The organism is Pseudomonas sp. GL_135, from assembly GCF_057834665.1.
This window is the reverse complement of sequence record NZ_CM174408.1, coordinates 3,567,954-3,681,904: the sequence shown is the minus strand read 5'-3', so window position 1 is coordinate 3,681,904 and position 113,951 is coordinate 3,567,954. Positions and strand designations below refer to the sequence as shown.

Here is a 113,951-nt window from a genome sequence, read left to right as displayed (position 1 = left end):
TCACCTTGAACGGCTCCTCCGGCGAAATGAAAAAGTCGTTGGCGGTCTTGTCGCCGATGATGATGTCGACCTTCACGCCCCGCTTCAGCGCGCGATTGATCTCGCGCTTCACCACCAGCGGCATGTTGAAGTACGGCGTGCACAGTGTAAGTTGCTCATCGGTCGCGGCAATCAGATCGCAGAGGGTTTTACTCAGCGGGTTCTTGTTGCCGATGCCCAGTAGCGGAATGACGCGCAGCTCGCCGTTGTCACGCACGCCATCGTTGACGTCGTAGCTGGCGCGCTTGAGGTGCTGGCGGAACTGACGAATCTCCCCGCGCAGGCTGCGAGAGCTGGGGGGCGAGGGCAGGTCGAGGCGATGCACGGCGTCGGACGGCAGAATGTCCTGCTGCACCAGGCGCTGAAACGAGTCGGCCAGGCCTTTGCTGTCGATCAGGTGATAACGATCGAGCCGGTATTTGCCGAGTTTGTGCAGATAAACGTTATTGATGCTGGCGCCGCTGTAAATCACGCAGTCGTCGATGACGCAGCCCTTGAGGTGCAGCACGCCGAACAGCTCGCGGGTTTGCACCGGCACGCCATACACCGGCACTTCCTGATCGTGTTCCAGGTTCTGCGCCTGATACCACGCCGAGTTCCCGGCCTGCTTGCCAGCGCCGATCAGGCCGCGTTGGGCACGGAACCAGTCGACCAGCACCACGACGTCCAGCTCCGGGCGCGCAGCCTTGGCGGCATACAGCGCATCGAGCATTTCCTGGCCGGCTTCATCCTGCTGCAAGTACAGGGCGACGATGTAAATCCGCCGGGTGGCGGCGGCAATCTTGGCCAGCAGTGTCTGCCGATAGTCGGCTGCACTCGGCAGAATCGTGATCGCCGTGCCGGAGGATTCAAAACCGCGCAGCGCTGCAAGGGTAGAACGTCGGAAGGGAGCCCGCATAAGCCTCTCGATGGGTCGGATCAACAGCGCACGAGCTTACACCAGAGTGCGCCCTCTGGTGGTTTTGGCAGCGTTATCCGTGAGTTGTTCAGCGGATTATCAGCGACGGCTCACCCCTTGCGGTCTCGCCTTGACCTCATACCTTCAGAACCAGCTTGCCGCTGTTTTCGCCCTTGAACAGCATCTGCAGGGTTTCGGGGAAGGTCTCAAGGCCTTCGACGATATGCTCTTTGCTCTTCAGCTTGCCCTGGGCCAGCCAGCCGGCCATTTCCATCCCGGCCTTGGCGAAGTGTCCCGCATGGTCCATGACAACGAAACCTTCCATGCGCGCGCGGTTGACCAGCAGTGACAGGTAGTTGGCCGGGCCTTTGACGGCTTCCTTGTTGTTGTACTGGCTGATGGCGCCGCAGATCACCACTCGAGCCTTGAGCGCCAGGCGGGTCAGGACCGCATCAAGGATGTCGCCGCCGACGTTATCGAAATACACGTCCACGCCTTTCGGGCATTCGCGTTTCAGCGCCGCGTGGATGTCTTCGTTCTTGTAATCGATGGCGCCGTCAAAGCCGAATTCATCGATCAGGGTCTGGCACTTTTCCTTGCCGCCAGCAATGCCGATGACCCGGCAGCCTTTGATTTTGGCGATCTGCCCGGCAATGCTGCCCACCGCACCGGCCGCGCCGGAAATCACCACGGTGTCCCCGGCCTTGGGCTGGCCGACTTCGAGCAGGGCGAAATACGCCGACATGCCGGTCATGCCCAGCGCCGCCAGGTACACCGGTAATGGCACGAGGTTGGGATCGACCTTGTTGAAGCCCTTGGGCTCGCCGACGAAATAATCCTGCACCCCGAGCACGCCCTGAACGTAATCGCCCGCGGCGAATTTCGGGTGTTGCGACTCAATGACCTTGCCCGCACCCAACGCGCGCATCACCGCACCCAGCTCGACCGGCGCGATATACGACTTGCCTTCATTCATCCAGCCGCGCATGGCCGGGTCCAGGGACAGGTATTCGCTTTTCACCAGGATCTGGCCTTCGGCGAGTTCCGCAACGGGCACGGTCTGGAAGGTGAAATCTTCACGGCTGGCAGCACCGATCGGGCGGCGCGCGAGGAGGAATTGGCGGTTGTTCAGGGCGGTCATGGCAGGCTCTCGGTTGGAGTGGCTGAAAGGTTTTAGGGATCGCAGCAGTGATAGACCGTAACGGTCCGGACAGCAAGGATTGCCGCTGTACGGAATGCCCGCCGATCCATGCTAATGATGGCGTTTGCCGCTTATTATCATCGCCACCAATGGCCGGGCAACCGGCCTTTTGATAGTGCTGACGTTGATTGTGTCGCGACCGCTAAGCTGCGGCCCATCGCCGGCCTGTGCCGAGCCTTCCATCAATCAGTACAAAAGGACGAACCCATGAGCATGACTTTTTGCGGTCAGGTCGCGTTGGTCACCGGCGCCGCCGCGGGCATTGGTCGAGCCACCGCGCTGGCCTTCGCCGAACACGGCCTGAAAGTGCTGGTGGTGGATCTGGACAGCACGGGCGGCGAGGGCACGGCCGAGCTGATTCGTCAGGCGGGCGGGGAAGCGCTGTTTCTGCCGTGTGACGTGACCAAAGACGCTCAGGTGCAGCAGATGATGACCCACGCCGTGGACGCTTATGGCCGCGTCGATTACGCCTTCAACAACGCCGGCATCGAGATCGAAAAGGGCCGCCTCGCCGAAGGCAGCGAAGCCGAGTTCGACGCGATCATGGGCGTCAACGTCAAGGGCGTCTGGCTGTGCATGAAATACCAGCTGCCGCTGATGCTGGCCCAGGGCGGCGGCGCGATCGTCAACACCGCGTCGGTCGCCGGGCTGGGCGCGGCGCCGAAAATGAGCATCTACAGTGCGTCCAAGCACGCGGTGATCGGCCTGACCAAATCGGCCGCCATCGAATACGCCAAGAAACACATCCGGGTTAACGCCGTGTGCCCCGCGGTGATCGACACCGACATGTTCCGCCGCGCCCACGAGGCCGACCCGCGCAAGGCCGAATTCGCCGCGACCATGCACCCGGTCGGGCGGATCGGCAAAGTCGAGGAAATCGCCGCCGCCGTGCTGTACCTGTGCAGCGACGGCGCCGCGTTCACCACCGGGCACTCGCTGGCGGTGGACGGGGGCGTCACGGCGTTCTGATCGGCCAGACCCGTTCAGCGAAAAAGCAGACCGGCACTCCCGGCGAGGTATTCAGCTAAGCTCCACGGGCTGTCCACCCTCAGGGAATGTCGATGGATCATTTGTGGTTCGCCTATCCGTTGATTAGCGCTGCCGTGCTGCTGGTCATCGACCTCACGCTCTGGCAGTGGCTGCACCCGCGCTGGCGCCGGCGCAAGCTCGTTTGCCGGCTGGTGCTTTTTGTGCTGTTCAGCATGGCGCTGCTTGATGGCGGGCTGAGTCCGCTGTATCCGGTGCCCGCCGACTGGTCCGTTCCGCGACATGTGCTGGCGACCATTCTGACCATCGCCTGGTGGCTCTACGGCGCGCGAACCCTGACCGTGCTCGCCGTGGTGGTCATGGAGCCGCGCATCGGCGGCAAGGGCCATCTGCTGCAAGACGTCATGGGCGCGATCATCTTCCTCGTTGCGACCGTAGCGGCGGCCGCTTACGTGCTGGACCTGCCGGTCAAAGGCTTGCTGGCGACCTCAGGCGCCGTGGCGATCATCCTGGGTCTCGCCGTACAAAGCACCCTGGGCGATGTGTTCTCCGGCATCGTCCTCAACGCGACCAAGCCATTTCGGGTGGACGACTGGATTCGCGTCGACGACATCGAAGGCAAAGTCATCGAAATCGACTGGCGCTCCACCCACCTGCTGACCTCCGAGGGCAGCATGGCTGTGATCCCCAACGCCATGGCCGCCAAGACCCGCATCGTCAACTTCAGCCGGCCGGACCATTTCCATTCGGTCACCCTGTCCATCGAACTGTCGACCCGCCTGCGGCCCAGCCTGGTGCTGGACTCCCTGGAGAAAGCGCTGCTCGGCTGCCGCGAATTACTGGCCCAGCCCGCGCCATCGGCGGTGGTGGTCAAGTCCGGCCTGCGCATCGCCGAATACCAGGTCACCGGCTACGTGAAATCCCGGGACCGAAGTTCAGCGGTGCGCAACCAGCTGTTCGACCTGATTCACCGGCAACTGGCGTCCACCGAAACCCGCCAGGACCAGCATCGCCCTGCGACGCGGCAGTCTGCCGTGCTGAATACCGTGAATGCGTTGCGCATGCTCAGCGACGCCGACCGCGCGCAGCTGGAACAGCGCATGCGCCTGGGCGCTTATCCGGCGAAAGACATCGTGCTGGCCGAGGGCGTGGTGCCTGATGCGCTCTTCATTATCGAGTCCGGCGTCGTTTCAGTGTCGCTGCAACGACCGGACGGCTGGCTTGAAGTAGGGCGCATGGGGCCGGGGGAGTTGCTGGGTGAGAGTGGGTTTGTTGATGGGGCACCGACGCTTGGGCGCTTTTGTGCGTACACCGACTGCATGATTTACCGGATCGACAAGGCCGATCTGGAGCCGTGGCTGGCGGAGCATCCGGAGTTGATGGGGGCGCTGGCTGGGTTGGCCAAGTTTCGGGCGAAGGCGCGGGCAGCGATGTTGGAGGCCAAGCCAGTGGTGGCGGATGCCAATGGGTTTCTGGGTTGGTTGCGCAAGAATGTGAGGCGGTTTGAGGTGACGCGCAGCCCGGGATCTGATGACAGGAAGCGCTGAAAAAGAGAGCGGGTGGTCGAGAGGTAGAACTCTCCCAGGCAACTGACACCCCGAGGCGTACCTTAGATGCTGCTGAACGCTTGATCTGGGCTATGCCTTGGGCTCTCGGGTCTGTCCGCTGGCTGACCTGAATTCGACTCATTGAAAGCCACTTGCTCCCAAGGGAATGATGATGCCTAGCCCTTGGGAGCTTTGATTTAGAAGTCTATGGTGCCTGAGAGCTTGACCAGACGCGGGTCGCCCTGGCTGAGATAGCCGCCGTTGGCTGAGGCCCAGTAGTTCTTGTCGGTGATGTTCTCCACATTGACGCGCAACGTCAGGTCCTTTTGATCGACTTTAAGTTTGTAGCGCGCCCCGGCATCGAACCGATTCCAGGTGGGAAGGCTCAGGTTATTGGCCTGGTCCGCATACTGGCCTCCAGTACGAAGCATACGGGCGCTAAGGGCAGCTCCCTCCAGGCCAGGAACGTCCCAGTCGACGCTCGCATTTAGCTGGAAGGTGGGCACCCCGATGGCATGGTTGCCATCAGCGAGCCCGCCCGCGGTCTTCTTCAGCTCCGAGGTCATGCGCGTGCCGCCTGCCATCAGGCGAAGGCCTTCGATGGGCTCACCAAACACGCTCAGCTCAACCCCTTTGTTCACCTGCTCGCCGTCGCGAATGTAGAGGCGCTGGGTAGCATCGACGTAGCCATCGCTGGGCTTCTCGATTCGGAACACGCCGAGATTTGCGCCGAACGATTGCATGTCCAGCTTGATACCCGCTTCCAGTTGCTTGGTGCGGCCAGGCGGGAACGCTTCCCCAAGGTTGGTGACGTTGGTACCGGATGCGACCGGCCCTTTGGCCAAGCCTTCAATGCGGTTTGCATACAGGGAAACGGTGTCAGTCGGTTTATAGACGATGCCGTACACCGGAGTGGTGATGGATTTGTCGTAAAGCGAGGTACGGCTGCCGTCATTGGCCGCGTTAGCCGCTCCGTTGGAAGTGGTGCCGTCGTATGAGTAGTTCTCTACGCGCAGTTGCTGACGGCGTACGCCATAGGTCAGCAGCAAACTGTCGTCGAACAAGCCAACGGTGTCGGAAACGGCCAGGCTTCGGTTGCGGGTTTTGCCGGTGACGCCCGGATCGCCCATATCGCCGCCAGTGCTGGAGACCGCCGTTGGCTTGGGCAGACTAGGTGTGGTGTAGATATTGGTATTCCCAGTGACCGGGCGGTAGAAGGTGTAGGCGTTCTCTTGCTGGGTCCAGAGGGTAGAGGCGCCAATCGCGATCTGATGACTCACCGGCCCGGTTTGAACATGACCGTTAAGCCCCGCTGCAAAGCTGGTGTTGTCCTCATTGTGCGGGATCTCGGAGCCGCCGACAGTGGCAACGCCGTTATTACCTACGAGGGTTGGCGTGCCGTATACGCCCGTTTCACGCGTATGCTTGGCGCCCCCTGCAAGGTAGGCAGTCCAGTTTTCATTCAGGTCCCAGTCGCCACGCATCATGCCGAACGTGTCTTCGGTTTCGGCATTCGTCCAGTCCTGGCCGTAGTTGTGGCTGGCGTCAGGGGCGGTCGGGATTTTAGTCGCATTACCCAATTGCACGGTGTTGCGTAAACCATTGATGCGCTGTTTCTGGTAGCCAAAGTCGGTAGAGACGCGAAAGCTGTCACCCCGATAATCGAGTCCCGCGACGAACAACTTTGTGCGCTGGTTTTCGTCATCTATCGCAGTGTCGCCTTCACGTTGGCTAAGGTTGACTCGCGCTCCGAATCGGTTGCCCTCGCCGAAGCGTTGGCCAAGGTCCAGATGCTCACCAACGCGGCCGTCAGAACTGATGTCTTGTGTGTAACGGCGAGTCGGCACGTCTTCAGCACGCTTGGGCTGCAAATTCACGCTGCCACCCAAGCCCGTACCGGTGGGGCTCACGCCGTTGATAAACGCGTTGGGACCTTTGAATACTTCCACCCGCTCAATCGCGTCCGTGGAGAGAATTTGCCGAGGAAGGACGCCGTACAAACCGCCGTAGGAGATATCGTCGCCTGCCAACGGCAGACCGCGGATCACGAATATCTGCGACTGATTACCGAAGCCGTAAGACTGGCGCACCGACGGGTCGTTGAGGAGTACGTCTCCCACATCTTCAGCCTGCTGATCCTCGATAAGCTGGGAGGTATAGCTGGTCATGGTGAAGGGGACGTTCATGTTGTCCTGATTACCCAGAACACCCATCTGCCCGCCACGAGCGACCTGACCACCTGCGTAGACCTCAGGCAGCGTGTTGGAATTAGCCTTGACGGCATCCGCGTTTATGTCAGTAGCGCCGAGCTCAACCGCCGAATCAGCAGCATTGGCGATGAAGCTCGCAGAGCAGCAAAGCGCAAGCAGGGTGGGGCGAAACGGATGCAAAAGGAACATGACGAGCTACCCAGCAAAGTGATCAGAACGGGTTGAAGCCTCCCTGGCAATGCGAAGTATTCGCAGGTGAGAATGATATCAGAGTGCTTTTTAGTTTGTTGCCACTGACGACAGATTTTTCACATCGTGTGAAATGCCTGACGATGTTGAATGCAAGGCGCTGCCATCAGCAGAGCCTCCTGTCCTTCCTGTTTTCACAGTCCCGTGGAAAACTACGCGCGCTGTGCACTCATTTGTTGTCTGTTTGGTGGAGCCACGGATGGAAATCATGAACAACCAGCAAGAAAACGCCCTCGAACAGTCACTCAGGCTGGCGGCCGATGAGCCGGCCCATCGACCTGAGTTTTTCAACACGCTGCTGAACTCAGTTGTCTACGTGCTTGGCACTGCCGGGACTGGCAAAGGTCATGTCACCCTCGAAGCGGGTAGCAACATCAGCATCGCGAATTGGCAGAAGGCTGACGGCTCACCTGTCATCCCGTTTTTTTCGTCGTTGAACGTATTGCAAGGGTCCATAGACAGCGAAGAATCCTACGTAGAAATCCCGGCCAGATCGCTGTTTGAAATCACACTGGGCGCGCCTCTTTTCCTTAACCCGGCTTTACCGTTGCGCGCGCTGTATGGAGACGGGAGCGGGGGAATGGAGCCATGACAGCGGGTCGGTAGTTAGGATGGCCAGATGCCTACCCCGAAGTGGGCGAGTACAGTCCCTTCATAGTATGGTTGCGGCCATCAACCATCGCAGAATATGGATATTACCCATGCGTTTACTCATGCCGCTGGCCGTAAGCCTGACCCTTATCGGCTGCGCCAGTACTAAGACCGATGTCCGCAACGAAGCACAAATCAGCCAATATGACCCGTCTAACACTGCTCGCGTGCGCCTGATCACGGGCGACACCACCCATGCGGGCTTCATCAGCGGCCAGACCTGCGAGGCGTTTTACAACGATTCCCTGCTCACCAAAACGCCTGAAGAAGCAGGTTGGCAAACGGCGCATGTCGACTCGGCCGGACTTTACCCTTTTCGGGCGACAGACAGCCAAAACAGCGTGGTTGGCATGCCTGCAAGTAAGGCGAGCAAAGCCATCAATCAGTCATCCAAGGTGTTTGACGAGCATGTCATCCCGGCCGGAAAACCCTTTATTGCAGGATTCGGCATGGGCGGCTCGCAGATGTCATGCTTTCCCGCACCTGTCACGTTCATTCCCGAACCCGGCAAAGACTATGAAATGGAACTTCAAATAATGAAAGTCAGCACGTGGAAAGCAGGCTGCGTGATTGCCGTTCGACAACTATCCACTCAGGCCGACACTACCGTCGAAACCCCGTTAAGACCGCAAGTGTGTGCAAAGACACCGTCGGGCTGGTATACGGTCAACGCAGCACCTTCGCCGTAACAGTTAAGCGAATCGTCATCCCGCAAGGTCTGCTGCAGCTTAAGTGGCGCAGGCTGCCATCAGCCACTCCTGACCATAAGCAGCCAATCGAACGCTTATAGGCACGGCACTTGCGCAAGATCGTGGTACGCCGGACATAAGGAAATGACATGAAGGAATGGCGAACCTGCGGCATTCACGTACAGCATCTGCAAGCCGTGTCTGATGGCGTCATAAATCATGGTCAGAACTTGTCCGGTGAACACGGCGGTGTCGCGAACCCTATCGCTTGTACGGTGTTGGATGATGAAATCTTAATAGGTGGCGTTACCGGTCGCACCGAGTTCGACCGTCTTTTTATTAATTACCTGTGGGTGGATGCAGCTTGGCGAGGGCGGAAAATCGGCACTGAGCTTTTGCACCGACTTGAGGCCCTGGCTCAAGCGCGTGGCTGCCGGGATGCACTTATTGAGACCCTCGATGATGGCGTGGCTGACTGGTATAAACGTTGCGGTTACCAAGTCGCTGCACATCTTCCGGGATACTGCGGGCCGTGGAGTCGTCACACACTTTTGAAAACACTGGATCGGGGGAGTGATGCTTGAGGGGGGCTGGAGAAGTCAGCTGACCCAGATCAGGACGTTTACGCTCAACGCCCCGGAGCGCAAAGGCTGCACTGTTGCGCAGGTGAGTGTGTGTCCCAACACCTGGCAAAGGTAGACGCGCGTTCGTCATCGATCCTTATCTGACTCAGGCAACTGTGGGTTAAACCCGATGACTGCAGTTGTTCATCCACGGCGAAATCACATGCGAAGTCGCGCCCCCTGGATCAGGACACCACCAACGCCAATTTTTCAGCGGTTGAGCCCCCTTAATCCTCCGCGCTCGCTCCACTCCCACCCACGATGTCCGGCCGCATTATCCTCGTCTCCGACGACGGCGGCCGGCGATTTCACACCTTATCGTCCGACTCTCTCAAACCGGGCTTTGCGGCGGAGTGTGGTAGACGGATTCGTTATCCGACGTCGCAGTGTGGAAGCTGGCGTCGTCATCCGAGGAGTCATCCACCGGCACCGGGGTTTGGACCTGGAGCGGGGCAGGTGCCGCCGAAGACCTCGACCCGGGCCGCGCTGCCTCGCTGGAAGGGCCGCCGCTGGTCGGGGGTTGCGCCTGCTCGCCCTTGAGGCTAGCCCGAAGACTGCCTGCTGGAGACTTGGTAGAGGAGGGCGCCGGGTTTTCGGCATTCGTGATCCGGTTGCCGGTGAGGCTGGTTCGTGGAAGAGAATTCGAGTCAGACGCCGCCCGCTGGGATCGTTGACTGGACGGTCTACTGGTGCGGGTTGCCTCGTCGGTGGGAGTCTCACCCGGAGCGTCGGCCGGATCTTCATGCACGGATTGAGCGGTCTCGGTAGCGCCTGTCGTGGACTCCGCCGCTGTCTTGCGTCGCGATTTGAAGTCGTCAACCAGCTTGTCCCCGACTGCCACACCGGCAGCGTTGCTGCCGAACACGACCGAGCCGCCTGCTGTATTAATGGCGTGTTTTGCAAATGAACTCAGGGCGGGGTGCTGCGCGCTCAAGGCGTTGACCGCAGCGCCTTTACCGGCTTCCAGTGCGGTGAAGCCAGCGGTCAGCGTGCTGACATTGGCGGCGCCGGAAGGGGTGAAAGTGGCTTTGGCGGTTCTCGATACCGCTCCGAGCGGATCGGATACCAGGGTGCGACCGGCGTCGGCCAGACGTCCCACTCCATTGGCGAGCGGCGTACGAATGGTTTTCGCGTCCCGCAGTGCCTTCAACGTGTCGATCCATTCGGTTTCCTGACTCAGATCCTCTTTGGCCTCGGCATCTCTTCGTCCCAGCAGCAGCGCAGGGCCACTGGTGCCTTGTTCGGTGCGCCGACTGTTGGCGAGGTATCCGGTGCCGGTCCCTGCCGCGAGCCCACCCGCAATGGCGATGGCTGTGTCCACAATGGGCTCGGCCTTCGGATTGATCGCCGCCACCACCGGGCTGACAACCGTCCTTAGTGCGTTTCGCATCGTGAACGTCTGCGCCTCCTTGGCGTTCTGGACGGCCAGGTTCGCGGTGGTATCGATAGTCTCCAGCGCGGCATTCAACGAATCATGCAGTTTGTCCGCAGGCGCATGCAGGTAGTACGCGTCTTCTCGAAGTTTTTTAATGGAAGCGCCGCCGACCTGATCCATCGCTGATGCTGCCGCGAGTGAGATCGTGCCCAGGGCTGCCGCTTTTGCCACCGGGTTTGGTATGTTCGCCCCAATCCCCGTGATCACGGGAATAGCGGCCTGGAGCGACGACGCCACCGCGAACGGCACGCCGCCCGCCGTCCCCGACACCATTGAAGCGTTCCGGTCCATTTTCTGTGCTTTTTCCATCAACGTTCCAAGCTCCTGGAACGAGATGTTCTCCTCCATCAGCTTGTTGACTCGGCTCTCTATGATTCGATCGATCTCCTCCCGGTGCCCCGATTCCGGATCCAGACGATCTTTGTAGGGCTGGAACTGACTGCTCACGTAGGTCGTGAGCAAATGCTTCATCTCACGGGCTTGGGTCAGCGCCGCTGCGCTGACCTCAGCGGATTGGGGATGACCTTGGCCTACGGAAGCGTGGTCTGCGGCGGCGGTCGAATTTGAGCGTTGCTGGAGTTCGATAGAGCTGGGGGAGGCGGGGGGTTGCTGGCCAGACACGCGCATGGGAGAGTCCTCTCTGGGTATGGGAATGCAGCTCGATATCACTGCTATCAAGGGTGGTTTTCCAGAGGGTGTGTGGCTGACTGCGGTGTTCCGGTTCCTGTTGGAACGGCAGTATTTGACGGTTTTGTTTCAGGGGGATGAAACTCCTTGGTCGACGAAACCTCGTATGGACGCAGCGCGGTCCAGCGCCACTGCCACAAGGGTGCGTTTACGGGAGGAGGTCCATGACCGCACTGGCAAACTACAAGCGGGTCGTTCGGTACAGTTTCCTTGCCCATTTCCACTTGACCGATGTCCACCGACCTGTCGACCCGCCTGCGGCCCAGTCTGGTCTTGGACTCAATGGAGGTCGCGCTGCTCGCCTGCCGCAGATTACTGGCCCTGGCCGCGCCGCCGGCCGTGGTGTTCAAGCAGCTTGCGCATTGTCGAGCAAGAAGTCACCGGCTACGTAAAATCTCGGGACTGGCTTTCAGCGGCGGGCAACCAGATGTTCGACCTGACACACCGGCAACTGGGGCGGACCGAAACCAGCCGGCAACGCGCCGCTACCCGCCAGCCTGCGGTGCTCAATGCCGCCAATGCTCAGCGACGCCGAACGCGCTCAGCTTGAACAGTACATGCGCCTGGGAGATTATCCTGAGAAAGACATCGCGCTGAAGGCGTGGTGCCTGATGAGCCTTTTATTCTTGAATCCGGGGTGGCTTCTGCGTAGCTGCAACGACCGGATGGCTGGCTGAGCTGATTGGCGAGAGCTGCTTCGTGACGCGAAGTCGACGCTGGCGCGTTTCTGCGTGTATAACAGCTGCATAATTTACCGCATCGAAGAGGCCGATCTGGCGCCGAGGTTGGGGGAGCATCCTAAGTTGATGGGTGCGTTGCCTGAGCTTGCGAAATTTCGTGCGAAGGCTGGGGCTGCGTTGTTGAAGACTAAGCATGTGTTTGCGGACGCGAATGGTTTCTTTAGCTTGGTTGCGTAAGAATGTCAGGCGGTTTGAGGTGACGTGCGGCCCTGGGTCCGATGATAAGAAGCGCTGACAAAGACCGCTGGTTGTTGAGAAGTAAAACCCTTGCAGTCAATTGTAGCTTTGCACGGGTGCATCTTTGTGTGCTGTTGAACGATTAATCTGCGCTACCCTAGGGCCTAAGCCCCGGCGGCGACCTACAACAGGGTGGGATTGAGAATCTACTTTGGTTAGAGGCGTACCATGGGCGCGGTGCAAATAACTCCGTACGATGTGTAAAAACGGTCGTGAGGTCTTGCATTCTTATCAAACTGTAAGTACTCACGAATGTCACTCAGTTTTGGATCTGCTGCAGATCCGTTATGTGAAAGGAATAGATATGGCCGTACGTCTGGACGAAGCTGAAAAACAAATTCTGGCCGGGCTCTTGGCGGATTTTTCAGACCGTGCCCTGGGCTCCAATCATCTTAGTAGCGGATATGTCGGTCCATTAGTATCTGATCTCGCTGCGGCTATTTGCGTGGGCGGAATGGTCACGCGCGTTGACTTCGATATTGCTTTCTCGGATCTCGAAAACAAGAAGCTTATTAGTACTGGCCCATATGAGATGGTTGAGAATGATCCAAGCAGCGGGGTGATATTTATTGGTGGCTATAGCAAGCGAGAGTACGCCGGATTGACCGAATTGGGATACAAGGCAGCTAGGCTGTCGCTAAATAGGCCTAAAAATAGCGTCCAGCGTGTTGTCAATAATGTGCATATCTCGGGAGGGCAATTCACTAATATGCAACTTGCCGCCGGCAACAATATTGACCAGAGAATAGATTCTGCGTCTGGTGCGGATGGTGACACTTTGACGAGACTGATTGCGATACTGGAAAATCAGGGCCAAGTAGTTTCAGTAGAGCAACGCAAGGACCTAGCCATTGCTGTAGAGTCAGCGAGAGAAGGTAACGGGAAAGAAGCTAAGAGCCTAGTTGAGAAAGTTTGCGGACCCGCATGGGGAGCCTTTCAACCTGTAATTTGGCCAATTTTTGGCGAGCTCCTAAAGAAAAGCTTAGGATTATAATTCGGCGGTGGGTAACGATTGGTTTACCTTTACGCATCCTAGGCGCCTTACCATATCCGTACCGAATCAATATATGATGCCTGCTCCACTAACAAATACGATATGACCTTAGTTTTTCAGTGCACAATGTTTCGCAGGGAAAGCAGTAGGCAACTCCTTAACACCAAGAGTAGATAACGCCCCATCACGTCGATGCACTCTAAGTTCATGAGCGGCAACCTTGACGGGTAGCGCTTGGTAGCGCAGTGCAAGAATGACGGTTGATTCAATCAGGAACAGACATGCTGACCTTTAACCTACCCCTACTCGAAGCCGCCGCTAGGCCAAATAGAGGAAGTACCAGGGATGGTTGAGTTTGAATCTTAACTTGCAGAACGCACCCGGCCCATAAGATACGGCGTTCGCTAATGATCCCTCCCCAAGTCAGTTGCACAGCACTTTCTGGTCCAAACACACCGCAATCCGATAGGACGGCCGGTCGCGGGATGTGGCTGATGGCGGAATGGGGGAGAAGAGATGTTTGCACTGGGGTTGGGGGGGGGACGCTGAAATCAGTAGGCTGCCGTCTCGTAGCTGATCCCACTGCCTGCGTAACTAGTTGACTAAACTTACCAAAAAATCACGGTTGTAGCGCTGTGCGCAAACGGATACTGCTATAACCTTTCTGGGTAGTGACGAGCATGTGTGCTTGTTACCGCATTGAGGAATGAACCTGTGCGCATCGAGTCGATCACGATCTCTGGCTTTCGCTGTTTCGGCCCGAATGAGATTTCCATTCCAATCTCAGATGAGGTCACTACGATCGTTGGCCCTAACGCTGCGGGTAAAACTGCGCTTTTGCAGGCTATGTCGAAGCTGTTTGGGGTTACGCGGGCGCAGCGCACCGTATCACTTTCCGATTTCCACCTAGCTTCTGGAGAGGATCCTGAGAGCCGCGATTCCAAAGAGCTCTTCATTGAGGCGATCGTTGCCTTCCCGGAATTGTTGGACGGGTCTGCAACCGCGGAAACCATCGCCCCTTCATTTCGGCACATGCTGATTACGAGAGCAGCCCAGGCGCCCGTTTGCCGAATGCGGCTTGAAGCACAGTGGGATGACGACGGTACGCTGGAGGGAGAGGTGTCACAGAATCTTTTTTGGATCGATTGCTTAGATGACGAGCCCGCAGAGGATAAATACCAACCGGTGGCAGTGACCGATCGGGGCCTCATACAACTTTATTACACCCCGGCAAGTCGAGACGCCGCCGGCCAAATCCGAGCAACTGCCGGTACGCTGGCCGCACGTCTCCTGAGGGCCATTGAATGGTCCTCCGACACCGAAGACAAAGTGCAAGAGGCGACTGAGAGCCTGACCGCTGCGTTTGAAGGCGAGTCTGCGATCACCGCAATCACCGAGGCTCTGCAAAAACGCTGGGCAGACCTGCATGACGACGCTTCCAATACCAAGCCTAGGCTCAGTCTGGTGAGCCGACGGTTTGAGGAAGTGATCAACAAGATCGCGGTCATATTTGAGCAGGGACCTGACGGGCGAGAAAGAGGTATTGAAGCCCTCAGCGACGGACAGCAGTCGCTATTCTATTTTGCATTGGCCGCCGCCGTTTTTGACCTAGAGCGCGAGGTCGTTGAAGGTTCTGTGGCCGGATTTCGAGAGGATGCACTCCATATTCCCGCTCTCACACTGTTTGCTCTTGAGGAACCAGAAAACCACCTTTCACCCTACTTTCTTGCTCGCATCATCCGACAGGTTCGATCGTTGACTGAGGCCAGCGGTGCGCAGGCCATAATCACGAGTCATTCGCCGGCGGTTCTTAGCCGAGTCGAGCCAAGCGAGGTCCGTTACTGCCGCTGTAACGCAAAGACGCGCGTATCTAACGTGAAGCGAATTGAGCTGCCTACTGATGATGTGGAGGCCAGCAAGTTTGTGCGTGGTGCCATATTGGCCTATCCCGAGCTTTACTTCGCACGGTTTGTCCTACTCGTTGAGGGTGATTCGGAAAGAATCGTCCTCCCTCAACTCGCTGAAGCGCTTGACCTCCTCATCGATCCTGCTTTTGTCGCGATCGTTCCTCTAGGAGGACGACACGTCCAATATTTCTGGCGCTTGCTTAAGGGGCTAGGTATTCCTTACGCAACTCTTCTGGACTTGGATCTCGGTCGTGATGGTGGAGGATGGGGGCGAGTAAAGACAGCCCTAGAGAAGCTTATTGAGTTCGGTGCACCCAAAGCCAAATTGCTACAAACATCAACCGGCAGTTTGACCGACGAAGAACTGCAAGGGATGCAAGGATGGCGCAATGTAGCAAATCACTCCACTCAGTTGAGCTGGATCAATAGGCTGAAGGAGTACGGGGTCTACTTTTCGGCTCCGCTCGACCTTGATCTCGCAATGCTAAATGCCTTCCCCGATGACTATGCCGCCGTAATTCCAAAAGGGGGTGGTCCACGTATGACCGCAGACAAGGCAGCAGAGGTTGTGCTGGGGACGTCAGGTCCAGGACTTTCGGTATACACGGGACCCTATGAGGATTACCCGGCATTGTTTCCGAGCTATCGTTACCACTTCCTCACCCATAGCAAGCCAGCCACGCATCTGGCGGCATTGACGCGTGTTAGTAAGGCGAGCCTAACCGCATATATGCCAGTAGTTCTGGCTGAGGTCGTTCGACATATTGCAAGCTCCCTGAGGCGAGACTGATCATGGCCGTTTCGTCACGCCGAATAGCTCGAGAGGATTGGAAACCCGTCGGGGTTAAAGCTCTGGAAGCGAATGCGCTGAAAGTGGTACGTTCGAAAAAAAATCGGTCCGTTATCGCCGGACCAGGCGCTGGCAAGACAGAGCTGCTTGCGCAGCGCGCTGCCTTTCTCCTTCAGACGGACACTGCGCCATCTCCACGGCGCATTCTGGCTATAAGCTTCAAACGTGATGCGGCATCTAATCTGGCAGCACGCGTACGTCAGCGCTGTCACCACTCCCATGCGAGCCGCTTCGACTCCATGACGTTTGATGCGTTTGCAAAAGGATTGGTCGACCGCTTCTATCAGGCATTACCTGACCGCTGGAGGCCAAGACCCGATTACGAGATCACGACTCACACGGAGCGAGATTTTCGCGAGTACCTCCATGACCTTCCACCGCCACCTGCGGTAATCGGAACAAGAAATGATGTGCGTGAGATAGGGTCTAAAACCTTTGAGCGTCGGCACCTGCTCGGCTCACCGTTACCTGTCGAAGGATGGCCAGACCCAACTGTCGCGCAATGGGCGGCAGATGCGTTCTGGCGAGTGTCGCTCCACGGCGGTGGCAAAAGTGTGTTGTCTTTCCCAATGATTGGCCGTCTCGCTGAATTGCTGCTGCGAGTCAATCCGATGGCGCGGGATGCCTTGCGCCTCACCTATTCGCATTTGTTCATGGACGAATTCCAGGACACCACCAGGGTTCAGTACGATCTGGTAAGCACGATTTTTCGAGGCACAGAAACCATCGTGACGGCTGTCGGAGATAACAAGCAGCAGATCATGCGATGGGCAATGGCGATGGATGATCCTTTCTCTGCCTTTGATGCTGATTTCGGAGGTGTCCGGACTTCGCTCTTCAACAATTACCGATCTTCGCCGGACTTGGTACGTATCCAGCACGTGTTGGCCCAGGCGTTAGATGTACAAGCTGTGCAGCCGGTATCTCAGACTGACGGCACAATTGACGGAGAAAGCTGTTCAATTCTCGACTTCCCGAGTCCAAAAACTGAAGCGCGTCAGTTAGCGCAATCAGTAGCGTCATATATTGCCGACCTGAAACTGACTCCTCGAGACTTCGTCATACTGGTTCGACAAAAGGCGGGAGAATATGCAGAACTCTTGGAACCTGCCTTTGCGAACGAAAATCTGGCGCTGCGTAACGAAGCTGGAATGGTCGGCAAAGTAATGCTGCAGGAGCTGATGACAGAGGAAATCTCGAAGTTGGCGTTCAACTTTCTCCGGTTATCAATGACTCCGAGAGCGGGAAGTTATTGGTCGACTTGCCAGAATTGGCTCGCCTCAATGAGAGGGATCGATGCCGATGACCCAATCAGGCAGAGTAGGCTCGCTCGTGTGTTGGACACCTATGCAACCGAACTGGCTGCACGCTACTCCCTCCCCCCAAGAAGTAAGGTGGTCTCACGCGCACTTGTTGAGGACATCCTAAATTTCGTGGGTGTAGAGCATGTGATCCGTTTTAACGCCGCCTATGGCCAAGGGAGCTGGCTAGAAAAAGTGTTAGACGCCACGGCGGAACATCTTTTATCCAGCTCGCTCCACAGTAAGGACTGGTCCCACGCCCTCGACATGTACGAAGGCGTGCACGCAATTCCTTTAATGACGATCCACAAGAGCAAGGGCCTTGAGTATCACACCGTTATCTTTGTCGGACTGGATGATGGCGCTTGGTGGAGTTTTTCTCAGGATGAAATTGAGGCCACGGCAGGATTTTTTGTGGCTTTCACCCGTGCTAAGCAGCGGGTGATATTCACTTACTGTGCCACGCGTGGCACACGAACAAAAATTGCGACCCTGTACGAGCTGTTAACCAAAGCAGGAGTCCAAATTAGGTCCGGATCGAGGTGATTAGGTAGGGCCGCCTAGGGCGGTTTTATGTGGTCTTAGGCAGCTCAAGTCGACCCAAAATAGCCCGCCGTGGAAGGCTATTCACGACCCAAAGCTATTCTTCATGGACGGCAGTTAATAGACAAGGACGGTCCTTTGTGACGGCAAAGATTGGCTAAAAGATATCCACGCGTGACTTAAACAGTCAAAAGTTGGCTTACCGGATTTTGAAGAGGTATCAAGTCCTCAGATGTGTCTAGTGAACGGGGCCATCTGGCGGATGCAGCGAATTCGGCACCCCCCCATCTATTTCTTGCGACAGAAAAAGTTGAATTAAAAGAGCAGTCTTAAGCCCCAGATGTGTCACCGTGAAGGACATCTGCCTACAACGCAGAGTCAGCGCCAGATTCCTGCTGGTCCCGCCGAAGAAGTTTACCAGAGCCTATGGCAGATCGAGCCGGGCCCCACAGATAAAGTGCGCCCTACTCAGTTCGGTACTATTAATTGGACATTGTTGAACTAGTGGGTGCTGCCTGATAGCGTAGTTAAGTTTTATAATTATATTAAGCTGGCGTTTTTAATCATGGGTGGGGGGGACGTATTACTTTAACTGAACACGTCCGGCCGGAATGTTCAGTGGCAGAGCCAGAGTTTCTTCAAAAAATTATCAAGCGCCACAGGCTTAGGGTATATTATTTCTTCTTGGCTAAACTATGTAACAGCGTTGAAAGTGGACTATTTTCATCACGCTGGTACTCAAGCTCATCATAATTCTCGCCAATTACTGGCATGCTTCTGAGTTCGTATCGCAGAGAGGAAATCTCATAAACAGCTTCACTGCCAGCAATCGGGGTGAAAGCGTCAGCAACAAAGCAAGTTAAATTAATACCTTCCCCAACACTGCTTTTAAATGTTAAGCCATCAAATCCTTCAAGCCGCAGAGCATCACCAAATAGCTGGGTAACGCTATAAAGATAGCGGTGCTCAGGCTGTACTGGAACATTTAATATATCACCAATAGACAGTATTTCTCTCAATTGCTCTAGCTTGCTATCACTAAGGAAATTCCGCACATCAAAACTAGCAAAATTTGCAATCTTAAGGTCGCGAACGGAAACGAATTTTGAGATTGAAACAAGATGTCCGGGATCGGGGCGAAGCTCAGAAACGGCAGTACTGGAGTCAGATGCCAGGTACAAAACCGAGACTCTAGTGCGATTGAATCGTCCTTCAGTCGCCAAATGCAATGGTGGGCGATCAATATCTACTGACTGGTAAGGCTGATACTTATATTCTGGCGGATAGCCAGGCTCTGGAAGCACAGGGGATAGCCGCGAGCTAACACCCACCCGACCTCGAAAATATTCTGCTCCCGCTGGAATGTTCAGAGCAAGATATGAAGAAAGAGTCTTGAGCTTCTTTCTTACTATTGGCTCTACTTCAAAATGGTTATTGTGCAATCCCTTGTTTACCAGTTCATGCACAAAGTCACTATGATTTCCTCGTATCGCATCAAGAATAACACCGTCCCAATAGCCGCCTCCAAGAGTGATATCCTCCTCTGAATCTGGGTACCATCCTATATCCTTTTCAATTGCACACCAAACTTCGTCAGGAAGAGGGAAATCGATATGTTTGTCAAAACTGAATACCACTTCATTCTTACACATCAAATTGTAAAGCGAGCTTCCTCCTATATGAGTGTTGTAATGCCACTCTGAATAATTGACTCTGATGAGCGCTCTAACTATTCGCTTGACCCTTCTATCCTCTGCGCTAAGGGTTCGAACACCTTTTCTCTGGCAGGTCGGGCAAGTCTTAGCACGGACTCCCCTCTCTTGAATCTCTAATCTCAATTCGTTATCACTTGCGCAGCGCTCACAGATGTGTGTTCTATCGACCATTTTAATGTCTCTTAAGAGTCCTATTGATCTACTGCTTCACAAAAAAAGCTAAGCTAAAAACAGTGGCTCATAGTTAAAGCCATTGGCGGGTTATAAACCCTGTTTAATATTATCATCCCTTGATCGCAACCGATCTCGTTAGCACGACTATGTCGGAGATTAAGTTGTAAGTGATATGAATGTAATTCGGTTGTTAATATTTAGCTTGGAGTAATTCGACACCATTTTTTATGCCGCTCGCACTGAACCCCATGAAGGAAGCATTTTTTCAATAGCGGTTCTATACATGCTTTTATAATCGCCACTAAGAATCTCTGTCAGTACGATATTAACCCCAAAGGACTCAAGCAGGCCTTTTTTTTCATCATCCAAGTAATGGGAGTAAAAATAGACTTCATTATTTACAAGATTTTGGGCGGCGAACCGAGCTCTTTTGTTTAATAGCCACCATAGATCTGTCTCGCTATAATCCATGCCAAAACCGATTATGTGGACATTCGAGGAAAAAAATAAATCGACCCAAGACGAGTAACAAAACTCTTGATCCCTCAGCTTGTCTTTCATTGGCTCAACTTGAACCGATTTCCCGTCAACGGCGTGCTTGTAGGTGCCTTTGACATAAGAGTCTATTTTACTTAGTGATCCGCAGTAGTGGTCTAAGCCAAGCATAATTGATTTAGGGTTATCAATCTCGCCATGAATATTCCAGAGCTGTTTTACGTTATCACCAATCTTGTATCTGCGTTTCCTTCGCAAGCTGTAGATTTCTTCAGTGCTTAATAATTCCGGCGCTACACCCAGTGCTTTTTCGAAAGCATAGTCATAATTTGTCGTAAGATAGTTCTCAAAATTCATACTCGCTAGGAATTCGAAGATCTCATTCGGCTCCTGCTCTGCAAGAGCGCTAGCGATTTTTATTTTCAGATCCAGCTCATCGAATTCGTGTTTTTCGTTCGCCTTATGCTTTCCCATAAAGATCCTTTCATACACCATGGTATATGGCAGTCGACCGTTATCGAAACCATTCGAACCCTTAAGATCATCCAGTAAGTCATCCCAACTAACGGCATTATTTGAAGGTCTGTTTAAACCATTTCCATAAAGAACTGTATTAGCCATTGCCACTCCTGATGTTCGTCAAGCCAAAGTCTGTGGAGTTCTATTTTTTGAAGCGCAGCCCAAGATTAATGTATCCGAGCCGAGTGTAGAGACTGCTTGCTTTTAGGTCCAGTCTTTAACTGGCCTATGCCCATCATTTTTCGCCGCGAGTCGCTAAACCATAAACGGCATGAATTGGTGCTAATGCTCTCTTCGTACGCATTGGTGCGAACAGTCGCCAGATGGTGTGTGACTTTCGATGTAGCATGCTGCGATTGGCTATAGCGATATCCAACGGAGTATTTCAGGGACGAACTGCATCCCACCCACTTTCGTAGGCTTTTGAATGATCGCTTTGGGTAGATAGCTGCCACCCGTATATGGGTCGCGACGCAGCTGCGCAGCATGTGCCAGCCGGTCATCTGGGATGCGCCATTGCCCACTAGCTACCAGTCGGCACATGGATATGGAGAATCTCGGCCCGCCACACCATATATCACCGCAACAAAGCCGCGTTAGGCGAATCTTCAATGCACGCATCAACAGCTTCGATTCACCAAAAAAATTTACAGCTCGCGCCCGCAAATTCGCAACGACGTCTCCAGCAGGTTCTACACACCACAACAACACCCCCACTGGATTCACTCCCCCCAGTGCTCTACATTGCACCCATCACAAAACCCCGCCGAGCCCCCAAAAAATGCCTGCCTCCCGCCCAACCCTTCACCCTAAAGTCCTCCGCGCTGGCGACGCCGTGGCGCTGGTGTCCCCAGCCGGACCAGTCGCCGAAGCCCGGGTGGAAGCAGCCTTGCGGGAGCTAACCTCCTGGGGATTACGCCCCCGCGTCTACCCCCACGCACTGGACAACATCGGATTCCTGGCAGGCACCGACGCCGATCGCATTTCCGACCTGAACGACGCCCTGGCCGACCCCGAAATCCGTGCCGTGCTGTGCAACCGTGGCGGCTACGGCGTTCAACGCATCCTCGGCCAACTCGACTACGACGCCGTGCTTCGCGACCCGAAGCTGGTGGTCGGTTTCTCGGACATCACCGCCTTGCACGCCGCACTCTGGACCCACACCGGTCTCGCCACAGTTCACGGCCCAGTTGCGGCGCAGCTGGAAAAAGGCGGCATCTTTGCCAGCACGCTCAAGCACGCATTGATAAGCACCGAACCTTCCGTCATCCATGCAGACCGGGCAGAGCCCACTTTCACCGTGCGCACGTCGGGAACGGTGGAGGGCATCTTGCTTGGCGGTAACTTGAGCATGCTGAGCACCTGCATCGGCACGCCGTTCATGCCTGATCTGGAAGGCGCAATCCTGCTGCTCGAAGACGTCGGCGAGCTGGCGTATCGGGTTGATCGCAATATCACCCATCTGCTCAATTGCGGGATTCTGCAACGGCTCGGCGGCATCGCGCTGGGTCAGTTCAGCGAGCCGGGTCACGGCAATAACCCGATCCGGCCGCCCGATGTCTTGATTGAGCGCTTGGGCGATCTGGGCATTCCGGTCCTGGGCGGTCTGTCCATCGGCCATGGCGACCGCAACTTGGCGGTGGCGTTGGGCACTCGTGCGGTGCTCGACACTGAGGCGGGCACGCTGACGGTGGCCCCGGCCACGCGCTAGTACGACGATCACCGTTCTGTAAGCGACCTTGCTCTAGCTATTTGCCATCATTCAGGCGCCAACACCTTGTTTTGCCCCTTTGGCATTGCGAATCTCCACGGATATTGACTGGCCGCGCGCGGATGGCTTTGCCATGCGCGCCCTCAAGCTGTGGAGCGGAAACTGATGATGTCTGCCGTGAAGACGCGTTTCGCCAATCTGGGGATGGCCAAGAAGCTGGGCATCGGGTTCGTGCTGGTGCTTCTGCTGACGGCGCTGGTCGCGGCCATTGGGGTCTGGTCGTTGCGCTCGATCAGCGCGCATTTCGACAGCCTTAAGGCGATGACCGCACTCAACAGCGATGTGAATCGCGTGCGGCTGCTGGAGCAGGATTACGCCTTACACGGCGATCCGAAGGTGGTCGATCAGGTTCACGCCGGGCTCGACGGGCTGAATGTTCAGGCGCAGCAGCTCAAGGCCGACGCGCCGATCAACGAGCAGGTAATGGGCCAGGTGCAGCAGGCACTGGCGGCCTATCGCGCTTCCTTCGACGAGTTCGTCAGCATCAGTCAGAGCAAGGACCTGGCGCTGGAAATGGCCAGTTGGTCGGTGTCCAGCGTCGCCAATAACCTCGACGTGTTGCAGGCGGGGCTGGCCGACGACGGTGCCTACACGCTGAAAGATTCCCAGGGTCAGCAGGGTGCGGAATTTATCGAGCAGGCCGGTCAGGTCAGCCAGGTTTCGAAACTGATGATGCAGGCCATGGACGAGGCCCGGGTGCGCCTCGACAAGAGCCGCAAGACCGGCTCGGGCGAGGAGGTCAAGACCGGCAAGATCGAGCAGGCGGTGCAGGCGCAGGAACTGGCCGAGCAGCTCAAGGGCGTGATCAAGGACGCCGGTTACCTCACGGTGCTGACCGAGGTGGGCGGGCACATCAGCAACTTCAGCGACAAACTCAACGAATACACCGGGCTGCTGGAGTCGGAAGCGAAGGTCTCGCAGCAACTGGCGAGCAACGCCAAAGCCGTGGTGCAGCAGGTCAATCCGGCCTACGACGCCGAAGGCCAGTCGATGCAGAGCGAGTTGCAGGCCAACTCGATGATGATCATCGGCTCGTCCGTGTTGGCGCTGGTGGTCGGTCTGATCGCGGCGCTGGTGATGACGCGCCTGATCGTCGCGCCGCTGCGCAGCGTGATTGCCACGGCCCAGCGGATCGCGGCCGGCGACCTGAGCCGCACCGTGAATGTCACCCGCAAGGACGAAATCGGCCAGTTGATGCAAGCGATGCAGCAGATGGGCGCCGGCTTGAGCACGATCGTCAGCGGCCTGCAGGCGGGCATTGAGCAGTTGGCGACGTCCGCCCATTCACTGTCGGCGGTGACCGAGCAGACCAATCTGGAAGTCAGCAGCCAGAAAGAAGAGACCGAGCAGGTGGCGACGGCGATGAACCAGATGACTGCCACCGTTCACGACGTCGCACGCAATGCGGAAGAGGCGGCGCTCGCGGCGCAGACCGCCGACACCAAGGTCGACTCGGGCCAGGCCGTGGTGCGCCAGAGCATGCAGCGGATTGAGCAACTGGCGTCGTCGTCCCGTTCCGCCAGCGATTCGATCGAGAACCTCAGCGCGGAAATCCAGAACATCGGCACAGTGCTTGGCGTGATCAAAAGCGTCGCCGAGCAGACCAACCTGCTGGCACTGAACGCGGCCATCGAAGCGGCACGGGCGGGTGAGCAGGGTAGGGGCTTTGCGGTGGTGGCCGATGAAGTCCGCGCGCTGGCCAAACGCACGCAACAGTCCACGGAAGAAATCGAGCGGCTGGTCAGCCGACTGCAAAGTGGTGCTCAGGCGTCAGTGGCGCAGATTCAGAGCAGCGGCGAGCTGGTCAAACTGGCGGTGAGCGATGCGCTGCAGACCGAGAGCGCGCTGGGCAGCATTGCCGCGGCGGTGTCGATGATTCAGCAGATGAACCAGCAGATTGCCGCCGCGGCGGAAGAGCAGAGCTCGGTGGCGGAAGAGATCAACCGCAGCGTCACCAGTATCCGCGCGAGTGCCGATCAGTCCGCGCTGGCGATGCAGGGCAACGCGGCTTCCAGCATCGAACTGGCGTCGCTGGGCATGGAATTGAAAGGCATGGTGGGGCATTTCAGGTTATGAGCCGGGGCTTGGCAAGCCGCCCTCCGCCAACTCGACCAAAACATGATCCCGCGCATTTGCAGTTCAGTCGTCGCTGAGGTCCACCCTCGAACCCGGTCCAACGTGCAACCTGGGGATGATCTCCATCGTTCATACAGCCGCGCTGTGGCGCTGCAAACACAATTCCTGTGGGAGCGAGCTTGCTCGCGAAGACGGCATTTCAGCCACTGAAGACTCAGCGCATGTCCCGGCCTTTTCGCGAGCAAGCTCGCTCCCACAATCCGTAGGTCGCCAGATACATCGGCGGCGTTGGTATATTTGACGAGCGCGCGTTTGCCCGCGAACGGGATCTGCCTGCTGCACTCGATATCGCCTGACTCACCGCGAATAGCGGGCAAGCGCGCTCCTGCAGAAGAGTGGAACGCCGCGATCAATCATTTGCGGTAGTTGAGAATCAGCAGCGTCAAAACACCCGCAACAATCCCCCAGAACGCCGAACCGATGGAAAACAGCGTCAGGCCTGACGCTGTGACCATGAAGGTGATCAGCGCCGCTTCGCGTTCCTTCGGTTCGTTCATGGCCACGGTCAGGCCATTGATGATTGAGCCGAACAGCGCCAGAGCAGCAATCGACAGCACCAGTTCCCTGGGAAACGCCGCGAACAGTGCCGCCAGCGTTGCGCCGAACACCCCCGCGATGGCGTAGAAAATCCCGCACCAGATCGCCGCCGTGTAGCGCTTGTCGCGGTCTTCGTGGGCGTGGGGGCCGGTGCAGATGGCGGCGCTGATGGCCGCGAGGTTGATGCCGTGAGCGCCAAAGGGCGCGGTGATCAGCGAGATGATCCCGGTGGCGGTGATCAGGGGCGAGGCCGGCACCTGATAGCCGTCCGCGCGCAGGACCGCAACGCCCGGCATGTTCTGTGAGGTCATGGCGACGACGAACAGCGGAATGCCGATGCTGACGGTCGCCGCGATAGAGAACGAAGGCGTGGTCCAGACCGGCATCGCCACTTCCAGGGCGAAGCCGCTGAAATTCAGCAGGCCGAGCATGCCCGACAGCGCGACGCCGACCAGCAAGGTCACCAGCACGGCGTAGCGTGGCGAGAAACGTTTGACGATCAGGTAAGTGAAGAACATGCCCAGCACCAGGCCGGTGCGGTGTTGCGCGGCGACGAAAATTTCGCTGCCGATCTTGAACAGAATGCCCGCCAACAATGCCGCTGCCAGTGAGGTGGGCAAGCGCTTGACCAGCCGTTCGAAGCTGCCGGTCACGCCGCAAATGATCACCAATACCGAGCAGGTGATGAACGCGCCGATCGCTTCGGGGTAAGCGACACCGCCCAAGCTGGTGATCAGCAACGCCGCGCCCGGCGTCGACCACGCCACGGTGATCGGCGAGCGATAGCGCAGCGACAGGCCGATGCTGCACACCGCCATGCCCATGAACAGCGCCCAGATCCACGAGGAAATCTGCGCCGAAGTCAGCCCGGCGGCCTGACCGGCCTGAAACATCAGCACCAGCGAACTGGTGACGCCGGTCATCATGGCGATGAAGCCGGCGACGATGGCGGAGGGCGAGGAGTCGGTCAGCGGTCGCAATGGCGCGAGGGGCACGTCAGTCATGCGGGTCTATCCTTGGCGCAACGGTTGAACAGAACCGCCAGCCTATACGCAGTGGCCATGCCCCGTTGCGATACAGCCATCGGCGCAATGGTCGGCACAGTTTCGGCCGCGGTCTGTAAACCGGCGGGTCAGCCGCGGGTCATCGTGTTGCCCAACGCCTGATTCACCGCCATCCAGCCATCCACCGCTTCGCGTCCGGCTTCGGCGAACACCCGCTGCAGCAGCTTGACCTGCTCGCGGCGCAGGGACTCTTCGAATTTGCGTCCCTCGGCGGTCAGCTCCAGCAGGCGCTTACGCTTGTCGTCCTCGGGCGCGACGCTGAGCACCAGCTCCATCTCGATCAACTGCCGCAGCGGCGTGTTCAGCGCCTGCTTGCTCACCCCGAGCTTGCCGAGCAGCTCCTTCACGCTCAGGCCCGGATAGCGGGCGATGAAAAACACGATGCGCTGGTGCACCCGACTCAGGCCACGACGGTCGAGCATTTCATCGGCCTTGGCGGTGAACGCCTGATAGCCGAAGAAAAACGCTTCCATGGCAATTTGCTGGGTCGATGAGTTTTTAAGGTCAAGCATATTGACGTATCCGTGTGCGGCATCGTAATTTCGGTCAAGCAGTTTGACGTATTCTCCTTTCTCTCCGCCAGCGGTGATCCGATGCCATTTTCCGAACGCGTTACCCGTTTGAAGAGTTCACTGATTCGCGAAATCCTCGCCGCCGCCCAGCGCCCGGAAATGATGTCGTTCGCGGGCGGATTGCCGGCCGAAGCCATGTTGCCGAAGAGTGAATGGTCTGAGATGCCGCGCAGCATCGGCCAGTACGGCATGAGCGAAGGCGAGCCGCAGCTGCGTGAGGCGCTGGCCGCCCAGGCGCGGGCGTTGGGCATCGACTGCGACGCGAGTCAGGTGATGATCGTCAGCGGTTCCCAGCAGACGCTGGACCTGGCCGCCAAGCTGTACATCGACAAGGGCACCGAGATCCTGCTCGAAGCGCCGACCTATCTCGCCGCGCTGCAGATTTTCCAACTGTTCGGCGCCGACTGCCTGACCGTGCCGCTGCTCGCCGAAGGCCTGGACCTCGACGCGCTGCGTCAGCGACTGGAGCAGCACTCGCCGTCGTTCGCCTACCTGATTCCCACGTTCCAGAATCCGTCGGCGGTGCGTTACAGCGAAACCGCGCGGGATGCGGTGGCGGCGTTGCTCGATGAATTCGGCGTCACCCTGATCGAAGACGAGCCTTACCGCGAGCTGACGTTTGACGGCGGCAGTGCCCGGCCCATCGTCAGCCGCCTGAAAAAAGCCAGCTGGATCTACACCGGCACCGTGTCGAAAACCCTGATGCCGGGGTTGCGCGTGGGCTACCTGATCGCCACGCCCGACCTGTTCCCCCATCTGCTCAAGCTCAAGCAATCGGCGGATCTGCACACCAATCGCGTGGGCCAGTGGCAGGCGTTGCAGTGGATCGGCAGTGAGCACTACGAGCAGCATCTGCTGGAGTTGCGTAGCTTCTATCGCACCCGTCGCGATGCGTTCGAGGCCGCGCTGCAGCGGCACTTCGCTGATCTGGCGGAATGGAACAGCCCCCAGGGCGGCCTGTTTTTCTGGCTGACGCTTAAGCACAAAATCGACACCCGCACCTTGCTCGACAGCGCTCTGGAACAGAACGTGGCGTTCATGCCGGGCGAGCCGTTTTTTGCCGATCCGGACGCCAACCCGGGTTATCTGCGGCTGAACTTCAGTCACATCGACCCCGAGCGCCTCGACGAAGGCTTGAAACGACTGGCCGCCGTCATTCGGCACACACAGCTTTCACAGGCGGCCTGATACATTGCGCACACGCACCACCGGCACGACTGACGGCACACGATTGAGGGGAGAGGGTTGATGTACAAGGTTTACGGCGATTACAACTCGGGCAACTGCTACAAGATCAAGCTGATGCTCCACCTGCTCGGCACTCAATACGAGTGGGTACCGGTGGACATTCTCAAGGGCGAGACCGAAACCGAAGCGTTTCTGGCGAAGAACCCGAACGGCAAGATCCCGGTGCTTGAGCTCGAAGACGGCACCTGCTTGTGGGAGTCCAACGCGATTCTCAATTTCCTCGCCGAAGGCACGCCTTACCTGCTGACCGAGCCGCGCCTGCGCACGCAAATGCTGCAGTGGCAGTTCTTCGAGCAATATAGCCATGAGCCGACCCTGGCGGTGGCGCGCTTCATTCAGTTTTACCTGGGGCTGCCGGAGGAGCGGATGGAGGAATACCACTCGCTGCACCGGCGCGGTAACAAGGCCCTGAAAGTCATGGAGCAGCAGTTGCTGCGCACGCCGTTTCTGGTAGGGGATAGTTTCTCCATCGCCGACATTGCGCTGTATGCCTACACTCACGTGGCCGATCAGGGCGGCTTCGACCTGGCGCAGTTCCCGGCTATTCAAGCCTGGCTCGCGCGGGTCAAGCAGCAACCGGGTTATGTCGGCATGCTGGACTGATGTTTGGCGCTGTTCATTAAAAGGAGATGAGACATGCAGTACAGGATGATCGCGGTCGGCATGCTGATGGCGCTGGGCATCGGTTGCTCGGCCCAGGCTCAGGACTGCGACGCCAATCAGGCGTCGATGAATCAGTGCGCGAGCAAAGAGTACGCCGTGCTGGACGCGGAGTTGAACACTCAATACAACACGCAGATGGGCTACCTGAAGACGCCGGCACGCAAGAAAGCGCTGCAGGATGCGCAGAAGAAGTGGATCGCGTTCCGTGACGCCGATTGCCAGTATCAGGCCGGCAAGCGGGAGGACGGCGGAAGCATGTGGCCGCTGGTTCAGGCGCAGTGCCTGTCAGCCCAGACCAAAGTGCGGGTTGAGCAGTTGAAGGCATATACGGCGTGTCGCCAGGAAGGCTGCCCGAAGTAAACGCGGAAGAGGGCGTGGCATTCGCTGAATCTCCACCGGCAGACACGCCGCCTTCGCGAGCAAGCTGGCTCCCACACGTTTTGCGGAATGCCTGAGAGCGTGAGTTGACCTGGCTCCCACAGGCTTTGCGGGATGGCTGAGATAGTGAGCCGATCGCCGATCATGTGGGACCGGCTTTAGCCGGGAAGAGGCCAGTCAAGACGCTGAATCCCCATCGGCAGATACACCGCCTTCGCGAGCAAGCTCGCTCCCACAGGTTTTGCGAAATGGCCGAGAGGACGAGTGGAGCCCCGATCCCACAAGGTGGAGACCTACATCAAACAGCGGCGAATCGCTTCTCGAGGTAATCAATGATCACCTTCGATTCATACATCCACACCGTCTGACCTTCTTCCTCAATCCGCAGGCAAGGCACCTTGATCCGGCCGCCGCCGCTGAGCAGTGCCTGGCGGTCCGGCTCGTTGTTCTTCGCATCACGAAGGGCCACGGGCACGTTCAAACGGCGCATTGCCCGGCGGGTTTTCACGCAGAACGGGCAGGCGTGGAATTGATACAGCGTCAGCGCTTTGGCCGACGCATCGACGGCAGCCTGGGCTTCGGGAGAACGCTTCTTCTTGCTCGGCCGGGTCAGGAAATCGCCCGCGATCACGAGCTGGCCGAGACCGACTCTCACTGCTTTCATCAACACGCTAAAACCTCACTCGGCGGCACGCGCCGCCAGACAGCCGCAGCCTGATGCTGCGGCCTTCAGGATGCCGGGATCACTTGATCAGGCTGAGAAACTCGGTGCGGGTTGCGGCGTTTTCACGGAATTCGCCCAGCATCACCGACGTGATCATCGACGAATTCTGCTTCTCGACGCCGCGCATCATCATGCACATGTGCTTGGCTTCAATAACAACCGCCACACCCATCGCGCCGGTGACCTGCTGAATGGCTTCGGCGATCTGGCGGCTCAGGTTTTCCTGGATCTGCAGGCGACGGGCGTACATGTCGACGATGCGCGCGACCTTCGACAGGCCCAGCACTTTGCCGCTCGGGATATAGGCGACATGGGCCTTACCGATGAAGGGCAGCAAATGGTGTTCGCACAGCGAGTACAACTCGATGTCCTTGACCACCACCATTTCGCTGTTGTCGGAGCTGAACAGCGCACCGTTGGTGACTTCTTCGAGGGTTTGCTCATAGCCGCGGCAAAGGTACTGCATGGCTTTGGCTGCACGTTTCGGGGTGTCGCGCAGGCCTTCGCGGGAGACGTCTTCGCCGAGTTGACCGAGGATGGCGGTGTAGTTCTGTTCCAGAGTCACAGGGGTGTGTTCCGTGTGGGTTCAAAAAACGCAGGGTTGCGGGCCTGCAAAGGCGCACATAGTAGCGTAGCTGGGCGCGCAGGGGTACGGCAGGCGGCCGAGAGGCCTGCGGCATGGCGCCGCCGTGCCGAAAGCTCGCGCTCGGTCCCTTGGGAAAGCACAGTCCTGCGTATCCGTTTTGGTACGCGACCGGTACCAAACCGCGACGCGGATTGACGGACGCGTGCTGTCTCAAGCAGCAGGTGATGAATACCTGTGATCAAGCCCGCGTTTAGAGAGAAATCGAAATGTTGAGTCGTATAGCGAAAGTCGCGATGGTCATCGCGGTGATGTCGGCCATGTCCGGATGCTGGCCGTTCTGGGGCCCGGGCGGGGGAGGCCACGGGGGGCATGGAGGCGGTGGCGGCGGTGGTCACTATGAAGGCGGCGGCCCGGGTGGCGGCGGTGGCGGTGGGGGCGGTTCTGGCCCGCGTTGATCGGATAAGCGCTTAATGAGCGGTGGTAGCGACCGGGATGGCGCTCCACCTTGCTCGCGAAGAGGACGTGATAACCGCTAAATTTTCAGGGGTCGAAATGCCGCCTTCGTGAGCAAAGTGGAGTGCCAACCCACAAGGACTGGTCGGCAAACGCCTGCCTTACTCGTCACGCCCTTCCATCATGGTCCGCTTGAGGATCACGTACACCGCACCGGCCCCGCCATGCTTGGCGATGCACGACGCAAATCCCAATACCTGCTGATGCTGACGCAGCCACGTATTTACGTGGCTCTTGATCATCGGCCGCTTGCCATCCAGCCGCACGGCCTTGCCGTGCGTGATGCGCACGCAACGTACTTCCAGCTTGGCCGCTTCCGCCAGAAACTCCCACATCGTCTCGCGCGCCATTTCGACGCTCATGCCATGCAGGTCCAGGCTGCCTTCGAAGCTGATCTGCCCAAGCTTGAGCTTGCGCATCTGGCCTTCCTGCACCCCGTCACGCGCCCAGTACAGCGTGTCTTCAGGGCCAACGTCGATCACGAACTGGTCTGACAAACCATCAACGGTAATCGTCGCATCGGAGCGCACGGTGGCTGCCTGACGCAGCTTGGCCAGGTTCTTACGGTCGGTTTTGGGTTTTCCTACGTCCGCATGTTCAGTCTTGATCGGCTTTACGCCGCGAATCTCACTTCTGAACAGGGAAAAATCGTCGTCTTGCATGGTGGTCTCCGCGAAGGGGGCCAGTTTAACCGCGTCACGCCGGAATCGGCGCGACTATCGATGATTAAGACTATCGGGGATTAAACGGCAGCGGATGACGCGAGGGTCAGTCGTGTTTCTTCATCAGGTGGGGAGACATGTTCAGCTCGCCGGCACGACGACGGCGACGACGACTGCGGCGCCAGAACCAGATGCCGACGTAGAGCATCAGTAAACCGACGATGACCGTGACCACGGCGCCCGCCGGACTGGCGTTGAGTTCGCCCAGCGCGACAGGGTTGCCGATCAGGCTGGCAACGCCGGCCATTGCCAGCAGCACGCCAGCGGTGGCCAGGACGGCCGAAATCGCAGCAATAATACGCATCCGCCAGCTGCCCTGGCCCTTGGAACGCAGGCGACGGGCATCAAAACCATCGGATATTTTCATTCCGATTTCCTCTATGGGTATCGGCGCTCTGACCAGCACAGGGTAGGGTGGTTCCCGCCTGGTCAGGTTTCAGGGGCATCACGGGTAGATAACGGATAGGCGGTCAGGTGAGCAGGATTACCCCGCCTGACGACTGCATTTGTACGCCTTTTCTACAGGAACTGCCGGAAAATGATCGGTGCGAGGGCACACACAGTCAGCTCGGTCGCAACAGCTCCTGTCGAGGAGGAATCAGATCAGGTCTTTGGTCAGCGCCAGTTTGGCGAAATTGTCGTTCATGATTGCCATCTCCGCCTGCTGCACCAGCTCGGCCTTGATGACGCCGCTCGGGGTCGGCAGGTCGCGGGTGGCGCAGGCGTCTTCAACCAGTGTGCAGCGAAACCCGTAATCCTTGGCCGCGCGCACGGTGGTGCTGACGCTTGAGTGGCTCATGAACCCGCAGACCACCAGATCCAGCCGGCCACGGCTTTCCAGCAGGCTGTGCAGGGTGGTGCGGTCGTCGGTGGAAACGGTGCCATTCAGCGCATTGGGCAGACGTTTTTCAATGATGATTTCATCGCCCTGCGGCTGCAATTCGGGGACGAACTGCCCGCGCTCGCCCTGAGGATCGAACATGCCGCCGACGGTGCCCAGGTGGCGGACGTGAATGATCGGCGACTTCGCTGCACGGGCTGCGGCGACCAGTTTGACGATGTTATTGATGGCGTCCTGAACACCGGTCAGGGCGAGGGGGCCGCTGAGGTATTCCTTCTGCGCATCGATGATGATCAGTGTGGCATTACTCAACGTGGCCGCCGCGTATTCGCGGCCACTGAGTTGAAACATGGTCTTCGGACCAGTGTTTGGAACAGACATCGGGGGGCTCCTTCGAGTGGGGCTTTTGCCACATTGTCCACTGGCAGAGCGATTCTGTGAATCGCCATGCTCACAGGCCTCGCTTTTTTGCCGGGCTTCAAGCCGTCGAGCAGGTCGCGGTTGCTGTCATAGTGCCTGCAAAACGAGGCAAAGACTGAGGAAAATTTTGCGCGTGGCCGCCGCGCCCGGTGCGGGATCGTTTGTTGCGTGGAGGGCTGATAGAATCGCCCGTCGTTTTTTCAAGGAGTCTGCCGTGATCACTTCCCGCCTGCGCACCCTGCGCGATCATATCCGTTGGGCTGTCAGCCGTTTCCACGGGGAAGACCTGTTTTTCGGCCATGGCACCGACAATGCGTGGGACGAAGCTCGCCAATTGGTGCTCGGCGCCCTGCATCTGCCGTGGGAAATTGCCGACAGCTATCTGGACTGCAACCTCGAAGAGGAAGAGCTGGTGGCGGTTCAGCACTTGATCAAGCGACGCATCGAAGAGCGCGTGCCGACGGCGTATCTGCTGGGCGAGGCGTGGTTCTGCGGGATGTCATTCATCGTCGACGAGCGCGTGCTGATTCCGCGTTCGCCCATCGGTGAACTGATCGAGCAGCGTTTCACGCCCTGGCTGGCCAGCGATCCGGCACGCATTCTTGACCTCTGCACCGGCTCCGGCTGCATCGGCATCGCCTGCGCCGACGTGTTCCCCGACGCTGAAGTGGTGTTGGCCGACCTGTCGTTCGAGGCGCTGGAAGTGGCGAATCAGAACATTGAGCGCCATGGCGTGGATCAGCGCGTGTACACCGTGCAGGGCGATGGTTTCGACGGTCTGCCGAGTCAGCGTTTTGACCTGATCGTGTCCAACCCGCCGTACGTCGATGCCGAAGATTTCGCCGACATGCCCGACGAATACCAGCACGAACCGGAGTTGGCGCTAGCCTGCGGTGACGATGGATTGAATCTGGTGCGGCGCATGCTGGCCCAGGCGGCGGACCATCTGAACGAAAAGGGCTTGTTGATCGTGGAAGTCGGCAACAGCCAGGTTCACGTCGAAGCGCTGTACCCGGAAGTGGATTTCGCCTGGCTGGAGTTCGAGCGTGGCGGCCACGGCGTGTTCATGCTGACGGCAGACCAGTGCCGCAATCATCAAGACGTCTTTGCAGCGCGGATCTAATCAGATAATCGGCGGGCCTCTTCCCGGCTAAAACCGGTCCCACTATGGATATGCGGTCAAATAGTGGGACCGGCTTCAGCCGGGAAGGCGTCGGTCGTGACACCCTAAATCTGATTTCGAACACACGCGCCTCTTCCCGGCTAAAGCCGGTCCCACTGACCGGATGCAACTGTAGAACTGGCTTTAGCCAGGAAGGCGTCGGCATTTACACAGCAAATCTGATGGCGAGCACACGGGCCTCTTCCCGGCTAAAGCCGGTCCCACTGACCTGATGCAACTGTAGGACCGGCTTCAGCCGGGAAGGCGTCGGTATTCACACTGCAAATCTGATGGCGAGCACACGGGCCTCTTCCCGGCTAAAGCCGGTCCCACTGACCGGATGCAACTGTAGGACCGGCTTCAGCCGGGAAGGCGTCGGCATTCATAACGCGCATCTTATGGCGAGCACACCGGCCTTTCCCGTCTTAACGCCGGGTCACCGATGCGTCGCAATCCAGATCAGCAGGCCGGCCTGAAACACGGCAAACGTGACCAGGCAGGCGATGGTGAAGCGCAAGCCGCTGTCGTCCCGGCGGTATTTGCTGACCTTGTCTTCGGACTTCTTGATCGTGACGTCCTGTTCCTGAATTCGCTGCTCGGCCTGTTGCAGCATCTGCGCGGCGTCGAGGATCTGCACGATCTGGATTTTGTCGGCATTCCAGGTGTTATTGAGGTTGCCGACCTTGGCGTCCTTGAGGGTGCCTTTCAGGTGCTGGGCATCGGCGTAGGCGACTTCGAAACCCTGGGTCTTGAGGAAGTGGTCACGACGCAGGCGCGTGTCTTCGTTGAGTGCATCCTTGTTCGCCAGCGCGACACCTTCAATCTTGTACTCGGCGCATCGTTTCTGCGCCCAGGCAATGCCTTGAGCCAGCATGAAACGGCCCAGGCCACGGTTCCATGGATCGATCTGCAGGCCGGACGCCGGGCCCACGCGAACGCTGCGATTGGCGTGATCCACCCAGATATCCAGACAATTCTGTTCTTTGCGGGTCTTCTGCCCCGGCAATTGGTAGCTCATGCGCAGCAGGCTGAATTCCTTGTTGTGGCGCTCGGCCTTGCCGAACTCGACAAAGCGCAGCGGGCGGGCGCCGGTTGCACGATCGGTTGGCAGCGGCGCCAGACGCAGCATCGAGAAGTGCTCGGCGTGTACTTCTTCCCACAAGACAGGCGCGGCGACTTCGCCTTCTTGGGCATCGGTCGGCTCGACCGCGTCGGTTTGCATGGTTGCTTCTGTCATCACGGCGATCCTGTTATCGACATTGCCTGGCACATGGCACCGGCACACGATGCCAGCAGACTGCTATCGGCCGTTTATGACGAAGCTGAAGGGATCGCGGGTCGACTCGCGCGTCGACGAGAAGAGCACCGGCCTCAGGCGGCCGGGATCGAGTCGAGGAATTTCAGGATGCGGTCAGTCACTTCACTGGCCAGCGGCAACTGCGGATCCTTGTAGGACGCCAACTGACGCTTGATGTCCATGGGCACGATACGCAGCACATGGTTCATGCCGTCGATAATCGCCAGTTGCGAGTCGGGCTTGGCCTTGTGCAGCAACTCGGCGTCGCCCACGCCCACCTGCATGTCGTTGCGCCCCTGAATGATCAGCGTCGGGATTTTCAATTGCCCGAACGCCGCCGTCGGATTCTGCCGGAACAGTGAAATCAGATAAGGCTGCACGCTGGGGCGGAACACCACTTGAAGGGGCTCGGGCACGTCGTTGTCAGTCTTGCCGCCCTTGATCTCTTCGATCAGTTGCTCACTGCGCGACAGCAGCGGAGGAGGGAGGCGATCCTGCAGTTGCTCGCGGACCACCTGATCCACCGGGCGACCGGTGCCCGCGACGGAGATCAACGCCACTGCGCCCGCACGTTCTGCTGCCAGGGTGGCAACCAATGCGCCCTCGCTGTGACCCATCAGAATCAAAGGCCCCAGGCGCGAGTCAGTCTTGAGCTTGGCCGCCCAGGCGACGGCGTCGTCGACGTACTTCTCGATGCTCAGATCGCGCTCGTCTGGTGTAGCGGGGCGACTGGCCGCGACGCCGCGCTTGTCATAACGCACGCTGGCGATGTTGTGCTTGGCAAGGATCAGGGCGAGACGCTTCATGCTGTCATTGCGTCCGCCGTCGGAGTTGTTGCCGTCACGGTCGGTCGGCCCTGATCCGGCGATGATCAACACCACCGGCACCGGTTTCGCGGATTTGGGCAGCAGCAGTGTGCCGAACAGCTCGCCGCTGCCGGTGTCCAGGCTGATGGGGCGCTGCAGCACGACGGGCGTGCCGGCGTGGGCGATGGATGACAGCAGGGTCAGGCTCAAGATGATCGCTCGCAGCGGCCAGAAGCCGCGAATCAGGGGTAAGGCGCTTAGCATTGCAGGACCGTCATCAATAAAGTGTCAATTGGACGCGGGCAAATGAATAAGGTTCGAGGATGAACTGCGCCATAAGCCTGCGTATACTGGCGCGCTTGAGTTTTTGAACGTCCTCGGAGCCTCCCGCATGTCCGGCAATACCTACGGCAAGCTGTTCACTGTCACCACTGCCGGCGAAAGCCACGGTCCGGCGCTGGTTGCCATCGTTGACGGCTGCCCGCCCGGCATCGAGCTGTCGCTGGAAGACCTGCAGCGTGACCTCGACCGCCGCAAGCCGGGGACCAGCCGTCATACCACCCAGCGTCAGGAGCCTGACGAGGTCGAGATTCTCTCCGGCGTTTTCGAAGGCAAGACCACCGGCGCCTCTATCGGGCTGCTGATCCGCAACACCGATCAGAAGTCCAAGGACTATTCGGCGATCAAGGACCTGTTCCGGCCCGCCCACGCCGATTACACCTACCACCACAAATACGGCCTCCGCGATTACCGTGGCGGCGGTCGCAGCTCTGCGCGGGAAACCGCCGTGCGCGTCGCCGCCGGGGCCATCGCCAAGAAGTTTCTCGCCACCCAGGGCATTACCGTTCGCGGTTACATGAGCCAGCTCGGTCCGATCGAAATCCCGTTCAAGACCTGGGATTCGGTGGAAGACAACGCCTTCTTCAGCCCCGACCCGAGCAAGGTGCCGGAGCTGGAAGCCTACATGGATCAGCTGCGTCGCGATCAGGACTCGGTGGGTGCGAAAATCACCGTCGTGGCCGAGGGCGTGAAGCCGGGCCTGGGCGAGCCGATTTTCGACCGTCTCGATGCCGAACTGGCCCACGCGCTGATGAGCATCAACGCGGTCAAGGGCGTCGAGATCGGCGCCGGGTTTGCCTGCGTTGCCCAGCGCGGTACCGAGCACCGCGATGAGATGAGCCCCGAAGGCTTTCTGTCGAACAACGCGGGCGGCATCCTCGGCGGTATTTCGTCCGGGCAGCCGATCGTTGCGCACCTGGCCCTGAAAGCGACCTCCAGCATCACCACGCCGGGGCACTCGATCGACGTCGATGGCAACTCCGTCGAAGTCATCACCAAAGGCCGCCACGACCCGTGCGTCGGTATCCGCGCCACGCCGATTGCCGAGGCAATGATGGCGATCGTGCTGGTTGACCACCTGCTGCGCCATCGCGGGCAAAACAGTGACGTGCGTGTCACCACGCCGATTCTGGGTCAGCTGTAATGCCTGAGCCGGGCGCTGCTGCCGCGGTCATCTGAGCGTGGCGGCGCTTCCTTACTGGCGGCTCGCCAGCTTCTACCTCTTCTATTTCGCCCTGCTTGGGGCCACGGCGCCTTACATGGCGCTTTATTTCAGCCATCTGGGTTTTTCCGCCGCGCGTATCGGCGAACTGATCGCGATCCCGATGCTGATGCGCTGCGTCGCACCCAATGTCTGGGGCTGGCTCGGCGATTACACCTGCCGACGTCTGACCATCGTGCGTTTTGGCGCCCTCTGCGGACTGGCCTGTTTCAGCCTGATTCTCGTCGACACGTCCTACGCCTGGGTGGCGATGGTCATGGCCCTCTATGCGTTTTTCTGGCACGCGGTGCTGCCGCAGTTTGAAGTCATCACGCTGACGCATTTGCAGGGCCAGACTTCACGCTACAGCCAGATCCGGCTATGGGGATCAATCGGTTTCATCCTCTCGGTGGTCGTGCTGGGCCGGATGCTGGAGTGGTTCAGCCTGGATCACTATCCGCAATTGCTGCTGGTGATTCTGATCGGCATTGTCGCCAGCAGTTGGTGGGTGCCGAATGCTCAGCCGGTTGCCTCTGGCGTACGGGTCGCGGGCGACGGGTTTCTCAGGCAACTGATCAGGCCGGGTGTGCTGGCGTTTTATGTCAGCGTCGCCCTGATACAACTTAGCCACGGGCCGTATAACACCTTTCTGACGCTGCACCTGGAACACCTCGGTTACACCCGCGGCATGATTGGCCTGCTGTGGGCGCTGGGGGTGATTGCCGAGGTGTTGATGTTCATGCTGATGAGCCGTGTGTTGCAACGGTTCAGCGTCCGGCAGGTGCTGATGACCAGTTTCGTGATCGCCGCCTTGCGCTGGCTTTTGCTGGGTAATCTGGCCGATCATCTGGCGATTCTGATCGTTGCCCAACTGATGCACGCGGCCACGTTCGGCAGTTTCCATGCCTCGGCCGTGCATTTCGTGCAACGCAGCTTCGGCCCGCGCCAACAGGGGCAGGGTCAGGCGTTGTACGCCGCCCTTTCCGGCACCGGCGGGGCAATGGGCGCTTTGTATGCCGGGTACAGCTGGAACGCGCTGGGCGCCAGTTGGACCTTTGCCATTGCGAGTCTGGCGGCCGTGGCCGCTGCTGTTCTGACCGCCACATGTATGAAAGAGGAGCGCGTATGAGTCGCGAAGCACTGGCTCGGGAAATCATCGAAGCGGGGCAGTTTCTGTACGCCCGGGGCTGGTCGCCCGCCACCAGCAGTAATTATTCCGTGCGCCTGTCGCCGACGGAGGCGCTGTTGACGGTCTCCGGCAAGCACAAGGGCCAGTTGGGCCTCGACGACGTGCTGGCCACTGACCTTGCCGGCAACAGCCTGGAACCCGGCAAGAAACCGTCCGCCGAAACCCTGCTGCACACGCAGCTTTATAGCTGCAAGCCGGCGGTGGGCGCTGTGCTGCACACCCATTCGGTCAACGCCACCGTGCTGTCCCGGCTTACTGCCGGTGATCATCTGGTGTTCGAGGACTACGAACTGCAGAAGGCCTTCAGCGGCGTTTCCACCCACGAATCAAAAGTGGTAGTGCCGATTTTCGACAACGATCAGGACATCGCCCGGCTCGCCGCCAAGGTCCAGCCCTGGCTGGATCAACACCCTGACTGCGCCGGCTACCTGATCCGCGGTCATGGTTTGTACACCTGGGGTGCGAAGATGAGCGATGCCCTGCGCCAGATCGAAGCCTTAGAATTCCTGTTCGAATGCGAGCTCAAGACGCTATCCGTGCTCAACCGCTGATCCCTGTTCTACGCACCGATCAATGCACCCCAGCGTTCCCACTGCCTGAATCAACGCGTCAGATCGGCCCCAGAGCCGGCAGACGCGGACTGAACCGAGGAAGCCCCGAAATGAGCAGTCTGTCCGTTTACCATGTGTCATCCCCCGAGCTGCCCAACAAGGTCCTGACCCATCTGGAAGACATCGCCTCGACCCTGGCCGAGCATGGCGTTGGGTTCGACCGCTGGCAGGCAGCGACGCCGATCACCCCCGGCGCCAGTCAGGAGGAAGTGATTGCTGCCTACCGTACCCAGATCGACCGGCTGATGACCGAGCGCGGTTACGTGACCGTCGATGTGATCAGCCTCAACAGCGATCACCCGCAAAAAGCCGAGCTGCGCGCCAAGTTCCTTGAGGAGCACCAGCATGGCGAAGATGAAGTGCGTTTCTTCGTCGCCGGCCGTGGGCTGTTTACGCTGCACATCGACGATTACGTTTACGCCGTGCTGTGCGAGAGAAACGACCTGATTTCAGTGCCGGCCGGCACCCGACACTGGTTCGACATGGGCGAGCATCCGCACTTCGTCGCCATTCGCCTGTTTAACAACCCGGAAGGCTGGGTCGCCAAGTTCACCGGCGAAAGCATCGCCAGCCAGTTCCCGCGTTTGGAAGACTGATCAACATGACCATCAAAGCGATCCTGACCGACATCGAAGGCACCACCAGCGCGGTGAGCTTCGTCTTCGACGTGCTCTTTCCGTATGCCAAACAGCATTTGCCCGAGTTCGCTCGCGCGCATGCCGACGAACCCGACGTCGCCGCCCAGCTGCAGGCCGTGCGTCACGACAGCGGCGAACCTGACGCGAGTGTTGATCGCGTGATCGAGATCCTGCTGCAATGGATCGCCGAAGATCGCAAGGCCACATCGCTCAAGGCATTGCAAGGCATGGTCTGGCAGCAGGGTTACCAGGCCGGGCAGCTCAAGGGGCACGTTTACCCGGATGCGGTTGAAGCGTTGAAACGCTGGCATCAGGCGGGGTACGCGCTTTACGTCTACTCGTCGGGCTCAATCCAGGCGCAGAAGCTGATCTTTGGGTGTTCGGAGGCGGGCGATCTGTCCGGGCTGTTCAGCGGCTTCTTCGACACCACCTCCGGGCCCAAGCGCGAGGAGGCGTCTTATCGATCAATTGCATCGAGTATCGGCCTCCCGGCGCAGTCCATTCTGTTCCTGTCCGATATCGTCGAAGAGCTCGATGCGGCGCAACTGGCTGGCATGGCCACCTGCGGGGTTGCGCGCGACAGTGGAAAACTGAGCGGCCACCTCACCGTCAGCAGTTTTGCGTCGATCGACCCCGGCGTTTTCTGACGTTTCAGGCGTACTGCAAATGACGGCCGATGTCTTTGACATTGGCCGTTTTTGTTTCTAAATGCGGAAAACTGTAAGTAGGTTTTTGTTCTTTTGTGGGAAGTTGCTTGTTTCACGGTCAGGCATGCCTGTTTGTTTTCGACGCTGTGTTTAACCCTTCTCGACTGTGTAACCCTTCGCCTGTCGGACCCTGACAGCTTTTGAATGCGCCGCGTGCGGTCGTGCTGACGACAGCACCCGGCGCTGTTTTCGAGCTGCCATGCATAAAAAATCCAAGGGGCATCAGGGCCGCGCATTTAGTTGTTTATACGGGAGGGGAAATGAAAAACGTGCAGACAGGGACGCTGAGTCCGTTGATCCAACAAATGGTCAGCAGCATCACTGAACAGGATGGCGATGCGGCCATCGCCAACGCGCTTCACTGGCTGCGGGCCGAATGTCGCAGCGAGCGGGCCATGCTTTATCAGTATCGCAATGGCGTGCTGCTGAGCTGTATCACGTCGAACGTCGACAGTTACTGGAAGGATCTTTATTGTCAGGGACGCCTGATGATCGAAGACCCGGTCATCCGCTGCTACCGCCACACCATGGGCTTTCTGAATTGGGAAGAGGCGTTCAAGACCTACCCGCCCTCTGCGGCCTATATGGCGGCGGTGGAGGATTGCGATCTGTTGCCAGCGTTTTCCTACGGGTACAGCAGCCAGACCCGAGCCAATCAGGACGTCATCACCATCTGCACGCTCAACGGCATGGAGCGCCCGCTGTCCCACAACGATCGGTACCTGCTGACAAGTCTGGTGCCGATGCTTCATGTGGCAGGGAAGGGGCGTCAGTTGCAGACGCGGGCGCTGTCTCCAAAAGAGCTGGAGATTCTCAAATGGGCGCGGGAAGGCAAGACGGCGTGGGAGATCGGACTGATAAAAGAAGTCTCGGAGGCGACCGTCAAGCATCACTTCAAAAGCATCTACGCCAAGCTCGGCGTAACCAACCGTGCTCAGGCGGTGGGCGAGGCGTTGTGTCGGGGGATCATTCAGTAGAACCCGACTCGGTATCCGCCTGCGCTTGAGGTAAGCCTGCTCAAAACAGCCCAAAAAAAACCGCGATAGCATCAACTATCGCGGGAATCTACAAGGGATGCTTCGATGAGAGTGAAAACGTGTTGCTGCCGGAACGCTATGGTGCGGCGTAGTACTTATCGGGTGTGATAAGTAGGCAAATCAAAGCGGTGCTGGCTTTGCAACATCGAGATAGCGGGCAGCTCACTGGCTTGAGCGGCCAAGTCGCGACGAATCGCGCTGATCACCCATTCCAGCTGCACGGGAGTGTGCAGTTGAGCGTAGGACACGCAGCGGCGGATGTTGGTGCCTTCTTCGTTGCGCAGAGTCAACAGAACGCCACCGTCCGGACGCGGCTGGGTGGTGACTTCGAAATCGGAAAATACGGATGCGAATTTTTCTTGAATGAAAGTCATGTCTAGAGGCTCCATTGCTCATGGGATAACAAGCTTGGAATGACTAGTGCAGTGACTGTGCCAGCTTTTGAGGTTAAATAAATTCCAATAAAATCAGGGGCTTACGAATTAATAGGAAATACTGTCTCGTGCAATATGCATGAATGCCTCTCGTGCATCCTGCAATTTACCGGAGTGAGGAGTAGGGGATGGGTGTGACGGGGGGAGCGCTTGCCCATTGCGGACGTAATTGAGACAGCGGTATCCCGGATTTATTTCACTACGTTCCTGAAATTTTCTCAGCACAGTCTTAATCGCCCCTATCGGGCTGATTGATACCGCTGACTGGGCGCCGGAAACTGAAGCTGGCATTGTGGGGGCCCGTTGTGCGGTGGCGCCATCAGTGGAACTAGACGCTTTGTCCAGGGCTCCTAGAGTGCCTGGCCATAGATAGCCGCACCCGTTGATTGATCCCGCGCAATGCCTTGCGCTACTGGAGTTACGTAATGTCTGAAGCCCCGAACACGCCCGGTTCTGCCACGCGCATGACAGACGAAGAGGCACTGGAGTTTGCCGAGCAGGTATTCGACCGGGCTCGCGCCGGCGACGCCCCGATGCTCGACCGGCTGCTGGAAAACGGCTTGACCCCCAACCTTCGTAATCACAAAGGCGACACGCTGTTGATGCTGGCCAGCTATCACGGTCATCAAGACGCCGTGCGTGTGCTGCTCAAGCACAAGGCCGATCCCGAGCTGCGTAACGACAACGGTCAGAGCCCGATCGCCGGCGCTGCTTTCAAGGGCGATCTGGAAACCGTGAAGATCCTTGTCGAAGGCGGCGCAGATGTCGAAGGCGCATCGGCCGACGGTCGGACGGCACTGATGATGGCGGCGATGTTCAACCGTACGGCCATCGTCGACTACCTGATCTCCAAAGGTGCCAACCCCCACATTCAGGATGCCAAGGGCGTTACTCCCTTGATGGCCGCGCAAACGATGGGCGCGACCGAGACCGCCGAGCAGCTCACCCGTCTGGGGGCGTAAGCGATAGAGGCGCGCAGCATTTCCAGCTATCCTGCGCGCCTGTTTTCCTGCCCTCGGACGATCTGCCATGAACGCTTCACTCATCGAATTCATCAGCAAGATCAGCTCCGGCTGCATGAGCGATGAAGAAATCGGAAAAATCGCCGACGAGGCCGCCCAGGCTTACGCCGACCCCGACGCATTCCTGACCGCCAATCCCGATATCAATTTCGACGACACGTTCCCGATTCCGCTGGGGGAGTGGGTTGTCATCGGTAGCCTCCCCGACACCGTCTTGCTTCAGGCCGATACCTATCCTGACCTGCTCACCGAGATCATGGCGTCGTTCGGCCCGAACGTTCCGTTCAATATCAAGCCCAAGCAACTGGTCAAGGCCGAGCCGCTGGTAGCGTTGAACCGCATTCAGGTGCAGCTTTCCAGCATGAACAGGGACATGGGCGGTTATGTGCTAATGGACATCAGCGAGCCTCTGGACCATGTGTTGCAAACCGTGCTGGTCTACGGCACCGACGTTGAGCGGGTCATGGCCCTTGGCGTCGAGCTCGGGATATTGATCGAGCCTGCGCTGGAGGCGCTCAAGGCGCAGATTTGATCTTCGCCAGCGGCCTTTGCTGCGCAGCGAAATATCCCTGCCAACCCACGGAACCCTCATTGCAGGCCACCACTCTCAAGTGGGCAAGCCTTCAATAAGGAGCAACACCATGGGTTCTACCTTCAACGGTCTGATTGGCCTGATTATTCTGGCGCTGGATATCTGGGCCATCATCAACGTGCTGAAAAGCGGCGCGGAAACCGGGAAGAAAATTCTCTGGATTTTGCTGATTGTCATCCTGCCAGTGCTGGGCCTGATTATCTGGGCAATCGCCGGCCCGCGTGGCAACGTGCGTATTTAGTAACGTGCATCTCTAGAAGCGCAGCAAGGCTTCAGAACACATGACGCCCGACTGGCCTGGCCAGTCGGGCGTTTTTGTCTGGGCGGATCACCCTCGCGCCACCACGACATTCGACCTGTCATGCTCCGCGACGTAGAATGCGCGCCTTCTTGTGGGCGGCCTGCCGTCCTGTCATCAGTAGTTATCGGGGACTCCCTCCATGAGCGATTATCAAGAAACGTTGTACGAAGGCTACGGTCAGCGCTTTCGCATGGAAAAAATGCTGCATGAAGTGCGCACCGAGCATCAGCATCTGGTGATCTTCCAGAACCCGCGCATGGGCCGCGTCATGGCGCTGGACGGCGTGATTCAGACCACTGAAGCCGACGAGTTCATCTATCACGAGATGCTCACCCACGTACCGATTCTGGCCCACGGCCGCGCCAAACGCGTCCTGATCATCGGCGGTGGCGATGGCGGCATGCTGCGCGAAGTCGCCAAGCACGCGACAGTGGAGCACATCACCATGGTGGAGATCGACGGCACCGTGGTCGAGATGTGCAAGGAATACCTGCCGAATCACTCCAAAGGCGCTTTCGATGATTCGCGTCTGAACCTGGTGATCGACGACGGCATGCGCTTCGTCGCCAACACCGAGGAAAAATTCGACGTCATCATTTCCGATTCGACTGACCCGATCGGGCCGGGCGAAGTGCTGTTCTCGGAGAACTTCTATCAGGCCTGCCATCGCTGCCTCAACGAAGGCGGCATTCTGGTCACCCAGAATGGCACGCCGTTCATGCAGCTGAGCGAAGTGCAGACCACGGCAGGGCGTATGAATGGCCTGTTTGCCGACTGGCATTTCTATCAGGCAGCGGTGCCCACCTATATTGGCGGCGCAATGACGTTCGCTTGGGGCTCGACGGATTCCCAGCACCGCAAGATTTCACTGGAGACATTGCGCCAGCGATTCGCCGGCAGCGGCATCGTCACCCGTTACTACAACCCTGAGGTCCACATCGGCGCCTTCGCATTGCCGCAGTATGTGCTTCAGGCGATCAGCAAACCTAGCAACACCTGACGACTGCTGGTGTTACGTAAACCTGACATCTGCGCGTTGATGTCAGGTTTACGTAACTTTTCCTTGCCCGTCCCTCATGTCACGTATACCTTCCATTCATTCTTGAATGTTATGCAGGCGTGACAAATGGACGCGACGTTATTGCTCGAACGTTTGGGCCGTCAGATCGAGGAGATGCGCAAATCCCGCGGCCTTACTCAGGTTCAGCTGGCCTACCAGTCGGGCATGACCCGGCAAAAGCTCGCCGAAGTTGAAAAAGGCAGCCCGACCGTGGCGGTGAATTTCTACGCCAAGGTCCTGGCCGCGTTGAATGCCGAGATAAAAGTCGTCTCCGCCCGACGCCCGACCTTTGAAGAGCTGCGCGAGGTGTTCCAGTGAAACCGCTGGATCGCGTACGCATTTTTACCCCGGAGGGTGAGAGCGGTGAGCTGTCGGCAGCGGAGTCAGGCGACTACCTGTTTCGCTACGGCCTGGACGCGAGTCCGGCGGCGCAGATCAGCCTGACCATGGGCGTGCGCGATGCGGCCTACGTCTCGCGCAGCCTGCACCCGGTTTTCCAGATGAACCTGCCCGAAGGCTTCGTGCTGGAACAGTTGCGCAATCGCCTCGCCAAAACCACACCCATCAATCCCATGCTGCTAATGGCATTGACCGGCAGCGGTTCGCCGGTGGGGCGCGTGGCCGTGGCTTCGCCCATGATCGACGCGTTGCTGGGTGGTGCGGGCCCGGTCACAGGCAAAAGCCTGGGCCAGATACTCAGCTGGGACGGGGCGCAGGATCTGTTTGCCGAACTGGTCGATCAGTACATTTTGCGCACGGGGATTTCAGGCGTTCAGCCCAAGGTCATCGTGCCCGACTCGGACTTTGTCACGGACCCGAAAGCCACGCTGTTGATGCCCGAATTGATCGTCAAGTCGGGGAGGGCGGACTTCCCAGGGCTGGCCGTCAACGAATTCGTGTGCATGGACGCTGCGCGCAGGGCCGGCATGCCGGTACCGGAATTTTATCTGTCGGATAATCGCCAGCTGTTCGTGATGCGCCGTTTTGATAGGGACGCGGAGCAACGCGCCATCGGTTTCGAGGACATGGCCGTGCTGATGGGCCTGGGCACGGAACAGAAATACGATTCGAGCTACGAAAACATCGCCAAGGCCATTCGCCTGTTTTGCGCGCCCGAGCAGGTGCGTGATTCGCTGGACCAGTTCTTCGACATCGTCGCGCTCAGTTGCATGGTCGGCAACGGCGATGCGCACCTGAAGAACTTCGGGCTGCTGTACCGCGATCCTTTGGGGGCAGATGCACGACTGGCCCCGGCCTACGACATCGTCAATACCACCGCATATATAAAGGATGACGCGCTTGCCCTGCGCCTGGATGGCTCGAAAAGCCTGTTCGGTTCAAGGCTCGGCATCCTGACCCTGGCGTCGACGTGTGACATCCGCAAACCGAACCTGCGCATCGCGCGGCTGATCGCGGCAGTGCAGGCGTCGCTGCAGGAAAACGCCTCGCTCAGCCCCCATGCACTTCATGTTTTTGAAGCCATCGAACACGCCGTCGAGCGGTATGCCCAGACATTCAAGGTTTAAGCGCCATTCAAGGCTTTGTAAGAAAATATGAGAGGCGGCATTAATGAACGGAATTTTCACCGTTCCTTCGGGAAGATTCGCGCCGTCTCAAGCCTCGCACCTGATTGAGGTAAATGTTTGTACCGATCCGTCATGAAGAATGCGCGGCATCGGTGGTAAACCGCGAGGGTTCACGTAATATTTGGCCCCCGCAGCCCGGACCGGCATTTTCGATACGGTCGGGCGCACAGCTTCTGAACCTAAACCTGAATCCAACGGATCCCACAACACATGGCCAAAACGGACGCCCCGGCGCGCGCGCCGCAACCTACCGTCAAATCGCACCTGGCCTATACGCTCCTGAGCGGCCTGGTGCTGATGGTCCTGTACACCCTCTTGCGCGTTGCGCTGCTGGTCTATAACCGCGAAGGCATCGGCGCCACGCCGGTTTCGACGTTCGTCGAGGCGTTCGGCAATGGCCTGCGATTCGATCTGCGTCTGGTCGTGTACATTCTGATTCCCCTTCTGCTGTCGCTGTTCAGCGCGCGCATGATGGCCGCCCGTGGGGTGTTTCGCTTCTGGCTGACGCTGGTTGCAAGCCTGACCGCGTTCTTCGGCCTGATGGAGATGGATTTCTACCGTGAATTCCACCAGCGTCTGAATGGCCTGGTTTTCCAGTATGTCAAAGAAGACCCGAAAACCGTTCTGAGCATGATCTGGTACGGCTATCCGGTGGTTCGCTATCTGCTGGCCTGGGCACTGCTGACCTGGCTGCTGAGCCTGGTCTTCAAAGGGGTTGATCGCCTGACCCGGCCCCGTGGCGGCTTCAACGTTGCCAGCGCCGACAACCGCGTGGTCGCGCCGCTGTACAAGCGCGCCGTGGTTTTTCTGCTGTGTCTGGTGGTGGCCGTCATCGCCGCTCGCGGCACCCTGCGTCAGGGCCCGCCGCTGCGTTGGGGCGATGCTTACACCACTGAATCCAACTTCGCCAACACCCTGGGCCTGAACGGCACGTTGACGCTGATCGCGGCGGCCAAGAGCCGGATGTCCGAGGACCGTGACAACATCTGGAAAGCGACCCTGCCTCAGGCCGAAGCCCAGCAGATCGTCCGCGACATGCTGCTGACCGCTAACGACAAGCTGATCGATCCAGAAAAAGCTGCGGTACGTCGCGATTTCACTCCGCCGGCGGCCAACACGCTGCCGATCAAGAACGTCGTCGTGATCCTGATGGAGAGCTTCGCCGGTCATTCCGTGGGCGCGCTGGGTGATGAATCAAACATCACGCCTTACTTCGACAAACTGTCCCAGGAAGGTCTGCTGTTCGATCGTTTCTTCTCCAACGGTACGCACACCCATCAGGGCATGTTCGCGACCATGGCGTGCTTCCCGAACCTGCCGGGCTTCGAGTACCTGATGCAGACGCCGGAAGGCAGTCACAAGCTGTCCGGTCTGCCGCAGCTGCTCAGCGCGCGCAAGTACGACGACGTTTACGTCTACAACGGTGACTTCGCCTGGGACAACCAGTCCGGCTTCTTCAGCAACCAGGGCATGACCAACTTCATTGGCCGCAATGACTTCGTGAATCCGGTGTTCTCGGACCCGACCTGGGGCGTGTCCGACCAGGACATGTTCGACCGTGGCGCCGAAGAACTGAAAGCCCGCGAAGCCAAAGGCAAGCCGTTCTATGCCCTGTTGCAGACCCTGTCCAACCACACGCCGTACGCACTGCCGGCCAATCTGCCGGTCGAGCGCGTGACCGGGCATGGCACCCTGGATGAACACCTCACTGCCATGCGTTATTCGGATTGGGCGCTGGGTCAGTTCTTCGAGAAGGCCAAGAAAGAGCCGTACTACAAAGACACGCTGTTTGTGGTCGTCGGTGACCACGGCTTCGGCAACAACGAGCAGATCACCGAAATGGACCTGGGCCGCTTCAACGTCCCTATGCTGATGATCGCCCCGGGCCTGCAAGACAAGTTCGGCAAGCGCAGCAGCATTGTCGGCACGCAGATCGACATCGTGCCGACCATCATGGGTCGCCTGGGTGGCGACACCGTGCACCAGTGCTGGGGCCGCGACCTGCTCAATCTGCCCGCAGGAGACGAGGGCTTCGGTGTGATCAAGCCATCGGGCAGCGAGCAGACCGTGGCGCTGGTCACCGGCAACCGGATCCTGATCGAACCCAAGGAAATGGAGCCGAAGGTGTACAGCTACGAGTTGGGCACCAAGCCCCACGCCGAGCTGATGCCGAATGCGCCCGACGTCACCGAGTTGCGCAAGAAGCTCGACAGCTTCCTGCAGACCGCGACCAGAAGCCTGCTGGACAACACGGCAGGGGTCAAAGACGCCAAGCCACAATAACGGCAGCCACATGAAAAACGCCCCGAGACCGGGGCGTTTTTTTTTGCCTGCGGATTCATGGCTTCAGGCTGCGAACGTCAGCTGTGCGCTGACGATTCGGGTTGAACGTCGTTGCGCTGCAAGGGTCAAGATCACTAGGCCGCTGTCAGGCCCTTACTGAGGAGAGATTGATGAAAGTGTGGACTATTTCGTTTCTGGACAAAGACGGTGTGCAGCAAACCCTCGATCTTGAATCCGATCACCGTCCCAGTGAAGAAGAGGCTGCGCAGCAACTCCGTCCGATCCTGTTCCCGGTCGCCAGTGATCTTGATCTGAACGACCTTGACGGTCGCACTGCCGAGCCCACCGTGAAGACACTCAAAGAGCAGAACGCGGTACAGATCATCTCCATCGTCGAGGCTTCGTAAGAAGCCTGCATTCCACGGCATCCTGCCAATTGGCAACGCGCTATCAATGGGCGTACTCTGCCAGCGAGGTCGGTGATGCATCTACCCGAGTCCACTCGCGTACGTATGCCCGTTTTGTAAAGCGCACCGGCCTTGCCAGCGACATGCTTGAGTCCCGGGCGGCAGATGACCTGCCGCTACACGCCTCGCCATCGAGGGGTGTTTCGGGATAGTTGAAACTCTATCTATCGTTGCATAGGAGGACGTTTCATGAGCACAGCCTATCAAGAAGACGTCAGCAGCCATGTTCTGCGCTGCATGAAAGAAGGCGGTTTCGACTTCGCACGCATTCACCCCATTGAGTTCTATGCCACCTTTCCGGATGAGGACCGGGCGCGTCAGGCTGCGGAAAAATTTCGGGGCGAGTCAGTCAATGTCCAGCTCAATGCACTGGAAGACGGTGCCTGGCACCTGGAACTGAGCAAAGTGATGTACGCCACCTACGACGGGATAGGCGATTTCGAGCAGGATTTCCAGACCGCGATTGTCGGTCTGGACGGGGAAGTCGAAGGCTGGGGCGTCAAACAGATACTCCAGCGCCTTCATTGACATTGAGGCGCTGAAGCCATTGCGCGGATCTTCAAACGCTGTCTCCCGGCTCCACGGCAAAAGTGGGGCGGGAGATGCACCGAGCTGAATCACAGGCAAAAAAAAGCCGCTCTCTTGAGAGCGGCGGAAAGGGAATATCGGTTGTCTGCAGCGATGCTGCGAATAAGGTTTTGTAGCCAATCGCCTTGTGTGATCCGGCGGGTTGGTCTGCGGTATGGGGCGATTATGCTCAGCTCACGTACCGCGCGGAAATGAACTCTGGCTATGCGCGCGATAGTTTTTCCAAGCGCGGGACGCTTCGCCATGGAGCGTCGGGTAACAGGTCAGGGCGCATCGCGCACAGGAATGGTGCGAGCGCTCCGGCTGTTTAAATCAACCCTTTGATTTTCAAGCGTTTATGCCGATGGCACGGGCCTTGCGAAGGCTCTGGTGTCCATGGTGACAAGGAGTACGGCATGATCCGCACCTTTTATGACGAGATGTACGATGCGGGCGGCATAGTCCGTCCGCATTATCGGGAATTCGCCCGCTGGCTGGGCGAAGCGCCGCCTGAGTTGCTCGCTCAGCGTCGGCGTGAGGCCGATTTGTTGTTTCATCGCGCCGGGATCACATTCACGCTGTACGGCGACGAGCAGGGCACCGAGCGGCTCATCCCCTTCGATACGATTCCGCGCAGCATCCCGGCCAGCGAATGGCGGGTGGTTGAGCGCGGTTGCATTCAGCGGGTCAAGGCGCTGAACATGTTTCTCGCCGACCTCTATCATGATCAGCGCATCATCAAGGCCGGGATCATTCCCGCCGAACAGGTCCTCGCCAATGAGCAATACCAGTTGGCGATGCAGGGCCTGAATCTTCATCGAGACCTGTATTCGCATATCTCCGGCGTCGATCTGGTGCGTGACGGCGATGGCACGTATTACGTGCTCGAAGACAACCTGCGCACCCCCAGCGGCGTGAGCTACATGCTCGAAGACCGCAAGATGATGATGCGGCTGTTCCCCGAGCTGTTCGCCGCGCAACGCATCGCGCCCATCGATCACTACCCGAATCTGCTGCTGGACACCCTGAAAAGCTCGAGTCCGCTGGATAACCCCAGCGTCGTCGTGCTGACGCCCGGGCGCTTCAACAGCGCGTTTTTCGAGCATGCGTTTCTGGCCCGGGAAATGGGCGTCGAACTGGTCGAAGGCGCCGATCTGTTCGTGCGCGACGACCGCGTCTTCATGCGCACCACGGACGGGCCGAAGGCAGTCGACGTGATTTACCGCAGGCTTGACGACGCATTCCTTGATCCGCTGGCGTTCAATCCGGATTCGATGCTCGGCGTGCCGGGCCTGCTGGCCGCCTACCGCTCCGGCAATGTTGTACTGGCCAATGCCATCGGCACCGGTGTGGCGGACGACAAGTCGGTCTACCCCTTCGTGACCGACATGATCCGTTTCTACCTCGACGAAGAGCCGATCCTCAAGAACGTCCCGACCTGGCAGTGCCGCAAGCCCGAAGAGCTGTCCCACGTGCTCGCCAACCTGGGCGATCTGGTGGTCAAGGAAACCCAGGGCTCCGGCGGTTACGGCATGCTCGTCGGTCCCGCCGCCACTGCCGCCGAAATCGAGTCGTTCCGGGCGCGGCTCAAGGCCAAGCCCCACGCGTACATCGCCCAGCCGACCTTGTGCCTGTCGACCTGTCCGACATTCGTCGAGAACGGCATCGCCCCACGCCACATCGACCTTCGCCCGTTCGTCCTGGCTGGCCGCGAAACCCGTGTAGTGCCCGGCGGTCTCACGCGCGTTGCTCTGCGCGAAGGCTCGCTGGTGGTGAATTCGTCGCAGGGTGGCGGAACCAAGGACACCTGGGTGGTCGAGGATTAAGGATGCCTGCCAATGCTAAGTAGAACTGCCTCGGATTTATATTGGATGTCGCGGTACCTGGAGCGCGCCGAAAACCTCGCGCGGATGCTCGACGTCAGTTACTCGCTGTCGCTGATGCCACAGGACGGACGCGGGGATGGCCTCAATGAAATCGCCATGCCACTGCTGATCACCGGAACCCTGGACGATTACCTGGAGCGCCACGGCGACCTGCACGCCGAGCGCTTGCTGCACTTTTTCGCGCTGGACGCCGAAAACCCGGCCAGCATCTTCAGCTGTCTGGGCGCGGCGCGGGCCAGTGCCCATGCGGTGCGTGGGCGTATTACGGCGGACATGTGGGAAAACATCAACGCCACGTATCTGGAAATTCGCGGCATCGCCGAACAGGGGCTGAGTCGCTACGGGATGAGCCGTTTCTGTGAATGGGTCAAGGAGCGTTCGCACCTGTTCCGCGGCGCCACCTACGGCACCATCATGCGCAACGACGCCTTCCGTTTCATTCGTCTGGGGACGTTCATCGAGCGCGCCGACAACACCCTGCGCATGCTCGATGCGCGCTATGAAATGCTCGAATTGCGCGGCCCGTCCGCCAACGCGGCGGCAGACAGTTCCGCCGCCGGCTATTACCAATGGAGTGCGCTGTTGCGCGCGTTGTCCTCGTTCGAGGCCTACACGGAAGTCTACCGCGATGCACCGGGTGCCCGTCAGGTCGCTGAATTGCTGCTGTTGCGTGCGGATATTCCGCGCTCATTGCGTGCGTGTCTGGAGGAGCTGGACATCATTCTCGCCAGTCTGCCAGGGGCCAATGGCCGTCCCGCCCAGCGTCTGGCCGCCGAGCTGGACGCTCGCCTGCGCTACACCGGCATCGACGAGATCCTCGATGAAGGCCTGCATGAGTGGTTGAACGAATTCATCCCACTTCTGGCCCAACTGGGTAGCGTCATTCACACTTCTTACCTGGAGGCTGCATGAGACTCTCAATTAGCCACGAGACCACCTATCACTACGACGATCAGGTCCGCGCCAGCATCCAGTATTTGCGTCTGACTCCCCATGACAGCGAGCGCCAGCAGGTGCTGAGCTGGCAATTGGCATTGCCGCGCCCGGTGCGTGCTCAGATCGATCCCTTTGGCAATATTCTCCACGTTCTGACGCTGGACGAACCCCACGAAGCCATCGTCATTGGCGCGCGTGGCCAGGTCGAGATCGACGAGAAGCGCGAGGCGGAACATGAAAGCCAGTCTGCACTGCCGTTCCTGCGCTTTACCCGCCTGACCGAGGCCGACGAAGCGATTCGCGCCTTTGCCATCGCGCAGACCCACAAGCGCACCGACCGCACCGCGCTGATCGACATGATGCACGCGCTCAACGAGCACATCACCTATACGCCGGGCTCGACCGCCGTCGATACCAGCGCCGCGCAAGCGTTCGCCAATCGCGTCGGCGTGTGTCAGGACCACACCCATGCGTTCCTGGCCTGCGCCCGCAGTCTGGGGGTGCCGGCGCGCTATGTATCGGGTTATCTCTGCAGCGACAGCAGCGAGCATCTGTCCAGCCATGCGTGGGCGGAAGCGTGGATTGACGACGCCTGGTACAGCTTCGACGTGACCAATCAGTTGGCGATCCCGGAGCGGCATTTGAAGCTCGCCGTCGGCCTGGATTATCTGGACGCCTGCCCGGTGCGCGGCATGCGCCGTGGCGGTGGTTGCGAACAGATGCACGCCAAGGTGGTGGTGTCGCCCTCGGCGCCCATCGCTATGCCGGAGGCTGTGAAGAAGCCAGTGCCGGCGCCGATGATTCAGGTGCAACGCCAGGGCTGATCAGCCCTTAGCGGCTGAGCGTTCAGAAGAGCGCTCGGCGGCCATCAGCCGAACGGCGCGCCACTCGGTGCGCCTGAATGCCACCCCCCAAAATCCCAAAACTTCGCGAGTTCAATACGCGATACCCGCGCGCCCACCGGTGACCTGCAGGACACAGGCAAGTCAGTCGTCGGGGCTACGCTCGCACGCTGGAGGGGCTCAGCCAAAAAGGCGAGTCATGTTGGGCAGAATGAGCAGCAGCGTGGTGGCGAAAACAATTAATCCAGCCTGGCGTATTTTCGAGCGTTTGAACTTGAACATAGTGGATGCCTTTCTTGTTATTCCTGAGCGACAGAAACCCATAAGCCCTGGGAATGACCAAAGCAAGGGTTGGCAAAGGTGAGGCAAAAGAGCAGGTGCCCCGATCAGCAGATCGCAAGCGGCGGGCGCTGGGTGAATCGTTTTTGTTGTGGCGCCACTGCTACTGACTAAACCTTAGAGCCCGCGTGCTGTGTGGCTTAGATCGTTGAGGATTAAGCAGCCTGACTTTTATTGCTTAAGCGCATTTGGCGAATAGCTATCACTCAGATATTCGCCTGCTAGACGCCTGCGTACCAAACCGCCCAAGTTCAATAGCGCGCTACCGTTCGTCAGAGTCCGAAACTTCCCACAACCAGCTACCCTGTCAACCGATCAGGCGAAAGAACGCGCTCTGTGATACCGCTTGTGATAGACAGTGCTCCCATGACAGTTCGACTGTCGATCGCGCCTATAAAAAGACAGTTCATCGGGTTAACGAGGACAGGATGACCGAAGCGTTTATTTACGATGCCTTGCGCACGCCGCGGGGCAGGGGCAAGCCGGATGGCGCCTTGTACAGCGTCAAACCGGTGGATCTGGTGGCGGGGCTGCTGAAAGAACTGCAAGTGCGCAATCACCTCGACACCCACCACGTCGACGACATTGTACTGGGCTGCGTGACGCCTATCGGCGATCAAGGCGCCGATATTGCCAAAACCGCAGCGCTGGTCGCCGATTGGGCCGCCAGCGTGGCCGGGGTTCAGGTCAACCGGTTTTGCGCATCCGGGCTTGAGGCAGTGAATCTGGGGGCGATGAAGATCCGCTCCGGGTTCGAGGATCTGGTGGTGGTCGGCGGCGTGGAATCGATGTCGCGCGTGCCGATGGGCAGTGACGGCGGCGCCTGGATGCTGGACCCGCAAACCAGTCTGCACACTCACTACACGCCCCAGGGGATCGGCGCCGACCTGATCGCAACCCTTGAAGGCTTCAGCCGCGATGATGTGGACCTGTTCGCCGTGCAATCCCAGCACAAAGCGGTACTGGCCCGGGAGCGCGGCGCGTTTCGCCGTTCGCTGGTGCCGGTCAGGGACCAGAATGGCCTGCTCTTGCTCGACCATGACGAGTTCATCCGCCCCGACACGACACGGGAGGCATTGGGCAAACTGCGCCCCAGTTTTGAGGCGATCGGCAAAATGGGCTATGACGCCACGGCGCTGCGCGTCTACAGCCACGTTGAGCGCATTGAGCACGTGCACACGCCGGGCAACAGCTCCGGCATCGTCGATGGCGCCGCCTTGATGCTGCTCGGCACTGCGCAAAAAGGTCAGGCGCTGGGGCTGCGGCCCCGGGCCCGCATTGTGATGACGGCGGTGACCAGCACCGATCCGACCATCATGCTCACAGGTCCCGCGCCCGCCACGCGCAAAGCCCTGGCGCGAGCGGGGCTGACCATCGATGACATCGATCTGTTCGAGGTCAACGAGGCCTTTGCCTCGGTGGTGCTCAAGTTCATCAAGGACTTGGACATCGACCCCGACAAGGTCAACGTCAACGGCGGCTCGATCGCCCTCGGCCATCCACTGGGTGCAACGGGCTGCATCATTCTCGGGACGCTGCTCGACGAGTTGGAAACCCGGCAATTGCGCTACGGCCTGGCGACCCTGTGCGTCGGCGGCGGCATGGGCATCGCGACGATCATCGAGCGGGTATGAACGTGGAGTACGCCAAGCCCTTCGCCGATCGCCTTTATCCGACAACCGTTTCAGGAAGAACGACCGCATGACCGATGCCATCCGCTACGAAACCGGCCCGGAACAGATTGTCACCCTGACCCTCGACATGCCCGGCCAGCAGGCCAATACCCTGAACGCGGCGTACCGCCAGGCCATGGCCGATATCCTCGAGCGCCTGCAGTCAGACAAAGACGCCATCGTCGGTGTGATCATTCGTTCGGCGAAGAAGACGTTCGTTGCCGGCGGCGACCTCAACGAGCTGAGCCAGGTCGACGCCGCCCGCGCCGCCGCCTTCTACCAGATGACCATGGACCTCAAGGCCCAGCTTCGTGCGCTGGAAACATTCGGCAAGCCGGTGGTGGCGGCCATTGAGGGCTCGGCTCTGGGCGGTGGCCTGGAGCTGTGCCTGGCCTGTCACCATCGCATTGCACTGAGTGGAGGCCACATAAAATTGGGCTTGCCGGAAGTCACCCTCGGTTTGCTTCCGGGCGGGGGCGGCACGGTGCGGCTGGTGCGAATGTTGGGGCTGGAAAAAGCGCTGCCGTTGCTGATGCAAGGCCGGACGATGAGCGTCGACCATGCCTTGAAGACCGGTGTGATCGATCAGTTGGCCAGCGATGCCGAGGACCTGATGGGCAAGGCGCGCGAGTGGATTCTGGCCAATCCGGTGCCGATCAAAGCGTGGGATCAACCAGGGTTTCAGTTGCCTGGCGGCACGCCGGCGCAGCCGAACGTGGCACAGATGCTGGCCATCGCGCCGTCAATCCTGCGCAGCAAAACCTGGGGATGCTATCCGGCGCCGGAGAAAATTCTGGCGGCAGCGGTGGAAGGCGCTCAGGTGGATTTCCACACGGCAGAAAAAATCGAGGCGCGTTACTTCACCGAGCTGGCTACCGGACCCATCGCCAAAAACATGATCGGCAGCTGGTTTCAGCTCAACCGGGTCAAGGCGGCCGAGGCGCGGCCCAAGGCGCCGCCGGTGTTCAACATGCGCAAGGTCGGCATCCTCGGCGCAGGGCTGATGGGCGGCGGCATTGCCTACGTCACGGCGGTGGCGGGTGTCAGCGTGATCCTCAAGGACGTCAACCTGGCGGCCGCGCAGAAGGGCAAGGATTACTCTGTGCGGTTGCTGAACAAGCAGGTTGCCAGCGGCCGCATCACCGAGGCTCAGCGCGACGCCGTGCTGGGCCGCATCAAGCCGACCGGCCGCGACAGCGATCTGGAAGGCTGCGATCTGATCATCGAGGCGGTGTTCGAAAATCGCGAGCTAAAAGCCCAGGTCAGCGCTGCCGCCGAGCAAGTGGTGGTGCCCAATGCGGTGATTGCGTCCAACACGTCGACGCTGCCGATCACCGGACTGGCCAGCGCCATTAGCCGGCAGGAGCGCTTCATCGGCCTGCATTTTTTCAGCCCGGTGGAGAAGATGCGTCTGGTGGAAATCATCAAAGGCGCGCGCACCAACGACATGACCCTGGCGCGGGCCTTTGACTTCGTCCAGCAAATCGGCAAGACCGCGATTCTGGTCAATGACTCCCGCGGGTTCTTCACCTCGCGGGTGTTCGCCACTTTCGCTGACGAAGGCATTGCCATGCTCGGCGAAGGCGTCAGTGCGCCGATGATCGAAACCGAGGCACGCAAGGCCGGGATGCCCGTGGGGCCGTTGGCGGTGTCCGATGAAGTGTCGTTGAGGCTGATGAACCAGATTCGCCAGCAGACGCGCAAGGATCTGGCCGAGCAGGGCGTTGAGCGTGCAGGGCATCCGGCCGACGCAGTGATCGAGCAGCTGTTGAATGAATTCGATCGCGCAGGGAAAACCTCCGGCGGCGGTTTTTACGACTACCCCGACGCCGCGCCCAAGCACTTGTGGCCCGAGTTGAAGACTCGATTCGAGAAGCCCGACGCACAGATCAGCGGCCAGGATATTCGCGACCGCTTGCTGTTCATTCAGGCCCTTGAAACCGTGCGCTGCATGGAAGAGGGTGTGTTGCGATCAACCGCGGACGCCAACGTCGGTTCAATGCTGGGTATCGGCTTTCCGGCCTGGACCGGCGGGGCGTTGCAGTTCATCAACCAGTACGGGCTCAAGCCGTTCATTACCCGTGCTCGCGCCTTGGCCGGGCGCTATGGCGAACGCTTTCAACCGCCGGCGTTGCTGCTGGAGAAAGCCGAGGAGGGCTCGCTGTTCTAGCGCCGGCGCCCGGTTGTGGCCCATGAAGTGCTGCGACAGCCGCAGTTCAGCTGACGACAGCGTGCGGCCACAACTGGGCCTTGCCTTGCCCCGGCCTTCAAGGCAGGCTTGGTTCCACGCATTTTCGCTTTTGTCGCTTCAGGGATTTTTATGTCGTTACGCATCTGCATTCTGGAAACCGACGTTCTTCGCCCGGAGCTGGTCGATCAATACCAGGGGTACGGGCGGATGTTCGAGAAACTTTTCGCCCGCCAGCCGGTGCCTGCGGAATTTGTCGTCTACAACGTCATGCAGGGCGACTATCCGCCGGATGACGAGCAGTTCGACGCGTATCTGATCACCGGCTCCAAGGCCGATTCATTTGGCACCGATCCGTGGATCGAAACCCTGAAAACCTACCTTCTGGACCGCTACAAGCGCGGCGACAAGTTGCTCGGCGTGTGTTTCGGCCATCAGTTGCTGGCGCTGCTGCTGGGCGGCAAGACCGAGCGCGCCTCCCAGGGCTGGGGCGTCGGCATTCATCACTACAACCTCTCACCGACCCAACCCTGGATGACGCCGGCGCTGGACAAACTCACGCTGCTGATCAGCCATCAGGATCAAGTCACCGTGCTCCCCGAAGGCGCGACGGTTATTGCCACCAGCGAGTTCTGTCCGTTCGCCGCGTATCACATCAACGACCAGGTGCTGTGCTTTCAGGGTCACCCGGAATTCATCCACGACTATTCGCGCACGCTGCTCGATATTCGCCAGGACGCGCTGGGCGAACAGGTCTACGGCAAAGGCATCGCCAGCCTGGAAGAAGACCACCACGGCACGGCGGTAGCGGAATGGATGATGCGGTTTGTGGCGAACAAGCGGCCGGTGAGCTGAGGACGGGGTGGCCGGGTGCGATGTTTATTGTAGGGTCGGGATTATTCTGTAGGACCGGCTTCAGCCGGGAAGGCGTCAGTTATCACGCTGCAAAATTCAGGGTGTTCGGACAGGCCTCTTCCCGGCTAAAGCCGGTCCCACTGACAGCACCTGTTCCTCCTGTGGGACCGGCTCCAGCCGGGAAGGCGTCAGTTGTCACGCTGCAAAATTGAGGGTGTTCGGACAGGCCTCTTCCCGGCTAAAGCCGGTCCCACTGACAGTACGTATTCCTCATGTGGTACCGGCTTCAGCCGGGAAGGCGTCAGTGGCGACACTGCAAAACTAAGGGTGTTCGGACAGGCCTCTTCCCGGCTAAAGCCGGTCCCACTGACAGCACGCATTCCTCCTGTGGGACCGGCTTCAGCCGGGAAGGCGTCAGTGGCGACACTGCAAAACTAAGGGTGTTCGGACAGGCCTCTCCCCGGCTAAAGCCGGTCCTACAGTCGTAGGCCTATGCAGAAAACTTAAAGCCACCCCGACCGTTTGAAGCTCGCGAACAACACCCCGCACCCGCCGACAATGACACCCAACACCATGTAGTACCCGTAGTGCCAGGTCAGCTCCGGCATGTTCTCGAAGTTCATCCCGTAAATGCCGGCGATGGCAGTGGGGAATGCCAGAATCGCGGCCCAGGCGGCAAACTTGCGCTGGGTCAGGCTCTGCCGGGAAGACTCCAGCAGCAGGCTGATTTCGATGGTCTGGCTGGCGATGTCGCGCAGGTTGGACAGGTCTTCCATCTGCCGTTTGACGTGGATCTCCACGTCACGGAAGTACGGGCGCATGTTCTTGTCGATGAAGGGAAAGCTGAGCTTCTGCAGCTCCTCACCGATCTCGACCATCGGCGCTACATAGCGGCGCAGGCGCAGCAGATCGCGACGGAGGGCGTGAATGCGGTGGATGTCGGACTCGTTGAGGTCCTTGCGCAGCACGTTGTGCTCAAGCTCTTCAAGCTCGCAGTGAATGGCCTCGGTGACCGGCTGGTAGTTCTCGGTGACGAAGTCCAGCAGCGCATACAGCACGAAGTCTTCCCCGTGCTCCAGCAGCAACGGCCGCGCCTCACAACGCTGGCGCACCGCCCCGTAGGACTTCGAATCACCGTTGCGCGAGGTGATGACGTAGCCCTTGCCGGCGAAGATGTGGGTTTCGATGAAGATGAGCTTGCCGTTCTCGCGGATCGGGGCGTAGGTCACGATGAACAACGCGTCGCCGAAGGTTTCCAGCTTCGGCCGGCTGTGGACCTCCAGGGCGTCTTCGATGGCCAGCTCGTGCAGGTTGAACTGCCGTTGCAGCGTGGTCAGTTCTTCCAGACCCGGGTTCTCCAGGCCGATCCAGACGAAATGCCCCGGTTTCGCCGCCCAGGTCGCGCCTTCGTCGAGGGAGATATTGGTGACTTTCTTTCCGGCACTGTAAACGGCAGCGGCAACCACTCGACCCATAATGTCTGCTTCTTCTTTTAGGGAGAACTGACGCGCAGCTTAGCGCGCTCCCTGATCAGAGTCGGCGGATTTAAACGAGTTCGCAGGTTTTTTCAGTGCCGTTCAGCGTCTGTTTGGATGGCGGTGGCGGACCCGCGGACTTGCGCGTCCATGCTGGCGATGCGGGTCTGCATCTGGCCGTGGCACAGCGCGATGAGTTGCGGGATGTCTTCGCTGTTCAGGTTCGCGGTCGGGATAGCGGGCAGCGTGCGGATGATCACCTCGCCACTGTTCCATCGATTCAAATCCATGCTGCGCACGTAGGTGCTTACGCAGACGGGCACAATGGGCACACCGGCCTCGATCGCCATCTGAAACGCGCCGCGCTTGAACGGCAGCAGTTCTTCGCCCTTGTTGCGCGTGCCTTCGGGAAAGACCCAGATCGAGGTGTCCTTGTGCTGCAGGGTTTCAGTGGTCTGGAGAATGGCGCGACGCGCCCGCTGCGGGTTGCCGCGATCAATCAGCACGTTGCCCGCCAGCCAGAACAGCTGACCAAAGAACGGCACCCACTTGAGGCTCTTTTTGCCGATGCAGACCGTGCGCGGCGGCACGATGTTGCCGAGCACAAACAGGTCGTAGTTGGATTGATGGTTACAGATGATCACGCAAGGCCTTGCCTGCTCGAACTGCGGGTCGAGCTGCGCATTCAGGCGCAGCCCTAGAATTCTCATGGCGGGGAGGGCGTAGAGGCGAGCACACAGGCGGCTGTTGTCAGGGTTGAACGGGCGGCACAAGCCCAACAATAGCCCCAGCGCGCCAGCGACGAGAAAGTGCAGACCCATCAACAACATACGCAATACGAACAGCATGCAAAAACCACCCGGTAAGCGAAAGGCGCGCAGTGTACGGATGTGCACTGGAATCGGCAATCGGCCACAGCCCGGGCGGGGGAGCAGGAATTTAACGGGATGTTTCAGGGGAATGCGCTGCAGGGGCCGCAGCGCGTTGTCGAGGATTCCTCAGAGCGGGATCTGACGATCCAGCTCAATGGCCCGGTCGAGGGTCTCGAGGAATTCCTTGCGCACTTTCAGCTTGGTCTGCTTGTGGGCGCGCATGTTGATCTTCTTCATCTGCAGCGCCACGGTGCGCGCGGCCTCGGTGAGTTCTTCCGGGGCGACCACCTTGTCGAAGAAGCCGGCCTGCAGCGCGCCCTTGGGATCGAACATTTCGCCGCAGATCACCGAGCGACCGAAGGCACTTTTGCGCAGGCGGTCACGGGCCAGTTCGATGCCGGCGTGGTGCATGGTCATGCCGATCTGCACCTCGTTCAGACCGATGCTGAACGGGCCTTCGACGCCGATGCGGTAATCCGCCGACAACAACAGGAAGGCCCCTTTCGCCACGGCATGACCGCCGCACGCGACCACGACGGGGAAGGGGAATGACAGCATGCGCCGCGCCAGCGTGGAACCTTCGGCGACCAGGGCCATGGCGGCTTCCGGCGACGAGGTCATGATTTTCAGGTCGTACCCGCCCGAAAGGATCCCGGGCTGACCGGTGATGATCACCACGGCGCGGTCTTGCTCGGCACGGTCGAGTGCGGCATTGAATGCGGCAACCACCTCGTTGCTGATGGCATTGACCTTGCCGTTGGCCAGGGTCAGCGTCGCAACGCCGTCATCCAGTTGATAGGCGACCAAATCACTCATGGAGCGAGTCCTTTTCGTTTTGAAGTGGCGCAGACGTTACCCACCCGGCAGGGCAAGGTAAAGCGTAAAGGATGACTGGCAAGTCAGGGGATCGGGTCGCCGAGGCTGGCGACCCTGAAGGGGAACGCAAGCAGGGCGGTTAAACCTCGACTTCGTTCAATTCGCAGTACTCTTCCCAGTCCATGTCCAGTGCCTCGGCCGCTTCCTTGTGCGCAGCTAGGCGCAGTTCCTTCAGTTGCTCCGGGGTTTCGGCAATGAAGGTCAGCGCCAGCTCCCAGGTCGGGATGCCCAGATTTTCGGCTTCGTCTTCGAAGGCCCAGAGGGTCTGCTGTTGCTGCTCTTTCGGACTCAAATCCTGGATTTCAGCCTGCAACATCGGATTGGTCACGATGTACTTCGCCAAGGCAGCTTCGGTCCAGTCGTTTGCGTTCATGCGGGGGTGATCTCCTGTGGGTCGAGCTGACGTGTTGCTGTGGGTGGGATGCTGAGGTGAGTCGCGATTGTGCGTGATGTGAATCACTGGCGCCAGCGGCACGCGACCCGTCGGTCGGGGTAGCCTCGCGGGTAGGTTCTCAACGAAAAGGGCCCGCTTTGCAGCGAGCCCTGGGTCAATGGCGTCGGACTGTCAACCGATCGCCATCGGCTTCTTTACGTTGCGATGTGCGTTATTGCCGAGTAACGGGTGCGGACCCATGGCGCCGTACACGCCGACCGGTTCCGGGAAGGTGCGCAGCAGGGTGATGTACAACAGCGCCGCCAGGCCCAGGGTAATCGGCAGACTGATGTCGATGCCGCCCGCGAGATTGCCAAGCGGACCGATAAACTGCCCCGGCAAATTGACGAAGCACAGGCCCACCGCCGCGCTCGGAAGCCACGCGCCCAGTCCCCGCCAGTTCCAGCCGTGCTCGAACCAGTAATGACCGCCACTCTGACCACGGGTGAACACCTGCAGGTCTGCCGGGTGATAGAAGCCACGGCGAACGATCAGGCCCAGCACCATGATGACGATCCACGGCGAGGTGCAGGTGACGATCAGCACCGCGAAGGTCGACACGCTTTGCACCAGATTGAAGGCGAAACGGCCGATGAAGATGAAGGCGATGGCCGCGATGCCGATCAGAATCGTTGCCTGAGCCCGGTTGAGCAGGCGCGGAAACATGCTCGACAGGTCCAGCCCGGTGCCATAGAGCGACGTTGTGCCGGTCGACATCCCGCCGATGATCGCGATCAGGCACACCGGCAGAAAGAACCAGCTGGGCGAGACCGCCAGCAGGCCGCCGACGTAGTTGTTGTCCGCGATGTATTGCGGCGCCTGGGTGGCCACGATGGTCGCCGTGCAGAGGCCGAACAGGAACGGGATCAACGTGCAGATCTGTGCCAGAAACACCGACGCCATGATGCGTTTTTTCGATGTCTGGCGTGGGATATAGCGCGACCAGTCGCCGAGAAAGGCACCGAAGGACACCGGATTGCTCATCGCCAGAAGCGCAGCGCCGATGAACGCCGCCCAGAATCCCTGACTGCCATGGTTGACCGTGCCGGCGAAGCCCGCATCGAAGCTGCCGCTGAAGGCAAAGATACCCAGCAGAAACAACAGGCTTGAAGCGAACACCGCGATCTTGTTGACCCACAGCATGAAGCGAAAGCCGTAGATGCATACCACCAGCACCAGCACCGCGAAAATGCCATAGGCCAGCGCCAGGGTGATGTCATTCTCAGGCAGGCCGACCATGCGTTTGGCACCGCCGATCAACGCATCTCCCGAACTCCAGACCGACAGCGAGAAGAACGCCACCGCGGTGAGCAGCGACAGAAACGAGCCGACGATGCGCCCGTGAACGCCAAAATGCGCGCCGGACGAGACCGCGTTGTTGGTGCCGTTGAGGGCGCCGAACAGGCCCATCGGCGCCAGGATGATCGACCCGAGCACAACGCCCAGCAGGATGGCCCAGACGCCGGCCTGGAATGACAGGCCGAACAGCACCGGAAAACTGCCGAGCACGGCGGTGGCGAAGGTGTTGGCGCCGCCGAACGTCAGACGAAACAGGTCGAGGGGCGCAGCGTCGCGCTGATGGTCAGGGATCTGTTCGACCCCGAAGGTTTCGATCGTGGTGGTGGGGTGAGCCATGGGATGTTCCTGCGCGCTGTCGTGTTGTTCTGGGGCCGACGCAAAAGCGCTGGCCCGTTATCTCGACCGGTGAACCCGATCGTGGCATTGGCAGTGGTCGGCATTGCGACCATGAATCAGATTAAGCAGTGTGTTGCAGGTGGGGCAGCCTCTGAGGGGCTACTCGCCACTGAGCGCGCGTGCGCGCTAGCCCGTCTTCACCGACAGGTGTTCGTGGCACGCCAGCCAGCGCGCGCCATATCGCCGAAAGACGATGGTTTCACGCTCGCCGAAATGGCTTTCTTCATCGCCGAATCGAACGTGGGTGTCGACGTCATGCATGAAAATGGCCACATCGCCTTGCAGACTGATGTGCGCGTTGCGCGACTGGCAACCCAGAACGGCAAAGCCATCGGCTTGCCATCCGGCCCACACATCGCGGTAAGCGGCGCGGGACAGCAAGGGCGCGGGCAGCGTGTGGAAGAGGAAGGTGGCGTCTTCAGCGAATGCCGCAAAGTAGGCGTCCGTGTCGTTGCTGGCGAACGCGTCGATGAGCGTTTTTGCCGCGTGCTGAACGGCGTCGTGGCGGGTGTCGGTGGAGGTCATGGCCGGCTCGTTTTTGTGATTCTGGCGATGGGGCCCGACTGTAAGCAGCTCTCACGGGGCATCACATCGGCGCCGGTAAAAACTTAGTTCAGAGAATTGAGAAGTAATGGTGAGCGGCAAGCGACAGGCGACAAGCCGCGGGTAATCAGTAGGCGAACGGCGCTGTCAGTTTCCTGAGGATCTCATCAGGCCGCTTTTCACGGGTTGACGAACCCGGCCACCCGAAGGATCGAAGCAGGCGCTGTCGTATCGCGGCGCGGTGCAGGTTGAAGGCAGCGCGGGTGGCGGGGGGCGGATGCTTTGCAGGCGATCGGCGATTTCTCGCTCGTTGGTGATGATCAGCTTTCTGCGTCGGCTCACTTGTAGAATTTCGGTGGCGTTCTTGTTCAGGCGGTAGGGGAAATCGGTTTCCTCCCACTCGCTGGAAAGCCGGGACGGAGGCGGCCGCTGCACGCTGGATTCGCCCACGTAGGTCGGGCAAGGGCTTTGGGCGAAACTGATAGCGCCGTTTGCGGCGACGCACTTGAAGACGTCGCCGTTTGCCACGTCGCACAAGAGCAACGTCATGACGGCGGCGGACAGTGCTGGAATTCTGATCATCGGAACCTCCCTGGATGGCGCAAGGCTACCATCTGAGAGGTTCAGCTGTCAGTCACGCTGATGGGGATCAGTGGGTTTCGTGGGCGGCTTTCTGGACTTTTGCCAGCGCGAGTGCTGCGAACATGTCGGCGTCACCTTGCAGCACCTTGAGGTGATCTTCGACATGGTCGGCGCTCGAGCGTGGCGCTTCGGAGTCAACCAGTCGGGTCACTTCGCACAATGCATTCGCCGTGATCCACAGGCTCTGACGCAGCTGGCTGATGATTTTCACCATGCTTTCCGAGCTGTCGAGATCGGCTGCGCTCTCCCTGTCCTGATTCGTCACCACCGTCGAAAACGTGGGTATTTCAGCGCGGGCAGAGGCGTCTACTCCGGTGACAACGCGGTTGATATCCACTCCCGCGGCGGCGATCTTGAACAGATAATCTGCCCTGGGCAACCGCTGCCCGCTTTCGTAATGCCCCTGAGCGTTGGCTTCCACACCACCGATGGCGCCCAGCGCGCTTTGAGTCAATTTCAAACGTTTTCTTTCTTGGCGCAAACGTTTACCGATGCCATTCATTTACCTTCTCCTGCGAATTCGCACCCTGCATGTCTCTCTCGCGGGTGCGCAATGGGGGCCGGAATACGGACTGTTTTCTTTTGGGGTAGCGCTATCCGTGTACGGGAATTGGAGTCATTCACAGTACGACGGGTAGACCTTAGCTGTTAAGACACCCAAATGGCGATTTTTCCGACGCTTTGCGTGGAAAAATAAACGCGGGGCGATTCTAGTTATTCCGGTGGGTGGGGTCACGTGGTCGTTTGAAGGGCGGGAAGGCGCGTGGCAAGGGCAGATACATCACCGCTCTACCAGTCCATGAGGGAACTGTGGGAGCGAGCTTGCTCGCGAAGAGCAGTTGTGACCGGAGAATATCTGGCGGTCGACATGCCGCCTTCGTGAGCAAGCTCACTCCCACATAGGCGAGACTTGCCAAGGGCCAGAAACAAAAATCCCCGCACGCCATAAGCGTTGCGGGGATCTTTTTAATGTGGCGGTGAAGGAGAGATTCGAACTCTCGATACAATTTCTTGTATACACACTTTCCAGGCGTGCTCCTTAAGCCACTCGGACACTTCACCGTATCTCTTCAGACGTTCAGTCTGTCGAGGCGCGCTAATGTAGTCGAAAGCTTTGTTGAAGGCAAAACTTTTTTTCAGAATTTTCATGCGCTTAAGCAAAAAGCGCGAAGCCCCGGCTCCTTACCAGGGTCCGGGGCTTTGCGTCGACGGCGAGGGCGCGTGGATCAGGCGCCGAAGCCGCCGTCGATGGTCAGGCTGGCGCCGGTGACGTAGCCCGCTTCCGGGCCGGCGAGGTAGGCGACCATGGCGGCGACTTCTTCGGATTTGCCGTAGCGCGGGATGGCCATCAGGCCCATCAGTGTGTCGGCGAAGTCGCTGTCGGCCGGGTTCATGTCAGTGTCGACCGGGCCGGGCTGGACATTGTTGATGGTGATGCCGCGTGGGCCGAGGTCGCGGGCCAGCCCTTTGGTCAGGCCGACCAGCGCCGATTTACTCATGGCGTAGACGCCGCCTCCGGCAAAGGGCATGCGATCAGCGTTGGTGCTGCCGATGTTGATGATGCGACCGCCTTCCTTCATGTGCCGTGCAGCTTCCTGGCTGGCGATGAAGACGCTGCGTACGTTAATGGCCAGGGTTCGGTCGAAATCCTCAAGGGTGAATTCTTCGAGCGGCGCAATGGCCAGCACGCCGGCGTTGTTGACGAGGATGTCGAGGCCGCCGAATGTCTGCACGGTCTTGGCGACGGCGCTGCGGATGTCCTCGGCGTTGGCGCTGTCGGCCTTGATGGCCAGGGCTTTGCCCCCGGCTGCAGTGATGCTGTCCTGCAACTCCTGCGCTTTGGCTTCCGAGCTGACGAAGGTGAAGGCCACTGCTGCGCCTTGTTCGACCAGCCGTTTGACGATCGCGGCGCCGATGCCGCGTGAGCCGCCTTGGACCAGTGCTGTTTTGCCGATCAGATTGGTGGGGTGCGTCATGTCGATCTCCGATAGAGGTGAGGAGTGGGTTGATGGACACGAGTATCTGCCGACGATTACCCGTCCGGTAGCCGTTAATCGAGATAGTCTGTGTAAACCGGAAGTTGTGAGTGAGCGCGATGGAACACTTCAGCAGCATAGAATGCTTCGTGCGCAGTGCCGAGGTCGGCAGCTTTGCCGAGGCTGCACGCCGGCTGAGCCTGACGCCCGCTGCCGTCGGCAAGAGCGTCGCCAAACTTGAGGCGAAGCTGGGGGTAAGACTGTTCCAGCGCAGCACGCGCAAGTTGACGCTGACAGAAGCCGGCCAGCGTTTCCTCGGCGAGGTCAGTGCCAGCCTCAATACCATTCAGAACGCTGTCGCCAACCTGGCCAGTGCCGAAGGCAGTCCCGCCGGCACCTTAAAAGTCAGCGTCGGCACCATGTTCGGCTGTCTGTATGTGGTGCCGCTGCTGGCCGATTTTCTGCAACGCTATCCGGCCATCACCCCCGACTGGCATTTCGATAACCGGCAGGTGGACCTCATCGGGCAGGGCTTCGACGCAGCCATCGGCGGTGGCTTCGATCTGCCCCAGGGCGTTGTCGCCCGCAAGCTGGCGCCCGCTCACCGCGTGCTGGTGGCGTCGCCGCAATGGCTGCACGCCCACGAAGGCATCACGCATCCAGACGACTTGCACGGCTGTGACGGCATTCTGATCCGTTCGCCGCAAACCGGGCGGATCCGTTCCTGGCCGTTGAGCCATCGCAGTCATGAGCAAAGCCCGCTGCGCATGAAGGTGCGCATGACCCTGAGCGATTCCGAGGCTGCCTGCCGCGCGGCGAGCCAGGGTCTGGGCGTCGCGCTGGTGAGCATGCCGTTCGCGCTGCCATACCTGCGCAGCGGTGCGCTGCAACGGGTGCTGCCGGAGTGGTATGTCGAGGACGGCAACATTTCCATCTATTACAGTGGGCACAAATTACTGCCGGGCAAAACCCGCGCGTTCGTCGACTTCATCATCGAACAGTTCGCCGAACAGCAATGGGCGCGGCATTTCAGTGCCGTTTAAGCACGTGCGCCTATTGGCTGAGTGTCCTTCCCGGGATTGTCTTAAAGGAACAAACATGCACATCCAACCGAAAGCGGCGCTGGTCCTCATCGACATGCAGCAGGGTATCAACCACCCCAAGCTGGGCCGGCGTAACAACCCTGACGCCGAGCAGCGCATGCTGGAACTGCTGAGCGCCTGGCGTGACAGCGGGCGCACGGTGATTCATGTGCGGCATTTCTCCCGCTCACCGGATTCTGTGTTCTGGCCGCAGCAATCAGGTGTCGAGTTTCAACCGGCGTTTACGCCGTGGGACGACGAAGGCGAGTTGCACAAACAGGTGCCCGATGCGTTCTGCCATTCGGCGCTGGAAGGTTGGCTGCGTGCGGACGGGATCAATCAGGTGGTGATCGTCGGCGTGGTGACCAACAATTCCGTGGAGTCGACCGCGCGCACTGGCGGCAATCTCGGCTTCGAAGTCATCGTGCCCCACGATGCCTGCTTCACCTTCGACGGCGAGGACTTCTTCGGTCAGCCACGCAGTGCTGAAGATATCCACGCCATGTCGCTGGCGAACCTGCACGGTGAGTACGCGCAGGTGGTGGCGACCGAGGCGATTGTGCGTGCTATCAGCTAAGCGGCGCTTGAGGCTCGATGCTCATCTCAAGCGTGCTGCACACCCGCGCGCTTGAGCAGCTTTTTGCAGCGTTCCGACAGATGCACCACACGCAGGTGTTTGCCCGCCTTCTGGTAGCGCTCGCGCAGGGTTTTCAGCGCCGCGATGGCGGAATAGTCCACGAAGATCAAGTGGCGGCAGTCCAGCGTGACGTGCTGCGGATCGTTGAGGTGATCGAACTGATCGAGGAACGGCGTGGTGGAGGCGAAGAACAGCGTGCCGTGCAGGTGATACATCTTGCTGCCGTCGGGCTCGACATGGCTGTCGGCGTACAGCTCGCGGGCCTGTTGCCAGGCGAAATTCAGCGCCGCGATGAGGATGCCGAACAGCACGGCGGTGGCGAGATCGGTGAGGACGGTGACGATGGTCACGGCGATGATTGCGAAGACGTCATTTAGCGGGACTTTGCGCAGCACGCGCAGGGAGGCCCAGGCGAAGGTCTGCTGGGCCACCACGAACATCACGCCGACCAGCGCCGCCAGCGGAATGCGTTCGATGAGGGGCGAGAGGAACAGCACGAACATCAGAATCATCACGCCGGCGACGATGCCTGACAGACGACCGCGGCCGCCGGAACTCAGGTTGATCACCGTCTGGCCGATCATTGCGCAGCCGCCCATGCCGCCGCACAGGCCGGACGCCAGGTTGGCGACGCCGAGGGCGACACATTCGCGGTCGGGGTAGCCGCGGCTCTCGGTGATTTCGTCGGTGAGGTTCAGGGTCAGCAGGGTTTCCAGCAGGCCGACCAGCGCCATCAGGATCGCGTAGGGCGCGATGATCCGCAGGGTCTCCAGATTCCACGGCACGTCCGGCAGCGACAGGCCTGGCAGACCACCAGCGATGTGCGCCATGTCGCCGAGGGTGCGTGTCGGCAGGTCGAACAGGTACACCAGCAGGCCGACGCCGAGAATGGCAACGAGCGCCGGCGGTACCGAGCGGGTCAGCCGCGGCAGCAGGTACACCACGGCCATGGTCAGGGCCACAAGGCCGATCATCAGGTACAGCGGCGTGCCGCTGAGCCAGCTTTCGCCGCTTTTGAAATGCTCCAGCTGCGCCATGGCGATGACGATCGCGAGGCCGTTGACGAACCCGAGCATGACCGGATACGGCACCATCCGTACCAGCTTGCCCAAGCGCAGCAGCCCGAACGCGATCATCACCAACCCGCCCAGCAACACCGTCGCCAGGAGGTACTGCACGCCGTGCTGCACCACCAGCGCCACAATGACCACGGCCATCGAACCCGCCGCGCCGGAAACCATCCCAGGACGCCCGCCGAACAGCGCAGTCAGCGTGCAGATAATGAACGCGCCATACAGGCCCATCAGCGGGTTGAGGTGCGCGACCAGCGCGAAGGCGATGCACTCGGGCACCAGGGCGAAAGAAGTGGTGAGTCCGGCGAGGACATCGGCGCGAAGACGGGCGGGTTTCATGAAATTCCTGAAGGGCGGGGTGCAAAGGGAGGGGATGTTACGGAATGTGAACGCAGACGGCCAGTCGGTGGGATGCCACACCCTGCCGCGTTTTACTCATTCTTCATGTGTCCCGTTACCCCTGATTGTGTAAGGATGTTTCCCTCAAACAGCACGCCGATTCCCGTCATCAAGGCTCGGCACGTCATGAAGGACAGAACACGGATGCTCGCTGCGCTCAGACACTACCCGGCTTCAGTCAATCTCCTGCTTTCTTCGTCGCTGTTTCTGACGCTGGGCAGGGCAATCACCTTGCCCTATCTGGTGATTTACCTGTCTTCGAATTTCGTTTTGAGCATGAGCGACATCGGCCTGGTCGTCGGTGGGGCGCTGATTGTCGGCTCGTTGCTGAGCCTGTATGGCGGCTACCTCACCGACAAACTGTCCAGTTATCGATTGATTCTGTGCTTCACCGGGTTCTTCGTCGCCGGTTTCATCGGCATGTGCGTGACCGGCAAGCTGTGGCTGTTCTTCCTGTTTCTGGTGTCCTTCAACTTCGCGTATTCGGTCATCGATATCGTGGTCAAGGCGGCGTTTGGCAAGCTGTTGCCGGTGGCCGATCAGAGCAAAGTGTTTTCGGTGCGCTACACACTCATCAACATCGGCTATGCCGTCGGGCCGTTCATCGGCGCAGGATTGGCGCACTGGAACATGAAGCTGCCGTTCGTGATGTCGGCGATTCTGGGCTTGGGTTTTTTCCTGGTTTACGCGATGTACGGGGACCGCAAGCTGAGCTCGGCGGACCCTGCGAACGCACCGATTTCCTTCATCGCCGTCGGACGCATCCTGCTCAAGGATTACCGGCTGGTGTGCTTCACCGTCGGCGGCGTGCTTAGCGCGGTGGTGTTCGGGCAGTTCACCGCGTACCTGTCGCAATACCTGGTCACCACCAGCACGCCGGAATTCACCTATCAGGTCATCAGCTCGGTGGTCGCGGTGAACGCGGCGGTGGTGATCTGCTTGCAGTACCTGGTCGGTAAACGCATCAGCCATCAGTACCTGAATCAGTGGCTGACTGCAGGTTTCAGCCTGTTCCTGATGGGCGTGGTCGGGTTTGCCTTGTCGACGACGGTGCTGCACTGGTCGCTGGCAGTGGCGGTGTTCACCCTCGGCGAGATCATCGTGTTCCCGGCCGAGTACATGTTCATCGACCGCATCGCACCCCCCCATTTGCGCGGCATGTATTACGGCGCGCAGAACCTCTCCAACCTCGGCGGCGCCCTGGGGCCGGTGTTGTGCGGCTTCGCACTGGCGACTCAGTCGGCGCATTTCATGTTTTACATGCTGGCGGCGTTCATCATCGCCGGCGGCTGCTTCTATCTACTGGGCGCCTCGTATTCCAGACGCCACGACCAAAACTCCACTGCGCAGTGAAGCGTCTCGATGACCGTTCTGTCTCCACTTGAGGCCTGGCAGCAGGCCGTTGATGCCCAGGGTTTTCAGCCTGACGAAGCCCAGCGCAATGCCGCACTGCATTTGCAGGCGTGCTGGCAGGCGTTGAATGACGGTAAGCGCGGCGGCGCGGTCAAAGGCGTTTATCTGTGGGGCCCGGTGGGGCGCGGCAAGACCTGGCTCATGGACCGTTTTTACGACAGCCTGCAGGTCCCGGCCCGGCGCCAGCATTTTCATCACTTCATGCGCTGGGTGCATCAGCGCCTGTTCCAGCTCACCGGCGTGGCCCAGCCGCTGCAGGTGCTGGCCCGGGAGCTGGCCCACGACGTGCGCGTGCTGTGCTTCGACGAGTTGTTCGTCAACGACATCGGCGATGCGGTGATCCTCGGCGGTCTAGTGCGCGCGATGTTCGACGAGGGCGTGGTGCTGGTCTGCACCTCCAATCAATTGCCCGAGCAACTGTACGCCACCGGGCATAACCGCGAGCGTTTCGTGCCCGCGATCACGGCGATCAATCACTTCATGGAGGTGGTCTCGGTCGACGGCGGCGAGGACCACCGGCTGCATCCCGGTCAGGCGCAGCAGCGTTACTGGGTGAAGGCGGAGCAGGGGCCGAGCGCGCTGGTCGAGGTGTTCGATACGTTGAGCAGCGGCGAGTCGGTGTCGACTCAGCCTGTGCCGCTGGGAAGGCGGCATGTGCCGGTGGTGCGCAGCAGTAGAACCGTGATCTGGTGCCGCTATGCCGACTTGTGCGAGCAACCGCTGGCGGCGATGGATTTCATCGAGCTCTGCGATCGTTACAAGGCCGTTTTGTTGAGTGAAGTGCCGGCGTTGAGCGCACCCCAGCGCGAGGGGCGCATTGCCCGTGGCACCGAGGATGGCGTTGAACAGGTCACGGCGGGGGACCGCGAGCTGCCGCAACTGTCGCCCTATGACGATGGCGTGCGGCGTTTCATTGCGCTGGTCGACGAGTGCTATGACCGCAAGGTACCGCTGTACGTCGAAGCCGCGATGCCGATGGCCGAGCTGTACACCGAAGGTTATCTGGCGTTTGCGTTTCGGCGCACGCTGAGCCGGTTGCAGGAGATGCAGCTGGCGCGGTTTGGTGTTGATGGTCATGGCGGTTCGCTGGACGAAAGGTCCTCTTCGTGAGCAAGCTCACTCCCACAAGTCTGGCGGCAACAAAAGATGCGCAGTCAACTGACGATTCCGTGGGCGCGAGCTTGCTCGCGAAGGCTTACATTCAGCCCAGACGAGCCGGAATGGCACGGGTCAGTTGCCGAGAGCCATTCAAGCGCGATGGCGTCGTCGCTGGGCCAATACATGCTTGGCGCCTTCTCCTACCAGCACCATGACCGCCAGCCAGATCGGCAAGTAGGTCATCCATTCATCGCGGCCGATGGATTCGCCCAGCAGCAGCGCAACGCCAACCAGCAGCACCGGCTCGACGTAGCTGAGCAAGCCAAACACGCTGAATGCCAGCAGGCGGCTGGCGCGAATGTAGCTGACGAGGGCCGACGCACTGATCGCCCCCAGCACCGGAATCAGCACATAGAAGCGTGGGAATTGTTCCACGACCGAAGGGTTGCCCTGGCAGATGAACAGCACCGCGACGGGCAGGATCAGCAGCATGTCCCACCACAGACCGCCAAGGTTGTCGGTCTTGAGCTTGCGCCGCAGCACGAAGTACAGCGGATAACCCAGGCAGACGAGCAGGGTTTCCCAAGAAAAACTGCCCAGGCGCAGCAGCTCGTTCCCCACGCCGACCAGCGCGCAGCAGGCGGCGATCTTCTGCAGGTGCGACAGGTGCTCGCCGTACACCACACGCCCGGTGAGAATCATGGTCAGCGGCAGCAGAAAATACCCCAGCGACACCTCCAGGCTGCGGCCATGCAGCGGCGCCCACATGAACAGCCACAACTGCGCGCCCATCAACGTCGCCGACAGCGCCATGCCTGCCAGCAGGGCAGGCGCCTGTCGCACCCGGAGGGCAAGGGCGCGGGCCAGCTTCCAGTCTCCACTGGAGAGCATGAACAGCGTCACGCATGGCAGGGTCAGCAGCATGCGCCAACCGAAGATTTCTTCACCGCTCAACGGCGTGAGGAGTGAGGTGTAGTAGTACATGACCGCGAACAGGCAGGAGGCCATGACCGATAACGCAACGCCCTTGTACACGGGGGCTCCTTGTTGTCGATGCATCAGGTGAGAGGTGCTGGAATGCTTTGATCGGCGGGCTCTGACGGCGCGCTTTGAGGGCACTTTTTAAAGCGCTTTTTGAGGCGTAGCGCACTGCAACGGCGCAGAGTTTATCCGAGGTCAGGCGGGCGGTCCGCAGCAATCTGGTAAACCGCAGGTGGGCTGGCAGTAAACGATGCACGTTTGGCAGAGAACGAGACCGCGCGCCGATTGAGCCGAGATGCGCCGTCGCCCAGACTTCTCTTCAACGCGCCACCCCGGTGCGGCCGCTGGAGAGATTCCCATGACTCAATCGATTGCTGGTATCAAGATCCCCGACAGCGCGCTGGCCCGCGCCACCACCGAGTACATCCGCGAGCAGGAAGATGACCTGCTGTTCAATCACTCGCGCCGGGTGTTTTTGTGGGGCGCGCTGACCGGTGAGCGCAAGGGACTGGCCTACGACGCCGAGCAGCTTTACGTCGGGGCGATGTTTCATGATTTGGGTCTGGTGGCGCAGCATCGCAGTGCGGACCTGCGTTTCGAGGTGGATTCGGCCAATGCGGCGCGGGCGTTCATGCAGCCGTTCGGGTTGTCGGAGGCGGATATGGAGCAGGTCTGGTTGTCGATTGCGTTGCACACGACGCCGGGCGTGCCCGAGCATTTGCGGCCGAACGTGGCGCTGGTGACGGCGGGCGTGGAGATGGATGTGTTGGGGATCAATTACGGGCAGTTCAGTGATGAGCAGCGGGAAGTGGTGACCCATGCTCACCCGCGCGGGGAGGATTTCAAGGAATGCATTTTGTGTGCGTTTGCGGATGGGTTTCGGCATAAGCCTGATACGACGTTCGGGACGGTGAATGCGGATGTGTTGGTGGATGAGGATCCGACGTTCAAGCCGCTGAATTTTGTGGAGATTATTCGGCAGTCGGCTTGGAAGGGGTGATCCTTCATCAAGATCAAGGGCGTCGGCCTAACGGCTCGACTGTTTCGCCTTCGGCGAGTTACTTGGAAAAGCACCCCAAGTAACCAAGGGTGCTTGCTCCTGGTTAGGTTCCTCCTTCGTCGGAATACCCTCACTTCGACGACGCTCCGTGGGCCCGCGCCGAACGGACATCCATGTCCTGACGGCGCTCTCGCCGCATCCATGCGGCTCGGCCCACTCCGCGTCGTCTGCGTTCGGCCTGCACCCAAGTCGCGATTGGTGGTGTCTGGACTTTCTGTGTACGAAGATCAAGATCAAAAGCGGATCAAGAGCAGATCAAAGGCTTCCCGGCTGAAGCCGGTCCTACAGGATGTACGCAGCGCTTTTCGTGGGGCCGGCTTTAGCCGGGAAAGCGTCGGGCGCCGCGCTGCAAAATGAATGGTGAACGCACAGGCCTCTTCCCGGCTGAAGCCGGTCCTACTGAAGCAATCGATCGTCCCCACGCTCCGCGTGGGAATGCATCCTTTGACGTTCCGCGTCGATGTCTTCGAGGTCGATTGAGGTGTTCCTGAGGGCACTTCCTTCAACATCGCTTCTTCGGCATTGTTTCAAGCTTTGTTAGGCTGGTCGCGAAGCGGGCCATGCCGGGCCGCTGTTTTCAACGGAGCGGCAATGACTTCGATCAGCACCGCAGCGCCTGTGGTACCGGGGCGGCTGGAGCAGTTTTCGACGCGTATCGCTTTTTTTGTCACCGGGTTCAGCATGTCGGCCTGGGCGCCGCTGGTGCCTTATGCGAAAAGCCGCCTCGGCCTGGACGACGCCGGCCTCGGGTTGTTGCTGTTGTGCCTGGGCATTGGCTCGATTGTGTCGATGCCACTGGCCGGGGCGATGACGGTGCGTTATGGCTGTCGGCGTCTGATCGTGATAACGGGCGCCATCGCCTGTGTGTGCCTGCCTTTATTGGCGACCCTCAGCTCGGTGCCGCTGATGGTCGCCACGCTGTTTGTCTACGGCGCGAGCATGGGTGCGCTGGGTTGCGTGACCAACATCCAGGCGATCATCGTCGAGCGGGCGAGCGGCAAGACCATGATGTCCGGGTTTCACGGGCTGTTCAGTTGCGGCGGGATTCTGGGGGCGGCGGGGGTGTCGGCGTTGCTGAGTGTCGGCGTCTGGCCAGGGCTGGCAATGGCCTTCGTTGCGCTGTTCATCGCCCTTGCGCTTTATAAAGCCGCGCCGCACTTGTTGCCCTATGGCAGCGAGCCGGGCGGGCCGGCGTTTGCGATTCCCCGGGGCGTGGTGTTGTTCATCGGTTTGATGTGCTTCACGGTGTTCCTCACGGAAGGCGCGATGCTCGATTGGAGTGCGGTGTTCCTCAGCGCCCAGCGCGGCGTCGAGCCGTCTTACGCGGGATTCGGTTATGCGGTGTTCGCTCTGTTCATGGCCATCGGGCGCCTGTGCGGCGATCCGATTGTCCGGCGCCTCGGTGTACACAAAATCATTCTGTTTGGCGGGCTGTGCGCGGCGGCCGGGATGACCGTCGCGACGTTGATCCCGGTCTGGCAGGCGGCGTTGTGCGGGTACGCGCTGGTGGGCATCGGCTGTTCCAACATCGTGCCGGTGTTTTACAGCGCGGTCGGCCGGCAGAAAACCATGCCGGAGAACGTGGCAGTGCCGGCGATCACCACGTTGGGTTACATCGGCATCCTGATGGGCCCGGCCGGCATCGGTTTTGTCGCCCACCTCAGCAGCCTCGGCGCGGCGTTCATGATCATCGCCGTGATGCTGCTGGGTGTGGCGATCAGCGGGCGGTTCTTGCGGGTGTAAGGCCCATAACGGAAATCAGCTCGGCATCATCGCAAAGCCCACACCGAAGCGGTTCCAGGCGTTGATGGTGGCGACGGCCAGGGTGATGTTGACCACCTCGGCGTCGCTGTAGTGCTTGAACAACGCTTCGTACTGATGCTGCGGCGCGCGGTGCACGGGCAGCAGGGTCAGGCTTTCCACCCAGGCGAGTACGACTTTTTCCTTTTCGGTGAAGAATTCGGTTTCTTCCCACACGCTTAAGGTCTGCAGACGGGCCTCGGTTTCGCCGGCCTTGCGGGCGTCATTGGCGTGCATGTTGACGCAATACGCACAGCCGTTGAGCTGCGAGGCACGCAGACGGATCAGCTCCAGCAGCGAATGATCCAGCCCGGATTTGCTCAGCGCCGTCTCCAGGCCGACCATGGCTTTATAGGCTTCGGGCGATTTCTGGGCCCAATTGATTCGGTTGTTCATGTGGGTGCTCTCTTCAAAGTGGCCGGCGGATGCCGCTGGACGTGGCGAAATGTTACGCCGGCGCTGCGGCCCGTCGAATAGCCAATGAAGGAGGTTTAGAGGAGACCAATCACGCCGCTATCGATCTGCGGCGCACGGTTGCGGGCGGTCGAGCAGACGCTCGCGAATCCGGTCGTACGCCAGGTTGAACAGCATCGTGTACGGCAAAAACAGCAGCAACAGGCCGATGTCCAGCACAAAGGCTTCCAGCAGGCTGATCGACAGCCACCACGCCACCATTGGCACCACCATGAACACCAGCCCCACTTCAAAGCTGATGGCATGCAGTGCCCGCGCCTTGAGATTCAGGGCGAAACCCCACCGGGCGCGCAGACGGTCGAACCCGGCGTTGAACACCATGTTCCAGAGCATGGCGACCGTGGAAATCATCACCGTCATCGCGCCCATCTTGCCGATGGATTGGCCGAGCACCCAGGCCAGCCCGGGCGCGAACATCAGCACGCCGATCAGCTCGAACAGCAGCGCATGCAGCGCGCGCTCTTTGAGGGACTTTCGCGAAACGACCGGTTTCGCGGTCTTGTGGGGCATGAGCGTGTGCAGAGGCATGTCGGTGATCACTTTCTCGCGGGCAGGTGTGCATTGTCGGGGCGCAATGGTCTAGAGTGAAAATCGGTCCCATCGGAAAAACCGATGGGGACGTCACATGCACTTCAGAGGTGTCCCTCCGTGAGCTATTCCCCCGAAGCCCTTGAAGCCTTCGCGCAGACCATTGCACTGGGCTCGTTCAGCGCCGCCGCCCGCCGCCTGGGCAAGAGTCAGTCGACCATCAGCGAGGCGATTTCGCGGCTTGAGATCGACCTGGGCCTGGAGCTGTTCGACCGCTCCACCCGACATCCCGCGTTGACCGAAGCGGGCAGGGCGCTGGAAGGGCGCATCGAGGACGTACTCGCGGCGTCCGATACGCTGCGTCGCGCGGCGGGGCGTCTGGCGGAAGGCATGGAGCCGCGCCTGACGCTGGTGCTGTCCGATGCCAACCAGTTCGCTGAATTTCAGGCGCGCATGACCGAACTCGATCAGCGCTTTCCAGAGCTGGAACTGGAGTGTGTGTTTGCCGAACACGGTGACGCGATCAACTTGATCCAGAGCGGTCGGGCGTCCCTGGGATTGCTGTCGGCCCAGGCGTCGTATCCGCCGGAGGTGGGTTACGCGACCATCGTCGAGCGCGCAGACTTCGGCATCTTCGTTTCCCACAGCCACCCGCTGGCCGCAGAAGACGCCGTCGATTATCGCCATCTGGCGCAGCATCGGGCGTTGCGCCTGAACACCATCGTTGACGAGAGCGTGCCCACCGACGACCTGCCCAGCGGCGCGCGACGCAGCTGGTCAGCGCCCAATTACCTGCTGTTGATGGACATGGCGATCTTCGGATTCGGCTGGTCGGCGCTGCCGCGCTGGCTGGTCAGCACCTGCGGTCAGGGTCGGTTGAAGGAACTCACGGTGCCGGGTTGGCCGCGCAGCTCGGCGGTCGACGTGATCTGGTCCCGGCAAAAAAGCCTGGGCCCGGCGGGGACCTGGTTGCTGGATACGCTGCTGGAGGGGCGGGGAGGGTATTGATCCGGCTCACGCCGGTCCGCCCTCCAAAACAAACCCCTCCGGCATTTCCTGAGCGAAGGCGTTCACCACCTCGCGGGTCAGGCCGACGATGTCTTCCACCAGCTCCATGCCCGCGCCGGTGCGCCAACTGGCGACGATGTCCATCAGCGGCGGCAGCGGCACGTTCTCGATCAGCGTCAGCACGCCCTGGGCCAGTTCACCATGCACCAGCGTCACCGGCAGCGCGCCGATGCCGAAGCCATCGCGCACCAGGCGGGTAATGGCCGAGGCGGAGTTCACGCAGTTGATCCGTGGCGTGACGATGTTGGCGGTGTGCAGCATGTTGAGGATGTCCTGGTGCGGCCGCGAGTTGCGCGAGAACGTGACGATGCGCGCCTCGGCGATCTCCTCCAGGGTCACGTCCGGGCGGTCGAACGCCGAGCCGGTCGGCACCACCCAGCGCAGGGGGTAGCGCGCCAGCACCGCGTTGCGCACGCTGTCGAAGCGCAGCACGTCGGTCTGGAAAATGATGTCCTGATAACCCTTTTCCAGTTGCGAGCAGAGGTTGCTGGCGGTCTCGGCGGTGAGCTCGATTTCCAGGTTCGGGTAACACTTCATCAGGCGTGTTACCAAGGGGCTGAGCCAGGTGTGTATCACCGTATCCATTGCGCCGATGCGGATGCGGCCGCGCACTTGGCTCGGGTCCTTGATCGCCGCCTTCATGCTCTGCATCGTGTCCATGATGTGCTCGGCGTATTCCAGCACACGCACGCCCTCGGGCGTCAACGACACCCCCCTGGCATCCCGGACGAACAGGCGCACGCCCATTTCGTCCTCCAGCGCGGCAATGCGGCTGGAGATGGAGGCCTGGGTGCTGAACAGTTTTTCCGCCGTCAGGCGAAAGCTTTTCAGTCGCGCGACCCAGACGAAGGTTTCCAGAAACTTGAGATTCACCGTGAGATTTCCTTGAGCAATTGAGCGCCCCTGCAGGCACAGGATGAGGTGCGGACGGCACACCCGGGCGGCACGACCTGTGCAAATACAGCACTGGAACAGCAGGTTACATGCCACTCCGGCAACAGAAAATCTTATGGCCCATAGCGGGTTTTTCCCGTTGGACGCCCCGGTGCGACTGCGGTGCCATGGGGCAACGGCGCAGTCACTTCGTTAAGCAGAGGCGCCGCGACCGCTCGTTTCTCGACCCTGTTCCTTATTCGTGCCCCAGCAAGGTACCGCCACTGCCAACGAGAACCCCAACATGCAAACCGCTATCAACCTCTGGCCGCTGCTTGGCGTGCTGGTCATCGTTCTGGGCTTCGTCCTGCGTTTCAACCCGATGCTGGTCGTGGCGCTCGCCGCCCTGGCCACCGGCCTTGCTGCCAGCATGCCGCTAGAAACCATCCTGGCGACCATCGGTACCGGCTTTATCAAGACGCGCACGCTGCCGCTGATCATCCTTCTGCCGCTGGCGGTGATCGGTTTGCTGGAACGCCACGGCCTGCGTCTGCACGCGCAGAACTGGATCGCCCGGTTCACCGGCGCCACGGCTGGACGCCTTTTGATCGCGTACCTCTTCGTGCGGGAAACCACTGCAGCGCTGGGGCTGACCAGCCTCGGCGGCCACCCGCAAATGGTGCGGCCGTTGCTCGCGCCCATGGCCGAGGGCGCTGCTGAATCCCGCTTCGGCAAGTTGCCCGAGGCGTTGCGCATCAAGCTGCTGGCGTTGTGCGCGGCGACCGACAACGTCGGGCTGTTCTTCGGTGAAGACATCTTCGTCGCGTTCGGTGCGATTGCGCTGATGCACACCTTCCTGCTTGGCTCTGGCATTGATGTCGACCCGATGCACATCGCCTTCTGGGGGATTCCGACAGCGATCTGCGCGTTCGTCATTCACGCTATCCGCCTGCACCGTTTCGATCAGCGCCTGAACCGTGAGCTCAAGGTGCTGCCGCCGGCCTCCGCTGTGGACAGAGAGCTGGCGCAATGATCATTTCCATTCAATACCTGTACTGGCTGGCGGGCGTGATTCTGGCGATCACGGCGTTCATGACCGCGACCGATCGGACCAACCCCAAGCGCTGGACCACGGGGTTGTTCTGGGGCCTGTTCGCCATCGCGTTCCTCGTCGGCGAGAAGCTGCCACCGGTGTGGGTGGGAGTCGGCGTGGTCGTCATGGCGGTGATCGCAGGCTTCGGCGGCGTGGGTTTCGGTCAGCATGAGAACCTCAACGACCGGGCGCGGCGGGAGAGTGCAGGGCGCTTGAAGAACAAGCTGTTCATTCCGGCGCTGGCGATTCCGCTGGTCACCGTGATTGGCGCGGTGCTGCTGAAGAACATCAAGTTCGGCGACGTCTTTTTGCTGGACCCGGCCAACAGCACGTTCGTGTCGCTGGGCATTGGCAGTCTGGTGGCGCTGGGACTGGCCTGCTGGCTGACCCGCGACACGCCGGTGCAGGCCATGCGCGAATCGCGGCGCTTGACCGAAGCGCTGGGTTGGGCGCTGGTGTTGCCGCAAATGCTGGCAATGCTCGGCCTGGTGTTCAACGACGCGGGCGTCGGCAAGGCCGTGGCGCACCTGGCGACGGCGTACATCAACCTGGATTTCCGCCTCGTCGCGGTGATGGTGTATGTACTCGGCATGGCGCTGTTCACCATCGTCATGGGCAACGGTTTCGCGGCGTTTCCGGTGATGACCGGCGGCATTGGCGTGCCGGTGCTGGTGGGCATGTACGGCGCCAATCCGGCGGTGATGGCTGCCATCGGCATGTTCTCGGGCTACTGCGGCACGCTGATGACGCCGATGGCGGCCAACTACAACCTGATACCCGCGGCGTTGCTGGAACTGCCCGACAAATACGCCGTGATCAAAGCGCAGATTCCCACGGCGGTGGCGATGCTGGTGGCAAATATTCTGTTGCTGTATTTCCTGATGTAGTGATTTTCTGATCCCGTTGCAGTGCCCGGCCCGCAGGCTCCTGCGGGCAGCTTTTTGCGGGCAAACCCCTCCCTCAGTTCGTTCAACTGCGCAAAGTTCGATGATGTTTCATCTCCATCGCAAACGTTTGCGCGAATCCATGGTCTGTACGACCAGTGGCTGCAAACCCTCTGCTGCAGGGCTTCCAGCCCGCTTCCCATAACCATCGTGTGCGCCCCTTAACAGGCCGCATGTCTTCCCGGGAAGAAATAGGTTGAATAGTCACACAAAATGTTATTTAAATAACAAAAATAAAACCGCGACGGTGGCTCATTCTTCGGGCCCAGCGCGTGAACAAGGTAATTACACACATGAACAAGATCGCGGTCATCGGCAGCAATATGGTGGATTTGATCACCTACATCGACCGGATGCCGGCGCAGGGTGAAACCCTCGAAGCACCGAATTTCGCCATGGGCTGCGGCGGCAAGGGGGCCAATCAGGCGGTTGCGGCGGCCAAGCTGGGCGCTGACGTGTTGATGCTGAGCAAGGTCGGCGACGACATGTTTGCCGACAACACCCTGGCCAATTTCAAGCGTTATGGCATCGACACCCAGTTCGTCCAGCGCGTTCCCGGCGTCTCCAGCGGCGTGGCGCCGATCTTCGTGCAAAGCGATTCCCACAACAGCATCCTGATCGTCAAAGGCGCCAACGCGCACCTGAAACCTGCGGACATCGACGCTGCCCAGGCCGCGTTGCGCGACTGCACGCTCATCGTGCTGCAACTGGAAATCGAGCTGGAAACCGTTTACTACGCCATCGAGTTCGCCAAGGCCAACGGCATTCCGGTGCTGCTCAATCCCGCACCGGCGGTGAAGGGCTTGAGCCGCGAGCACTTGTCGCAGCTGGACTTCTTCATCCCGAACGAGACCGAACTGGCGCTGGTGACCGGCCTGGTTATCGACTCGGTGGATTCGGCCCGCGCGGCCGCCCTGCAACTGGTGCAGGACGGGATTCGCCACGTCATCGTCACCCTGGGTGAAAAGGGCGCGCTGTATGTCGGCGAAGAGGGTGAGTTTCGCGTTGAAGGCATCAAGGTCGATGCTCGCGACACCACCGGCGCCGGCGACGCCTTTATCGGTTGCTTCGCTCGCCACTGGAGCGAAGACGGCGACATGCGCAACGCCATGACCCGCGCCGTGGCCTATTCGGCTTGCTCGGTCACCGGCCTTGGCACCCAGAGTTCCTACCCGGACGCTGCCGCGTTCAGCCACTTTCTCGACACCCTTTGAGCCGCCACGTCTTGCCGATCGCCTGATCGGCGGGGCGGGGTATTCCCTGTACTTCCCGGAGAACAACAATGACAAAACCCGCGCTCCAACAATCACCGGACGGGTTCTACCTGAACCGCACGCCGTGGTTCGCCTTCCTGCTGCTGTGCTGCTGCTTCGCGCTGTGGGCGGCGGCCGCGAGCATGAACGACGTGCTCATCGCGCACTTCAAGAAGGCCTTCCTGCTCAGCGATGTGCAGACCTCCTTCGTGCAGTCGGCGTTCTACCTCGGTTATTTCTTCGTGGCGATTCCGGCGGCGATGGTCGTCAGACGTTTCAGCTACAAGACCACCATCCTCATCGGTCTGGTGCTGTACATGGCGGGCTGCTCGCTGTTCTTCCCCGCAGCGTCGATGGCCAAATACGGCATGTTCCTGATGGCGCTGTTCGTCATCGCGGCCGGCCTGGCCTTCCTCGAAACCGCCTGCAACACCTACTCGACGCTGATGGGGCCGCGTGAAACCGGCACCCGTCGCCTGAACATCTCTCAGACCTTCCACCCGTTCGGCGCGATGACCGGCGTGTACGTCGGCAGCTTCGTGATGTTCAAGGACACCGACGCCACCCGCGAGCAGTTGACGCAGATGAGCGCGTCGGACGCGGCGGTCCAGCAATTGCAGATGATTCAGTCCACGCTGCTGCCGTACAAATGGATGATCGCGGTGCTGGTGCTGATGTTCGTGCTGATTGCCTTCACCAAGTTTCCGGCGTGCAAGGGCGTCGTCAAGGCTAACGTCAAATCCAGCAGCATCGGCCAGAGCCTGTCGCGTCTGTGGCGCAACCCGCGCTTCACGTTCGGCGTGCTGGCGCAGTTTCTGTATGTCGGCGCGCAAGTGGGCGTGTGGAGTTTCACCATTCGCCTGGCGATGCAGATGGGCGGGATGAACGAACGCAGCGCCTCATGGTTCCTGCTGACCACCTTCGCCGCGTACTTCGTCGGCAAGATGGTCGCCAACCTGTTGATGCGCAAGATGTCCCCGGCCAAGGTGCTGGCAATCTACGGCGTACTGGCCATCGTGCTGCTGGCCTACACGATTCTGGTGCCGAACATCAGCGCGGTCTATGCGGCGGTGGGTGTGAGTATTTTCCTCGGTCCGTGCTGGCCGACCATCTATGGCCTGACCATCGACGGCCTGGGCGAAGACACCGGTGTCGGCGGTTCGCTGCTGGTGATGAGCATTGTCGGCGGCGGTGTGATGCCGATCTTCCAGGGCCTGCTCTCCGACGCCACCGGCGGCAACATGCAGATTGCCTACACCGTTCCGCTGCTGTGCTTCGTGGCGATCGTCGCCTACGCCATCAAGTGCATGCGTGATCCGCTGCCGGCTCAGGCTCCGGCGGGTGCGGTGACCGCATCATGAAGACGGCCGACAAGCGCACCACGATTTCGCTGCACCCGGAGCTGTTCAGTGGCGATGAAAAGACACTGGTGGAATCCGCCGACTTCCGCGTGCTGGCCTGGACCTACCCCAGCGGCGTGAAAGCCCTGGCGCTGGAAAATGATCGCGGCCGGGTTGTGGTGCTGCCGTATCAGGGGCAGATGATCTGGTCGGCGGTGTTCGATGGCTGCGACCTGACCATGCGCAACATGTTCGAACAACCACGCCCGAGCCCGACGGTGATCGGCACTTACGGTTGCTTCATGTTCCACAGCGGCCTTTTGCGCAACGGCTGCCCGACGCCGGAAGACGATCACCCGTTACACGGCGAAATGCCCTGCGCGCCGATGGACAGCGCCTGGCTGGAAATCGGCGAGGACGCGGGCGGCGCGTTTCTGCGCATCGGCGGCGACTATGAATACGTGATGGGCTTTGGCGACCACTACCGCGCCAGGCCCAGCGTGACCTTGCGTCCGGGTTCGGCGCTGTTCGACATCGGCATGGACGTGCGCAACCTGGCCGGCAGGCCGATGGAGCTGATGTACATGGCGCACATGAATTACGCCTACGTCGACGGCGCACGTTTCGTCGAGCCATTGGGCATGGCGCGTACGCGGGTTCGCAGCAGCGTGCCGGCCCATGTCAAGCCGACGCCGGCGTGGTCGGCGTACATGACCGAACTAACGGAAGACCCTTCGCGGCTGGACAGCCTGAGCACGCCTGAACTGTACGACCCGGAGATCGTCTGCTTCTTCGACGGCGTGCACGCGGACGCCCAGGGCAACGCGCATTTCCTGCTCAAGCACCCGGAGGGTCCGGCGTTTTATACGCGTTACCAACCGGCGCAGTTCGACCATGCGGCGCGGTGGATTCTGCACAACGCTGATCAGCAGGTGGCCGCGTTTGTGTTGCCCGCGACCTGTGAGCCCGAGGGTTATCTGGCGGAGAAGGCCAAAGGCAATGTGCGCCAGTTGGGCGCGGGGGAAACTGCGTCGTTCAGCGTGACGACGGGGTATCTGGGGGCTGAGGAAGTGCGGCAGCTGGAAAGCGATCTGAAACGCTGAAGGACTCTTCGCGAGCAAGGTGGAGCGCCACCCCGGTCGCTCACCACGGTGACCGGTTTCCGTCAACAGATGTCCGGTGACTTCTGATTCGCTGAGAGTGAGCTTGCTTACTCTCACAGTGATCAGTTTCCATCCTCGGACCTTGAAACCCCATCGTACTTGTGGGAGCGAGCTTGCTCGCGAATTCGTTATTCCAGGCGATGCAAATGGGCTGATCAAACCACCCACTTAGCCCCATAGCCCTCAATCAAATCCCGATAGGCTTTGGGCAGCTTCTTGTCGCTCACCACCACATGAAAGTCCTGCAACGTCGCGAAATGCGCCGTGCGCACGGCATCGAACTTGGAGTGATCGGCCAGCAACATGCAGTGCCGGGCCTGGCGCAGGACCTTTTGCTTGACCTCCACTTCGTTGAAGTTGAAGCAGGTCACGCCCAACTCGTCGCTGACCCCGGCCGCTGACACGAACGCCCAGGTCAGGCGGATGCCATCGAGAATGGTCGCCTCGCTGTGGTGCTCGAACACCTGATTCTTGCGATGAAAGGTGCCACCGCACAGCACGATGGAACAGTTGGGCTTCTGCTGCAGCTTGAGCAAGACGTTGAGGGAGTTGCACACGGCGGTGAATTCCAGCTCTTCCGGAATGAAGTCGATGACGAAAGGGATCGTCGTGCCGCAGTCGAAAAACACCGTATCGCCGGGTTGAATGAACGCGGCGGCGAGCTTGCCCACCCGGCGCTTCTCCTCGACGTGGCGGGTGCCTTGCTCGGTGACTTTGTAATCGCTGGCCTCGGACGGATCAAACGCCAGGGTGATATGCCCGCCCAGCAGGTGGAATTTGTCGGGGTGCCGGGTCAGGTCGCGACGCAAGGTCATCTCCGAAACGTCCAGCAGGGCGGCCATTTCCTTCAGGTGAATGGCCTTCTGATCTTGCAGGGCTTGCTGGATCAGCTTGATACGGTCGGATTTTTTACTGTCCACGGGCATTCCGATTGTCGAATGGATATGGTAAAAAAATAACATTAATTGTTATATTTACAACATAAAATGATGCGCTCAGGCATGAAGCTTAAAGCGTGTCGACGGTTACCGCCTCACTATCAGGAAACGATTGGCCATGAAGATCGAACCCGCAGCACTCGCCCAGTACATCGACCACACCTTGCTGGCCGCCGACGCCAGCCGCGAGCAGATCGCAACCCTGTGCCGCGAGGCGCAGGCGCACGGATTCTATTCGGTGTGCGTGAACTCTGGCCAGGTGCCCTATGCCGCTTCGTTGCTGGAAGGTGCGGCCGTCAAGGTCTGCGCTGTAGTCGGCTTTCCGCTGGGCGCCGGGCTGAGCGACACCAAGGCTTTCGAAGCGAAGCAGGCCATTGCCGCCGGCGCAGGCGAGATCGACATGGTCCTCAACATCGGCTGGCTGAAAGACGGCCTGTTCGACGAAGTACGCGACGACATCGCTGCCGTCAAAGACGCCTGTGGTGCAGTGCCGCTGAAGGTCATCTTCGAAACCTGCCTGTTGGACGACGCGCAGAAAACCCGCGCCGCCGAGATCTGCCGTGACCTCAACGTGGCCTTCGTCAAGACCTCCACCGGCTTCAGCCGTAGCGGCGCAACCGTGGAAGACGTGGCCTTGATGCGCAAGGTCGTGGGGCAGGGCGTAGGCGTGAAAGCGTCCGGTGGCGTGCGCGATTACGCCACCGCGGTGGCGATGATCGAAGCGGGGGCGACGCGATTGGGCACCAGTTCCGGGATCGCGATTGTCAGTGGTGCGGCGGCCTCGGGCTCGGGTTACTGATTCTGCGGGGCGGGGTGTGGTGCTGACCCTTGCAGGGTGCTGACCCTCGCAGGGCCCGGGCCTTTCGACAGAAGGAATGCCCCACACCGCCAATGAGTGGCAAACTGCCGGTGCACTTACTTCTGCACCGGACACCTTTCTCAATGCGAACATTCTCCCTGGCGCGGCTCAAGGCCCGCTGGTTTTTCTGGCTGTGCATGCTGCTGATCGTCGTCGGTCTGCCGGTCGGTTGCGCGGCGTTGCAGCACAAGGAACGTGAACTGGTCTTCATGATCGAGCCCGGCACGGCGAGCTGGTACCGTGGCCTGCCGTCCGATGTGCAAGAGCTTGAGCTCAAAGGGCCAACCTTCGGCCTCGGGCAGAACATTCATGCCTGGTGGTGGCCTTCGGAGAAGAAGGACGCCCCCGCCATCCTTTACCTGCATGGCTCGCGCTGGAACCTCACCGGCCAGCTGTTCCGCATCGAACAACTGCGCGCCCTGGGGTTTTCCATCCTCGCCATCGATTACCGCGGCTTCGGCCAGAGCAAGGGCCAGTTGCCTTCGGAAGCGTCGGTCTATGAAGACGCGCGCATTGCCTGGGAGCGCTTGAAGCAGATCCAGCCGGACCCGCAAAAGCGCCTGATCTACGGGCATTCGCTGGGTGGGGCCGTGGCCGTCGACCTCGCCGCCGAACTGGGCCGGGACGCGCAGAAAGGTGACGAGCCCATCCAGGCGCGGGGCCTGATCATCGAATCGACCTTCACCAACCTCGCCGACGTCGCGTCCTCGGTCGCCAGCAAACGCACCTCGTTGCCGGTGCGCTGGCTGGTCTCGCAGAAATTCGACTCCATCGACAAGATCGCCGACGTGCACATGCCGGTGCTGATCGTGCATGGCACGGCGGATCAGTTTGTCGCGCCGCGTTTCAGTGAAGCGTTATTCGACGCGGCACAGGAGCCAAAGAACCTGCTGATGGTGCCGGGCGGTAACCACAACAACAGCATGAATCTCGGGCGCCAGGCTTACAGTCAGGCGATCCAGAACCTGCTCAGCGAGAAACCGCCGGCGGTGCATGCGTCCAACGCATCGGCAGCGTTGCTCAAGCAGCCCGGTTAGCCCTTTTTATGAACGCGGCCGGTGTCCTCTCAAAGCACCTGCCGTCCACCGCCGCGAGCCCTGCCGATGGACACACACGCAGACGAAGACACTCACCTGACCCACTCCGCACGGGACTGGGTGCTGCGTGCCGCGCCATTGCCGCAGATCGAGCGCATCGAGGCGTACTTTCACGGGCACGGTTTCGAGATGCACCGCCACGACACCTACGCCATCGGTCACACGATGTCAGGGGTGCAAAGCTTTCAGTACGGCAAGGAGCAGGTAAACAACCTGCCGGGGCAAACGATGGTGCTGCATCCCGACGAAGCCCATGACGGCCACGCCGGGACCGAAGACGGCTTTCGCTACCGGATGTTCTACCTGGAACCGGCGATGATTCAGCAGGTGCTCGGCGGCAAGCCGCTGCCGTTTATCAAGGGCGGGGCGTCGAATGACCCGCGCCTGTTCAGGTCGACGCAGGCGCTGCTTTCAGACCTGAACACCGCGCTAGATCCTCTGGAACTGGACGACGCGATCTACGACCTCGCCATCGCTCTGCAAGCGGCCGCTGGAGTGCGCAATGGCCGCCAGAGCGTCAACTACGCCGGCGCGCAACGTGCGCGGGAAATGCTCATGGCCAGTCTGGAGCAGGGCGTCAGCCTCACCGATCTGGAACAGGCCAGCGACACCGATCGCTGGCGCCTGTCGCGGGATTTCCGCGTGCTGTTCGGCACCACGCCTTACCGCTACCTGACCTTGCGCCGGCTTGACCTGGTGCGTCATTCGATAGCGTTAGGCGTCACGCTCAGCGACGCGTCGGTGATGGCTGGATTTTCGGACCAGAGCCACATGACGCGGCATTTCGTGAAGACCTTCGGCTACCCGCCGGGGCGGTGGTTGAAGATGTTGGCGGTGCGCGGATGAGGGAATTAAACACACCTTGTGGGACCGGCTTCGGCCGGGAAGGCGTCAGGCGTCACACCGCAAAATGGATGGTGTACACACCGGCCTCTTCCCGGCTAAAGCCGGTCCCACTATGAGTGCGCGGTGTTTCAGTGGGACCGGCTTTAGCCGGGAAAGCGTCAGGCGTCACGCTGCAAAATGGATGGCGTACACACCGGCCTCTTCCCGGCTGAAGCCGGTCCTACTATGAGTGCGCGGTGTTTCAGTGGGACCGGCTTCAGCCGGGAAAGCGTCAGGCGTCACGCCGCAAAATGGATGGCGTACACACAGGCCTCTTCCCGGCTGAAGCCGGTCCTACTATTTGGACGCGGTCATCCTGTAGGACTGGCTTTAGCCGGGAAAGCGTCAGTCGCAGCACCGCAAAACCGGATGCACCCACCACCCTGCAACAACGTACAAGACCCCACCCACCCCGCGCCTTAGATTGGCTCCACATCAAACCTTGTCGGAGCCGCCCACATGTCTACTCCCGATACTCAATACACCCCCGTCAACTTCGCCCAGAAATACAGCCTGTTCACCGAGCAGTGGCAGCCCAAAGTCATCGCGCAGATGAACGACTACCAGTTCAAGCTGGCGCGGCTGGAAGGGGAGTTTCTCTGGCACAGCCACGCCGACACCGACGAAACCTTCATCGTGCTCGAGGGCTGTCTGCGCATCGATTTTCGCGACGGGTTCGTCGAGCTCAAGGCGGGCGAGTTGTACGTAGTCCCTAAGGGCGTCGAGCACAAACCCAACGCCGAGAAGGAAGTGAAATTGATGTTGATCGAGCCCAGCGGCGTCATCAACACGGGCAGCGACACCAACGAGCGCACCGCGCAGAACGCCGTCTGGATCTGACTACGCCTCAGGCTTTGCGGCGTCAGGCTCCGGCAACAACACCGCAATCAACGCCCTGACCACCCCCGGCAGGGCGTCCAGCTCGCGGACCAGAATGCTCCGTTCGCGCACCGCCCAGGGCTCGTCGAGCTCGATGGTCACCAGCTCCATCGTCCGACTGTGCCGCAACGCCGCCGACTCCGGGATCACCCCGATGCCTACTCCGGCTTCGACCATCCGGCAGATGGCTTCGAAGCTCGACACCTGAATCCGCAGTGACAGGCTCTGCCCCATCCGCTCAACGTGATCACGCAAAAAACTCAGCAGGGTGCTGCCTTCGTGCAGGCCGATGTGCTGGAACGCCAGGGTCTGCTTGAACGTGACTTTTTTCTCGGTCGCCAGCTCATGGCCCACGGGCACGATCAGCACCAGGCGGTCGGTGCTGAAGTGGATGACCTGCAACCCCGCGGCTTCCACCGGGCCGGCGATGATGCCCATGTCGGTGCTGCCGTCGAGCACGCCGCGCACGATGTCCCGGGACAGGCGCTCTTGCAGGTCCACGGTGACGCCGGGCCGTTTCGCCAAAAAGCCGGCCAGCACTTCAGGCAGAAACTCGGTGACGGCGGTGGTGTTGGCGAAGATGCGGATGTGCCCGGCCGAATCGGTGCCGTAGCGGGTGAACTCACTTTTCAGGTAATCCACCTGGCTCATGATCAGCCGCGCGTGTTTGAGCAGGCGCTGGCCGGCGGGGGTCAGTTCGACGCCACGGCTGTCGCGGTACAACAGGCGTGTGCCCAACTGGCCTTCCAGTGCCTTGATCCGCGCGCTGGCGGCGGCAGGGGAGAGAAACGCCCGGCGCGCCCCTTGGGTCAGGCTGGGTGATTCACCGATATGAATGAAGAGACGCAAGTCAGCCAGGTCGAAATGCATGGGGGGTGTCCGGACACTGCAGGAGGCGTTCAGCATACCCGAACGCCGCTATACGCAAATGCAAATTCACAGAATGCCGGCGCACTTCCATGATCGGGCCATAACAACAAACCCAGAGGGTTTACGCCCATGAGCGCTGCAGCGTCACCCGTGGATTTTACGGCCTGGATTGGCCGCACCGAAGAAGCCCAGGATCATCTGAGCGTCAACCTGATCAAGCGCATCGCGGCGACCTTTGGCGAGCCCACGCCCGCTGTCGGCGACCCGCTACCGCCGCTGTGGCAGTGGTGTTTTTTCCAGGAGCCGGTGTTCGAGGTGCAGCTCGGCGGCGACGGCCATCCGGCCCGTGGCGGCTTCCTGCCGCCGGCGGACAATCGCAATCGCATGTGGGCCGGTGGCCGAGTCGAGTTCATCCAGCCGCTGAAAGTCGGCGCTGACGCCCATCGCCTGTCGACCATTCTGCACATCGAAGAAAAACACGGCCGCACCGGCTCGCTGTTGTTCGTGACGGTGCGCCACGATTACTCGCAACACGGCGAATTGTGCGTGCGTGAAGAGCAGGACATCGTCTACCGCGAACCCAACCCGCCGAAACTCAACAGTGGCGACGCGCCGGAGCAGGGCGAGTGGAGCGAGGTGATTGAGCCGACGCCGACGCTGCTGTTTCGCTACTCCGCCGTGACCTTCAACGGCCACCGCATTCACTACGACTACCCCTACGTCAGCGGCACCGAAGGCTATTCCGGCTTGGTGGTGCACGGGCCGATGATCGCCACCTTCAACCTGCGCGCGTTCATTCGCGCCCATCCCGACAAGCGTGTGCGGCATTTCGCCTATCGCGGCGTGCGCCCGTTGAACGTGCCTGCGGCGTTCCGCGTCGGCGGACGAATCGTCGAGCCGGGCAAGGCGCAGCTGTGGGCCGGTAATGACGCCGGCGTCGCCCAGAGTGCCGAAGTCGTTTTTGACTGAATCTTTCTTCTTTACAGCCCGGCGCGCCGATCCCATGGCCGCCGGTCGATGCGAGTGGACACCATGAATCCCTACGAAAACGAAGACCTCAATGCCATCCGTGACGGCGTGCGCGCGCTGTGTGCCCAGTTTCCGGCTGAATACTGGCGCAAGATCGACGAAGAGAAGGGCTTTCCGGAAACCTTCGTCAAGGCGCTGACCGATGAAGGCTGGCTCTCGGCGATGATCCCGGAAGAATACGGTGGCTCCGGGCTGGGCCTGGCGGAAGCCTCGGTGATCCTTGAAGAAGTGAACGCCTGCGGCGGCAATTCCGGCACCGTGCACGGCCAGATGTACAACATGTTCACGCTCTTGCGTCACGGCAGCGACGCCCAGAAAAGCTACTACCTGCCCAAGCTCGCCAGCGGCGAACTGCGTCTGCAATCCATGGGCGTGACCGAGCCCAGCACCGGCACCGACACCACCAAGATCAAGACCACGGCGGTGAAGCAGGGCGACAAGTACGTGATCAACGGCCAGAAGGTCTGGATCTCCCGCGTCCAGCATTCCGACTTGATGATCCTGCTGGCGCGCACCACGCCGCTGGCCGAAGTGACGAAAAAGTCCGAAGGCATGTCGATCTTCATCGTCGACCTGCGTGATGCCATCGGCAACGGCCTGACCGTTCAGCCCATTGCCAACATGGTCAACCACGAGACCAACGAGCTGTTCTTCGACAACCTCGAACTGCCTGCCGACAGCTTGATCGGCGAGGAAGGCAAAGGCTTCCGCTACATCCTCGACGGGCTGAATGCCGAACGCACGCTGATCGCCGCCGAGTGCATCGGCGACGGCCGCTGGTTTATCGAAAAGTCCGCCGCCTACGCCCGTGATCGCGTGGTGTTTGGCCGCCCGATCGGGCAGAACCAGGGCGTGCAGTTCCCCATCGCCGAAGCGCACATCGAAATCGAAGCCGCGGACCTGATGCGCTGGCGTGCCTGCGAGGAATACGACAGCGGCAAGAACGCCGGTGCCAGCGCCAACATGGCCAAGTACCTCGCAGCGAAAGCGTCATGGGAAGCGGCCAATGCCTGCCTGCAAACCCATGGCGGCTTTGGCTTTGCCTGCGAGTACGACGTGGAGCGCAAATTCCGCGAGACCCGTCTGTATCAGGTCGCGCCGATCTCCACCAACCTGATTCTTTCCTACGTCGCCGAGCACCTGCTCGACCTGCCGCGCAGCTTCTGAGGACGCCGACATGAGCCACACCCAGGCATTGGCGGATTTCCTCGCCGAGCTGACCTACGAGCAAATTCCCGGCGTCGTGCTGGACCGTACCGAAGACCTGTTCCTCGACTGGATCGGCTCGGCGCTGGCCAGCCAGGGCGCCCGGCCGATTCCGTTGTTCGAGCGCTATGCCGAACGCATGGGCCCGCGAGAGGGCAAGGCGAAGATTCTGGTCAGCGGTCGCGGCGCCTCGGCGTACTTCGCCGCGCTGGTCAACGGCGCGTCTTCGCACCTGGTCGAGCAGGACGATCTGCACAACAGCTCGGTGCTGCACCCGGCGACCGTGGTGTTTTCGGCCGTGCTGGCGGCGGCCCAGGACCTCGGCAAAACCGGCCAGGATTTACTGCTGGCGTCGGTTGCCGGTTACGAGGCGGGCATCCGCATCGGCGAATTCATGGGCCGCTCGCACTACCGCATCTTCCACACCACCGCGACGGTCGGCACCCTCGCGGCGGCGGTGGGCGTCGGCAAGCTGCTGAATTTCGACAAAGAGCAGTTCATCAACCTGCTGGGCACGGCAGGTACCCAGGCCGCCGGGCTGTGGGAGTTTTTGCGTGACGCGGCCGATTCCAAACAGCTGCACACCGCCAAGGCCGCCGCCGATGGCCTGCTGGCGGCGTACCTCACCGAAGACGGGCTGACCGGCGCGCGGAATATTCTCGAAGGCGATCAGGGCATGGCGGCGGGGATGTCCAGCGACAGCGATCCTGCGAAACTGTCCGATCGCCTCGGCAGCCGCTGGGCGCTGGTCGAGACCTCGTTCAAGTTTCACGCCTCATGCCGCCACACCCATCCGGCGGCCGATGCCTTGCTGCATCTGATGCAGCGAGAGGGCCTGCGCCACGTGCAGATCGCCAAGGTTGTGACCCGGGTTCATCAGGGCGCCATCGATGTGCTCGGCCGGGTCGATGTGCCACAGACCGTGCACCAGGCCAAGTTTTCCATGGGCGCGGTGCTCGGGTTGATCGCGGTCCATGGCAGCGCGCAATTGATCGAATTTCGCGACCTGGCCCTGACCGATGCCGACGTCGCCGCCTTCCGCGAAAAGGTCACGATGGAGCTGGACCCGGAGGTTGACGGCGCTTATCCAGCGCGCTGGCTGGGTCGGGTGATCGTGACCACCACCGATGGCCGCACCCTTAGCGCCGGCATTGATGAGCCGAAAGGCGATCCGGGCAACACCCTGTCGCGGCCTGAGCTGGAGGACAAGGTTCAGCGCCTGCTGGCGTTCTCCGGCGCACGCACGGTGGAGCAGGGCACGGCGTTGATTCAGCGGGTCTGGCAGCTGCGCGATGCGCAGGATTTGGACGACCTGATCTAACAGCAAACAGGGTTAGCTGTGGGAATGCGGTCTCTGTGGGAGTGAGCTTGCTCACGAATGCAGTGGATCAGCAGCAGTGGTGCGCCGGACGTACCGGCGTCTTCGTGAGCAAGCTCACTCCCACAGTGTATTTGGCGTCTGCTCATTGCGCGGCACATACCGCGCTTGATGAGAGCCACCGTTCCCGCGAGTGAGTTGCCCGCCATGGGCTATGAGGTTTACGAACATGACTCAACAAAACCCGCGTCCTCTGGACGGCATCACCGTCGTCAGCCTTGAGCACGCCATCGCGGCGCCGTTCTGCACCCGGCAACTGGCGGATCTCGGCGCCCGGGTGATCAAGATCGAGCGGCCCGGCGTCGGCGATTTCGCCCGTGGCTACGACCAGCGCGTCGACGGCCTGGCCTCGCATTTCGTCTGGACCAATCGCTCCAAGGAAAGCCTGACCCTGGACCTCAAGCAGGACCAGGCCGGGGACATTCTTGAATCGCTGCTCGGCAAGGCCGACGTGCTGGTGCAGAACCTGGCGCCCGGCGCCGCGGCCCGCATGGGCTTGTCGTTCGAAGCCCTGCACGAACGCTTCCCGCGCCTGATCGTCTGTGACATTTCCGGCTACGGCGAAGGCGGGCCCTACGAGAAGAAGAAGGCCTACGACCTGTTGATCCAGAGCGAGGGCGGCTTTTTGTCGGTCACCGGTGGGCCCGGCGACAACGAGATGGCCAAGGCCGGTTGTTCCATCGCCGACATCGCTGCCGGCATGTACGCCTACACCGGGATTCTGTCGGCACTGATGCTGCGGGACAAAACCGGGGAGGGCAGCCGCATCGACGTCAGCATGCTGGAAAGCCTGGTGGAGTGGATGGGGTATCCGATGTATTACGCCTACCATGGCGCGCCGCCACCGCCGCGGGCCGGTGCGTCCCACTCGACGATTTATCCCTACGGGCCGTTTCCCACCGGCGGGGGCGGCACGATCATGCTGGGCCTGCAGAACGAGCGGGAATGGGCGCTGTTCTGCGAGAAGGTCCTGCTTGATCCGGCGCTGGCCACTGACGAGCGCTTTTCAGCGAATTTCAAGCGTTCGGAGAACCGTGAAGTGCTGCGGCAGATCATCGTCGACGGCTTCGCCTCGTTGAGCGTCGATGAGGTGGTTGCCCGTTTGGAAGACGCGCAGATCGCCAACGCCCGGGTCAACGACATGCAAGGCGTCTGGGACCATCCGCAGCTCAAGGCGCGTGATCGATGGCGCGAAGTCGACAGCCCGTCCGGCCCGCTGCCATCGCTGCTGCCGCCGGGCCACAACACCGCGTTCACGCCGCGCATGGACGGCGTGCCGGGCCTGGGTCAGCACACCGGCAGCATTCTCGGCGAGCTAGGGTTTTCGACTGAAGACCAGGCGCGGATGACAGCGGGCGGAGTGGTCTGAACCTCTACATTGCCGCGCGGGCCTATCGTCAGCGCTTGCAACAGTAGGCGCGCGCTTTGCCGCGAAATGGCCGCAACATCCGCCACATCTTCAGCGGATGGAGGGCAGTCATTGCGAGCAAGCGCCCACAGCGTCGGGATGACACCTTTTTTCAGGAGCTTCAACCATGCCACAAACCATCATCCGCTCCGCATTGTTCGTCCCTGGCAGTCGCCCCGATCGTTTTGCCAAGGCGCTGGCGGCGGGCGCTGACGCGGTGATCGTCGATTTCGAGGACGCCGTTGAAGAGCCCCTCAAGCGCCAGGCGCGGGACAATCTTGCGGCCTTCTTGAACGACAACACACAAGCTTCAGTGTGGGTGCGGGTCAATGCGCCTACCCATGCTGAGCATGCGGACGACCTGGCGTTTTGCGAGCAATACGCTGGCGTCGCCGGCGTGCTGCTGCCGAAAGTCGAAAGCGCTGCTCACGTCGCTGCCGTCTGGCAGACAGGCAAGCCGGTCCTGCCGATCATCGAAAGCGCCAAAGGCCTGCTGGCCCTGGAGCAGATCGCCCGTTCTCCGGGGGTTGAGCGTTTGTCGTTTGGCGGGCTCGACCTGGCGCTGGACCTGAACCTCAACAGCGGCACCCACGCCGCGCAGACGTTCCTCGATCAGGCGCGGATGTCGGTGCAATTGCATTCGAGGGGCGCCGACCTGTTGCCACCGCTGGACGGCGTTCACCCTGCCATCGGCGACCCACAAGGCCTGCACCGCGCCATTCGCCACGCCTATGACATGGGTTACGGCGGCGCGCTGTGCATCCATCCGGCGCAAGTGCCGGTGATCCACGCCGCTTTAGCCCCCAGCATCGATGACCTGAACTGGGCGCGAAAGGTGATCAATGCCAGCGCAGCGGCCAAGGGGGCAGGGGCGTTTCAGCTGGAAGGGCAGATGGTCGACGCGCCGGTGCTCCTGCGTGCTCAGCGGCTGCTGGCGTTGGCGACGGTGTGAACCGCGTTGATTCGAGGTTTAACGCATCAGGGCGTTCAGCTACCCCGAACGCCGGCTTACACAAATGCTGATTCTCTAAACACCGGGGCATCGTCATCGTGGGGTTGCACTATGCTCATGCACTCCACCTGCTCCTTCAAACATAAGCTCCTACAAAAATAAAAAGGTGATATCGATGTTGAAGCTGACCAAAGCGCTTTTCTGCGCGGCCGCGGTGTCTGTGGCCAGCCTTGCACAGGCCGCTGACCCGATCACGATCAAGTTCGCCCACGTGGTGGCGGAAAACACGCCGAAGGGGCAGGGTGCGTTGCTGTTCCAGAAGATGGTCGCCGCCGATCCGGCCTTGAAGGACAAGGTCAAAGTCGAGGTCTACCCGAACTCCTCGCTGTTCGGCGATGGCAAGGAAATGGAAGCCCTGCTGCTCGGCGACGTACAGATGCTGGCGCCGTCCCTGGCGAAATTCGAGCAGTACACCAAGAAAGTGCAAATCTTCGACCTGCCGTTCCTGTTCAACGATCTCGCTGCCGTGGACCGCTTCCAGCAGGGGCCCCAAGGCAAGGCGTTGCTGACCTCGATGGACGACAAGGGCATTCACGGTCTGGCCTATTGGCACAACGGCCTCAAGCAATTGTCCTCCAACAAAAAGCTGGTTGAGCCAAAGGATGCCCGCGGCCTGAAATTCCGCGTGCAGGCGTCCAGTGTGCTGGAAGCCCAATTCGTCGCCCTGCGCGCCAACCCGCGCAAGATGAGCTTCGCCGAGGTCTATCAAGGCCTGCAGACCGGCACCGTCAACGGCACCGAAAACACTTGGTCGAACTACGAAAGCCAGAAGGTCAACGAGGTGCAGCCGTTCTTCACCGAGTCCAACCATGGCCTGATCGATTACATGGTCATCACCAACTCCAAGTTCTGGAACGGCCTGCCGGCGGACGTGCGTGACGAACTGCAGAAGATCATGGATCAGGTCACCGTCGAGGTGAACAAGCAGGCCGAAGCGCTGAACCAGACGGCCAAGCAGAAAATCATCGACTCCAAAACCAGTGAAATCGTGACGCTCACCCCTGAGCAGCGCGCGAAATGGCGTGAAGTCATGAAGCCGGTCTGGGACAAGTTCTCCGAGGAAATCGGTGCCGACCTGATCAAGGCCGCCGACGATTCGAACAAGGCACCTTGAGCCCTTCAGTCGCTTCTCGCTACAGACCGTGACTGACCGGCGGCCACCCGTTTCGTGGGTGGCCGCCTTCACGGCCGCCTCTACACCCGGCTAGGTTCGGCTTCGTTCGGAGAATGCTTATGCACCCGCTGACGCGACTCTGGGAGCATCTGGAGGAGGGCATCATTGCTTTTCTGCTGGCTGCCATGACCCTCGTGACTTTCGTCTACGTGGCGTTGAACAACATCTACACCCTGTTTTATTCCCTCAGCGATCAATGGGCCGTCAGCAGCGACTTCTTCGCGGGCATCGGAGACCACCTGATGGGCTACGCCCAAGGCATGACCTGGAGCGTGGCGCTGACCAAAGCCCTGTTTGGCTGGCTGATCTTTTTCGGGATTTCCTACGGTGTGCGCACGGCGGGCCACTTGGGGGTCGACGCGCTGGTCAAGAAAACCAGCAAGCCGGTCCAGCGGATTCTGGCGATGCTGGCCTGCGCCTGCTGTCTGGCCTACGCCGGTCTGTTCCTCGTCGCCAGTTACAAGTGGGTGTCAGCGCTGTTCGTGGCGGGCATCGGCGCCGAGGACCTCGACCGGTTCGGTATCGAGGTCGCGTACATCGCGATCATCGTGCCGATCGGCTTTGGCCTGGTGATCGCGCGCTACCTGGAAATCCTCTACCGCATTTGGACGCACCGGCAGACCGGGTTGGGTCTGGCCGACGAAGCGGCTGAAGCGAGCAAACTCGCCAACCCTGCCGAGGAGCAGCACTGATGACTGTTATCTGCCTGTTCCTGCTGCTCTTCGTTTTCATGTTCCTGGGCGTGCCCATCGCCATTTCACTGGGCTTGTCCGGCGCCGTTTCGATCCTGCTGTTCAGCCCTGACTCGTTGAGTTCCCTGGCGATCAAACTGTTTGAAACCTCCGACAGCTACACCTTCCTGGCAATCCCGTTCTTTCTCCTGTCCGGCGCCTTCATGACCACCGGCGGGGTGGCTCAGCGGCTGATCGACTTCGCCAACGCCTGCGTCGGCCACATTCGCGGCGGCCTGGCGATTGCGGCGGTGCTGGCGTGCATGCTGTTCGCGGCGCTGTCCGGTTCATCGCCCGCCACCGTTGCAGCCGTGGGTTCCATCGCCGTCGCCGGCATGGTGCGCTCCGGTTATCCGAAAGAATTCGGCGCCGGGATCATCTGCAACGCCGGTACGCTGGGGATTCTGATTCCGCCATCCATTGTGATGGTGGTGTACGCCGCCGCGACGGAAACATCTGTCGGCAAGCTGTTCATCGCGGGTGTGATTCCCGGCATCCTGCTGGGTCTGGCGCTGATGGTGGTGATCTACATCGTCGCGCGGGTCAAGAAACTTCCAGCCCAGCCACGGGTGACTTTCCGCCAGTGGCTGCACACCGCGCAACGGGCGTTCTGGGGCTTGATGCTGCTGGTGATTATCCTCGGCGGGATCTACAGCGGGATGTTCACCCCGACCGAAGCGGCGGCGGTGGCGGCGGTCTACTCGGCGTTCATCGCGCTGTTCGTCTATAAGGACATGAGTTTCAAGGATTGCCCGAAAGTGCTGCTGGAATCCGGCCGGCTGTCGATCATGCTGATGTTCATCATCGCCAACGCCATGCTGTTCGCTCACGTTCTCACCACAGAGCAGATTCCGCAGCAGATCACCGCGTGGGTCATCTCCGAAGGGCTGACTCCGATCGGCTTCCTGATCATGGTGAACATCGTGCTGTTGGTCGCGGGCAGCTTCATGGAGCCGTCGGCAATCATTCTGATCCTGGCGCCGATCTTTTTCCCGATCGCGATGAAGCTAGGCATCGACCCGATTCACCTGGGTATTGTCATGGTGGTCAATATGGAGATCGGGTTGGTCCACCCGCCGGTGGGGCTCAATCTGTTCGTGACGTCTGCGGTGACAGGTCTGACGTTGGGCGAGACTATTCGTGCCGCGCTGCCGTGGTTGTCGATCCTGCTGGTGTTCTTGTTGCTGGTGACTTACGTGCCGTACATTTCGCTGGCGCTGCCGAACTGGTTGGGGATGCCATGATCGATGGCGTGGCTTAGATCAAGATCTTTAAGATCAAGCTCACAAGCGTCTGCCTAGGGGCAGACGTTTCGCCTTCGGCGACTTACTTTTGAAAAGCACCAAAAGTAAGCAAAGGTGCCTGCTCTCGGCTTGGCCCGACTTCGTCGGGTTCCCTCACTCCGACGACGCTCCGTGGGCCGGCGCCGAACGGACATCCATGTCCTGACGGCGCTCTCGCGGCATCCATGCCGCCCGGCCCACTCCGCGTCATTTGCGTTCGGCCTGCACCCAAGTCGCGACTGGCGGTGTTTGAGCCTCTTGTGGATGAAGATCAAAAGCAGCCCAAGGGCGGATTGCGGGCTAAGGACACTGGGGGACTTGTGGGAGCGAGCTTGCTCGCGAAGGCATTGGTACATCCGCCGAATATTTGGTGTTTGAAATGCAGCATTCGCGAGCAAGCTCGCTCCCACAGGAAGGGGTGCATTTAGCAAGATTGTGGGCGCCTGAGCTGGCCTCTTCCCGGCTAAAGCCGGTCCCACTAAAGGCAACCTTTGCAGTCAGCGCGATTGGCTCTTGTAGGACCGGCTTCAGCCGGGAAGCTCTTGATCTGCTTAAACGCGCTTTTGATCTTCATACACAGAAAGCCCAGTCACCGCCAATCGCGACTTGGGTGCAGGCTGAACGCAGGTATCGCGGAGTGGGTCGAGCCGCATGGATGCGGCGAGAGCGCCGTCAGGGCATGGATGCCCGTTCGGCGCGGGCCCACGGAGCGAGGCCGGAGTGAAGGAACCCTGACGAAGGAAGGGCCAAACCGGGAGCAGGCACTTTTGCTTACTTTTGGTGCTTTTCAAAAGTAAGTCGCCGAAGGCGAAACCATCTGCCCCCAGGCAGATGCTCTACTAACTTTGGGCCAGACGAAAAAAATCCGCGCTGTCTCTGGGAGAACAGCGCGGATCTTTAATCACTCAATCAATGCACAAACAGCGCAATCAGAATGATGATCGGGATTGGGATGCCGAGGAACCACAGAAGTAGTGAACGCATGATGACTCTCCTTAATCAGCGAATGCTGGAAGTAGTGGAATAAGCACGGGTTTCGACATACGTCACTGCATCGCGACGACGGCCACCCCAGATAGCGGCAAGGCTTGCCACAAACGCACCGCACAGCAGCGAAACGAACGTCCACAGCGCAGCGGTCGCAGCGGCCTTGGCGGCAGCATCAGCAGCTTGTTGGGCTTTCAGCTTGGCGTCGGCCACAGCTTGTTTGGCCTGACCATAAACCTGATCAACGCGCGCTTGGGCATCAGCCTGACTCAAGTTGGTACGCTGAGCGACCAGCTGTGCCAGGTAGGTGCGATCTTCCGGAGCCAGCTGACCGTCGTTGGCCATTGTCTTGGTGAAGATACGCACCACAACACCGTGGGCCGCATCATCGCTAACAGCAGCAGGGCGGTCATCGCGGAACAGCGAATCGATGTAGTAACCGTATTGGTCACTGCTGGTATTGCCGGCTGCAGAACCAGCGGCAGTGGCGGCAGTACCCGCAACGCCCGCTACCGCAGTGGCGCCGGCTTTCACGCCGCTTCCGACGACGCCGCTGACAGAGCCCACAACCAGCACGGCAGCTACCAGCGTCGCGACAGCCCAGGACAGGAAGCCGTGCGCGGTGTCACGGAAATAAACTTCGTCGCCGTGCATGTTGGCCCATTTGACGCGCAGTCGGCCTGCGAGATAACCGCCAAGACCGGATGCCACGATTTGCGTCAGTGCGAGCCAGACGACCGTCGAGATACCGATTGTCTTCGCGCTGGCGCCTTCGTTGGCCCAGGGCGACATCGCCGAAAAACCAAGGCCCGAGCCCAGCAAAATCAGGATCAGGGACAAGGCAGCGGCGCCGGCAGCGCCAGCAAAGATGGCACCCCAGGACACGCCCGAGACTGAGGAGGATTCTTCTACAGCGGCAGGATAAGAATCAGGTGAGACGTTCATTTTGCTGCTCCGTGCGAATGATGTTGTGCTTCTCCCCATTACGGTGCACTGCCTGTGCCAAACGCCAAGCCATATAAAAATGTAATAAAATCAAAGGGATGCAGAATTCGATCACGAACGTGGTCGTGCAAAATGCATGAGTCACTAAAAGGGCGGAGGCGTTCTGCCCGGTGAGAGCATTTCCATGACTGTCAGGGGTTTGCGACAATGTTCTGCGACGGATTCAGGCCATTTGTAACATTTCGGCACATTCAGGCCTGGATGGTGTCTTATACCGTCAGCTCCACGGGATGACGGTTATAGTCCGCCCACGCCCCCTGTTTCTTCGAGAGGTAACTCACCATGTTTATCCATCGCCCCCTGGAAGAAAAAGACATCCCTTTTATCTGCGACATGCCCCAAAGCATCGACGAGCTCTTCTATATGTTCCCCAAGGCGGTGTTTCCGCTGACCCCGGAGCAGTTGACCGAATCCATTGAGCAGCGCTCGGACAACACGGTCATCGAACTGGACGGCCAGGTCGTGGGCTTCGCCAACTTCTCCCGCTACGATTTCAGAGGCCGTTGCTCCATGGGCAACGTCATCATTGATCCGCGCTTTCGCTCCAAAGGCGTTGGCCGCTACATGATCGGCTGCATGATGGAACTGGCCTTTGGCAAACACGAAGCGGCGGAGTTGACCGCTTCCTGCTTCAACCATAACGTCCCCGGATTGCTCTTCTATCCCAAGCTCGGCTTCAAACCCTTCGCTATCGAAGAGCGTCAGGACAAGAAAGGCGCGCGCGTTGCCCTCATTCATCTCAAGTTGCCACGCAGCTAATCCCAGGGATCGGTAAATGACGTCGCTCGTCGGACCTTTGACCCTGTCCGACGGATGGCCAAGACGATGTAGCGCCTATTAGTCCGGTGATTGCGCCCGTTAAAGTGTGAACGGGTCGAGTTCTACCAGAGTGAATCGATTTACCTCCGCATCACGGCAGCTCAGGATCTGAAATGAGCGCGACAAAGGCTGTTTGCTTCACTTTGGGCTGCGGCGTATAAGTTGAATATCCCTGTTTGCCGACTGGCGAATGGTGGCCCGGGAAACATTTCCCTCGTGGTGTAAACGGTTATTTATGGTCAGGCGAGCGGCTGAAGGCATCACCCAGTCCTGCCTGTGGAGGATTGAAGATGATTGCCTGTACGCTCTCCACGCTTGAACTGCGCAACATTATAGAAAGTGCGTTTCTGCCCCTGCGTTGCAACTGCACGGTGATAGAGGATCGAATGACGGTTGAAGTCATCGACCCTGCCACTCAGCGCGTCGAGTTGTTCGCTTCCAATATTGCTCTGGACTCGCTCGATAATAGCCACGCCTTGTGCGTACTTATCCGTGACCTTCAGGCCGACCTCGTGAAGGCCAGGCATTACCCGCACGCGCTGGCGAGTTGAGCGCAGGGCTCTAGCAATAATCCCCGTTCCGCCTTATGTTGGTCTTCATCGGCCAAGGCGGCCAGGCGGGACATTGAGGATTTGCATGGCGTACGCGCAACCCGAGATCGATGCAGTACAAGAGCAGAACCGGGCGGCGCCATCGCGCCGCCGTCGCAAGGTAATCATCGGCGTCAGCTGCCTGCTGGGCATTGTTGTGGTTGGCGCTGCGTCGATCATTACGATGCTGGAGCGGCTGGAAACGCGGAACGCCAGCTTCCGACCGCCGATGACGTCCCTGGAGCGAGAGCAACTGCTCCCACCGGAGCCGGTGCTGGAAATCAAGCCTCAGGTTGAAGGCCTGCGCTACGGGGCCGACGTGCTGCCCGTACGTCAAGGTGCGGGCGGGGAGGCTACCTCACTTGATACAGCGCCGGCCTCTGCGGCAGTGCTGCCTTTCATCCCTCCGACCCTCGCCATTCCTCCCAACGTGGAGCCCCGGTCCGGCAAACCCCTTGGGATCGCTCAGGCTGTCCACGTCCACAACGGCGCGCAGTAGCGCGAGCGTTTTCAATGCGTGCGGTGGAGGTGCTCATTCTCGAAGAGCAGCTTGTAGTGCTCCTCGCCGTTGTCTTTAACCGCATAGTGCTCACGAACGGGCCCCGCCTCAATGCGGCCATCCATTGCAATGCGAATGATCGATGACTTGGGCAAATAATCCGGCACATCGCCGAGGATAGTCAGCTCGCGCAAGCTGTGCCCCTCGTGCTCTACCGTGGCAAGACGTACTCGGCAGGTTGCCTGCATGGGAATAGGCCCGAACAGCGTGTCCCGTGAATAATCAATTTCGGCGATGCTGGACCGATGAGTTTTATCAGCATTCATAGGGTCACCTCTCTGTCCTTGGGAAAGTGCTAACACACCACAATGGAGGTACGGCAGGGCCGAATAGTTCTCAGCCGGCCATACGAAAGTAGCCCATTCATCGGATCCGGCAGCGTTCTCTGGCCATTGCAGACGGCTTATTACACTTAGGAAGATGAATAATTCTGGCGTCAATTAATTCTGCGGAACGTCAATGATCATAGAGAAGTACGAGCAACAATTGACTCATGTCGCATTGGATTTTCCGAACTCGGTTAATTAAAACCGCAGCGACCTGCGATTCGCAGTTAAATTGCGAGGGGCGGTGATTTTATAAATCCATGGGCTCACTACGCAGCGCCGATTTATTGGCGTCAAAATATAAATCTCCATATAAATCAGTAGGATACGATACCTAACTCACGCAAACTCCTTTGTCTCGTAAAATTGACACTTAGTCAGTTCTTTGCAACTATCACTTTACGTTTTCGACTTCGCTTAATGGCGCTTAGTACAAGCGCCTGGCACTTTTTATTCCAGGATGAATCCGTTCAGGCGCGCGATGAGTTGGCGGTAGCGTCCCTCGGAGAAAACTGAGAACAGGCGGCGCGGACAGCCGACTCGACGAAGCCTCGGGAAGGAGGTGCCGCTCTCAAAGTGGCGCCCCAGAGGCTCCCCCGGACCAATAGACCCGGGTTGATGCTCCTGTTAGCACAGCCGCCGACGTGTCGCTGTTCATTGCGGTGTTCATGCCTGCCAGATTTAGTCAGTCAGTAACAGCTCATTTATTTTTAACTAGAAAGTTCAGACATCGCCTCAGCGATAGCGGTTGGATGCGCACGTAAGTGCGGTTGTTCATAACGCAGGCGGCGATACGGTAACGACCCAGCGTGGAGTGACAATTATGCAAGGAGATCATCTGGAAACCGTTTGCGGTTGTGTAGTAGGAGGTGCCGGACCTGCAGGAATGGGGCTGCTGTTCAACGCATTGAAAAGCGGCGCCATGCCAGAACTGGCCAAGGAAGGTTTAATCATTGTCGACGCAAGTCCCACGCCGGGCACGGGTCGTCTGGGCGATTACCGAATCACCGCCAACTCGGTGGGCGATGTGTTTCTGGATTGTCTGCGCGACCCGGCGCTGCGTGATGTATTTGAACCCCTGGAACATTCGCCCGCCTACTGGCGCATCCGACACCAGGCGCAAAGCGCGCCGCAGTTGGCGGACGTCGCTGAACTGCTGGCGGAAGCCTCGAAGCTGGTGCTCGACTTTATCGTCGAGCGCTATGGCGTGAAGTTATGGAGCAGCACGACGATCACCGAGATCGTGCGCGAAGGCGATGAGTATCAGGTGTGGGTCGAGTCAGATGGCCGCAGTCGGCGTATTCGCAGCCGCGCAGTCGTCCTCAATCTGGGCGGCTGGCAGGACCCGCAGCACCTGCTCGACAGCCTGGCGGATCAAGGCCTCGCGGTGCCACCTTCGGCGCGGATCGAGAGCGCCGACGCGCTGCTGAGAATGAACGCCGTGCAGTTGCGCCACCTTTTTGCGACGACGCTGGCGGGCAAAGGACGGGTATGCGTCGTGGGCGGCTCCCACAGCGCGTTCTCGGTGCTGGAAAACCTGGCCGACGCGCTGGAGTTTGCCGGCCTGGAGGAGGTGACGCTGGTGCACCGTTCGCCGATCCGCCTGTTTTACGAAACTGCTCAAGCCGCGCTGGATGCGGGTTATGCGTTCGATGCGGCGAGGGACGTCTGCCCGGTGTCGGGTCGGGTCAACCGCTCCGGCGGTTTGCGCTACCGGGCGCTGGACGTGGGCCGTGAAGCCCTGTCCAAAGGCCGGATCGGCAAAACCGGCGTGCGCGTGCAGTTGCTGCAAACCCATCAGGGCCCGGCCGATCAATTGGAGCGAGCGCGTCAGGCGCTGGCGGAAGCCGAAATTGTCGTGCAGTGCACGGGCTACCAACCAGTGTTGCCGGCCTTGAGTCATGCCGGTGGCGAGGCCATCACGCTGATGGAGGTCAAGGGGGGGCTGGATTCCGATCCCTCGGGATGTCCGCTCGACGCCAGCGGTCAGCGCCTGCATGGTCTGCACCTGTTCGGTCTGGGCGCAGGACTGGGCGTCGATCCGCGACTGGGCAGCGAAGCGTCCTTTGACGGCCGCATCTACGGCGTCTGGCAGTTCCATCACGACGCCAGCGGTGTAGTGATCGACTCGGTGCTGACCCGCTTGCAGACCCCGGCCGTGCAGCCTGTCCCTGCGGCGCCGCGACTGGTGTCCAGTCGCAGCGAAGAACGTCTGCCGTTCCTCTGGCCCGTGCTGGCCAACGCGCAATCCTGACTCTCCTTGCAGCACTTCTATCCCGGCGCACCTTTGTTTTGGTGGTCCGGGATTTTTTTTGGCCGTGACTCCGCCATGGAAAATATATGTTGGCCGCCATATAAGCAGTTAGCCAGAGTCCGGCGGCTGATCTATTCTGCTTGCCTGACCCTCGGCGTTGCATAACAGGAACTGACCAATGCGGATTTTGATGGTGGGCGCGGGTGCGATCGGCGGCTATTTCGGCGGACGATTGCTGGACGCCGGGCGAGACGTGACATTTCTGGTGCGCGAAGGGCGGGCGCAAGAGCTGGAGCGTGACGGACTGATCGTGCGCAGCCCGCTCGGCAACATCGAATACCTGTCGCCGCCGCAGGTCATGGCGGCAATGCTGGACACGACGTTCGACCTGATCGTCCTCAGCTGCAAGGCCTACGACCTCGACACCGCCATGGAATCTTTCGCGCCAGCCGTCGGCCCGGACACCTTGATCCTGCCGCTGCTCAATGGCATGGCGCATCTGGATCGGCTCGCCGAGCGGTTCTCTCCCGCAAACGTGCTCGGCGGTCAATGCCTGATCTCGCTGGATCGTGATGCCTCCGGCGTCATCCTTCACTTGAACGACACCAACCAGCTCTCGTTTGGCGAACGGGACGGTGGGTTGACGCCGCGCATTCAGCAGGTCGCCGATGCGCTGGGCAATGCAGGATTCGACGCGGTCCTGAGTGAACAGATTACTCAGGAGATGTGGGAAAAATGGTGCTTCATCGCGACCGGGGCCGGCATTACCGGGTCGATGCGGGCGAGCATCGGCGACGTGGTTGCCAGTGGCGGGGAAGGGCTGATTCTGACGCTGTTGGATGAGTGTGCCCGGGTAGCGGACCACGCCGGATACCCGCTGCGCAGTGAGATCCGCCAACGGTTTGAGAAGATGCTGACCACTCCCGGCTCGAAGATGACCGCCTCGATGCTCAGGGACATCGAGCGCGGCGCGCCGATTGAAGTGGAGCATGTGTTTGGCGAGCTGATTACCCGTCGGCCAGGCGCCGACAGGTCACCTGCAGATTCTCTGTCGGCACTCGATTACGTGTATCTGCACCTGCGCACGTATGAGGCGCGGCGGCTCACGTAACAGGCTCATGTAAAAGGCTCGGGGAGCAGGCGTAGGTCACTTTCCCGGAGTGTGCGTCGCCAGCTCCATGATCATCCGCGTCAACAGGTAAATGCGCGGCGACACACTGTCGACTTCGGCATATTCCTCGGGCGTGTGAATGTTGCCGCCAACGATGCCGAAGCCGTCCAGCGTCGGCACACCGACCCCGGCCGAGAGGCTCGCATCGGCCGCGCCGCCGCTGCCCTCTATGGTCAGCTTGCGGCCGATCTCGCCGTAGATGCCCTGAGCGATATCGACCAGCTTGTCGGTTTCCGGCGTCTGCGGCATGGGCGGCAAGCCGCGCTCAAGACGGGTCGTCACTTGGGTGTCCGGGATCAGTTTGTCAGCCGACACCCGCGCCAGATCCTTCTCGATACGATCAAACTCCTCCGGCACGGCGGCGCGGACATCGGCCTTGGCGGTGGCTTGATCCGGGATCACGTTGGTGCGATCGCCGGCGTTGAGCACGGTGAAGTTGATCGTGGTCTTCTTCTCGGCATCGCCGAGTTTGCCCAGTTGCAGGATCTGATGTGCCGCCTCCATGGCCGCATTGCGCCCCAGTTCCGGCGCGACGCCGGCGTGAGATGCCTTGCCCTTGACCTCAACCACTGCGGTGGCGCTGCCTTTGCGCCAGATCACCAAGCCGTCGGCAGGGCGTCCCGGTTCCAGGTTCAGGGTCACATCGTGCTGTTTGGCGACCTTTTGAATCAGTGCCGTAGCGGCGGCCGAGCCGGTTTCCTCGCTGGCGTCCAGCAGGAAGGTAATCTGCGCGTAGTCCTTGAAGTCGAGCTTCTTCAGGATCTTCAGCGCATAAAGCCCGGCGACGATGCCGCCCTTGTCGTCCATCACCCCCGGTCCGTAGGCACGTCCGTCCTTGATGTGGAACGGACGGGCAGCGGCAGAGCCTTCCTTGAACACCGTGTCCATGTGCGCCATCAGCAAGATCTTCGCCTTGCCGGTGCCCTTGAGCGTCGCGACCACATGCTGGCTCTTGTCCGGCGCGGTGTTAGGGACCATTTCGATAGTCGCGCCCAGCGCCTTGAGCTGCGCGACGACGATGTCACGCACTTGGGTCAGTCCCGGCTCATAGCCGGAGCCCGAATCGATATTGACCAGTTGCTCCAGCAGCTTCAGCGCTTCGTCCTTGTATTGCTCGGCATCCGCCTGGACCTGTTTGTTGGGCTCGGCGAAGACAGGCGCTGCCGCGGAGAAGGCGATACCGAAGGCCAGAGCGCTGGCGAGAAGAGAACGGGAAAACGGCGAGGTCATGGTCGATCCTTGAAATGGCATGAAAAGGGTTCGACCGATACCCTAGCCCGTTGTACAGGATCGTGCATGTCAAAACGCGTTATTCACATCGGCAAAAACGCCGAACCTTTAAGCTGGGCTACCCTCAACATTCCTACATCAGTCATCAGAGGAGAGGCATCCCATGCCGGTTAAGCACGATTTGTACGCGGACCTGAGCATCACCAAAGAAGACCTTGCCGAGCGCAAAGGCGGCGACGCGAAGCTCAATGCCTTGGTCGAGCACTACGATGAGCTGGACATCCAGATTGTCAGCGCCGAAGAGGCGGGCGATATTCCCGATGACGAATTGAAAAAACTCAAGGAAAAACGCCTGCAGGCCAAAGACAGCATCGCCAGCCACCTGAACACGGCGGGCTGATCGGGTTAAACCGGTTGATAACAAAAACGGCCGATCTCTTATGGAGGTCGGCCGTTTTAGTTGGCGATACCGGATGTCTGACAACTTGTCGCGACATCCGGAAGTGCATCGTCCGATACGCAGATTCTCTGCATTCGCTCACGCTTAGTTATCAGCGAAGCTGACTTTGATGGATCCAAAGTCCAGACGAAAAAAAACGGCGCCTGGTCAGTCGCCGTCGCCGATCTGTCAGCACCTGATGGCCGCTGACAGTTATCGAATAAGCATAAACCGGTGGGTTTATTGCGGATCCTGGTCGGTTGCAGTTTCGGCCTTGATGCGTTTGTAGATTTCTTCGCGGTGTACGGAAACATCTTTCGGGGCGTTGATCCCGAGACGGACCTGGAGGCCCTGAACGCCCAGAATGGTAACGGTGATGTCGTCACCAATGTTTATGCTTTCGCCGACTTTACGGGTGAGTATCAACATAATCTTTTCCTTGATGGCCTCATGAAGCGCCTCTGCCGGGAGGCTGGCGTGAGCCTTTGGGTGATGGTAATTGCCGATTGCATCCAAATGCGGTCATCAGTATGACGCCATTGGTACGATTTTAATTCCCCAGGTTCATCGTCTCGTCACAGTGAGCGTCGCTCCTGGGGCAGAACGGCATGGGAATCTTGCCTGATGCTGGCGGTAATTTCCCGTACGAATCGGCTATCGCATTGATAGCCGGATTCAGAGCGGCGCCTATTCCACACTCCTTTGCCCTTTATTGCAAAGAACTCGTAGCGGCCGGCGATGAAATTTTCATTAGATTGCCTCGTACGAGTTCTCTGGGAGGAGTGTAGGAGACTTCCTAAATGAGTACCGGCAAAACGCCGTAACTTTAATCGAATTGATGACGGGATGTGTGAACGGTTTTGTATCAGGCCCGGCTGGGCTGCACCGAAGACTCGGGTGGCGTCATCAGCAGAGCGGTGGTGAGCGCTTTGAGTGGGTCAGAAATGACATGCCCACCGTAGAGGTGGGCATGGGGACAGCGGCAAGGATCGCAGCGTCAATTTGCCGCGATCAACCCATCAGACCACCATCGATAACAGCATGATCAGGATGATGCCCACGACCGACAGGATGGTTTCCATCACGGTCCAGGTTTTCAGCGTCTCGGACACGGTCATGTTGAAGTACTGCTTGACCAGCCAGAAGCCCGCGTCGTTCACGTGGGACAGAATCAGCGAACCGGCGCCGGTCGCCAGTACCAGCAGCTCACGGTTCACGCCCGGCACCATGCCGACCACCGGTGCGACAATCCCGGCACCGGTGATGGTGGCGACGGTGGCGGAACCGGTAGCGATGCGGATCACTGCGGCCACCAGCCACGCCAGCAGAATCGGTGAGATCTGCGCCTGCACGGCCATGTGGCCGATCAGGTTACCGACGCCACTGTCCACCAGCATCTGCTTGAAACCACCGCCGGCACCGACGATCAGCACGATTGCGGCGACGGGCGCCAGGCTCTGGTCGAGCAGCTTGATGATGTGGTCGCGGCTGAAACCACGTGCCGAACCAAAGGTGTAGAACGCCAGCAGCAGGGCAAACAGCAGGGCAGCGATCGGGTGACCGATGAAGTCCATCCAGATGCGGAAGATGTGACCGGCTGGCAGCGCCACGTCGGCAAACGTCTTGAGCAGCATCAGAAACACTGGCAGCAGGATCGTCACCAGGGTAATGGCGAAGCTTGGCAGGTTGTCGTTGGTCGACTCCTTGGCAATCTGGTCCATCAGCTCTTTCGACGGGTTGCCCGGAATGCGCTGGGCAATCCACTTGCCGTAGATCGGGCCGGCGATGATCGCAGTCGGGAACGCAACGATCAGACCGTAGAAAATGGTCTTGCCGATGTCAGCATTGAAGATGCCGATGGCCAGCAACGGACCCGGGTGCGGAGGCACCAGGCCGTGGACGGCCGACAGGCCTGCCAGCAACGGGATACCGATCTTGACGATGGACACGCCGCTGCGACGGGCAACGATGAACACCAGCGGGATCAGCAGTACGAAGCCGATTTCGAAGAACAGCGGGATGCCCACCAGAAACGCCGAAAACATCATGGCCCAGTGCACGCGGTCCTTGCCGAAGCGACGGATCAACGTCTGGGCGATCTGGTCAGCACCGCCGGAATCGGCCATCAGCTTGCCGAGCATGGTGCCCAGGCCAAGAATGATGCCGACGAAACCCAGCACGCCGCCGAAACCGTCCTGGAATGATTTCATCACTTTTTCGACCGGCATCCCGGAGGTCAGCCCGAGAAAACCTGCCGCGATGGTCAATGCAATAAAGGGGTGGACTTTGAACTTGGTGATCAAAAGCACAAGGCCAATGATGGTCACCAACGCATCGACCAGCAGATACGTGTCTTGAGTCATGCCGAACATGGGGGTGTCTCTCCGTTGTATTTTGTTTTTTTGGAGCTACTGCTTGACGCTGTTGCTCTCTGCCCTGTGAAGCGAGGGCAGCGTCATCAGAGACAGCGCTACCTTTGTCGCTCACGCCTGATCGAGGATCAAGAGCCGGTGCGCGCGGTGACAGATGGGGTTTGTGGCTCGGCGCTGGACTCGCTCCACCAGGTGGCCGCTTCCTTACCGATGGTCTCGATGGATTTGGTCGCGTCCACCACCAGTGTGCGGTCCTCGTTGTAAGGAGGTTCGAGGGTCGCGAACTGGCTGTCGACCAGACTGGCCGGCATGAAGTGCCCCGGGCGATGGGAACAGCGTTCGGTGGCGAGTTCTTTGGTCAGCTCCAGAAACACGAAACCCAGCCCCGGCACGGCCGCACGCAGACGGTCACGGTAGATGAGCTTGAGGGAGGAGCAGGTGAGAACGGGTTTTTCGCCGTTTTTCAAGGCGGTGGCAACTTCTTCGCCGAGGCGGGTCAGCCAGCCGGCGCGATCGTTGTCGTCAAGCGGATGGCCCGCGCTCATCTTGTCGATGTTGGCTTGAGGATGGAACGCATCACCCTCGATCAGGCGGCCGCCGCTGTTGTTTGCGATGGCCTCGCCGACGGCACTCTTGCCGCAGCCGGAAACACCCATTACCACGATGGCGGAAATAGCATGTGGAGCAGTAGTCATAAAAACCTCGTCCCGGAGACAGCGCTGTCTTCGCCGAATGGTGTGCAAGTCCGGCGAGACTGTTTCCAGGTGTAGTCATTGTTATGGGTATCTCGCTGATCCATGAGATGCAAAAACCCGGTCGTGGAATCGATCGAAAAGTTGCGGGCCTCCGTGAGATAGCGCTACCTTAGAGCCCATCCCACACAATCGCAACCCCCTCAGCTTTCTTCCAATCAGTTGGCAACGCATGACACGTATTGGTTCCCGTTCCACCGGTCGTCCCACCCTTAATGAAGTCGCCAAACTGGCCGCCGTCTCGCCGATTACCGCGTCCCGAGCCTTGCGTGGCGTGAGCACCGTGGCACCGCAGCTGGTGGAAAAAGTCCGCGCTGCTGCGCTGAGTCTAGGCTATGTCGCCAATCCTGCTGCACGGGCCCTGGCGTCTTCGCAAAGTCAGTCGGTGGTAGTGCTGGTGCCGTCGCTGTCCAACCAACTGTTTATCGAAACCCTCGAAGCCATTCAGACGGTCTTGCGCCCGCGCGGGCTGGAAGTGGTGATCGGTAACTATCACTACTCGCCTATTGAAGAAGAGAACCTGCTGCGCAGTCATCTGTCTCACCGACCGCGCGGCATTCTGCTGACCGGCTTTGACCGCAGCGTGGCGGCGCAGCAATTGCTCGCCTCCAGCGGCGTGCCGTGCGTGCACATGATGGAACTCGACCCGACCCGCGCCGAGCCATGCGTAGGGTTTTCCCAGCAACAGGCAGGTGCCGAGGCGGCGCGTCATTTGTTGAGCCGTGGCCGGAGACGACTGGCGTACGTATCGGCGCAGCTCGATCCACGGGTGATTCAACGGGGCGTTGGCTTTCGCGGCGTGCTGGAGCAGGAAGGGCTGTATGACGAGGCATTGCAAATGGCGTCGCCGCTGCCGTCGTCCATCGGTCTGGGCAGTGAGCTGTTTGCCCGATTGCTGGAAGCACATCCGGACGTCGACGGGGTGTTTTTCTGTAACGACGACCTGGCCCAGGGCGCATCGCTGGAGGCCCTGCGGCGGGGCATCCGCATTCCGCAACAGGTTTCGCTGATCGGCTTCAACGA

General features: G+C 60.0%; 105 protein-coding genes, 1 tRNA gene and 1 pseudogene (2 of these 107 cut by a window edge). 68 read left to right on the top strand and 39 right to left on the bottom strand.

Annotation, left to right across the window (positions count from 1 at the left end; all coding sequences use genetic code 11):
- Both pssA and AC3ISG_RS16380 read right to left on the bottom strand, forming a co-directional pair.
- Positions 1-937 carry the 5' portion of a CDP-diacylglycerol--serine O-phosphatidyltransferase gene (gene pssA / locus AC3ISG_RS16385; RefSeq protein WP_122624121.1) on the bottom strand. Its footprint begins 407 nt before the window's first position, so 937 of the gene's 1,344 nt are visible here — the first part of the coding sequence; its start codon is at positions 935-937; its stop codon lies off the left edge, out of view.
- A gap of 136 nt (positions 938-1,073) precedes the next feature.
- The gene (locus AC3ISG_RS16380) at positions 1,074-2,078 is read right to left on the bottom strand and encodes an NADP-dependent oxidoreductase (protein WP_489297456.1); all 1,005 of its coding nucleotides are present in this window, start codon (positions 2,076-2,078) and stop codon (positions 1,074-1,076) included.
- A 267-nt stretch (positions 2,079-2,345) separates the two neighbouring features.
- On the opposite strand from AC3ISG_RS16380, the gene AC3ISG_RS16375 reads away from it, so the two are divergent.
- Positions 2,346-3,107 (top strand): SDR family oxidoreductase, encoded by a 762-nt coding sequence (locus AC3ISG_RS16375; RefSeq protein WP_489297455.1) that lies wholly within the window; start codon positions 2,346-2,348, stop codon positions 3,105-3,107.
- Between the two features lie 92 nt (positions 3,108-3,199).
- Positions 3,200-4,672 (top strand): mechanosensitive ion channel domain-containing protein, encoded by a 1,473-nt coding sequence (locus AC3ISG_RS16370; protein ID WP_489297454.1) that lies wholly within the window; start codon positions 3,200-3,202, stop codon positions 4,670-4,672.
- Positions 4,673-4,869: 197 nt separating this feature from the next.
- Here AC3ISG_RS16370 and AC3ISG_RS16365 read toward each other — a convergent pair whose 3' ends face one another.
- The gene (locus AC3ISG_RS16365; RefSeq protein WP_489297453.1) at positions 4,870-7,071 is read right to left on the bottom strand and encodes a TonB-dependent receptor; all 2,202 of its coding nucleotides are present in this window, start codon (positions 7,069-7,071) and stop codon (positions 4,870-4,872) included.
- Between the two features lie 259 nt (positions 7,072-7,330).
- Between AC3ISG_RS16365 and AC3ISG_RS16360 the strand changes: the two genes are divergently transcribed.
- From AC3ISG_RS16360 to AC3ISG_RS16350, 3 genes are all read left to right on the top strand, one after another.
- Positions 7,331-7,723, top strand: a complete 393-nt coding sequence (locus tag AC3ISG_RS16360; RefSeq protein WP_489297452.1) for an SseB family protein — start codon at positions 7,331-7,333, stop codon at positions 7,721-7,723.
- Positions 7,724-7,832: 109 nt separating this feature from the next.
- Positions 7,833-8,471 (top strand): hypothetical protein, encoded by a 639-nt coding sequence (locus AC3ISG_RS16355; protein ID WP_489297451.1) that lies wholly within the window; start codon positions 7,833-7,835, stop codon positions 8,469-8,471.
- A 149-nt stretch (positions 8,472-8,620) separates the two neighbouring features.
- Positions 8,621-9,055, top strand: a complete 435-nt coding sequence (locus AC3ISG_RS16350; RefSeq protein ID WP_489297450.1) for a GNAT family N-acetyltransferase — start codon at positions 8,621-8,623, stop codon at positions 9,053-9,055.
- Between the two features lie 370 nt (positions 9,056-9,425).
- On the opposite strand, the gene AC3ISG_RS16345 is transcribed toward AC3ISG_RS16350, so the two are convergent.
- The gene (locus tag AC3ISG_RS16345; RefSeq protein ID WP_489297449.1) at positions 9,426-11,156 is read right to left on the bottom strand and encodes a hypothetical protein; all 1,731 of its coding nucleotides are present in this window, start codon (positions 11,154-11,156) and stop codon (positions 9,426-9,428) included.
- 1,341 nt (positions 11,157-12,497) lie between these two features.
- Between AC3ISG_RS16345 and AC3ISG_RS16340 the strand changes: the two genes are divergently transcribed.
- The 3 genes from AC3ISG_RS16340 (at position 12,498) to AC3ISG_RS16330 (ending at position 17,791) form a co-directional block, all read left to right on the top strand.
- On the top strand, positions 12,498-13,187 hold the full coding sequence (locus AC3ISG_RS16340) for a hypothetical protein (protein WP_489297448.1): 690 nt from the start codon (positions 12,498-12,500) through the stop codon (positions 13,185-13,187).
- A 714-nt stretch (positions 13,188-13,901) separates the two neighbouring features.
- Complete coding sequence (locus AC3ISG_RS16335) at positions 13,902-15,884, top strand: ATP-dependent nuclease (RefSeq protein ID WP_489297447.1); 1,983 nt, start codon at positions 13,902-13,904, stop codon at positions 15,882-15,884.
- Positions 15,885-15,886: 2 nt separating this feature from the next.
- Positions 15,887-17,791: a UvrD-helicase domain-containing protein gene (locus tag AC3ISG_RS16330; protein WP_489297446.1), complete on the top strand. Its 1,905-nt coding sequence runs from the start codon at positions 15,887-15,889 to the stop codon at positions 17,789-17,791.
- A 671-nt stretch (positions 17,792-18,462) separates the two neighbouring features.
- Here AC3ISG_RS16330 and AC3ISG_RS16325 read toward each other — a convergent pair.
- Complete coding sequence (locus AC3ISG_RS16325) at positions 18,463-19,440, bottom strand: RES family NAD+ phosphorylase (RefSeq protein ID WP_489297445.1); 978 nt, start codon at positions 19,438-19,440, stop codon at positions 18,463-18,465.
- Positions 19,441-19,902: 462 nt separating this feature from the next.
- Positions 19,903-20,793, bottom strand: a complete 891-nt coding sequence (locus AC3ISG_RS16320; RefSeq protein ID WP_489297444.1) for an SIR2 family protein — start codon at positions 20,791-20,793, stop codon at positions 19,903-19,905.
- A 679-nt stretch (positions 20,794-21,472) separates the two neighbouring features.
- On the opposite strand from AC3ISG_RS16320, the gene AC3ISG_RS16315 reads away from it, so the two are divergent.
- From AC3ISG_RS16315 to AC3ISG_RS16305, 3 genes and pseudogenes are all read left to right on the top strand, one after another.
- Positions 21,473-22,402, top strand: coding sequence for a S66 peptidase family protein (locus tag AC3ISG_RS16315; protein WP_489297443.1), 930 nt, complete (start codon positions 21,473-21,475; stop codon positions 22,400-22,402).
- 165 nt (positions 22,403-22,567) lie between these two features.
- Positions 22,568-23,677: pseudogene (locus AC3ISG_RS16310) on the top strand (HAMP domain-containing protein); the annotation flags it as partial.
- Positions 23,657-24,538, top strand: coding sequence for a methyl-accepting chemotaxis protein (locus AC3ISG_RS16305; protein ID WP_420793079.1), 882 nt, complete (start codon positions 23,657-23,659; stop codon positions 24,536-24,538). The pseudogene AC3ISG_RS16310 and the gene AC3ISG_RS16305, both read left to right, overlap by 21 nt.
- Before the next feature lie 413 nt (positions 24,539-24,951).
- On the opposite strand, the gene AC3ISG_RS16300 is transcribed toward AC3ISG_RS16305, so the two are convergent.
- Both AC3ISG_RS16300 and AC3ISG_RS16295 read right to left on the bottom strand, forming a co-directional pair.
- Positions 24,952-26,139 carry a benzoate/H(+) symporter BenE family transporter gene (locus tag AC3ISG_RS16300; RefSeq protein WP_122624139.1) on the bottom strand — a complete coding sequence of 396 codons (1,188 nt, stop codon included), beginning with the start codon at positions 26,137-26,139 and terminating at the stop codon, positions 24,952-24,954.
- A gap of 128 nt (positions 26,140-26,267) precedes the next feature.
- Positions 26,268-26,711 carry a MarR family transcriptional regulator gene (locus AC3ISG_RS16295; protein ID WP_074892802.1) on the bottom strand — a complete coding sequence of 148 codons (444 nt, stop codon included), beginning with the start codon at positions 26,709-26,711 and terminating at the stop codon, positions 26,268-26,270.
- 81 nt (positions 26,712-26,792) lie between these two features.
- Between AC3ISG_RS16295 and AC3ISG_RS16290 the strand changes: the two genes are divergently transcribed.
- From AC3ISG_RS16290 to AC3ISG_RS16280, 3 genes are read left to right on the top strand one after another with little or no spacing between them, the layout of a single operon-like run.
- Positions 26,793-27,959, top strand: a complete 1,167-nt coding sequence (locus tag AC3ISG_RS16290) for an aminotransferase-like domain-containing protein (protein WP_489297442.1) — start codon at positions 26,793-26,795, stop codon at positions 27,957-27,959.
- Positions 27,960-28,019: 60 nt separating this feature from the next.
- Positions 28,020-28,622, top strand: a complete 603-nt coding sequence (locus tag AC3ISG_RS16285; protein ID WP_122535146.1) for a glutathione S-transferase family protein — start codon at positions 28,020-28,022, stop codon at positions 28,620-28,622.
- A gap of 33 nt (positions 28,623-28,655) precedes the next feature.
- On the top strand, positions 28,656-29,042 hold the full coding sequence (locus AC3ISG_RS16280) for a lysozyme inhibitor LprI family protein (RefSeq protein ID WP_489297441.1): 387 nt from the start codon (positions 28,656-28,658) through the stop codon (positions 29,040-29,042).
- Positions 29,043-29,358: 316 nt separating this feature from the next.
- Here AC3ISG_RS16280 and AC3ISG_RS16275 read toward each other — a convergent pair whose 3' ends face one another.
- Both AC3ISG_RS16275 and folE read right to left on the bottom strand, forming a co-directional pair.
- Positions 29,359-29,724 (bottom strand): glutathione S-transferase N-terminal domain-containing protein, encoded by a 366-nt coding sequence (locus tag AC3ISG_RS16275; protein WP_122535185.1) that lies wholly within the window; start codon positions 29,722-29,724, stop codon positions 29,359-29,361.
- Between the two features lie 79 nt (positions 29,725-29,803).
- Positions 29,804-30,349 (bottom strand): GTP cyclohydrolase I FolE, encoded by a 546-nt coding sequence (folE, locus tag AC3ISG_RS16270; RefSeq protein ID WP_122535150.1) that lies wholly within the window; start codon positions 30,347-30,349, stop codon positions 29,804-29,806.
- A 287-nt stretch (positions 30,350-30,636) separates the two neighbouring features.
- On the opposite strand from folE, the gene AC3ISG_RS16265 reads away from it, so the two are divergent.
- A complete protein-coding gene (locus AC3ISG_RS16265; RefSeq protein WP_489297440.1) occupies positions 30,637-30,825 on the top strand; it encodes a hypothetical protein in 189 nt (62 codons plus the stop codon).
- A gap of 159 nt (positions 30,826-30,984) precedes the next feature.
- Here AC3ISG_RS16265 and AC3ISG_RS16260 read toward each other — a convergent pair whose 3' ends face one another.
- The 3 genes from AC3ISG_RS16260 to AC3ISG_RS16250 form a co-directional block, all read right to left on the bottom strand.
- Positions 30,985-31,545, bottom strand: coding sequence for a Smr/MutS family protein (locus AC3ISG_RS16260; protein ID WP_065989376.1), 561 nt, complete (start codon positions 31,543-31,545; stop codon positions 30,985-30,987).
- Between the two features lie 106 nt (positions 31,546-31,651).
- Positions 31,652-31,972 carry a hypothetical protein gene (locus tag AC3ISG_RS16255; RefSeq protein WP_122535152.1) on the bottom strand — a complete coding sequence of 107 codons (321 nt, stop codon included), beginning with the start codon at positions 31,970-31,972 and terminating at the stop codon, positions 31,652-31,654.
- 231 nt (positions 31,973-32,203) lie between these two features.
- The gene (locus AC3ISG_RS16250; protein ID WP_122535153.1) at positions 32,204-32,827 is read right to left on the bottom strand and encodes a cysteine hydrolase family protein; all 624 of its coding nucleotides are present in this window, start codon (positions 32,825-32,827) and stop codon (positions 32,204-32,206) included.
- A 253-nt stretch (positions 32,828-33,080) separates the two neighbouring features.
- On the opposite strand from AC3ISG_RS16250, the gene prmB reads away from it, so the two are divergent.
- On the top strand, positions 33,081-33,989 hold the full coding sequence (gene prmB, locus AC3ISG_RS16245) for a 50S ribosomal protein L3 N(5)-glutamine methyltransferase (protein ID WP_489297439.1): 909 nt from the start codon (positions 33,081-33,083) through the stop codon (positions 33,987-33,989).
- A gap of 475 nt (positions 33,990-34,464) precedes the next feature.
- Here prmB and AC3ISG_RS16240 read toward each other — a convergent pair whose 3' ends face one another.
- Together AC3ISG_RS16240 and AC3ISG_RS16235 are read right to left on the bottom strand one after the other, a co-directional pair.
- Positions 34,465-35,265 (bottom strand): hypothetical protein, encoded by an 801-nt coding sequence (locus AC3ISG_RS16240; protein ID WP_122535156.1) that lies wholly within the window; start codon positions 35,263-35,265, stop codon positions 34,465-34,467.
- 134 nt (positions 35,266-35,399) lie between these two features.
- The gene (locus AC3ISG_RS16235; protein ID WP_489297438.1) at positions 35,400-36,395 is read right to left on the bottom strand and encodes an alpha/beta hydrolase; all 996 of its coding nucleotides are present in this window, start codon (positions 36,393-36,395) and stop codon (positions 35,400-35,402) included.
- A 127-nt stretch (positions 36,396-36,522) separates the two neighbouring features.
- Between AC3ISG_RS16235 and aroC the strand changes: the two genes are divergently transcribed.
- The 6 genes from aroC to AC3ISG_RS16205 all read left to right on the top strand — a co-directional run bounded on the left by aroC (position 36,523) and on the right by AC3ISG_RS16205 (position 41,793).
- The gene (gene aroC / locus AC3ISG_RS16230) at positions 36,523-37,614 is read left to right on the top strand and encodes a chorismate synthase (protein WP_489297437.1); all 1,092 of its coding nucleotides are present in this window, start codon (positions 36,523-36,525) and stop codon (positions 37,612-37,614) included.
- 31 nt (positions 37,615-37,645) lie between these two features.
- Positions 37,646-38,800 (top strand): MFS transporter, encoded by a 1,155-nt coding sequence (locus AC3ISG_RS16225; RefSeq protein ID WP_489299549.1) that lies wholly within the window; start codon positions 37,646-37,648, stop codon positions 38,798-38,800.
- Positions 38,797-39,411 carry a methylthioribulose 1-phosphate dehydratase gene (locus AC3ISG_RS16220; protein WP_489297436.1) on the top strand — a complete coding sequence of 205 codons (615 nt, stop codon included), beginning with the start codon at positions 38,797-38,799 and terminating at the stop codon, positions 39,409-39,411. The genes AC3ISG_RS16225 and AC3ISG_RS16220 overlap by 4 nt, the downstream gene beginning before the upstream one ends.
- 110 nt (positions 39,412-39,521) lie before the next feature.
- On the top strand, positions 39,522-40,067 hold the full coding sequence (locus tag AC3ISG_RS16215; RefSeq protein ID WP_489297435.1) for a 1,2-dihydroxy-3-keto-5-methylthiopentene dioxygenase: 546 nt from the start codon (positions 39,522-39,524) through the stop codon (positions 40,065-40,067).
- A 5-nt stretch (positions 40,068-40,072) separates the two neighbouring features.
- Positions 40,073-40,756 (top strand): acireductone synthase, encoded by a 684-nt coding sequence (mtnC, locus tag AC3ISG_RS16210; protein ID WP_489297434.1) that lies wholly within the window; start codon positions 40,073-40,075, stop codon positions 40,754-40,756.
- Between the two features lie 320 nt (positions 40,757-41,076).
- Positions 41,077-41,793, top strand: a complete 717-nt coding sequence (locus tag AC3ISG_RS16205) for a helix-turn-helix transcriptional regulator (RefSeq protein ID WP_489297433.1) — start codon at positions 41,077-41,079, stop codon at positions 41,791-41,793.
- A gap of 155 nt (positions 41,794-41,948) precedes the next feature.
- On the opposite strand, the gene AC3ISG_RS16200 is transcribed toward AC3ISG_RS16205, so the two are convergent.
- Positions 41,949-42,227: a DUF3509 domain-containing protein gene (locus AC3ISG_RS16200; RefSeq protein WP_074891912.1), complete on the bottom strand. Its 279-nt coding sequence runs from the start codon at positions 42,225-42,227 to the stop codon at positions 41,949-41,951.
- 485 nt (positions 42,228-42,712) lie between these two features.
- Here AC3ISG_RS16200 and AC3ISG_RS16195 point away from each other — a divergent pair, with 485 nt between their 5' ends.
- From AC3ISG_RS16195 to AC3ISG_RS16125, 15 genes are all read left to right on the top strand, one after another.
- The gene (locus AC3ISG_RS16195) at positions 42,713-43,249 is read left to right on the top strand and encodes an ankyrin repeat domain-containing protein (RefSeq protein ID WP_163023067.1); all 537 of its coding nucleotides are present in this window, start codon (positions 42,713-42,715) and stop codon (positions 43,247-43,249) included.
- A gap of 67 nt (positions 43,250-43,316) precedes the next feature.
- Positions 43,317-43,841, top strand: a complete 525-nt coding sequence (locus AC3ISG_RS16190; RefSeq protein ID WP_489297432.1) for a hypothetical protein — start codon at positions 43,317-43,319, stop codon at positions 43,839-43,841.
- 109 nt (positions 43,842-43,950) lie between these two features.
- On the top strand, positions 43,951-44,142 hold the full coding sequence (locus AC3ISG_RS16185) for a PLDc N-terminal domain-containing protein (RefSeq protein WP_037009073.1): 192 nt from the start codon (positions 43,951-43,953) through the stop codon (positions 44,140-44,142).
- 199 nt (positions 44,143-44,341) lie between these two features.
- Positions 44,342-45,202 carry a polyamine aminopropyltransferase gene (speE, locus tag AC3ISG_RS16180; RefSeq protein ID WP_272634815.1) on the top strand — a complete coding sequence of 287 codons (861 nt, stop codon included), beginning with the start codon at positions 44,342-44,344 and terminating at the stop codon, positions 45,200-45,202.
- Between the two features lie 126 nt (positions 45,203-45,328).
- Positions 45,329-45,580: a helix-turn-helix domain-containing protein gene (locus AC3ISG_RS16175; protein ID WP_122624154.1), complete on the top strand. Its 252-nt coding sequence runs from the start codon at positions 45,329-45,331 to the stop codon at positions 45,578-45,580.
- Positions 45,577-46,788, top strand: coding sequence for a type II toxin-antitoxin system HipA family toxin (locus AC3ISG_RS16170; protein WP_489297431.1), 1,212 nt, complete (start codon positions 45,577-45,579; stop codon positions 46,786-46,788). Before AC3ISG_RS16175 ends, AC3ISG_RS16170 begins: the two co-directional genes overlap by 4 nt.
- Before the next feature lie 270 nt (positions 46,789-47,058).
- Positions 47,059-49,131 carry an LTA synthase family protein gene (locus tag AC3ISG_RS16165; protein WP_489297430.1) on the top strand — a complete coding sequence of 691 codons (2,073 nt, stop codon included), beginning with the start codon at positions 47,059-47,061 and terminating at the stop codon, positions 49,129-49,131.
- A 170-nt stretch (positions 49,132-49,301) separates the two neighbouring features.
- Positions 49,302-49,538: a hypothetical protein gene (locus AC3ISG_RS16160; protein ID WP_122535170.1), complete on the top strand. Its 237-nt coding sequence runs from the start codon at positions 49,302-49,304 to the stop codon at positions 49,536-49,538.
- A 249-nt stretch (positions 49,539-49,787) separates the two neighbouring features.
- Positions 49,788-50,126 (top strand): ribonuclease E inhibitor RraB, encoded by a 339-nt coding sequence (locus AC3ISG_RS16155; protein WP_272634811.1) that lies wholly within the window; start codon positions 49,788-49,790, stop codon positions 50,124-50,126.
- 455 nt (positions 50,127-50,581) lie between these two features.
- Entirely contained in the window at positions 50,582-51,991 is a 1,410-nt protein-coding gene (locus tag AC3ISG_RS16150) for a circularly permuted type 2 ATP-grasp protein (RefSeq protein WP_074891898.1), read from the top strand.
- Between the two features lie 12 nt (positions 51,992-52,003).
- Positions 52,004-52,963, top strand: coding sequence for an alpha-E domain-containing protein (locus AC3ISG_RS16145; protein ID WP_065989404.1), 960 nt, complete (start codon positions 52,004-52,006; stop codon positions 52,961-52,963).
- Positions 52,960-53,811, top strand: a complete 852-nt coding sequence (locus tag AC3ISG_RS16140; RefSeq protein WP_122535173.1) for a transglutaminase-like domain-containing protein — start codon at positions 52,960-52,962, stop codon at positions 53,809-53,811. Before AC3ISG_RS16145 ends, AC3ISG_RS16140 begins: the two co-directional genes overlap by 4 nt.
- 785 nt (positions 53,812-54,596) lie before the next feature.
- Entirely contained in the window at positions 54,597-55,802 is a 1,206-nt protein-coding gene (locus AC3ISG_RS16135) for an acetyl-CoA C-acetyltransferase (RefSeq protein WP_489297429.1), read from the top strand.
- Positions 55,803-55,869: 67 nt separating this feature from the next.
- A complete protein-coding gene (locus AC3ISG_RS16130) occupies positions 55,870-58,011 on the top strand; it encodes a 3-hydroxyacyl-CoA dehydrogenase NAD-binding domain-containing protein (RefSeq protein ID WP_489297428.1) in 2,142 nt (713 codons plus the stop codon).
- A gap of 150 nt (positions 58,012-58,161) precedes the next feature.
- Positions 58,162-58,884 (top strand): amidotransferase, encoded by a 723-nt coding sequence (locus tag AC3ISG_RS16125; RefSeq protein WP_489297427.1) that lies wholly within the window; start codon positions 58,162-58,164, stop codon positions 58,882-58,884.
- A 503-nt stretch (positions 58,885-59,387) separates the two neighbouring features.
- On the opposite strand, the gene AC3ISG_RS16120 is transcribed toward AC3ISG_RS16125, so the two are convergent.
- The 10 genes from AC3ISG_RS16120 to AC3ISG_RS16075 all read right to left on the bottom strand — a co-directional run bounded on the left by AC3ISG_RS16120 (position 59,388) and on the right by AC3ISG_RS16075 (position 67,396).
- The gene (locus AC3ISG_RS16120) at positions 59,388-60,359 is read right to left on the bottom strand and encodes a magnesium and cobalt transport protein CorA (protein WP_205484105.1); all 972 of its coding nucleotides are present in this window, start codon (positions 60,357-60,359) and stop codon (positions 59,388-59,390) included.
- A gap of 92 nt (positions 60,360-60,451) precedes the next feature.
- Entirely contained in the window at positions 60,452-61,207 is a 756-nt protein-coding gene (locus tag AC3ISG_RS16115) for a lysophospholipid acyltransferase family protein (RefSeq protein WP_489297426.1), read from the bottom strand.
- A 150-nt stretch (positions 61,208-61,357) separates the two neighbouring features.
- Positions 61,358-62,047 (bottom strand): crotonase/enoyl-CoA hydratase family protein, encoded by a 690-nt coding sequence (locus tag AC3ISG_RS16110; RefSeq protein ID WP_122537869.1) that lies wholly within the window; start codon positions 62,045-62,047, stop codon positions 61,358-61,360.
- Between the two features lie 139 nt (positions 62,048-62,186).
- The gene (locus AC3ISG_RS16105) at positions 62,187-62,480 is read right to left on the bottom strand and encodes a DUF6388 family protein (RefSeq protein WP_122537871.1); all 294 of its coding nucleotides are present in this window, start codon (positions 62,478-62,480) and stop codon (positions 62,187-62,189) included.
- A 192-nt stretch (positions 62,481-62,672) separates the two neighbouring features.
- The gene (locus AC3ISG_RS16100; protein WP_489297425.1) at positions 62,673-64,175 is read right to left on the bottom strand and encodes a purine-cytosine permease family protein; all 1,503 of its coding nucleotides are present in this window, start codon (positions 64,173-64,175) and stop codon (positions 62,673-62,675) included.
- Between the two features lie 186 nt (positions 64,176-64,361).
- The gene (locus AC3ISG_RS16095) at positions 64,362-64,760 is read right to left on the bottom strand and encodes a YybH family protein (RefSeq protein WP_122537875.1); all 399 of its coding nucleotides are present in this window, start codon (positions 64,758-64,760) and stop codon (positions 64,362-64,364) included.
- A gap of 165 nt (positions 64,761-64,925) precedes the next feature.
- Positions 64,926-65,360 (bottom strand): DUF4124 domain-containing protein, encoded by a 435-nt coding sequence (locus AC3ISG_RS16090; protein WP_122624166.1) that lies wholly within the window; start codon positions 65,358-65,360, stop codon positions 64,926-64,928.
- Between the two features lie 67 nt (positions 65,361-65,427).
- Positions 65,428-65,922 carry a helix-turn-helix domain-containing protein gene (locus AC3ISG_RS16085; protein ID WP_122537879.1) on the bottom strand — a complete coding sequence of 165 codons (495 nt, stop codon included), beginning with the start codon at positions 65,920-65,922 and terminating at the stop codon, positions 65,428-65,430.
- Between the two features lie 470 nt (positions 65,923-66,392).
- Positions 66,393-66,482 (bottom strand) — tRNA-Ser (locus AC3ISG_RS16080).
- A 164-nt stretch (positions 66,483-66,646) separates the two neighbouring features.
- Positions 66,647-67,396, bottom strand: a complete 750-nt coding sequence (locus tag AC3ISG_RS16075) for a 3-oxoacyl-ACP reductase family protein (protein WP_122624170.1) — start codon at positions 67,394-67,396, stop codon at positions 66,647-66,649.
- Between the two features lie 119 nt (positions 67,397-67,515).
- Between AC3ISG_RS16075 and AC3ISG_RS16070 the strand changes: the two genes are divergently transcribed.
- Entirely contained in the window at positions 67,516-68,439 is a 924-nt protein-coding gene (locus AC3ISG_RS16070; protein WP_205487587.1) for a LysR family transcriptional regulator, read from the top strand.
- 55 nt (positions 68,440-68,494) lie between these two features.
- Positions 68,495-69,055, top strand: a complete 561-nt coding sequence (locus tag AC3ISG_RS16065; protein WP_489297424.1) for a cysteine hydrolase family protein — start codon at positions 68,495-68,497, stop codon at positions 69,053-69,055.
- 26 nt (positions 69,056-69,081) lie between these two features.
- Here AC3ISG_RS16065 and AC3ISG_RS16060 read toward each other — a convergent pair whose 3' ends face one another.
- Positions 69,082-70,527, bottom strand: coding sequence for a SulP family inorganic anion transporter (locus tag AC3ISG_RS16060; protein WP_122537888.1), 1,446 nt, complete (start codon positions 70,525-70,527; stop codon positions 69,082-69,084).
- Between the two features lie 204 nt (positions 70,528-70,731).
- Here AC3ISG_RS16060 and AC3ISG_RS16055 point away from each other — a divergent pair, with 204 nt between their 5' ends.
- Both AC3ISG_RS16055 and zapE read left to right on the top strand, forming a co-directional pair.
- Entirely contained in the window at positions 70,732-71,940 is a 1,209-nt protein-coding gene (locus AC3ISG_RS16055) for an MFS transporter (RefSeq protein ID WP_489299548.1), read from the top strand.
- Positions 71,941-71,949: 9 nt separating this feature from the next.
- A complete protein-coding gene (gene zapE, locus AC3ISG_RS16050) occupies positions 71,950-73,110 on the top strand; it encodes a cell division protein ZapE (RefSeq protein ID WP_489297423.1) in 1,161 nt (386 codons plus the stop codon).
- 138 nt (positions 73,111-73,248) lie between these two features.
- On the opposite strand, the gene rarD is transcribed toward zapE, so the two are convergent.
- Positions 73,249-74,133, bottom strand: a complete 885-nt coding sequence (rarD, locus tag AC3ISG_RS16045; protein WP_122624175.1) for an EamA family transporter RarD — start codon at positions 74,131-74,133, stop codon at positions 73,249-73,251.
- A gap of 304 nt (positions 74,134-74,437) precedes the next feature.
- On the opposite strand from rarD, the gene AC3ISG_RS16040 reads away from it, so the two are divergent.
- Together AC3ISG_RS16040 and AC3ISG_RS16035 are read left to right on the top strand one after the other, a co-directional pair.
- Entirely contained in the window at positions 74,438-75,079 is a 642-nt protein-coding gene (locus AC3ISG_RS16040; RefSeq protein ID WP_489297422.1) for an HD domain-containing protein, read from the top strand.
- A gap of 651 nt (positions 75,080-75,730) precedes the next feature.
- Positions 75,731-76,882 (top strand): MFS transporter, encoded by a 1,152-nt coding sequence (locus tag AC3ISG_RS16035; protein WP_489297421.1) that lies wholly within the window; start codon positions 75,731-75,733, stop codon positions 76,880-76,882.
- A 15-nt stretch (positions 76,883-76,897) separates the two neighbouring features.
- Here the strand turns inward: AC3ISG_RS16035 and AC3ISG_RS16030 are convergent, their stop codons facing one another.
- Together AC3ISG_RS16030 and AC3ISG_RS16025 are read right to left on the bottom strand one after the other, a co-directional pair.
- Positions 76,898-77,335: a carboxymuconolactone decarboxylase family protein gene (locus AC3ISG_RS16030; RefSeq protein WP_122623449.1), complete on the bottom strand. Its 438-nt coding sequence runs from the start codon at positions 77,333-77,335 to the stop codon at positions 76,898-76,900.
- Between the two features lie 117 nt (positions 77,336-77,452).
- Positions 77,453-77,941 (bottom strand): multidrug/biocide efflux PACE transporter, encoded by a 489-nt coding sequence (locus AC3ISG_RS16025; RefSeq protein WP_241043638.1) that lies wholly within the window; start codon positions 77,939-77,941, stop codon positions 77,453-77,455.
- Positions 77,942-78,061: 120 nt separating this feature from the next.
- On the opposite strand from AC3ISG_RS16025, the gene AC3ISG_RS16020 reads away from it, so the two are divergent.
- Entirely contained in the window at positions 78,062-78,949 is an 888-nt protein-coding gene (locus AC3ISG_RS16020; protein WP_122537905.1) for a LysR family transcriptional regulator, read from the top strand.
- Between the two features lie 6 nt (positions 78,950-78,955).
- Here the strand turns inward: AC3ISG_RS16020 and AC3ISG_RS16015 are convergent, their stop codons facing one another.
- Entirely contained in the window at positions 78,956-79,882 is a 927-nt protein-coding gene (locus AC3ISG_RS16015; protein ID WP_489297420.1) for a LysR family transcriptional regulator, read from the bottom strand.
- Between the two features lie 304 nt (positions 79,883-80,186).
- On the opposite strand from AC3ISG_RS16015, the gene AC3ISG_RS16010 reads away from it, so the two are divergent.
- The 5 genes from AC3ISG_RS16010 (at position 80,187) to AC3ISG_RS15990 (ending at position 85,615) form a co-directional block, all read left to right on the top strand.
- On the top strand, positions 80,187-80,915 hold the full coding sequence (locus AC3ISG_RS16010; RefSeq protein ID WP_489297419.1) for a DUF969 domain-containing protein: 729 nt from the start codon (positions 80,187-80,189) through the stop codon (positions 80,913-80,915).
- Entirely contained in the window at positions 80,912-81,862 is a 951-nt protein-coding gene (locus tag AC3ISG_RS16005) for a DUF979 domain-containing protein (protein WP_489297418.1), read from the top strand. The genes AC3ISG_RS16010 and AC3ISG_RS16005 overlap by 4 nt, the downstream gene beginning before the upstream one ends.
- A gap of 350 nt (positions 81,863-82,212) precedes the next feature.
- On the top strand, positions 82,213-83,133 hold the full coding sequence (gene rbsK, locus AC3ISG_RS16000; RefSeq protein ID WP_122537913.1) for a ribokinase: 921 nt from the start codon (positions 82,213-82,215) through the stop codon (positions 83,131-83,133).
- Between the two features lie 68 nt (positions 83,134-83,201).
- Positions 83,202-84,533, top strand: coding sequence for an L-fucose:H+ symporter permease (fucP, locus tag AC3ISG_RS15995; protein ID WP_489297417.1), 1,332 nt, complete (start codon positions 83,202-83,204; stop codon positions 84,531-84,533).
- Positions 84,530-85,615: an aldose 1-epimerase family protein gene (locus AC3ISG_RS15990; protein WP_489297416.1), complete on the top strand. Its 1,086-nt coding sequence runs from the start codon at positions 84,530-84,532 to the stop codon at positions 85,613-85,615. Before fucP ends, AC3ISG_RS15990 begins: the two co-directional genes overlap by 4 nt.
- Before the next feature lie 215 nt (positions 85,616-85,830).
- On the opposite strand, the gene deoR is transcribed toward AC3ISG_RS15990, so the two are convergent.
- Complete coding sequence (gene deoR, locus AC3ISG_RS15985) at positions 85,831-86,601, bottom strand: DNA-binding transcriptional repressor DeoR (RefSeq protein ID WP_489297415.1); 771 nt, start codon at positions 86,599-86,601, stop codon at positions 85,831-85,833.
- Between the two features lie 130 nt (positions 86,602-86,731).
- Here deoR and deoC point away from each other — a divergent pair, with 130 nt between their 5' ends.
- The 4 genes from deoC (at position 86,732) to AC3ISG_RS15965 (ending at position 90,294) form a co-directional block, all read left to right on the top strand.
- A complete protein-coding gene (gene deoC / locus AC3ISG_RS15980; protein ID WP_122537919.1) occupies positions 86,732-87,412 on the top strand; it encodes a deoxyribose-phosphate aldolase in 681 nt (226 codons plus the stop codon).
- 143 nt (positions 87,413-87,555) lie between these two features.
- On the top strand, positions 87,556-88,509 hold the full coding sequence (locus tag AC3ISG_RS15975; RefSeq protein WP_241072729.1) for an alpha/beta hydrolase: 954 nt from the start codon (positions 87,556-87,558) through the stop codon (positions 88,507-88,509).
- A gap of 66 nt (positions 88,510-88,575) precedes the next feature.
- Positions 88,576-89,415 carry an AraC family transcriptional regulator gene (locus AC3ISG_RS15970; RefSeq protein ID WP_489297414.1) on the top strand — a complete coding sequence of 280 codons (840 nt, stop codon included), beginning with the start codon at positions 88,576-88,578 and terminating at the stop codon, positions 89,413-89,415.
- Positions 89,416-89,913: 498 nt separating this feature from the next.
- Entirely contained in the window at positions 89,914-90,294 is a 381-nt protein-coding gene (locus AC3ISG_RS15965; protein WP_489297413.1) for a cupin domain-containing protein, read from the top strand.
- Here AC3ISG_RS15965 and AC3ISG_RS15960 read toward each other — a convergent pair whose 3' ends face one another.
- Positions 90,295-91,203 (bottom strand): LysR family transcriptional regulator, encoded by a 909-nt coding sequence (locus tag AC3ISG_RS15960; protein ID WP_122537925.1) that lies wholly within the window; start codon positions 91,201-91,203, stop codon positions 90,295-90,297.
- A gap of 129 nt (positions 91,204-91,332) precedes the next feature.
- Here AC3ISG_RS15960 and AC3ISG_RS15955 point away from each other — a divergent pair, with 129 nt between their 5' ends.
- The 8 genes from AC3ISG_RS15955 (at position 91,333) to dctM (ending at position 100,385) form a co-directional block, all read left to right on the top strand.
- Positions 91,333-92,172 carry an HTD2 family dehydratase gene (locus AC3ISG_RS15955; protein WP_489297412.1) on the top strand — a complete coding sequence of 280 codons (840 nt, stop codon included), beginning with the start codon at positions 91,333-91,335 and terminating at the stop codon, positions 92,170-92,172.
- A gap of 63 nt (positions 92,173-92,235) precedes the next feature.
- Positions 92,236-93,399, top strand: coding sequence for an acyl-CoA dehydrogenase family protein (locus AC3ISG_RS15950; RefSeq protein WP_122623702.1), 1,164 nt, complete (start codon positions 92,236-92,238; stop codon positions 93,397-93,399).
- A gap of 10 nt (positions 93,400-93,409) precedes the next feature.
- Positions 93,410-94,759 (top strand): MmgE/PrpD family protein, encoded by a 1,350-nt coding sequence (locus AC3ISG_RS15945; protein ID WP_489297411.1) that lies wholly within the window; start codon positions 93,410-93,412, stop codon positions 94,757-94,759.
- 226 nt (positions 94,760-94,985) lie between these two features.
- Positions 94,986-96,185, top strand: a complete 1,200-nt coding sequence (locus tag AC3ISG_RS15940; protein ID WP_489297410.1) for a CaiB/BaiF CoA transferase family protein — start codon at positions 94,986-94,988, stop codon at positions 96,183-96,185.
- Positions 96,186-96,351: 166 nt separating this feature from the next.
- Positions 96,352-97,176 carry an HpcH/HpaI aldolase/citrate lyase family protein gene (locus AC3ISG_RS15935; protein WP_122623462.1) on the top strand — a complete coding sequence of 275 codons (825 nt, stop codon included), beginning with the start codon at positions 96,352-96,354 and terminating at the stop codon, positions 97,174-97,176.
- A gap of 175 nt (positions 97,177-97,351) precedes the next feature.
- Positions 97,352-98,350: a TRAP transporter substrate-binding protein gene (locus AC3ISG_RS15930; protein ID WP_489297409.1), complete on the top strand. Its 999-nt coding sequence runs from the start codon at positions 97,352-97,354 to the stop codon at positions 98,348-98,350.
- Positions 98,351-98,469: 119 nt separating this feature from the next.
- Positions 98,470-99,102 carry a TRAP transporter small permease gene (locus AC3ISG_RS15925; protein WP_122623464.1) on the top strand — a complete coding sequence of 211 codons (633 nt, stop codon included), beginning with the start codon at positions 98,470-98,472 and terminating at the stop codon, positions 99,100-99,102.
- Positions 99,102-100,385: a C4-dicarboxylate TRAP transporter large permease protein DctM gene (gene dctM, locus AC3ISG_RS15920; protein WP_172611597.1), complete on the top strand. Its 1,284-nt coding sequence runs from the start codon at positions 99,102-99,104 to the stop codon at positions 100,383-100,385. Before AC3ISG_RS15925 ends, dctM begins: the two co-directional genes overlap by 1 nt.
- A gap of 1,038 nt (positions 100,386-101,423) precedes the next feature.
- Here dctM and AC3ISG_RS15915 read toward each other — a convergent pair.
- Complete coding sequence (locus tag AC3ISG_RS15915; RefSeq protein WP_122537940.1) at positions 101,424-102,356, bottom strand: hypothetical protein; 933 nt, start codon at positions 102,354-102,356, stop codon at positions 101,424-101,426.
- A 342-nt stretch (positions 102,357-102,698) separates the two neighbouring features.
- Here AC3ISG_RS15915 and AC3ISG_RS15910 point away from each other — a divergent pair, with 342 nt between their 5' ends.
- The 3 genes from AC3ISG_RS15910 (at position 102,699) to AC3ISG_RS15900 (ending at position 104,324) form a co-directional block, all read left to right on the top strand.
- Positions 102,699-103,175 (top strand): GNAT family N-acetyltransferase, encoded by a 477-nt coding sequence (locus tag AC3ISG_RS15910; RefSeq protein WP_122537942.1) that lies wholly within the window; start codon positions 102,699-102,701, stop codon positions 103,173-103,175.
- A 350-nt stretch (positions 103,176-103,525) separates the two neighbouring features.
- The gene (locus AC3ISG_RS15905; protein WP_489297408.1) at positions 103,526-103,786 is read left to right on the top strand and encodes a DUF1652 domain-containing protein; all 261 of its coding nucleotides are present in this window, start codon (positions 103,526-103,528) and stop codon (positions 103,784-103,786) included.
- A gap of 85 nt (positions 103,787-103,871) precedes the next feature.
- Positions 103,872-104,324, top strand: coding sequence for a hypothetical protein (locus AC3ISG_RS15900; RefSeq protein WP_489297407.1), 453 nt, complete (start codon positions 103,872-103,874; stop codon positions 104,322-104,324).
- 11 nt (positions 104,325-104,335) lie between these two features.
- Here AC3ISG_RS15900 and AC3ISG_RS15895 read toward each other — a convergent pair whose 3' ends face one another.
- Entirely contained in the window at positions 104,336-104,650 is a 315-nt protein-coding gene (locus AC3ISG_RS15895; protein ID WP_163022186.1) for a hypothetical protein, read from the bottom strand.
- A gap of 946 nt (positions 104,651-105,596) precedes the next feature.
- On the opposite strand from AC3ISG_RS15895, the gene AC3ISG_RS15890 reads away from it, so the two are divergent.
- Together AC3ISG_RS15890 and AC3ISG_RS15885 are read left to right on the top strand one after the other, a co-directional pair.
- Positions 105,597-106,964 (top strand): pyridine nucleotide-disulfide oxidoreductase, encoded by a 1,368-nt coding sequence (locus AC3ISG_RS15890; protein ID WP_420793103.1) that lies wholly within the window; start codon positions 105,597-105,599, stop codon positions 106,962-106,964.
- A 178-nt stretch (positions 106,965-107,142) separates the two neighbouring features.
- Positions 107,143-108,075: a ketopantoate reductase family protein gene (locus tag AC3ISG_RS15885; RefSeq protein WP_122537952.1), complete on the top strand. Its 933-nt coding sequence runs from the start codon at positions 107,143-107,145 to the stop codon at positions 108,073-108,075.
- A 36-nt stretch (positions 108,076-108,111) separates the two neighbouring features.
- Here the strand turns inward: AC3ISG_RS15885 and AC3ISG_RS15880 are convergent, their stop codons facing one another.
- Positions 108,112-109,365: a M20/M25/M40 family metallo-hydrolase gene (locus tag AC3ISG_RS15880; RefSeq protein WP_489297406.1), complete on the bottom strand. Its 1,254-nt coding sequence runs from the start codon at positions 109,363-109,365 to the stop codon at positions 108,112-108,114.
- A 163-nt stretch (positions 109,366-109,528) separates the two neighbouring features.
- On the opposite strand from AC3ISG_RS15880, the gene AC3ISG_RS15875 reads away from it, so the two are divergent.
- A complete protein-coding gene (locus AC3ISG_RS15875) occupies positions 109,529-109,765 on the top strand; it encodes an HP1242/YdcH family protein (RefSeq protein WP_489297405.1) in 237 nt (78 codons plus the stop codon).
- Positions 109,766-110,044: 279 nt separating this feature from the next.
- Here the strand turns inward: AC3ISG_RS15875 and csrA are convergent, their stop codons facing one another.
- The 3 genes from csrA to AC3ISG_RS15860 form a co-directional block, all read right to left on the bottom strand.
- Complete coding sequence (gene csrA / locus AC3ISG_RS15870) at positions 110,045-110,233, bottom strand: carbon storage regulator CsrA (protein ID WP_122537958.1); 189 nt, start codon at positions 110,231-110,233, stop codon at positions 110,045-110,047.
- Between the two features lie 590 nt (positions 110,234-110,823).
- The gene (locus tag AC3ISG_RS15865; RefSeq protein ID WP_122537960.1) at positions 110,824-112,176 is read right to left on the bottom strand and encodes a GntP family permease; all 1,353 of its coding nucleotides are present in this window, start codon (positions 112,174-112,176) and stop codon (positions 110,824-110,826) included.
- Positions 112,177-112,304: 128 nt separating this feature from the next.
- Positions 112,305-112,832, bottom strand: coding sequence for a gluconokinase (locus AC3ISG_RS15860; protein ID WP_163023182.1), 528 nt, complete (start codon positions 112,830-112,832; stop codon positions 112,305-112,307).
- Between the two features lie 268 nt (positions 112,833-113,100).
- On the opposite strand from AC3ISG_RS15860, the gene gntR reads away from it, so the two are divergent.
- A protein-coding gene (gene gntR, locus AC3ISG_RS15855; protein WP_489297404.1) for an HTH-type transcriptional regulator GntR crosses the window boundary here: on the top strand, positions 113,101-113,951 show its 5' portion. The gene runs 166 nt beyond the window's last position; 851 of the gene's 1,017 nt are visible here — the first part of the coding sequence; it begins with the start codon at positions 113,101-113,103; its stop codon lies off the right edge, out of view.

Bases quoted from the DNA above. Each gene is read 5' to 3' on its own strand.
- AC3ISG_RS16380 (WP_489297456.1), bottom strand. From the start codon at position 2,078: ATGACCGCCCTGAACAACCGCCAATTCCTCCTCGCGCGCCGCCCGATC.
- AC3ISG_RS16375 (WP_489297455.1), top strand. From the start codon at position 2,346: ATGAGCATGACTTTTTGCGGTCAGGTCGCGTTGGTCACCGGCGCCGCC.
- AC3ISG_RS16370 (WP_489297454.1), top strand. From the start codon at position 3,200: ATGGATCATTTGTGGTTCGCCTATCCGTTGATTAGCGCTGCCGTGCTG.
- AC3ISG_RS16365 (WP_489297453.1), bottom strand. From the start codon at position 7,071: ATGTTCCTTTTGCATCCGTTTCGCCCCACCCTGCTTGCGCTTTGCTGC.
- AC3ISG_RS16360 (WP_489297452.1), top strand. From the start codon at position 7,331: ATGGAAATCATGAACAACCAGCAAGAAAACGCCCTCGAACAGTCACTC.
- AC3ISG_RS16355 (WP_489297451.1), top strand. From the start codon at position 7,833: ATGCGTTTACTCATGCCGCTGGCCGTAAGCCTGACCCTTATCGGCTGC.
- AC3ISG_RS16350 (WP_489297450.1), top strand. From the start codon at position 8,621: ATGAAGGAATGGCGAACCTGCGGCATTCACGTACAGCATCTGCAAGCC.
- AC3ISG_RS16345 (WP_489297449.1), bottom strand. From the start codon at position 11,156: ATGCGCGTGTCTGGCCAGCAACCCCCCGCCTCCCCCAGCTCTATCGAA.
- AC3ISG_RS16340 (WP_489297448.1), top strand. From the start codon at position 12,498: ATGGCCGTACGTCTGGACGAAGCTGAAAAACAAATTCTGGCCGGGCTC.
- AC3ISG_RS16330 (WP_489297446.1), top strand. From the start codon at position 15,887: ATGGCCGTTTCGTCACGCCGAATAGCTCGAGAGGATTGGAAACCCGTC.
- AC3ISG_RS16325 (WP_489297445.1), bottom strand. From the start codon at position 19,440: ATGTGTAAGAATGAAGTGGTATTCAGTTTTGACAAACATATCGATTTC.
- AC3ISG_RS16320 (WP_489297444.1), bottom strand. From the start codon at position 20,793: ATGGCTAATACAGTTCTTTATGGAAATGGTTTAAACAGACCTTCAAAT.
- AC3ISG_RS16315 (WP_489297443.1), top strand. From the start codon at position 21,473: ATGCCTGCCTCCCGCCCAACCCTTCACCCTAAAGTCCTCCGCGCTGGC.
- AC3ISG_RS16305 (WP_420793079.1), top strand. From the start codon at position 23,657: ATGCAAGCGATGCAGCAGATGGGCGCCGGCTTGAGCACGATCGTCAGC.
- AC3ISG_RS16300 (WP_122624139.1), bottom strand. From the start codon at position 26,139: ATGACTGACGTGCCCCTCGCGCCATTGCGACCGCTGACCGACTCCTCG.
- AC3ISG_RS16295 (WP_074892802.1), bottom strand. From the start codon at position 26,711: ATGCTTGACCTTAAAAACTCATCGACCCAGCAAATTGCCATGGAAGCG.
- AC3ISG_RS16290 (WP_489297442.1), top strand. From the start codon at position 26,793: ATGCCATTTTCCGAACGCGTTACCCGTTTGAAGAGTTCACTGATTCGC.
- AC3ISG_RS16285 (WP_122535146.1), top strand. From the start codon at position 28,020: ATGTACAAGGTTTACGGCGATTACAACTCGGGCAACTGCTACAAGATC.
- AC3ISG_RS16280 (WP_489297441.1), top strand. From the start codon at position 28,656: ATGCAGTACAGGATGATCGCGGTCGGCATGCTGATGGCGCTGGGCATC.
- AC3ISG_RS16275 (WP_122535185.1), bottom strand. From the start codon at position 29,724: ATGAAAGCAGTGAGAGTCGGTCTCGGCCAGCTCGTGATCGCGGGCGAT.
- AC3ISG_RS16265 (WP_489297440.1), top strand. From the start codon at position 30,637: ATGTTGAGTCGTATAGCGAAAGTCGCGATGGTCATCGCGGTGATGTCG.
- AC3ISG_RS16260 (WP_065989376.1), bottom strand. From the start codon at position 31,545: ATGCAAGACGACGATTTTTCCCTGTTCAGAAGTGAGATTCGCGGCGTA.
- AC3ISG_RS16255 (WP_122535152.1), bottom strand. From the start codon at position 31,972: ATGAAAATATCCGATGGTTTTGATGCCCGTCGCCTGCGTTCCAAGGGC.
- AC3ISG_RS16250 (WP_122535153.1), bottom strand. From the start codon at position 32,827: ATGTCTGTTCCAAACACTGGTCCGAAGACCATGTTTCAACTCAGTGGC.
- AC3ISG_RS16240 (WP_122535156.1), bottom strand. From the start codon at position 35,265: ATGACAGAAGCAACCATGCAAACCGACGCGGTCGAGCCGACCGATGCC.
- AC3ISG_RS16235 (WP_489297438.1), bottom strand. From the start codon at position 36,395: ATGCTAAGCGCCTTACCCCTGATTCGCGGCTTCTGGCCGCTGCGAGCG.
- aroC (WP_489297437.1), top strand. From the start codon at position 36,523: ATGTCCGGCAATACCTACGGCAAGCTGTTCACTGTCACCACTGCCGGC.
- AC3ISG_RS16220 (WP_489297436.1), top strand. From the start codon at position 38,797: ATGAGTCGCGAAGCACTGGCTCGGGAAATCATCGAAGCGGGGCAGTTT.
- AC3ISG_RS16215 (WP_489297435.1), top strand. From the start codon at position 39,522: ATGAGCAGTCTGTCCGTTTACCATGTGTCATCCCCCGAGCTGCCCAAC.
- mtnC (WP_489297434.1), top strand. From the start codon at position 40,073: ATGACCATCAAAGCGATCCTGACCGACATCGAAGGCACCACCAGCGCG.
- AC3ISG_RS16205 (WP_489297433.1), top strand. From the start codon at position 41,077: ATGAAAAACGTGCAGACAGGGACGCTGAGTCCGTTGATCCAACAAATG.
- AC3ISG_RS16200 (WP_074891912.1), bottom strand. From the start codon at position 42,227: ATGACTTTCATTCAAGAAAAATTCGCATCCGTATTTTCCGATTTCGAA.
- AC3ISG_RS16195 (WP_163023067.1), top strand. From the start codon at position 42,713: ATGTCTGAAGCCCCGAACACGCCCGGTTCTGCCACGCGCATGACAGAC.
- AC3ISG_RS16190 (WP_489297432.1), top strand. From the start codon at position 43,317: ATGAACGCTTCACTCATCGAATTCATCAGCAAGATCAGCTCCGGCTGC.
- AC3ISG_RS16185 (WP_037009073.1), top strand. From the start codon at position 43,951: ATGGGTTCTACCTTCAACGGTCTGATTGGCCTGATTATTCTGGCGCTG.
- speE (WP_272634815.1), top strand. From the start codon at position 44,342: ATGAGCGATTATCAAGAAACGTTGTACGAAGGCTACGGTCAGCGCTTT.
- AC3ISG_RS16175 (WP_122624154.1), top strand. From the start codon at position 45,329: ATGGACGCGACGTTATTGCTCGAACGTTTGGGCCGTCAGATCGAGGAG.
- AC3ISG_RS16165 (WP_489297430.1), top strand. From the start codon at position 47,059: ATGGCCAAAACGGACGCCCCGGCGCGCGCGCCGCAACCTACCGTCAAA.
- AC3ISG_RS16160 (WP_122535170.1), top strand. From the start codon at position 49,302: ATGAAAGTGTGGACTATTTCGTTTCTGGACAAAGACGGTGTGCAGCAA.
- AC3ISG_RS16155 (WP_272634811.1), top strand. From the start codon at position 49,788: ATGAGCACAGCCTATCAAGAAGACGTCAGCAGCCATGTTCTGCGCTGC.
- AC3ISG_RS16150 (WP_074891898.1), top strand. From the start codon at position 50,582: ATGATCCGCACCTTTTATGACGAGATGTACGATGCGGGCGGCATAGTC.
- AC3ISG_RS16145 (WP_065989404.1), top strand. From the start codon at position 52,004: ATGCTAAGTAGAACTGCCTCGGATTTATATTGGATGTCGCGGTACCTG.
- AC3ISG_RS16140 (WP_122535173.1), top strand. From the start codon at position 52,960: ATGAGACTCTCAATTAGCCACGAGACCACCTATCACTACGACGATCAG.
- AC3ISG_RS16135 (WP_489297429.1), top strand. From the start codon at position 54,597: ATGACCGAAGCGTTTATTTACGATGCCTTGCGCACGCCGCGGGGCAGG.
- AC3ISG_RS16130 (WP_489297428.1), top strand. From the start codon at position 55,870: ATGACCGATGCCATCCGCTACGAAACCGGCCCGGAACAGATTGTCACC.
- AC3ISG_RS16125 (WP_489297427.1), top strand. From the start codon at position 58,162: ATGTCGTTACGCATCTGCATTCTGGAAACCGACGTTCTTCGCCCGGAG.
- AC3ISG_RS16120 (WP_205484105.1), bottom strand. From the start codon at position 60,359: ATGGGTCGAGTGGTTGCCGCTGCCGTTTACAGTGCCGGAAAGAAAGTC.
- AC3ISG_RS16115 (WP_489297426.1), bottom strand. From the start codon at position 61,207: ATGCTGTTCGTATTGCGTATGTTGTTGATGGGTCTGCACTTTCTCGTC.
- AC3ISG_RS16110 (WP_122537869.1), bottom strand. From the start codon at position 62,047: ATGAGTGATTTGGTCGCCTATCAACTGGATGACGGCGTTGCGACGCTG.
- AC3ISG_RS16105 (WP_122537871.1), bottom strand. From the start codon at position 62,480: ATGAACGCAAACGACTGGACCGAAGCTGCCTTGGCGAAGTACATCGTG.
- AC3ISG_RS16100 (WP_489297425.1), bottom strand. From the start codon at position 64,175: ATGGCTCACCCCACCACCACGATCGAAACCTTCGGGGTCGAACAGATC.
- AC3ISG_RS16095 (WP_122537875.1), bottom strand. From the start codon at position 64,760: ATGACCTCCACCGACACCCGCCACGACGCCGTTCAGCACGCGGCAAAA.
- AC3ISG_RS16090 (WP_122624166.1), bottom strand. From the start codon at position 65,360: ATGATCAGAATTCCAGCACTGTCCGCCGCCGTCATGACGTTGCTCTTG.
- AC3ISG_RS16085 (WP_122537879.1), bottom strand. From the start codon at position 65,922: ATGAATGGCATCGGTAAACGTTTGCGCCAAGAAAGAAAACGTTTGAAA.
- AC3ISG_RS16075 (WP_122624170.1), bottom strand. From the start codon at position 67,396: ATGACGCACCCCACCAATCTGATCGGCAAAACAGCACTGGTCCAAGGC.
- AC3ISG_RS16070 (WP_205487587.1), top strand. From the start codon at position 67,516: ATGGAACACTTCAGCAGCATAGAATGCTTCGTGCGCAGTGCCGAGGTC.
- AC3ISG_RS16065 (WP_489297424.1), top strand. From the start codon at position 68,495: ATGCACATCCAACCGAAAGCGGCGCTGGTCCTCATCGACATGCAGCAG.
- AC3ISG_RS16060 (WP_122537888.1), bottom strand. From the start codon at position 70,527: ATGAAACCCGCCCGTCTTCGCGCCGATGTCCTCGCCGGACTCACCACT.
- AC3ISG_RS16055 (WP_489299548.1), top strand. From the start codon at position 70,732: ATGCTCGCTGCGCTCAGACACTACCCGGCTTCAGTCAATCTCCTGCTT.
- zapE (WP_489297423.1), top strand. From the start codon at position 71,950: ATGACCGTTCTGTCTCCACTTGAGGCCTGGCAGCAGGCCGTTGATGCC.
- AC3ISG_RS16040 (WP_489297422.1), top strand. From the start codon at position 74,438: ATGACTCAATCGATTGCTGGTATCAAGATCCCCGACAGCGCGCTGGCC.
- AC3ISG_RS16035 (WP_489297421.1), top strand. From the start codon at position 75,731: ATGACTTCGATCAGCACCGCAGCGCCTGTGGTACCGGGGCGGCTGGAG.
- AC3ISG_RS16030 (WP_122623449.1), bottom strand. From the start codon at position 77,335: ATGAACAACCGAATCAATTGGGCCCAGAAATCGCCCGAAGCCTATAAA.
- AC3ISG_RS16025 (WP_241043638.1), bottom strand. From the start codon at position 77,941: ATGCCTCTGCACACGCTCATGCCCCACAAGACCGCGAAACCGGTCGTT.
- AC3ISG_RS16010 (WP_489297419.1), top strand. From the start codon at position 80,187: ATGCAAACCGCTATCAACCTCTGGCCGCTGCTTGGCGTGCTGGTCATC.
- AC3ISG_RS16005 (WP_489297418.1), top strand. From the start codon at position 80,912: ATGATCATTTCCATTCAATACCTGTACTGGCTGGCGGGCGTGATTCTG.
- rbsK (WP_122537913.1), top strand. From the start codon at position 82,213: ATGAACAAGATCGCGGTCATCGGCAGCAATATGGTGGATTTGATCACC.
- fucP (WP_489297417.1), top strand. From the start codon at position 83,202: ATGACAAAACCCGCGCTCCAACAATCACCGGACGGGTTCTACCTGAAC.
- AC3ISG_RS15990 (WP_489297416.1), top strand. From the start codon at position 84,530: ATGAAGACGGCCGACAAGCGCACCACGATTTCGCTGCACCCGGAGCTG.
- deoR (WP_489297415.1), bottom strand. From the start codon at position 86,601: ATGCCCGTGGACAGTAAAAAATCCGACCGTATCAAGCTGATCCAGCAA.
- deoC (WP_122537919.1), top strand. From the start codon at position 86,732: ATGAAGATCGAACCCGCAGCACTCGCCCAGTACATCGACCACACCTTG.
- AC3ISG_RS15975 (WP_241072729.1), top strand. From the start codon at position 87,556: ATGCGAACATTCTCCCTGGCGCGGCTCAAGGCCCGCTGGTTTTTCTGG.
- AC3ISG_RS15970 (WP_489297414.1), top strand. From the start codon at position 88,576: ATGGACACACACGCAGACGAAGACACTCACCTGACCCACTCCGCACGG.
- AC3ISG_RS15965 (WP_489297413.1), top strand. From the start codon at position 89,914: ATGTCTACTCCCGATACTCAATACACCCCCGTCAACTTCGCCCAGAAA.
- AC3ISG_RS15960 (WP_122537925.1), bottom strand. From the start codon at position 91,203: ATGCATTTCGACCTGGCTGACTTGCGTCTCTTCATTCATATCGGTGAA.
- AC3ISG_RS15955 (WP_489297412.1), top strand. From the start codon at position 91,333: ATGAGCGCTGCAGCGTCACCCGTGGATTTTACGGCCTGGATTGGCCGC.
- AC3ISG_RS15950 (WP_122623702.1), top strand. From the start codon at position 92,236: ATGAATCCCTACGAAAACGAAGACCTCAATGCCATCCGTGACGGCGTG.
- AC3ISG_RS15945 (WP_489297411.1), top strand. From the start codon at position 93,410: ATGAGCCACACCCAGGCATTGGCGGATTTCCTCGCCGAGCTGACCTAC.
- AC3ISG_RS15940 (WP_489297410.1), top strand. From the start codon at position 94,986: ATGACTCAACAAAACCCGCGTCCTCTGGACGGCATCACCGTCGTCAGC.
- AC3ISG_RS15935 (WP_122623462.1), top strand. From the start codon at position 96,352: ATGCCACAAACCATCATCCGCTCCGCATTGTTCGTCCCTGGCAGTCGC.
- AC3ISG_RS15930 (WP_489297409.1), top strand. From the start codon at position 97,352: ATGTTGAAGCTGACCAAAGCGCTTTTCTGCGCGGCCGCGGTGTCTGTG.
- AC3ISG_RS15925 (WP_122623464.1), top strand. From the start codon at position 98,470: ATGCACCCGCTGACGCGACTCTGGGAGCATCTGGAGGAGGGCATCATT.
- dctM (WP_172611597.1), top strand. From the start codon at position 99,102: ATGACTGTTATCTGCCTGTTCCTGCTGCTCTTCGTTTTCATGTTCCTG.
- AC3ISG_RS15915 (WP_122537940.1), bottom strand. From the start codon at position 102,356: ATGAACGTCTCACCTGATTCTTATCCTGCCGCTGTAGAAGAATCCTCC.
- AC3ISG_RS15910 (WP_122537942.1), top strand. From the start codon at position 102,699: ATGTTTATCCATCGCCCCCTGGAAGAAAAAGACATCCCTTTTATCTGC.
- AC3ISG_RS15905 (WP_489297408.1), top strand. From the start codon at position 103,526: ATGATTGCCTGTACGCTCTCCACGCTTGAACTGCGCAACATTATAGAA.
- AC3ISG_RS15900 (WP_489297407.1), top strand. From the start codon at position 103,872: ATGGCGTACGCGCAACCCGAGATCGATGCAGTACAAGAGCAGAACCGG.
- AC3ISG_RS15895 (WP_163022186.1), bottom strand. From the start codon at position 104,650: ATGAATGCTGATAAAACTCATCGGTCCAGCATCGCCGAAATTGATTAT.
- AC3ISG_RS15890 (WP_420793103.1), top strand. From the start codon at position 105,597: ATGGGGCTGCTGTTCAACGCATTGAAAAGCGGCGCCATGCCAGAACTG.
- AC3ISG_RS15885 (WP_122537952.1), top strand. From the start codon at position 107,143: ATGCGGATTTTGATGGTGGGCGCGGGTGCGATCGGCGGCTATTTCGGC.
- AC3ISG_RS15880 (WP_489297406.1), bottom strand. From the start codon at position 109,365: ATGACCTCGCCGTTTTCCCGTTCTCTTCTCGCCAGCGCTCTGGCCTTC.
- AC3ISG_RS15875 (WP_489297405.1), top strand. From the start codon at position 109,529: ATGCCGGTTAAGCACGATTTGTACGCGGACCTGAGCATCACCAAAGAA.
- csrA (WP_122537958.1), bottom strand. From the start codon at position 110,233: ATGTTGATACTCACCCGTAAAGTCGGCGAAAGCATAAACATTGGTGAC.
- AC3ISG_RS15865 (WP_122537960.1), bottom strand. From the start codon at position 112,176: ATGTTCGGCATGACTCAAGACACGTATCTGCTGGTCGATGCGTTGGTG.
- AC3ISG_RS15860 (WP_163023182.1), bottom strand. From the start codon at position 112,832: ATGGGTGTTTCCGGCTGCGGCAAGAGTGCCGTCGGCGAGGCCATCGCA.